The organism is Streptomyces sp. NPDC050560, assembly GCF_044457285.1.
Classification (GTDB): domain Bacteria; phylum Actinomycetota; class Actinomycetes; order Streptomycetales; family Streptomycetaceae; genus Streptomyces.
The window spans coordinates 1-105,335 of record NZ_JBITGT010000022.1; the positions used below are offsets into that span (position 1 = coordinate 1).

Consider the following 105,335-nt stretch of genomic DNA (forward strand, 5'->3'; position numbering starts at 1 on the left):
CGGCTCGATCACCGCCCACGATTCATCGGTCACCTCATGACGACGCACCACGAACAGACCAACGACGCCACAACTTTGCGGACACGCCCTAGGAGAAAGGCCCCCCATGCCGATCACGGCACAGCACGTGAGCGACACCCTCGACGCCTACCTCGCCACCTACCCGGCCGAGAAGGACGCTCTGTCGGTCCTCGCCGAAGTGCTCGACGAAGCTGGCGACTCGATCGCGTCGCGCAAGGAATACCGCGGGCACGTCACCGCCGGGGCCGCCCTGCTCCGCCCTGACGGCCGCGTACTCACCATCGAACACCGCGCCCTGCAAAAGTGGCTGCTGCCTGGTGGACACGTCGAGGACAGCGACGCGACGCTCCTTGACGCCGCCCTGCGGGAACTGGCCGAAGAGACCGGCATCAGTCCCTTCCAGGTCGAGCCTGTCGGGGACGTCCCGCTTCACATCGACGCCCACCCGATCCCGGCCAACCCGGACAAGGGCGAGGACCCTCACCAGCATTTCGACTTCCGGTTCCTCTTCCGCACCACGTCCGACACTGTCGGGCTGCAAGAGACGGTCGAGTTGCAAGAGGAAGAGGTCACCGCCTGTAGCTGGCAGTTCGCCGACATGCTGACGGCCGAGCCGCTGCGCACGCGCGTGATGAACGCCACACGTTAGCTCGCCCCGGGCACAGATCGGCCCCGGTACCCGCCTGGGGTACCGGGGCCGCTGCGTTTCAGGGCATCACCGCAGGTCATTCACGCTTTTCACGCGACTGGGCGTCTTCTGCCACTTTGAACGCGATTCCGTCCAGGATGTCGTGTTCGCTCACGATGACCTCCTCGGCGTCGCAGCGTTCCATCAGGGTCAGGAGGATCAGGGCGCCCGAGGCGATGACGTCGGCGCGGCCGGGGTGCATCACCGGGATCGCGGTGCGTTCCGCGTGGGTGGCGGACAGCAGCATCGCGGTGATGTCGGCCACCTGCCCGCGGGAGACGCGCGAGTGGTGGATGGCCGCCGAGTCGTACGCGTCGAGGCCGAGCGCGATCCCGGCGATGGTGGTGACCGACCCCGCGAGGCCGATGAGGGTGCGGGCCTCGCGCAGCGGTACGGTGCGCTCCGCGAGGTCGAGGGCGGCCCCGATGTCGGCGCGCACCGCCGCCACCGGCCCGGGGCCGGGGCGGTCGGGTACGGCGCCGTCCACCACGAGGTGGCGCTCCGTCAGCCGGACGCAGCCGATGTCGACGGACTTCGCGGCGCGCACCGAGCCGTCGCCGAGCACGCACTCCGTGGAGCCGCCGCCGATGTCCGTCACCAGGAAGGGGCGGCCGAGGTCGGCGCGGCCCGCCAGCTCCCTGGTGGCGCCGAGGAAGGAGAACTCGGCCTCCCGGTCGCCCGTGATGACCTCGGGGGTGACGCCGAGGACGGCGCGCACCCCGTCGGTGAAGGCGTCGCGGTTGGCGGCGTCGCGGGAGGCCGAGGTGGCCACGAAGCCGACGCGCTCGGCGCCGTGCTCCTCGATGGCGGCGGCGTAGCGCCGACAGGCCGCGAAGGTGCGCTCAAGGGCCTCGTCGGCGAAGCGCCCCGTGCGGTCGACGCCCTGGCCGAGGCGGACGATCTCCATCCGGCGGTCGAGGTCGGTGAGGGTGCCGGCGGCGGGGTCGACGTCCGCGATCAGCAGCCGGATGGAGTTGGTTCCGCAGTCGATGGCGGCCACCCGGGTCAGGGCCACTTGAGTCCCCTTCAGTTGTGTGTGCTTGCGTTTCAGGCGGTTTCCGAGGTCTCCGGGTGGACGCACGGGCCCTTGCGCCACCACTCGGGCAGCATCGCGAGCGCCTCGTCGCCGAGCGGGTTGACGCCGGGGCCCGCGGCCAGCGAGTGCGCCACCAGGACGTGCAGGCACTTGACCCGGTCGGGCATACCGCCCGCGCTGGGGAAGCCCCGCAGCTCCTCGATCTCGTCGCGGCGGCGCAGATAGTCCTCGTGCGCCGCCTGGTAGGCGGCGGCCAGCTCGGTGTCCTCGGCGAGCCGCGCCGTCATCTCCTTCATCACGCCGTCCGCCTCCAGGGTGCCGATCGCCGAGGCGGCCCGCGGGCAGGTCAGGTAGTAAAGCGTGGGGAACGGGGTGCCGTCCGGCAGCCGGGGCGCGGTCTCCACCACGTCGGGCAGGGCGCAGGGGCAGCGGTGCGCGATGGCCCGCAGGCCGCGCGGGGGGCGGCCGAGCTGGAGCCGGAAGGCCGCGACGTCCTCCTCGGTGGGCTCGGTACGCGGGGTCGGCGGCGGGGGGTTCTGCATGGGGCGGTGTTTCTCTCCGGTGTCGTCGAGGGGGGGCGGCCCTCCGGCCTCAGCGGTCGCCGCTTCGCGCGTCGCCCGCCCGGCCGGGGCCGCCCGACCGGCCGGTGCTGTCTGCTCTGTCCGCCCGGTCGAGGCCGTCCCAGACGTTCGAGTACCAGGGGCGGTCCGTGGCGCCGTCGTCGTCACGGTGGGAGGAGGCGGCGTCGGGGTCGAGCAGGATGTAGCCGGTCTCGCCCGGCAGCACGAAGTGCAGCCGCTCGCGGATCTGCTGCTCCGCGTACGCGTCGTCCTTCCAGCGCGCCTTCTGGTCCCGCAGCTTCTCCACCGCCGCCTTGCGCTGCTCCACCTGGCGGCGCATGTCGGCGACGTCGGCGCGCTGGGACACGTACTGCCTCATCGGGTAGGCGAGCGCGACGACGAGGGAGCACAGCACGACGGCGAGCACCGCGGCCCGCCCGGTCAGCCGGGAGCGGCGGGCCTGGCGCCTGGTCTGCGAGCGGTAGACGCGAGCCGCGGTCTGTTCGCCGAGCAGCCGCAGCCTGGTCGTGGTGGAGAACCGGTCCTTCCCGGCCATGCGTTCCGCCTCCCCTGTGCGCCGGCTGCGTCGTCCCCGTTGTTCGTGTTGTTCGTGTTGTTCGTGTTGTTCGTGTTGTCTGTGTTGTTCGTGTTGTCTCTGCTCCTGGTACCCGTCGCCCGTCGTGCCCGCGGGAGCGCACGAGGCGGCCACGGCGCGCGTGCCGCCCGTGCCGCCCGCCACGGCGGTGCGCCGGGCGGGCGGTCACGGGCGGCGCGGTCGCTACGACGCCGGGCGGAAGCGCGGGAAGGCGCTGCGTCCCGCGTAGACGGCGGCGTCGTCGAGGATCTCCTCGATGCGCAGGAGCTGGTTGTACTTGGCGACGCGCTCCGAGCGCGCGGGGGCGCCGGTCTTGATCTGACCGCAGTTGGTGGCGACGGCCAGGTCGGCGATGGTGACGTCCTCGGTCTCGCCCGAGCGGTGCGACATCATGCACTTGAAGCCGTTGCGCTGGGCCAGCTCCACCGCGTCCAGGGTCTCGGTGAGGGAGCCGATCTGGTTCACCTTCACCAGGAGCGCGTTGGCCGAGCCCTCCTCGATGCCGCGGGCCAGGCGCTCGGGGTTGGTGACGAAGAGGTCGTCGCCGACGAGCTGGACCCGGGAGCCGAGGCGCTCGGTGATGGCCTGCCAGCCCTCCCAGTCGTCCTCGTACAGCGGGTCCTCGATGGAGACCAGCGGGTAGGCGTCGACCAGCTCGGCGTAGTAGTCGGTCAGCTCGGACGCGCTGCGCTCGGAGCCCTCGAAGCGGTACGAGCCGTCCTTGTAGAACTCGGAGGCGGCGACGTCGAGCGCCAGCGCGATCTGCTGCCCCGGGGTGTACCCGGCGGCCGAGATGGCCTCGACGATGAGGTCGAGCGCCTCCCGGTTGGAGCTGAGGTTCGGCGCGAAGCCGCCCTCGTCGCCGAGGCCCGTGGACAGGCCGCGCTCCTTCAGGACCGACTTGAGCTTGTGGTAGACCTCGGCGCCCCAGCGCAGCGCCTCGGAGAAGGACTCGGCGCCGATCGGCGCGATCATGAACTCCTGGATGTCGACGTTGGAGTCCGCGTGGGAGCCGCCGTTCAGGATGTTCATCATCGGCACCGGCAGCAGGTGCGCGTTGGGTCCGCCGAGGTAGCGGAAGAGCGGCAGGTCGGACGCCTCCGAGGCGGCGTGGGCCACGGCGAGCGAGACGCCGAGGATGGCGTTGGCGCCCAGCGAGGACTTGTCGGGGGTGGCGTCCAGGTCGAACATCGCCTGGTCGATCAGGCGCTGCTCGGTGGCGTCGTAGCCGACCAGCTCGGGCCCGATCTGCTCGATGACCGCCAGAACGGCCTTCTCGACACCCTTGCCGCCGTAGCGGTTGGCGTCTCCGTCACGCAGCTCCAGGGCCTCGAAGGCCCCGGTGGACGCGCCGGAGGGCACGGCGGCACGTCCGGTGCTGCCGTCGTCAAGGCCGACTTCGACCTCGACGGTGGGGTTGCCTCGGGAGTCCAGGATTTCCCGGGCTACCACGACGTCGATGGACGGCACGAGCATCTCCTTATGAGTGTCACGCGGGGGACGCGGTTGTGGCTTGCGCCCTGAGCCTAGCCTTCCCGGCCGCCGCGCTCCTCCGGCCCCCACCGAGGCCCCCCAAATCCGTACGAACCGGGCCGCGTGACGGCGCCAGGGCCGACCTCGCGGCGCGGGAGCCGACGCGGCCCCGGGGCGGCGGGCGCTCCGGGGCCGCGGGGTCGGGGGCGGGTCAGCTCAGGTGGAGCTGCTGGCCCGGGTAGATGACATCGGCGTCGTCGATGATGTCGTCGTTCAGCTTGAACAGCTTCTTCCAGCCACCGGCGACGTGGTGCTCGGCGGCGATCCTGCTGAGCGTGTCACCGTGCTCGACCTTGTACTCGCCGTCGCCCTTCTTGACCTTCTTGCCGGTCGGGGTGGAGACAGAGCCGCGCTCCTGCGAGCGGGAGGCGTGCTGTCCGCCCTGGCGCGGCGCGGAGCCGGACGGGGCGCTGGACTCGCCCGAGCCCTGCTGGGTGCCGGAGCCCTGGCCGCCGGAGCCGGAGGAGGCGCCGCCGCCGCTGTACGGGGTGGAGCTGAGCCCGGTGCCGCAGACCGGCCAGGCGCCCTTGCCCTGCCCGGCGAGCACCTTCTCGGCGACCGCGATCTGCTGGGCCTTGGTGGCCTGGTCGGCGCGGGCCGCGTAGGCGGTGCCGCCGTACGAGGCCCAGGTCGAGTTGGTGAACTGGAGGCCGCCGTAGAAGCCGTTGCCGGTGTTGATCGACCAGTTGCCGCCGGACTCGCACTGGGCGACCTTGTCCCATTCGGAGGCGCTGGCGGCCGACGCGGTGCCGCTGGTCAGCAGCGGGGCGGCGACCGCGGCACCGGCGACACCCGCGAGGGTGACGACACGGGTGGTGCGGTTGAGTACGGACGGACGGCGGTGCTTGCCCTTGCCGGAACGCAGCATGGAGTGTTCCCCTCACCGACGCCTGCGAGGTGAGCTGTCGGGTTCGGACCGTGTGAGTGTCCGGCCGCACGGCTTGCGTACGGCTTCACCCCGAGCTGGAACCCTTACCTGACGAGGGCGCACTTCCGCGCTCCCCCGCCGGGCTTCGAGCCCCGGCGCAAACCTTGGTTCCCCCGCTCCTGCCTACGGCGCTTGACGCGACGACTGTTCCCGGGCGGCCGTCGGCAGGATTCGGCGTGACGGCCGCCGGTGCCCGCTGTGGCGGGCGGGAACGAACGTAAGCAACAGAAAGCCTGATTTACAAAGACGATCAGGGCTACTGAGACTCATCTCTCACATGAGTCCCTCGTCGCGAAAGCGGACATTAGGGTTCGAACTACCGCCCGGAAGCGTCCTTTTGGGCGTCGTCGCCCGTGGTGTCGTCCAGTCCGAGATCAAGGGTCTGGCCTGGGAGTATCAGGTCGGGGTCGGTGCCGACGACCTTCTTGTTGCCGGCGTAGAGCGCGGGCCATCCGCCCTTGACGCCATGGGAGTCGGCGATGACCGACAGGTTGTCGCCCGGGCGGACCACGTAGGAGCCGTCGGCGCCCTTGCCGTCCTCGCCGCCGTCGTCCTCGCGGTCCTCGCCGCCCCGGGAGGCGTGCCGCCCCGCGGGGCCGCCGGAACGGCCGTCCGCGGAGCCGTCGTCGGCGCCGGGGCGGCGGTGCCGCCCCGAGCCGCCGTCCGAAGCGTCGCCGGACGGGCTCGACTTGTCGCCTTCCGCTCCCTCGCCATGGGGGTGGTTACCGGCGTTTCCCGGCTCTTTCCCGGTATTTCCGGCATCCTGGGAGCTTCCGTCGTCCGACGGGTCCGTGGTGTCCGAGGTGCCGCCCGTGCCGTCGCTCGCGGACGGGGAGGCGCTGTCCGACGGGGAGGCGTCGGAGCCGCCCGAGCCGTCGGAGGGTTCATCGGACGGCTCTGCCGAGTCCGAGGGGGCCGGGGAGTCCGAGGGCGTCGCCGAGTCGGACGGGGCGGGCGACTGGCTCGGGCTCGTGGAGGAGCCGTCCGTGCCGCCGGTGGGCGTGCCGGTGCCCTCCAGCAGCGCCGCCTCGTCGGTGCAGCCGCCGAACGCGGAGGGGCCCTCGGTCGCCAGCAGCTTTTCGGCCACCGCGATCTGCTCGGCCCTGCTGGCCTTCTCGGGGCTCGTAGCGTAGGCGAGGCCGCCGTAGGCCACCCACTCGCGGGACGAGAGCTGGAGGCCGCCGTAGTGGCCGTTGCCGGGGATGGCGGTCCAGTCGCCGCCGCTCTCGCAGTTCGCGAGCTGGTTCCATGTCATGCCGTCGGCCGCGCTCGCGCCGGTGGCGCCGAGCAGTGGCAGGGCGATGGCAGAGCCCGTCACTCCGGCGGCCACGACCAGGGCCGGGGCCTGACGAGGGCGACGGTGTTTGCCGTTCCCGGAGAGCATGCGGTTGCCTTTCGCGTAACGGATGTGGCGACTGTGGCGAAGCCAGGGAGTCGAGCTGAACGTAGCCGTATTAAATGCCCAGTCACAAGTCGATGCAGCGCAGATCACGTCGACATCACGTTTTTGACGGTACGTCAGCCGTCGCACTCCGGAACAACGCCGCCGAACGGACAAGCGGAACCGGTCGGGTCACTACGGGACGGGTCAATTCAGGCCGGGCGGGCGGGCGGTGCGGCCGGTGCCGCTGCCGCGCGGGCCCCGCGCTCCGGGGTGAAAGTGACCGGAAGTGAGCGCAGCCCCCGCATGATGAGGCCGCCGCGCCAGCGCAGTTCCGACTCGTCCACGGCGAGCCGCAGATCCGGCAGCCGCACCAGCAGCCTGGCGAGCGCCGTCCTGCCTTCGAGGCGGGCGAGCGGGGCGCCGAGGCAGTAGTGGATGCCGTGCCCGTAGCCGAGGTGCGGGTTGTCCGCGCGGGCCAGGTCGAGCGTGTCGGGCGCGTCGAAGCGCGCCGGGTCCCGGTCGGCGGCCGCCAGCACGACGAGCACCGCGTCGCCCGCCGCGACGGCACGGCCGCCGATGTGCAGGGGCTCGGTGGCGTAGCGCCAGGTCGCCAGCTCCACCGGGCCGTCGTAGCGCAGCAGTTCCTCGACCCCGCTGTCCAGCAGCGCCGTCTCGCCGGCCGCCAGGGAGCGCTGGAGGCGGGCGCGCTGCTCCGGGTGGCCGAGCAGGGTGTGGACGCCGTTGCCGATGAGGTTGACGGTCGTCTCGAAGCCCGCGAAGAGGAGGATGAACGCCATCGCGGCGGCCTCGTTCTCGGTGAGCTGCTCGCCGTGGTCGGACGCCTGGATGAGCGCCGAGATCAGGTCGTCCGCGGGGTCGAGGCGCTTGCGGTGGATGAGCCGCGCGAGATACGCCCGCATCTTCTTGACGGAACGCGCCACCCCGCCGCGCGCGCCGCCCCCCGGGGTGCCCGGCAGATGCAGCATCAGGCCCGCCCAGTCCCGGAAGTCGTCCTGGTCCTCGCGGGGCACGCCCAGCAGGTCGCAGATGGCGTAGATGGGCAGCGGGAAGGCGAACTCCCGCAGCAGGTCGGCCTCGCCGCGGTCCGCGAACGCGTCGACGAGAGCGTCCGTCAGCTCCCGCACCCGTGGCTCGAACGCGGCGACGCCGCGCGGTGTGAACGCCTTCGAGACCAGCCGCCTGAGCCTGGTGTGGTCCGGCGGGTCGATGTTGAGCAGATGCGTCATCAGCTCCGCCTTGCGCTCCCCGGGGATGCCGGTGCGCCCGCGTGCGCCGTCCGCCTCGCCGTGGTGCGCGGGGTTCTTGCTGAGCCGGGGGTCGCCGAGCGCCGCGCGGGCGTCCGCGTAGCGGGTCACGAGCCATGCCTCCACCCCGCTGGGCAGGGTGGTGCGGTGCACGGGCGCGTGCTCGCGCAGCGCCGCGTAAGCGGGATACGGGTCGGTGGCGAAGCCCTGCGTGAACAGGGCGGGCAGGCGCGTCGGCACCGCCGCGCTCACCCCTGCCCGCGGCGGCGCAGCTCCGCGGCGAGGATCGCGTCCCGGTAGGCGCGGGCCGCCGCGCGCAGCGCCGTCTCCGGGTCGACGCCCTCCGCCTGGGCGCGGGCGGCGAGCGCCAGCAGCTCGTGGCCGATACCGCCGCCGCGGGGCAGCGGCACGTCGAGCCCTGCGGCGTCCGCCCGCGAGACGAGCTTGGCGGCGAGCGCCAGCGCGGGCTGACCGAGCGGCACGCCCTCCGTGACGGACTCGCGGCGCTTCTCCTCCGCCTTGGTGCGCTGCCAGATCTCCTCGACGTCCTCGGGGGTCTCGGCGACGGCGTCCCCGAAGACATGGGGGTGGCGGTGGACGAGCTTGGCCACGATCCCGGCGGCCACGTCGTCGATGGAGAACGCCCCGCCGTCCCCTTCTTCCCCTTCTTCCCCTTCTTCCCCTTCTTCTCCCTCTGCTCCCTCTGCTCCTTCTTCTCTTCCGTCGGCGGCGCCTGTGCCGACTGCGCCGCCCTCCTCCGCGATACGGGCGTGGAAGACCACCTGGAGCAGGACGTCGCCCAGTTCCTCGCGCAGCTCGGCGCGGTCGCCCGCCTCGATGGCCTCGACCAGCTCGTACGCCTCCTCGATGGCGTACTTGGCCAGGCCCCTGTGGGTCCTGAGGGAGGCCCAGGGGCACTCGGCGCGCACCCGGTCCATCACCTGCACCAGGTCGAGCAGCCGGGCGCCGGGCAGGTCGTAGGAGGCGGGCAGCAGTTCCAGGTCGGGCATGGCCGTGCGCCCCGACCCGGCGAGCCCCGCGAGTCCGTCGGTGAGCGCGGGCTCGCCCTCCCCCGAGGCCACGACGACCACGGTGCTGCCCCCGGCGCACTCCGCCACCAGATCGCGCGCCGTCGGCGCCGCGGCCTCGACCACGACACCCGCCTCACGCAGGTACGGGAGCTGCGGGTGCGCCTCGTCGGCGCACACCACGCGGTCGGCACCGCGCAGCGCCTCCCACGCGGGCCAGGAGAGCAGCCCGGGTGCGACCCGGTGGCTGGTGGTGAGCAGTACGATCCGCCCGGCACCGGGCGCGGTCCGCGCGGTCTGTACGGGGGAAACGGCGCCCTCGGGGGCCCCTGACGGAAATGCGGTCACGTGTCGAACGTAACGCACGGACCGGGCGACCTGGGGCGGAGGGGGCCGCCGGGCCCCCTCACATCGCGCCGCGACGGCGGGCGACCGTAACGACGGCAGCCGACGGTGCCGAGCCCGCCCCGCCCCCGGCGGCGAACCCGGCCGTCAGGCCGGCTGTCAGGCCGACTGCGGGGAAGCCGCCGCGGCCGACGACGTGTCCTTCAGCCAGGGAAGCTTCTTGTCCACCCGCGTGCTGCGGGTGTTGTCCCAGGTCCCATAGCGGGGGTTGAGGTCGACATGGAGGGTCTTCGAGGTCTCGGCCAGCCGCTTCCAGAGGCCGTTCTGGCCCTCCTGGCTGTTCATGTCGATACCGAGCTTGTTCGCGATCTTCCGCGCCTCCAGCTCGGTGCGCAGGTTCTCGTCGAGGTAGCGGGGAGCCACGTTGTACCGCTGGAGCCAGATGTTCTCCAGGCCCTTCGCGCCGCCCGACTGCTGCTCGAAGACGGCCCGCTGGGCCTGTAGCTCGGCGCGGCTCGGTGTGACGCCCTCGTCCTTCGCGGTGCGGTCCATCACCCGGGACAGCACCATGTTCTCGAGCGTGGTCCTGGGCAGCGTCCCGGTGCCCGAGACGGCCTGCTGGTACTGCTGCTCGCTGCCCGTGGCCGAGCGCAGCGCGCTCTGCGCCGCCTTGACCCGGTTCTGCACCTGGGAGACCGTGATCCGCTCGCCGCCGACGACGGCCGCGGTGCCCGGATGCGCGTCGCTGCCGCAGGCGGTCAGCAGCGGCGCGGCGGCGAGCAGCGCGGCTGCGGGGACGAGAAGCGCGGTGCGCGCGGTGCGACGGCGGCGGTGCAAGGGAGCCTCCCGGGGAGATTGTGCGGCGGAGCACAAAGTCATGCGGTGATCGATGGTATGCAGTCGCCGTGGCCGGGGCCACAGGTTCGGCCGCACAGTTCGACCAACGAGCACCGCCCCGCGGGGGACACTCGGGGCACACCGTGCGCTATCGGTCACGTACCCGCCCCGCCGGCTCAGCCCCGTACCTGGCCGAGCCACTGGAGGGTGCGGTGCACCTCCGCGGCGAAGGGGTGCCCGGGGCCGTGCAGCAGCTCGGCGTCCCTCGCGAGCCGGGCCAGCGTGTCGTGGGCGGCGGCGCGGTCGCCGAGCGCCAGCAGCAGATGGCCGATGCGGCGCCTGATGTCGAGCGCCGTCGCGGTGTCCGCGGCGGCCCCGCCCTGCCCCGAGCCGCCCGTCAGATACGGGTTGCCCGGGTACGGCGGCGGATAGCCCTGCCGGCCCGGGTACGGGGCCTCCTGGTAGCCGCGCTCGTAGAACGGCAGCAGGGCGCGGTACTCCGCGAGCGCGGGGGCGGCGTCGCCGAGCTGTTCGAGGCACTGCGCGGCCTCGTAGCGGAACCGCAGCGCCGCCGGGTCGGCCGGGCCCGACTCGGCCGCCACCTGGTCGGCGAGCCCGCGCAGCTCGGGCAGCGCGCGGCGGTACTGGCCGTCGTCCATCAGCGTGGCCGCGTACTGCTTGCGCAGGGACCTGACCACGGGCGAGCGCTCGCCGTGCTGGGCCGCGGCGGCGGGCAGGATGGCGCCGAGGATGTCCACGGCCTGGGTGATCCTGCCCTCCCCCAGCAGCCGCTTGACCTCGTCGACCGCCGCCGCCACATCGGGCCGGTCGGCGTGCACCACCGGCGGCCTCGACGGCGGGGGCGGGGTAAGGGCCGTGTCGGGCCACGGGGCGTGCGGGCGCACGAACGGCCTGGTGGGGTCCTGGGGGCCGCCGAGCGGCGCGCCGCGCCCCGGCAGCAGCGCCGCCAGCTCCCCGTACACCGCCTGCGCGGACGCGGGGCGGTGCTGCGGGTCCTTGGCGAGCAGCCGCAGCACCAGCGTCGCCAGGGCGTCGGGCACCTCGGGGCGCGCCACGCGCACCGGAGGCGGCGCGTCGTACAGGTGCTGGTGCAGCACGCCGAGCGCGGTGGCGGCGGTGAACGGGGGCTCCCCCGTGCACAGTTCGTGCAGCAGCACGCCCAGCGCGTACAGGTCGGTGTAGGGGCCGACGGAGCCGCCCATCGCCTGCTCCGGCGCCATGTACGCGGGGCTGCCGATGAGGGAGCCGGTGTGGGTGAGGCGGGTGGTGTCGGTGTTCATCACGGAGGCGACACCGAGGTCGAGGACGGTGAGGGTGCCGTCCTGCTTCACCATCACGTTGCGCGGCTTGAGGTCGCGGTGCACGATCGGCACCGCGTGCACCGCGCTGAGCACCGCGCACAGTTGCGCCGCCACCGCGACGGCCCAGGGCCACGGGTAGGGGCGGTGCGCGGTGAGGTGGTCGCCGAGGTCGGAGCCGTCGATGTGCTGCATCACCAGGTACAGGTCGTCGGCCTCGCTGCCGGCGTCGTGCACGGTGACCAGGCCCGGGTGGTCGACCTGCGCGGTGACCCGGCACTCGCGCTCGAACCTGCCGCGCAGGTCGGCGATCTCGGCGGCGCTGGTGCCCGTCACCCGGTCGGGGCGCAGCAGCTTCACCGCGACCCGGCGGTCGAGCCGCTGGTCGTACGCCGTCCAGACCTGGCCCATGCCGCCCTGCCCGATGAGGGCGGACAGCGCGTACCGCCCGGCGACGAGGCGTCCCTCGCTCACGTGGCGGCCCCGGGCCCGCCGGGCGGCGCGTCCTGCGGGCCGCGCTCGCCGTCGTGGCGCCTGAGGTAGTCGCTCAACTCGTCGAGTTCGGCGCGGACCTGGTCGATACGGGCCGGGCGCGGCCCGCTCGCGGGCGGCGGGACGGCCGCGGCGCCCACCGGCCCGGCCGGGGCGCCGAACGCGGGTCCGGGCGCCTGGGTCGGGCCGAGGGGGTCGTAGCCGCCGAAGGGGGCGGCGGGGCCCGGATAGCCGTAGCCGGGCGCGGCGTTGGGGATTGCGGCGGGGGCGGCGAGGGCGCGGTAGTGCCGTACGTCCCTCACCAGGTAGTAGACGACGGCGCCGAGTGCGATGCCGAGCAGCAGCAGGATGCCGACGACCCCGCGCCAGGTGCTGATGTCCTCGCCCGGGTCGCTGGCGAGCAGGACGACGCTGAGCGCGACACCGGCGACATTGCCCCAGAAGGCCAGCCAGTCACGGGTCTTCCTCGTCACCACGGCGAGCCGCAGGGTGGCGATCCAGGACAGGAAGCCGATGCTGCCCATCGAGGCGGCCACGCACACCACCCGCGTCACGACCAGGAAGGCGGCCGAGGGGCGCCGGGGCTGCGGCGGCGCGAGACCGGGGCCGTACATGAGTGCTCCTTGAACCCGACGACTTGCCTGGACCTGCCCGTGTCACACGGCGCCGGAGCGCGCCCGCGCGACACAGGGGTAGAGCGTAACGGCACGTCCCGACAAGTGTTCCCCGGCGGTGGACGCCCCGGGCCCACCCGTACAGAACCGTGACCGGCGCGGCACCGCGCGGTGGCCGGGCGCCCCGCTCACCCCCCGCACTGCGCGCGCATCACCTTCGCGTCCGCGGGGGTGACCGGGAGGTGGTACTTGAGGGCGACCTGGCCGAAGCGGACCGCGTAGGCGCAGCGGATGTGCTTGTCGGGCGGCAGCCAGGAGGCGGGGCCCGAGTCGCGCTTGGCGGAGTTGGCGCGGCCCTGGACGGGGATCAGGTTGAGGACGTCGTTGGCCAGTTGCTCCCGTTTGCTCTTCGGCCAGCGGGACGCGCCCATCTGCCAACTGTAGGAGAGCGGCACCACGTGGTCTATCTGGACGTCGGCGGCATCCTCCTTCTTCCACTTCATGGTGGTGCCGGTGTACGGGTCGTGGAGGGTCATGGAGACGACCACGCAGTCGGAGCCCGAGCGGAAGCGGAGGTCCTGGCCGTCGCGGCGGATGAGGTCGTCGCGGGTGTCGCAGCCGTTGTGGGCGAGCGGCACCCCGTCGGCCGTGTCCATCCAGGCGTAGCCGAACTCGTCGCGCGCGTAACCGGTCTTCGGGCCGCGGCCCTTGGTGGGGACGTCGCCGATGATCCGCAGCGCCTTCGCCTCGTCGGCGTCGGAGGTCACGGGGGCGAGCCCGGGGCGGGTGCCGTCCGCGTTGTCCAGCGGGCTGACGGCGTGCCCGTCGGGCGTGCCGGAGGCGGGGCCGCCGGTGGCGCCGCCCGCGGTGGGCGAGCCGCCGGGCACCGGGGTGTCCCTCTCCAACTGGTCGCACCCCGCGGTGAGGACGCCGAGCGCCAGCACGGCGCACACGGCCAGTGCCCGCGGCGCGGCCGTGCCGCCGCGCGGCAGCGGTCCCGCACCGGGCCCCGTCCTGCTTCGGGCGCCTCCCGCGCCCGCCCCGCGTGCGATCCCGCCCGCTTCCGGCACTCCGCGGCCACCACGAAACCCACGGACCACAGCCCCGCCCCTCTCCCCGGATACCGCCCCCTGCGGGCGCCCCGGCGCTATGAACCGAGGATCGTGGTCAGGAACTCCCCTGTCCATGCCAGCAGCTCACGGCCCGTCAGCGGCTTGCCGCCGACCTTCGCCGTCTTCGGGCGCGGTACGAGGAGCTGGCGGGCGGCGGCCTTGACCACCGTGCCGGGGTAGATGCGGTTCAGCCGCAGCTCCTGGGACTCGCGCAGCTCGGGGGCGGGCGCGAAGCGGATGCTGCTGCCCTGGACCACGATCTCGGCGACGCCGCAGGCCCGGGCGAGCATCCGCAGGCCGGCCACCAGCAGCAGGTTCTCCACCGGCTCAGGCAACTTGCCGTAGCGGTCGGCCAGTTCCTCGCGCACCTGCCTGATGTCGTCCTCGGAGTTCACCGAGGCGATCGCCCGGTACGCCTGGAGCCGCAGCCGCTCGCCCGGCGCGTAGTCGTGCGGGACGTGCGCGTCCACCGGAAGCTCGATCTTGACCTCAAGCGGCGCCTCGGCGGCCGCGCCGCCGCCCTCAAGCTCCGCGCGGTAGTCGGCGACCGCCTCGCCCACCATCCGTACGTACAGGTCGAAGCCGACGCCCGCGATATGCCCGGACTGCTCGCCGCCGAGGAGGTTGCCCGCGCCCCTGATCTCCAGGTCCTTCATCGCCACGTACATGCCCGCGCCCATCTCGGTGTGCTGGGCGATGGTGGCGAGCCGCTCGTGGGCGGTCTCCGTCAGCGGCTTCTCCGGCGGGTAGAGGAAGTAGGCGTAGCCGCGCTCCCTGCCCCGGCCGACGCGGCCGCGTAGCTGGTGCAGTTGGGAGAGGCCGAAGTTGTCGCCGCGCTCCACGATCAGGGTGTTGGCGTTGGAGATGTCGATGCCCGACTCCACGATCGTGGTGGAGACGAGCACGTCGAACCGCTTCTCCCAGAAGTCGACCACGACCTGTTCGAGCACCTGCTCCGACATCTGGCCGTGCGCCGTGGCGATCCTCGCCTCCGGCACGATCTCGCGGAGCCTGGCCGCCGCGCGGTCGATGGACTCCACCCGGTTGTGGATGTAGAAGACCTGGCCCTCGCGCAGCAGCTCCCTGCGGATCGCGGCGCCGATCTGCCGCTCCTCGTAGGGCCCGACGAAGGTGAGGACGGGGTGGCGCTCCTCGGGGGGCGTGGTGATCGTCGACATCTCCCTGATGCCGGTCACCGCCATCTCCAGGGTGCGCGGGATCGGGGTCGCGGACATCGTCAGCACGTCCACATTGGCCCGCAGCTTCTTGAGCTGCTCCTTGTGCTCGACGCCGAAGCGCTGCTCCTCGTCGACGATGACGAGGCCGAGGTTCTTGAAGCGGGTCTCGGACGAGAAGAGGCGGTGGGTGCCGATGACGATGTCGACGGAGCCCTCGCGCAGCCCGTCGAGCACGGCGCGCGCCTCGGTGTCGGTCTGGAAGCGGGACAGCGCCCGCACCGTCACCGGGAACTGCGAGTACCGCTCGGAGAACGTGCCGAAGTGCTGCTGCACCAGCAGCGTCGTCGGCACGAGGACCGCGACCTGCTTGCCGTCCTGTACCGCCTTGAAGGCGGCGCGCACCGCGATCTCGGTCTTGCCGTAGCCGACGTCGCCGCAGATCAGCCGGTCCATCGGGACCGTCTTCTCCATGTCCTCCTTGACCTCGGCGATCGTGGTGAGCTGGTCGGGGGTCTCCGCGTACGGGAACGCGTCCTCCAGCTCGCGCTGCCAGGGGGTGTCGGGCGCGAAGGCGTGCCCGGGGGCGGCCATGCGGGCCGAGTAGAGCCTGATCAGGTCGGCGGCGATCTCCTTGACCGCCTTCTTGGCGCGCGCCTTGGTCTTCGTCCAGTCGGCGCCGCCGAGCCGGTGCAGCGTGGGCGCCTCGCCGCCGACGTACTTGGTGATCTGCTCCAGTTGGTCGGTGGGGATGTAGAGCCGGTCGCCGGGCTGGCCGCGCTTGGCGGGCGCGTACTCGACGACCAGATACTCGCGGGTCGCGCCCTGCACGGTGCGCTGGACCATCTCGACGTAGCGGCCGACGCCGTGCTGCTCGTGGACGATGAAGTCGCCCGGCTCCAGGGTCAGCGGGTCGATGGTCTTGCGGCGCCGCACCGGCATCCGCTGGCCCTCGCGGCCCGCCGCCTTCTGCCCCGACAGGTCGGTCTCGGTGAGCACGGCGAGCCGCAGCGCCGGGTCGACGAAGCCGTAGTCGATGGAGCCGCAGGCGACCTGGACGACGGACGGGGTGAGCGCGGTCAGGTCGGCGTCGAGGCGGGCCGCGACGCCCTCGCCGCCCAGCACCTCGACGGTGCGGGCCGCCGGGCCCTGGCCCTCGGTGACGAACACGGTGCGCCAGCCGTCGGCGAGCCACTGCTTGGTGTCGGCGAGGGCGCGCGCGGTGTCGCCGCGGTAGCTCTCCGGCGCGTGCATGCCCAGCCTGAGGGTGTCGCCCTCCCCGGTGCCGTGCCCGCCCGACGGGACGGTCAGTTCCTCGGCCTCGGGGGACGCGGAGAAGGGGGACACCGACCACCACATCATGCCCAGCTCACGGGCGCGCTCCCGGACGTCCGCGAGCGAGCGCAGGGACGCGGCGCCCACGTCGATCGGCGCCTCGCCTCCCCCGGCGCTCGCGGCCCAGGACGCCTGCAAGAACTCCTGGCTCGTCGCCACCAGGTCGGCGGCCCTGGTACGGACCCGCTCCGGGTCGCACACCACCGCCATGGTGCCCGCGGGGACCACGTCGAGCAGCAGCTCCATCTCGTCCACGAGCACGGGGGCCAGCGACTCCATGCCCTCGACGGCGATGCCCTCGGCGATCTTGCCGAGGAGTTCGCCCAGCTCCGGGTGGGCCTCGGCGAGGTCGGCGGCGCGGGCGCGCACGTCGTCGGTGAGCAGCAGCTCGCGGCAGGGCGGCGCCCACAGGCCGTGCTCGGCGATCTCCAGGGAGCGCTGGTCGGCGACCTTGAAGTAGCGGACCTCCTCGACCTCGTCGCCCCAGAACTCCACCCGCAGCGGGTGCTCCTCGGTGGGCGGGAACACATCGAGGATGCCGCCGCGCACCGCGAACTCGCCGCGCTTCTCGACCAGCTCCACGCGCGCGTACGCGGCCGCCGCCAGGGCGTCCACGGTCTCTTCGAGGTCGGCGGACGCGCCGCTGGCGAGGCTCACGGGCTCCAGCTCGCCCAGGCCCCTGACCTGCGGCTGGAGCACGGAGCGCACGGGGGCGACGACGACGCTCACCGGACCGGTCTCGGGGTCGTCGGCGCGGGGGTGGGCGAGCCTGCGCAGCACCGCGAGGCGGCGCCCCACGGTGTCGGAGCGCGGCGAGAGGCGCTCGTGCGGCAGGGTCTCCCAGGACGGGTACTCCACCACACCGTCCGGCGGCAGCAGGCTGCGCAGGGCCGCGGCCAGGTCCTCCGCCTCCCGTCCCGTCGCGGTCACGGCGAGCACCGGGCGGCGGGCGTCCCTGGCGAGCGCGGCGACGGCGAAGGGGCGGGTGGCGGGCGGCCCGACCACGTCCAGGTGCATACGCGACCCGTTCGTGGCGGCCGAGACCGCCTCCGCCAGTGCGGCGTCCTCGACGAGGGCGTCCAGCAGAGCGTGCAGGCTCATGTAAGGGGTTCCCGTTCCGGGTGGGCATCACGAGGGGCCCGTTTCCGACTGGTGCGGGCGGGCCTCGGAGTCCAGCCTACGACGTGCCCGCGGGGCGCCGCCCCCGCGCGGTTACCGTGCGGTAGCCGGCGGTGGCACGGCGGTCACGGGCCGGTCGAGCCGAGGGGCCCGGCCCCCACGAGGGGGAGCCGGGCCCGGTGTGCGGTGACGGTGCGCGGTCAGTCGGTGGCGATGGCGTTCAGTACGTTCATCCGCCCCGCCCTGAAGGCCGGGACCAGCGCCGCGAAGAGGCCGACGAAGGCGGAGGCCACGAAGACCGCCACGATCGTGCCCCAGGGGATCTCCAGCACCCCCAGGCCCTCCAGCGCCAGCAGCTTCTGCGCCGTCGCGCCCCAGCCCATGCCGAGCCCGAGCCCGAGCAGCGCGCCGAACAGGGCGATCACCACCGACTCCAGCCTGATCATGCGGCGCAACTGGCGCCGGGAGAGGCCGATGGCCCGCATCAGGCCGATCTCCCTGGTGCGCTCGACCACGGAGAGCGCCAGCGTGTTCACCACGCCGAGCACCGCGACCACGATCGCCAGCGCGAGGAGCCCGTAGACCAGGTTCAGCAACTGGCCGACCTGGTCCTTGAGCTGCTTCTTGTAGTCGGTCTGGTCCTGCACCTTGTACTGGGGGTACGCCTCAAGGGAGTGCTTGAGGTCCTTGTACGCCTGCTTCTCCTGGCCGTCCTTGGCCGCCGCGAACATGATCATGTCGTGCGGCAGCTTCGCCTCGGGGACGTACTGCCTGGCGGTCGCGGTGCTGACGTACATCGCGCCCTTGTCGATGGCGGTGTCGTCCGAGGTGATCGCCGCGACCTTCAGCCTGGCGGTCCTGCCCTCCTTGAAGGCCACGGTCAGGGTGTCGCCGACCTTGACGTGGTTCTTCTTCGCGTAGTCGTCGCCGACGGACATGGCGCCCTTGCCGTAGGCAGCCGACAGCTCGCCCTGAGTGGTCTCCCTGCGCAGGTCCTTCGCGTACGACGGGTCGGCGGCGGCCAGGTCCTGCTTCGCGGTTTTGCCGTTCGGCGCGGTGACCCTGGCCGGGACGGAGAGGTAGTGGGTGACGTGGTCGAGGCCCTGGGTGTTCTCGACGGCCTTGGCGGCCTGCGGGACGATCTGCTGCCCGGTGTTGGACTGCACGATGAAGTCGGCGCCGACGGACTTGTCGAGCTGGTCGGTGGCGGACGCCACCATCGAGGAGCCCACCACCGAGAGGCAGGCCACCAGCGCCAGGCCGATCATCAGCGCGGCGGCGGTGGCGCCGGTGCGGCGCGGGTTGCGCAGCGCGTTGCGCTCGGCCATCCGGCCCACAGGACCGAAAAGACGCAGCACGATCGCGCTCAGCACCCGTACGACGACCCCGGCGAGCAGCGGCCCGATGACGATGAAGCCGATCAGGGTGAGCACCACGCCGATCCCGAGCATCCCCGCGCCCTGGCCCGCCTTGTCGGCGCTCGCCCCGGCGTAGAGCCCGGCGGCGCCTGCCAGGGTGAGGACGACGCCGAGCACGGCGCGTACCGTGCCGCTGCGGCCCTCGGGCGCGGACGCCTCGTCGCGCAGCGCGGCCATCGGGGAGACCTTGCCCGCGCGGCGCGCCGGGATGTACGCGGCGACGACCGTGACGATGACACCGAGGACGATGCCGATCACGGGGGTCGTCGCCTTCACGGTGAGGTCCTGGGTGGACAGCTCCATGCCCGCGGAGTTCATGATCTTCATCAGCCCCACGGCGAGCCCGACACCTGCGCCGACGCCCAGCACGGAGCCGACGATGCCGAGCAGTACGGCCTCGATCAGCACGGACCTGTTGACCTGCCGCCTGGAGGAGCCGAGGGCCCGCATCAGGCCGATCTCCCTGGTGCGCTGGGCGACCAGCATGGAGAACGTGTTGACGATCAGGAAGATGCCGACGAGCAGGGCGATACCGGCGAAGCCGAGCATCGCGTACTTGAGGACGTCGAGGAGCGAGCCGATGCTGTCGCGGTTCTCGTCCGACGCCTCCTTCTGCGTCTGCACCTTGTACGCGGTGCCGGAGGCCCCGGGGGACAGGGCCGACGCCACGGACTGCTTCAGGGTGTCGTCGCTGACGCCCTTGGCGGCGCTGACGTCGACATGGGTGAAGCGGCCCTGCTGCCCGAGCAACTGCTGCTGGGCGGTGGCGGTGTCCAGGTAGATGACGGCGGCGCCCGGGTTGGTCACCTTGAAGGAGACGATGCCGGAGATCCGGGCGGTGAAGTCGCCGGTGACGGAGATGGTGCGCAGCTCGTCGCCGATCTTCAGGTGGTGCTTGTCGGCGGTCTGCGAGTCGATCAGCACCTCCTTGCCGTGCGGGGCGTGCCCGGAGTCGAGCGTCATGGAGCGCAGCTCGTTCTTCGTCCAGTTGCCCGCGATGGTCGGCGCGCCGGTGTCGGGGCTGACGCTCTTGTTCTTCGCGTCGACGACGGTGACGCTGGAACTGCTGACGGCGCCCTGGACCCCGTCGACCCCGTCGACCGCCTTCACCTTGTCGAGGACCGAGGCGGGCAGCGACTTGGGCCGGCCGCCCTCGGGGCTGGTGTCGCCCTCGCCGCCGTCCTTGGGCGCGACGGTGACGTCGGCCGACGTCTGCGCGAACAGCTTGTCGAAGGTGGTGTTCATGGTGTCCGTGAACACCAGGGTGCCGCAGACGAACGCGACGGAGAGCAGGACGGCGACGGCGGAGAGCGCCATGCGGCCCTTGTGCGCGAGGAAATTGCGCAGGGAGCCTCTCATTACGGTCATGCTCAGCGCCCCCTGCCGCCCTGGGCGGGGGCGTGCTCGCCGGAGAACCGCAGCATGCGGTCGAGGACCGCGTCCGGCGTGGGGCGCAGCATCTCGTCGACGATGCGGCCGTCCGCCAGGTACAGCACCCGGTCCGCGTAGGCGGCGGCGACCGGGTCGTGGGTGACCATCACGATGGTCTGGCCGAGTTCGTCGACGGACTTGCGCAGGAAGCCGAGGATCTCGGAGCCGGCCCGCGAGTCGAGGTTTCCTGTCGGCTCGTCGCCGAAGATGATCTGCGGCCTGGCCGCGAGGGCACGCGCCACCGCGACCCGCTGCTGCTGGCCGCCGGAGAGCTGGGTGGGCCGGTGCTTGAGGCGGCCGCTGAGGCTGACGGTCTCCACCACCCGCTCCAGCCAGTCGCGGTCGGGCTTGCGGCCCGCGATGTCCATGGGGAGGGTGATGTTCTCCAGTGCGTTCAGCGTCGGCAGCAGGTTGAACGCCTGGAAGATGAAGCCGACCCGGTCGCGCCTGAGCTGGGTGAGCTTCTTGTCCTTCAGCCCGGTGATCTCGGTGTCCTCCAGGTAGATCTGCCCTGAGGTCACCGTGTCGAGCCCGGCGAGGCAGTGCATCAGCGTGGACTTGCCCGAGCCCGAGGGGCCCATGATCGCGGTGAACTGCCCGCGGGCTATGTCCACGTCGACGTTGTCGAGGGCGAGGACGCGGGTCTCGCCCGCGCCGTATGCCTTCACGACCTGCCGCGCGCTCGCGGCTGCGGCCGTCTGCCCCGTTGATCCCCCGTACTGGGAGCTGGTCACAGCCGATGTCACGGTATTTCTCCTAGCTGGTCTTGGGTGAGCGGTCGCGCCCGGTGCGCTGGGGACGCGGGCGGTGTGCCGCGCGGCGGGCCCCTCGGCCGCGCCGCGGACGTCTCAAGTCTGGTGTGCGGACCGGGCCCGGCGCCCTGGGGCATGGCCTAGTCTTCGGGTGGGGAAGCCCCCACCGTCACGCGGGGGAAAGCCCGCGGACGCACCGCGAAACCCCGTGTCCCGCGAGCCGGTCCCGCCTGGGTGGCGGGGCGTCCGGCGCGGCAGGACCAGCGTAAGGAGCGGGAAAGGGCACCCTCTTCCTCCGCCCGGACGAACGTCGCTCGGTACTTGGTACCGGGGTCTCCCCTAAGGGAGTCAGCCTTGCGAAGGACCCCGCGTCAGGGTCTTCTCCACCCTGGTAACCATGCGCCCGCCCCCGCGCCGTGCTGCCGCCCGCCCCGGCCCCGGCCCGGGTCCGGCGGCGTACGCCCTGCTCAGGAGGGGTACGACCGTCCGTGGCGCGGCACCGGGCGCGCACCGGCGCGGCCCGTACGGAGGACGCCCCCTCCACACAACGGATGACCCGCCGCCCCCTCCACGGGGACGACGGGTCCATGGCCGTTCGGCGCGCCCGCCCGCCGGGGGCGCTCAGCCCGCCGGGCGGCGCGGGCTCAGAGGAGCCCGTCCCACATCTGTTCGAGCAGTACCGACCACCAGTTCTCCGGGGACGCGAGCGCCGCCGGGTCGAGCGCGGCGAGCTGCGCCTGGAAGTCGACGGTCCAGCGGCCCGCCTGCTCCTGGTTCAGACCGAACCGCAGCCGCCACATCCGCCCCAGCAGGGCGAGGCAGCGCACGAACTCGGGCAGCCCGGTGTTCACGAACTGCGGCGGCGCCGAGGCCCCGCCCGGGCCCGGCTCCACGGGCACCGCCACGATGTTCGCGGTGCCGTACTGGACGCAGACGGCGCGGCCGAAGTCGCTGCCCATCACCAGGTAAGAGCCCGCGTCGGCGGCGGGCTGGACGCCGCGCTCCTGGGCCACCTCGGCGAGCGTCGGCACCGGCCGCCCCGGCTGGGCCTGCGCCCAGAAGAACGGGCCGACGTCGACGGGCAGGCCCGCCCACATCAGCGTGACCGACACCGCCTCCGGCACGCCCTGACGGGCCACCGCGCGCTGCTCGAAGCGGAAGACGCCGGGCCCGAAGGCCGCCGCCAACTCCTGCCCCAGCTCCTCGGGGCGCAGCGGCGGCGCCTGCTGGACCTGCGGCAGCGGGGCGCGCACCGGGGCGAGCCGCGGCGGCGCGTCCGCGACCTGGTGCAGCTCGCCCTGGTGCGCCAGCAACTGCTGCATGCCCTGCTGCCGCGACGCGTGGTCGGTGCCGTAGGGCGCGATGGACGTGATCCTCGCCTGCGGCCACTGCTCGCGGATCATGCGCGCGCAGTAGGCGCCCGGCAGCTCGCACGACTCCAGCTCGGTGTGGAGTTCGAGCACCTGCTGCGGCGGCACGCCCATGGCCTGCAACTCGTGGAAGATCTGCCACTCCGGGTGCGGGATGCCCGGCGCCGAGCGGCGGATGAGCTGCTGCTCTGAGCCGTCCTGCGCGCGGTAGCGCAGCACGGCCTGGTAGCCGGGTCCGACCGTCGGCTGCCCGGGCGGCTGCTGGGGATAGCCGTACGTCGCGGGTGCGGCAGGGGGCGGCGGGGTGCCGGGCCCGCCGGGCGGCGGCATGAGCGGCCCGCTCTGCCCGGGTCCCGCCAGCATGGTCGCCGCCTGGTGCACGCCTCCCCCGGTGCCGCCGGGAGCCGCGGGGGGCGCGCCGGGCGGCGGGGTGCCGGGGGCACCGGGCGCGTTCGGCGGGGGCGGAGTGCCGGGGGCGCCCGGCGCGTTGGGCGGCGGCGGGGTGCCCGGGCCGCCGGGCGAGGCGAGCATCGTCTCGGCATGGTGCACCGCGCCGGGCGGCGGCGTCCCGGGAGCGCCCGGCGCGCCGGGCAGGTTCGGCGGGGGCGTCGGAGGCCCGGGCGGCTGGAGGCCGCTCCTGCTGCCCCCGGTCCCCGGCGCGCCCGGGGCGCTGGGCGGCGGCGGAGTGCCGGGGCCGCCGGGCGAGGCGAGCATCGTCTCGGCGTGGTGCACCGCGCCGGGCGGCGTCCCAGGAGCGCCGGGCGCACCGGGCGCGTTCGGCGGCGGCGTGGGGGGTCCGGGCGGGCCGCCTGCGCCGGCTGCGTTCGACGGCGGCGGGGTGCCGGGGCCCGTGGGGTTGCCGGGCGTGAGGGGGTTCTGCCCGCCGAGCGAGGAGACGAGCTGGGTCGGGACGTAGCCGCCCGCCGCGCCGCCGCCGGGCGCGGCCGGTGGCGGCGGGGTGCCGGGGCCCGCGGCGGGGGCGCCCGGGTAGCCGTACGAGGGCGGGGCGTCGGGCCCCGCGCCCGGCGGGGCCGGGGTGCCCGACGGGGGCGGTGCGCCCGGGTAGCCATACGAGACGGGCCCGGGGGCGGCGCCCGCCGGGTTGTCGGGGCCCGGCACCGCGGGGGCCACCGCGGTCGGGGGCAGTTGGCTGCCGCCCGACATCAGGGCCGTCTTCGCCTCGGGCGCGACCCCCGGGGGCCTCTCCCCCGTGCCGTCCGGCCCGTCTGCGCTGTCTGCGTTTTCGGTGTCTTCCGCGTTCTCCGGGATCTGGGGCGCGAACACGGTGGCGGGAAGCGGCACCGAGCGGTCCTCGCCCTGGTCGGCGTTGGTGTCCGTACCGGCCCACGGCGTCGCGTCCTGCGCCCCGCCGACGGGCGCGCCCGCGCCGTCGGCGCCCTCGGCCGGGGCGGCGGGCCAGGGGGTGGGCGCCGGGGAAGGCGAGGGGGCGGCGGGCTCGGGCGGGCCCGGTTCCGCGCCCTGTGGCGCGGGGGTCCCGGGGCCCGCAGGGGCGGGGTGTCCGGTGTCGGCGCCCGGTCCGGGCCGCGGCGCCTCCCCGGTGTCCGCCGGGGCGTCGGGGAACGCGAACGCGCCCGACTCGCCGGTGCCACGGGCCGTCGGCCCCGCGTCCGTGCCGGACGCAGCCGGCTGCGCCGACGCCGCGGCGGGCTCCGCCGCGCCCGGCGCGTCCCATGCGCCGGAGCCGCCGGAGGGCGGCGCCGGGACACCCGCCTGGGTCTGGGGCAGTTCGCCGGGCGCGGGGGACGCCGGGGGCGTCGGTGGCCCGGCAGGGGACGGGGGCACCGCGGCGGGGGCGCCGCCCGCGCCGGTACGGCCGCCGGAGGTGCCGCCGCCCGAGGTGCCGCCCGGCACGCCCATGCGGTCCGCCGCCTCCTGGAGCCACTCGGGCGGGGTCAGCAGGAACGACGTCTGGTTGAGGTCCACGCGCGCGGGCGGCGCGGCGGGCTCCGCTGTCTGGGCCGCGGCCCCGTACTCCTCCTCGTACCGGCGGATCACCTCGCCGACCGGCAGCGCGGGCCACAGCGTGGCCTCGCCGCTGTCGCGGGCGATGACGAGACGCTGTCCGCCGCCGTCCGAGCGCGGCCCCTCCGCGCGGTCCTCGGCCCAGACCACGAAGCCGAGCCCGAACTCCCGCACCCGCACCTCGCGGTGCTGGTACGCGGGCAGCTCCGCGTTGATCCACTCCTCGGCGCGCTCCTGCGCCTGTGCGAACGTCACCACGGGCGCCTCACCTCCCCACCGGGACGGCGCGCGCGAAGCCGCCGTCCACCATCAGGTTCGCCACGGTCTCCAGTTCCGGGGGGCTGCCCGCGAGGCGGGAGAGGAACGCGTCGAAGTCCGCGCCGCAGGGCAGCAGCAGCCGGGCCACCCGGTCCGCCACCTGCCAGCCGTCCCGGTCGCGCGCGTCGTCGTACGCGCAGAACCAGACCGAGCCGACCTGGTCCCCCTTGACCTTCAGCGCCAGCAGGCCGCCCTGCACGAAGCCGATGCCCAGGTAGTCCTTCGTCAGATGGTCCCGCAGGCACTTGTTCACGTACACCAGGTCGTTCACGGCGGCCTCGTCGCGCACCGTGAAGAACGGCTGGTCCACCAGGAGGCCGAGGTCCGCGTCGAGCGCGGTGCCCACCGGGGCGCAGCCGCCCGCCGCCTTCAGGAAGGAGCGGTAGGCGCCCGGCAGCCGGTAGCCCAGGTCCTCCTCGACGCCCTGCACCTGCTGCTCGGTGACCGCCACGCCGGACTTGGGCAGCCCGAAGTGCGCGGGGCGGGTCTCCTGGAGCGGCCGGGTGCCGCGCTTCTGCTGGTCGACGGCGGACGTCGCGAGGCCGCCGTGGTGCCGCAGCAGCGCCTTCACCTCGACGGGGACCAGCTCCAGGCGCCGGGAGCCGACCACGTGGTGCCAGGTCCAGCCGTGCGGGGTGGCCACGGCGGGGATGGTGCCCCACAGGTCGTGTGCTGTCGCGGCCACCGCGGCGTTCGCGGAGACGTAGTCGGTCAGCCGCAGTTCGTCCACTCCGAAGCCCTCGGGGGGCTCCGCGATCTCCGCCGCCGCGCGCGCATAGGGGGAGAAGTCCGGATAACCTCTCCCGTCCACCCGCACCCCGCCCGGATGACGGGCCGCCCGGACGGGGTCCGGGAAATGCACGACCTGCCCGGCATACGCCGCGTTCGGCGGCGCTGCTTGTCCCCCGGCCGGGGCGCCCGTGGCTGCCCCCAGACCGAGCCGACCCGTCGTCATGGCGCTTGCCCCCTGCTGAGTGTCTGCGATGGGGCCCAGCCTAAGCGGTAGGCGACCACCGGTCACCGGGCCTCCGCTTCGACGACGGTCCGTCACACCACCGTGACAGTGCGACGCATTTCACGCGTGTCACCACAACCTGGTTAACGCCTCACGCGTCACATTTGGCAGTCTGAAGCAGACTCGGGGGCGTGACCCGCACGGCGACAGCCGTGCGCACGGAGGGAAGCGGCACCATGCACACCGCACAGACAGATGACGAGACCGGGGGGTTCGACAGTCCCGGCGACCCACGGGTCGGCTGGAGCAGCACCGACACGCCGGGCCCCCCTGCCCTGCTGCACCGCCGCGACGGCATCCTCCCCACGGTCGCCGCCGCGCTCTCCGTCCACGGCACCACCCTCACCGGGACGCCGGCGCGCGGTGAGAGCGCGCCCACGCTCCACCCGCTGGTACAGGAGTACCTGGACACGCTGCCCAGCGCGCAGCGCGACCGCTTCACCGGGCGCTGCGCGGAGACCATCCTGATCTCACGCCACCTCACCACCGCCGACGAGGCACGCAGCAAGCGCGCGAGACGAAAACCCATGACCAACAGCGAGGCGAAGAAGGCGTTGAAACACGCCAAACTCACCACCCGCCGCATCCGTGAGGACGGCGACCCCCTGCACGGCGGCTTCGCCCACCCGTGCCGCGCCTGCGCCGCCCTCACCGCCCACTTCGGGGTACGGGTCGTCGACCCCGCCGCCGTCGCCGCCCCCTGACCCCACGCCATCCGGGACCCGGTATGCAACCCGACATGCAACCCGACCGCACGTCGAGCACCCGCTTCGCCGTCCCCGTCGACGCCGCGCTGCGCGCCGCGGGCTGGCGGCCCGGGCGCTGGGACATCAAACAGGCCGAGTTCTGGGCCGACACCCTGCGCGGCCACACCTCGCCGGGCGGCCACCGGCACACCGTGCTCACCAGCGCCGTCGAGGCGTGGGCCGAGTTCGGGGCGCTGCACATCGTGCCCGGCGCGCCAGGACGCCGTATCGCGCCCGCGGTGCTCCACCTCGACCCGCTGCACGGCCTGCACATGGCGAGGACCCTCGGCGACCTCGGGCGCGCGCTCGACAGCCAGGTCTGCCCGATCGGCGCGGAGCTTCCGCCCGAGGCGCCCGGCACCGCGGAGGGCCAGGCGGTGCTGGCCATAGACGCGCTGGGCCGGGTCTACAGCCTCGACCACACCGGCGACTGGTACCTCGGCGACACCCTCGACGACGCCCTCGCGGCCCTCATCTCCGGCACGGAACCGACCCGCCTGACCGCACCCTGACGCCCCGCCGACCGCCCCCGTGGGGCCGGGCCGCACGCCCCGGCGGGAACCACCGGCCTCACGCCCCGGCGGGGATCACCGCCGACACCCGGAAGCCCCCGGCGTCCGTGGGGCCCGACACGAAGACGCCGCCGAGGGCGGCCACCCGCTCCCGCATGCCCACCAGGCCGTTGCCGCCGCTCGGCAGCCCCGCGCCCGTGCCGTCGCCGTCCGGCGCCGCCTCGTTCTCCACCTGCATCGCGATCTCGGTGACCCGGTGCGCGAGGCGTACGTACGTCTTGGCGCCCGCCGCGTGCTTGTGCACGTTGGTCAGCGCCTCCTGGACCACCCGGTACGCGGTCTGCTCCACCTCGGCCGCGTACCCCCGGGACTCGCCCTCGACCAGCACCTCGATCGCGACCCCCGCCTCCCTCGACTGCTCCACAAGCGCCTCTAGCTCCGCGAGCGAGGGCCCCTCGGAACCGTCCTCGGGCGCCGCCCGCGAGGCCGCCGCCGCGGCCGCCTCGCCGACCGCCGCGAGCGGCACCGCCTCGCGGTGCGCAAGGCCCTCGCCCGAGCGCAGCACCCCGAGCATCTCGCGCAGCTCGGTCAGCGCCTTGCGGCCCATGTCGCCCACCAGGGCGGCGTTCTTCACCGCCTTCTCCGGGTCCTTGCGCGCCACTGCCTGCACCGCCGCGGAGTGCACCACCATCAGGCTCACCCGGTGCGCCACCACGTCGTGCATCTCGCGCGCGATGCGGCCGCGCTCCTCGCCGCGCGCCCACTCCGCGCGCTCCTCGGCCCGCTCGGCCAGGAGCTGCAACTCGCGTTCGAGCGAGTCGGCGCGCTCCCTGAGGCTGTCCATCAGCCGCCGCCTGGCACCGACGTAGAGGCCGAGCAGCAGCGGCGGGGCGGTGACGCCGAGCGACATGGTGATGGAGAGGAACGGCACGAACCAGTCGCCCGCCGTCCAGTCGCCGTGCGCGAGGTCCTGACGGGTCCGTACGAAGGTGACGATCAGGGTGGCCGAGAACGACATCCCCGCGAGCGCGCCGATGATGCGCCGGGGCAGCTCGGAGGCGGCGAGCGTGTAGAGCCCCACGACGCTCATCAGGATGCCCATCTCGGCGGGCGTCACCGCGACCGTGACCAGCACCACCGCGATCGGCCACCGGCGCCGCAGCACGAGCGCCGAGCCCGCCAGCGCGCCGAACACCATGCAGAGGAGTTCCGGAAGGCCCGAGTCGCGCGCGAAGCCCGACCCCTCGAACGCGCACTCGGCCGCCGAGAGTACGGCCAGCACCAGATCGAGCACGGCGCTGCGCCGCCGCGCCCACCACCATGGCCCGGTCGGGGCCCCCGCGCGGTCTACCCCCGTCGTGGTCATGCCCCCAGCGTACGGTCGAGTCCCCCCACTCGACCGAGGGGTTTTGCGGCGTGCCACGCCACCGCGCGGCGGCGTCGGTCACATCCTTCGCCGCACCCGCCGCGGGGGCCCCACGGGCGCCGGTGGCGTGCGGCGTTCGGCAGTCGGATCGACGTCGCGTCCGGGGCGGGTGGTGCGGCATAGTAGACACCGCCGCGGCGGCCGAAGGCACCGAAAGGTGCGCTTCGACGGCTTCACCATCCCCTGTGGTGTAATTGGCAGCACTGAGGCTTTTGGTGCCTTAAGTCCGGGTTCGAGTCCTGGCGGGGGAGCACGACGACAGACGGGTTCCGGCCAGCGGCCGGGGCCCGTCGGCAGGTACGGACGCCCCTCGTTCCGCCGCCCCGGTCCCCCGCGCCGCCGCGCGCCCCGCCGCGCCGCCACCGCAGGACCGCACCCGCCCCGGCGCGCACACCCGCACCCGCACGCTCCGCGGCGTTTCCCATCCCCACCCCGCCGGTATCCTGCGAAGGTCCCCCCGACCACGTGTCCCCCGCACCCACAGCCGAAGGGCATTTCCGTGAGCGCCAACCGCCCGGCAGCCGTCGTCGTTCTCGCAGCGGGTGAGGGCACCCGCATGAAATCGGCCACCCCCAAGGTCCTGCACGAGATCTGCGGGCGCTCCCTCGTCGGCCATGTGCTGGCCGCCGCGGGAGAGTTGGACCCCGGGGAACTCGTGGTGGTGGTCGGGCACGCGCGGCAGCAGGTCGTGGACCATCTCACCGAGAACGCGCCCGCGGCGCGCACGGCCGTGCAGACCGAGCAGAACGGCACGGGCCACGCGGTGCGGATGGCGCTCGAAGAACTGGGCGGCGCGGTGGACGGCACCGTGGTGGTGGTCTGCGGCGACACTCCCCTGCTGACGGGAGAAACGCTACGGCAACTGGCCGGGACCCACGCCCGCGAGTCCAACGCGGTCACGGTCCTCACCGCGAAGGTACCCGACGCCACCGGCTACGGCCGGATCGTACGGGACGGCGCCTCGGGGGCGGTCACGGCGATCGTCGAGCACAAGGACGCCTCGGAGGCGCAGCGGGCCATCCGCGAGATCAACTCGGGGGTGTTCGCCTTCGACGGGCGGCTGCTCGCCGACGCGCTCGGCAAGGTCCGCAGGGACAACAGCCAGGGCGAGGAGTACCTGACGGACGTGCTCGGCATCCTGCGCGAGGCCGGGCACCGGGTCGGCGCCTCGGTGGCCGCCGACCACCGCGAGATCGCCGGGATCAACAACCGCGTACAGCTCGCCCAGGCCCGCCGCAGCCTGAACGACCGGCTGCTCGAACGGGCGATGCTCGCCGGTGTCACCGTGGTCGACCCGGCCTCGACCTGGCTCGATGTCACGGTGACCTTCGGGCGCGACGTCGTGGTGCACCCCGGCACCCAGTTGCTCGGCGCCTCGCACCTGGCGGACGACAGCGAGGTCGGCCCGCAGTCCCGGCTCACGGACACCACCGTGGGCGCGGGCGCCAGGATGGAGTTCACGGTGGCGGACGGCGCCGAGGTCGGCGCGGGCGCCACGGTCGGCCCCTATGCCTATCTGCGCCCCGGCACCCGGCTCGGGGTGCGCGCGAAGGCCGGCACCTACGTCGAGATGAAGAACGCGACGGTGGGCGAGGGCACCAAGGTCCCCCACCTCTCCTACGTGGGCGACGCCACCATCGGCGAGTTCACCAACATCGGCGCGGCCAGCGTCTTCGTGAACTACGACGGCCAGGACAAGCACCACTCCAGCATCGGCTCGCACTGCCGCACCGGCGCCGACAACATGTTCGTGGCCCCGGTCTCCGTCGGGGACGGCGCGTACACCGCGGCGGGCTCCGTGATCACCAGGGACGTGCCGGCGGGCTCCCTCGGGGTGGCGCGCGGCCAGCAGCGCAACGTGGACGGCTGGGTGACCCGCAGGCGCCCGGGAAGCGCCGCCGCGAAGGCGGCCGAGGCCGCGGCGGCCCGCGACGCGGCCGGCCCCGACACCACCGGGGAGAGCTAGGGAGAACCAGAAAGAACCGGAACCAGAAGGAACTGGAACCGGAAAGAACCAGAAGGAACCGGACGCAAACCGACGACCGTCCCACGGGACCAAAAAAAGCGGCCACGACGGACGTGGGCCCGCTCATATCGCGCGGGTGACATCTGGGGGAAACTGACCGAAACGCGCGGGGAAGTAGGTGCGTCAAGGGCGACGTACTGTGATAAGTGCCCATGATTCGGCTGGCTCATCGCTCCGGGACGCGTGCGGGGGGCACTAGCTGAGGAACACGTCAGGAGACTGTGCTGTGACCGGGATCAAGACGACCGGCGAGAAGAAGCTGATGCTCTTTTCCGGCCGCGCCCATCCCCAGCTCGCCGAAGAGGTCGCCGAGCAACTGGGCGTGGGGCTTGTGCCGACGCGGGCCTTCGACTTCGCCAACGGCGAGATCTACGTCCGATACGAGGAGTCGGCGCGCGGCGCCGACTGTTTTCTGATCCAGAGCCACACCAAGCCCATCAACAAATGGATCATGGAGCAGCTCATCATGCTCGACGCGCTGAAACGCGCGTCGGCCCGGAGCATCACGGTCATCGTGCCGTTCTACGGCTATGCGCGCCAGGACAAGAAGCACCGGGGCCGCGAGCCCATCTCGGCGCGGCTCGTGGCGGACCTGATGCGGACCGCGGGCGCGGACCGCATCCTCACCGTCGACCTGCACACCGACCAGATCCAGGGCTTCTTCGACGGCCCCGTCGACCATCTGTTCGCGCTGCCGCTGCTGGCGGACTACGTGGCGAGCAAAGTGAGCGACGGCAGGCTCACGGTGGTCTCCCCCGACGCGGGCCGGGTACGGGTCGCGGACCGCTGGTGCGACCGGCTCGGGGCGCCGCTGGCGATCGTCCACAAGCGGCGCGACAAGGACGTGGCCAACCAGGTCACCGTCCACGAGGTCGTCGGCGACGTCGAGGACCGGGTGTGCGTGCTGGTCGACGACATGATCGACACCGGTGGCACGATCTGCGCCGCCGCCGAGGCGCTCTTCGCGCACGGCGCGGCCGACGTCATCGTGACGGCCACCCACGGCGTGCTCTCCGGGCCCGCCGCCGACCGTCTGAAGAACTCCAGGGTCAGCGAGTTCGTCCTGACGAACACCCTGCCCACCCCCGCCGAGGTCCCGCTCGACAAGATCACGGTGCTCTCCATCGCGCCCACGATCGCCAGCGCGGTGCGCGAGGTCTTCGAGGACGGCTCGGTGACCAGCCTCTTCGAGAGCTGAGCGGGTCAGCCCTCCCGCCGACTGATCGTTTTGGGTGCGGCCTCCCCCGCCGGGTACGCTTGACGCGTTGCTCGGCGAGGGAGGCCGCACCCGTGTGCGGCGCTCCGTTATCGACGCGCTCTTCGTAGCAGGCCAGTCGTGTGGCCGGGTGACCGCCACAGGGGCCGGACGTCGGCCCCGCCAGAACACGAGGAGTGCAAATGCCCGAGGTGAAGCTCGCCGCCGAGACCCGTACCGAGTTCGGCAAGGGCGCGGCGCGCCGCATCCGCCGCGCGTCCAAGGTGCCCGGTGTGCTCTACGGCCACGGTGCCGACCCGGTGCACGTCACGCTGCCCGGCCACGAGCTGCTGCTCGCGCTGCGTACCTCCAACGTCCTGATCGCGCTCGACCTGGACGGCAAGAGCGAGCTGGCGATCCCGAAGGCGGTCCAGCGCGACCCGCTGAAGGGCTTCCTTGAGCACGTCGACCTGCTGCTGGTCAAGCGCGGCGAGAAGGTCAGCGTCGAGATCCCGGTCCACACCGAGGGCGAACTGGCCCCCGGCGGCTACCTCCTCGAGCACGTGCTCGACGCGCTCCCGGTGGAGGCCGAGGCCACCCACATCCCGGAGTCCGTCACCGTCTCCATCGCGGGCCTCGCGGCCGGCGACTCCATCCTCGCCAAGGACATCAAGCTGCCCGGCGGCGTCGCCCTCGGCGTGGAGGACGACGCCGTCGTCATCCAGGTGCTGGCCGCGCAGGCCGAGGAGGCCGCGCCGGAGAGCGAGGACGGCGAGGAGACCGCGGAGGTCTGACACACCTCGACGGGTCCGGGGCGCCGACGGGGCCCCGGACCCGTCGCGTGTGAGGGACGGGACGACGGCCCTGTGGCCGGAGAGGAGTCGGGGTCATGGCCGCGCAGGACGGCGGGGTGTGGCTGGTGGTGGGGCTCGGCAACCCCGGGCCCGGTTACGCCGCGAACCGGCACAACGTGGGCTTCATGGTGGCCGATCTGCTGGCCACCAGGATGTCGGGCTCGTTCAAGCGCAGCGGCCGGGCGCAGGCGGGCGTGGTGGAGGGCCGGATCGGCCCCCCGGGCCCCGACAGCCGCCGCGTGGTGCTGGCGAAGCCGATGTCGTACATGAACCTCTCGGGCGGCCCCGTGTCGGCGCTGCGGGACTTCTACAAGGTGCCGGTCGAGCGGATCGTCGCCGTCCACGACGAACTCGACATCGACTACGGCACGCTCCGGCTGAAGCTCGGCGGCGGCGACAACGGGCACAACGGCCTGAAGTCCATGACCAAGGCGTTCGGCCCCGGCTACCACCGGGTCCGCTTCGGCATCGGACGGCCCCCGGGGCGGATGCAGGTGGCCGACTTCGTCCTGAAGGACTTCTCCTCGGCGGAGCGCAAGGAACTCGACTACTTCGTGGACCGGGCCGCCGACGCCGTGGAGTCCCTGGTGCGGGACGGGCTCGAACGGGCCCAGAACACCTTCAACACCTGAGGGGCGCCCCGAGGTTGACCCGGCGCCCAGCCATGGCCAAAGATCTGCGGCATGTTTGGCATGGGCGGGTCACGCCGTACGCACCAACTGCTCGCCGTCTCCCGGGGCCTGGCCGTCACCGTGGTGGCGCTGCTCCTGGTGACCGCGGGCACCTGGGCGTCGTGGGGCCCGGCGCGCCGCGCGATGGGCGCCGACGGCGGTGTGCGCGGCACCATGACGGTGGCGAGCTGCCACGACGGCGAGTGCACCGGCCCCTACACGCCCTCGTCCGCGGGCTCGTCGCCGCGCTCCCGGGTGGTGCTGCGCCAGCCCGTGGCGGCCGACGAGGGGGCCAGGGTCGCGGTGGCGCTGCGCCCCGGCAGCGACGAGGTGGTACGCACGGGCGCCGCCGGCCTCTTCCGCTCCTGGCTCCCCCTGGGCGGCGCCCTGCTGCTCGCCGCCGTGATCATCGCGGGCGGCCTCCGTATGCCCCGCACCGCCTGGACGGCGGGCGTGACGGGCATCGCCCTGCTGACGGCGGCGTTCGTGGCGCTCTGAGGGCCGTCCGGGACCGGCCGCGGGTGCGGTCGGCCCCGGAGCAGTCCTTATCTCAGCCGGTGTTGCGCAGCCCCGCCGCCACCCCGTTCACCGTCAGCAGCAACGCCCGGCCCAGCAGCGGGTCGGGGTCCTCGCCGCGCTCCGCCGCCGCGCGCTGGCGGGCCAGCAGGGAGACCTGGAGGTAGGAGATCGGGTCCAGGTAGGCGTCGCGGATCGCGAACGTCTGCTGGAGCACCGGCTGGGTGTCGAGCAGCTTCTCGCCCCCGGTGATCCGCAGCACCTCCCGCACGGTGAGGTCGTGTTCCGCCTCGATGGTCTCGAAGACGTGCCGCAGATGGTCGGGGACCAGGGTGTCCACATAGTGCCTGGCGATCCTGAGGTCGGTCTTGGCGAGCGTCATCTCCACGTTGGAGACGAAGTTCGCGAAGAAGTGCCACTGCTCCTGCATCTCGTCGAGGACACTGTCGAGCCCGGCGGCGCGCAGCGCCTTGAGCCCGGAGCCGACGCCGAACCAGCCGGGCACGATCTGCCGCGACTGGGTCCAGCCGAAGACCCACGGGATCGCCCGAAGGCCGTCGAGCCCGGCGCCCGAGTCGGGCCGCCGCGAGGGGCGTGAGCCCAGGTGCAGGTCGGCGAGCTGGTCGACGGGGGTGGCCGCGAAGAAGTACGCGGGCAGGTCCGGGTCCTCGACCAGCTTGCGGTACGCGGCGTGTGCGGCGTCCGAGACGACGTCCATGGCGGCGTCCCAGCGGGCCAGCGCCTCCACGGACTGGCGCGGCGCGGTGTGCAGCGCCGACGCCTGGAGGGTGGCCGCGACGGTCAGTTCCAGGTTCTCCCTGGCGAGCGAGGGCACGAGGTACTTGTCGGAGATCACCTCGCCCTGCTCGGTGACCTTGATCTCGCCCTCCAGGGTGCCCCACGGCTGGGAGAGGATCGCGTCGTGCGAGGGGCCGCCGCCGCGCCCCACGGTGCCGCCCCTGCCGTGGAAGAGCCGCAGCCGCACCCCGTAGCGGTGCGCCACGTCGCGCAGTCGGCGCTGCGCCCGGTGGATCTCCCACTGGCTGGTGGTGATGCCGCCGAACTTGGAGGAGTCCGAGTAGCCGAGCATGACTTCCTGGACGTCGCCGCGCAGCGCCACGAGGCGCCGGTAGGAGGGGTCGGCCAGCATCTCGTCGAGGATGGTGTCCGCGGCGCGCAGCTCGTCGGTGGTCTCCAGCAGCGGCACGATGCCGATCTTGGCCCAGCCCGCGTGCAGGTCGACGAGCCCGGCCTCGCGGGCGAGGACGGCGGCGGCGAAGACGTCGTCGGCGCCCTGGCACATCGAGATGATGTACGACTCGATGACCTCGGGCCCGAAGACGTCGAGGGCGCGGCGCACCGTGTGGAACACGCCGAGCGTCTTGGCGCCCGCGGCGTCGAGCGGCGCCGGGGTCGGCGCGAGCGGGCGGCGCGAGCGCAGCTCCCTGGCGAGGAGCTTGGTGCGGTTCTCGCGCGGCATGTCGGCGTAGCGCCAGGACTCCTCGCCGAGCCGGTCGAAGAGCTGCCCGAGGGCGTGGTGGTGGGCGTCCGCGTGCTCGCGCACGTCCAGCGTGGCGAGCTGGAGCCCGAAGGCGGCGAGGGTGCGGACGACGCGGTTCATCCTGCCGTCGGCGACGAGCCCGCCGCGGTGTTCGCGCAGCGACGTCTGGATGAGGGTGAGGTCGTGCAGCAGCTCGGAGGTGCCGAGGTAGTCGCGGCCCGGCTGGTGCGCGGTGCCGCCCGCAAGACGCCGCTTGGTGTTCTCCAGCTTCTGCCGGATGCAGGTGGCCTTGAGCCGGTACGGCTCCTCGGCGTTGAGCCGCTTGTAGCGCGGGCTGATCTCGGGCAGCGCGGCGAGGTCGGCCGCCAGCGAGGAGGTCAGCTCCTCGGTGGCGCCGGTGTAGCGGATGGAGTTGGAGAGGAAGCCGCGCAGCTCGTCGACGAGGTCGAGGGCGTCGTTGATGCCGTGCTCGTGCTGGAGGATCAGCACGTCCCAGGTGACGTCGGGGGTGACGTTCGGGTTGCCGTCGCGGTCGCCGCCGATCCAGCTCCCGAAGGTGATCGGGCGGGTGCGGTCGGGCACCCGTACGCCGACCCGCTCCAGCTCGGCGGTCAGGTCCTCAAGGACGTCGCCGACGGCGCCCGCGTGCAGCTCGTCCAGGTAGTAGATCGCGTTGCGGGCCTCGTCGGTGGGCTCGGGGCGCACCACCCGCAGCTCGTCGGTCTGCCAGACCAGGTCGATGCTCTCGGCGAGCCGGGTGTCGTGGCGGCGCCGGTCCGCCTCGCTGACCGGCACTTCGAGGAGTTCCGCGATCCGGCGCAGCTTGTTCAGCACGGAGCGGCGGGCGGCCTCGGTCGGGTGGGCCGTGAACACCGGGCGCACGTTCAGGTTGCGCACGGTGTCGCGCAGGTGCTCGGGGTCGGCGTCCTTGAGCCGGTCGGCCGTCCTGGACAGCAGCCCGCCCTCGGCGGCGCGCCTGACCCGCAGCTCGCGCCCGCGGTGCACCTGCTCGGTGACGTTCGCCAGGTGGAAGTAGGTCGAGAAGGCCCGTACGAGCTTGGCCGCGGTCTCCAGTTCGGTGTCGCCGAGGAGCCGGGCGGCCGCCTCGCCGTCCTCCCTGGTCAGCCTGCGGACCCGCTCGACGAGTTCCAGGAGGTCAGCGCCCTCCTGGCGCACCAGGGTCTCCCCGAGGAGATCACCCAGACGGCGGATGTCCGCACGCAGCTCCGCCGCGGCGGTCGGGGCCTTGGGGCCGTGGTCTTCTGCACTGCTCACAGGTGCGGCTCCTTGCAGTTCAGTAGGGGGTGCGCGTCGCGTCCGCCCGTCACGGTGGTGCCGGTGCGGGCGGGATCAAGCGCCCGGGACTCCCGTTTCCTCGCCGCCTGGTGGCCCGCTCGTGGCTACCGCCGCCCGGTCCCGGGAAGAGAACACAGCGGACCACGCTGTCCGACCGAGACCAAGGATAGGTGGCGAGGCCGTGGCGCGACCCGTACCTCTTGTCGGCAGGGTGCACGCTGACATACTTACGTTGCCGTAGGTTACGGAAGCGTAGGAACCTCGGACGCGCACAGACAGTCCTGTCACCCGCCCCCGCAGTCGAACCCACAGGGAATGCCCATGAGCACAAGCTCCGACGTGGACGTGATGGACGGCGCCGTGCAGGCGCCGGCCGACGCCCCGCTTCCTTCCGCCACTCTCGGCGGTGAGCAGAAGCGATCGCTTGAGCAGATCACACTGCTGCTCTTCATCACCTTGCCGTTCCTCGCCCTGGTCGCGGCGGTGCCGCTGGCCTGGGGCTGGGGGGTGAGCTGGCTCGATCTGGGGCTGCTCGTCTTCTTCTACTTCCTGGGGTGCCACGGCATCACCATCGGTTTCCACCGCTACTTCACCCATGGCTCGTTCAAGGCCAAGCGCCCGCTGCGGATCGCGCTGGCCATCATGGGCTCGATGGCGGTCGAGGGCCCGCTGGTGCGCTGGGTGGCGGACCACCGCAAGCACCACAAGTTCTCTGACGCCGAGGGCGACCCGCACTCCCCCTGGCGGTACGGGGAGTCGGTGCCGGCGCTGATGAAGGGCCTGTGGTGGGCCCACATGGGCTGGATGTTCGACGAGGAGCAGACCCCGCAGGACAAGTTCGCGCCCGACCTGATCAAGGACAACGCGATCAGGACCATCTCGCGCCAGTTCGTGCTGTGGACCTCGGTGTCGCTGCTGCTGCCCGCGCTGATCGGCGGCCTCGCCACGCTGTCCTGGCAGGGCGCGCTGACCGCGCTGTTCTGGGGCTCGCTGGTGCGGGTCGCGCTGCTGCACCATGTGACCTGGTCGATCAACTCCATCTGCCACGCGGTCGGCAAGCGCCCGTTCAAGTCCCGGGACCGCTCGGGCAACGTGTGGTGGCTCGCGGTGCTGTCCTGCGGCGAGTCCTGGCACAACCTGCACCACGCCGACCCGACGTCGGCGCGGCACGGTGTGATGCGGGGCCAGGTGGACTCCTCGGCTCGGATCATCCGCTGGTTCGAACTCCTCGGCTGGGCCCACGACGTACGGTGGCCGTCGCGGGCCAGGATCGAGTCCCGGCGCAAGCAGGACACCGCAGAGACGGCATGATGGACAGGTGGCGACCGACTCCAGCACGGCGGGCAACCTGACGGCCAACGGGCGCGGCGATGCCGCGGCGGCTCCGCGCCGCAGGCGCCGCACCCGGCTGACCGCCGCGGAGCGCCGCGGCCAGTTGCTGGAGATCGGGCGGACCCTGTTCGCCGCCAAGGGCTTCGAGGGCACCTCGGTCGAGGAGATCGCGGCACGGGCCGGGGTGTCGAAGCCGCTCGTCTACGAGCACTTCGGCGGCAAGGACGGGCTCTACGCCGCGGTCGTGGACCGCGAGATGGCGAAACTCCTCGACATGGTGACGGGCTCGCTCACCGCGGGCCACCCCAGGGAGCTGTGCGAACAGGCCGCGTTCGCGCTGCTCGACTACATCGAGGAACGCACCGACGGGTTCCGCATCCTGGTGCGCGACTCCACGATCCCGCAGTCCACCGGGGGCTTCGCGTCGCTGATATCCGACATCGCCACCCAGGTCGAGCACGTGCTCGGCCGCGAGTTCGCGGGCCGCGGCTTCGACCCGGCGCTGGCGTCGCTGTACGCGCAGGCGCTGGTGGGGATGGTGGCGCTGACCGGGCAGTGGTGGCTCGACGCCCGGCACCCGGCCAAGGCGGAGGTCGCGGCCCATCTGGTGAACCTCGCCTGGCACGGCCTCGACGGCCTGGAGAAGCAGCCGGTACTCGTGGGGCGCCGACGCGATTGAGCGGGCGTGTGAGCGGGCGGGCACTTGGCTTGGCGGGCATGCGGCTGAGTGGGCATGTGACTTGGCGGGCACGGGGCTTGGCGGGCACGGGCTGAGGGGGCGCCGCCCACTGGTCCGCCGCCCGGATAATGGCTGGCGTGCGGCCGCAGCACCCCGGATGCTCGTCGCATGACCGACACCCCGCCAAGCCCCACCAGTCCCACCAGCCCCTCCCGTCCCTCCGGCCCGTCCAGCCCCTCGGCTCCGCAGGTCTTCGACCGTGTCGCCGGCTGGGACGGCATGTTCGTACCGCCCGGTGACGACCCGCGCTCCGAGGGCGGCTACACCAACGAGCGCGAACTGCTCGTCGGCTATCTGCGCGACTACCGGCTGACGCTCCGGATGAAGTGCGCGGGCCTGGACGCCGAGGCCCTGGCGCGCCGCGCGGTGCCGCCCTCCGACCTGTCGCTGCTCGGCCTTGTGCGGCACATGGCCGCCGTGGAGCAGTCCTGGTTCCGGCGGGTGCTTGCGGGCGAGGACGTGCCCCGGCACTTCCGCACCGCCGAGGGCCGCGACCTCGACTTCACCGAGGCCGTGGCCGACCCCGAGGTCGTCGAGGCGGCGTGGAGCCTGTGGCGCGCGGAGGTCGCGTTCGCCGAGAAGTTCACCGCCGAGGCCCCCGGCCTCGACATCAGGGGCCGCCGGCTCCACCCCGAGCTGCAACTGCGGGAGATCCTGGTCCATATGATCGAGGAGTACGCGCGCCACTGCGGGCACGCGGACTTCCTCAGGGAGTGCGTCGACGGCCGCACCGGGGCGTGAGGGCGGGCCGCGCGCGGCGGCCGGTCAGCCGCCGTCGGACTCCGGCAGCGGCTCCAGGAACTCCAGGCGGTTGCCCACCGGGTCGTCGGAGTAGAAGCGGCGGTGCCCTGGCAGGTCGCCGTCCCAGGCGACCGGGGCGCCACCTGCTTCGAGCCGGGCCGCGTACGCCTCGATGCCGACGACCCGCAGCCCCGGGTGGGCCTTGCGGGCGGGCCTGAAGTCCCGCTCGATGCCCAGGTGGAGCTGGACGGGGCCCGCCTGGAACCAGCAGCCGCCGCGCGCCGCGAGCACCGGCGGCTTGGGGATCTCGGTCATCCCGAGGACGCCCGCGTAGTACGCGCGCAGGGCGTACTCGGAGCCGGGCGGCGCGGCGAGCTGCACATGGTCGACGGCGGCGAGCATCAGCAGGTCCTCCTGGGTTCTGCGGTGCGGGTGGCGACGGCGAAGATCCGGCGGAACGGCAGGACGGTGCCGTGCGGGGCGCGCGGGTAGGCGGCGCGCAGCAGCTCGCGGTACTCGGCGGTGAAGCGCTCCGCCGCCTCGGGGTCGTCGTCGAGCGCGGCCAGCACCGGCCGCAGGCCCGTCCCCTTCACCCAGTCGAGCACCGGGTCCTCGCCCGGCAGCAGGTGGAGGTACGTGGTCTCCCACACGTCGGCCTCGCAGCCGAGCGCCACCAGGTGCTCCAGATAGCCCTCGGGCTCCAGTACGGCTCCCGCGTGCCGCAGCACCCCGGCGAGCCTGCCGCGCCAGGCGGGGGACTCGGCGAGGTCGCGCATCAGGGTGTGGCTCGGGGCGCCGAAGTTGCCGGGGACCTGGAAGGCGAGGGTGCCGCCCGGGGTGAGCCCCGCGATCCAGTCGCCGAGGCGCTTCTCGTGCCCCGGCACCCACTGGAGGGTGGCGTTGCTGACGATCACGTCGTACGGCTCGCCGTCCGCGGGCGCCCAGGTCGCCGCGTCCGCGTGGGCGAAGTCGAGGCTGCCGCCGCCGGGGGTGGGGCCCGCGTGCTCGCGCCCGGCGCGCTCCAGCATCTGCGGGGAGTTGTCGAGTCCTGTGACGCGGGCGGTGGGCCAGCGGGCCGCGATCAGCTCGGTGGCGTTGCCGGGGCCGCAGCCGAGGTCGGCGACCCGGGGCGGGGCGCCGCCAGGGGGCTCCGGGTCGGGGACGCGGGCCAGCAGGTCGGCGAGGGGGCGGGCCCGGTGGTCCGCGTGCCGCAGGTACTGGGCCGGGTCCCAGACGGGGGCGGTGGGGGCGGCGCCCCGGTCGCGGGATGGGGGCATGGGAAGGGGACCTCCTCGCGTCGCGGCGCCGGGCAGGGCGCCGTACGGTGCGCCCGTGCGGGGGTCCGGCAGGGCACGGTCCCATCCTGGCCGCGATGTATCTTGACGTCAAGAGACTTCATGTCGAGGCACCCTTTACACTGATCGTCATGGAGGACGAGGTCGATCGGCTGGTCGCGGCGTGGCGCCGGGAGCGCCCCGACCTCGATGTGGAGCCCCTCGAAGTGCTCAGCCGGGTGAGCAGGCTCGCCCGGCATCTCGACAGGGCCCGGCGGCTCGCGTTCTCCGAGCACGGTCTCGAACCGTGGGAGTTCGACGTGCTGACGGCGCTGCGGCGCGCCGGGGCGCCGTATCAGCTCTCTCCCGGGCAGCTTCTCACCCAGACTCTCGTCACGTCGGGGACGATGACCAACCGGATCGACCGGCTGGCGAAGAAGGGGCTTGTGGAGCGGCTTCCTGATCCCAGTGACCGGCGTGGGGTGCTGGTCCGTCTGACGACGGAGGGGCGTGACCGGGCGGACTCGTCGCTGGCGGGGTTGCTGGCGCAGGAGCGGGCGCTTCTTGCGGGTCTGACACCCGCGAGACGACAGCAGCTCGCCGATCTGCTGCGGTTCCTTACGGCGCCGTTCGACAATTCTCCTGGGTAGGGGCGGGGTTGGCATCGCCGGGCCGGTGCGGTGGGGGTTGCTCGGCGTTGCGGCGGATTTGAAGGGGCGGAGCCCCCTCACTCCCGGAGCCCCCTCAGGAAGCCTCCTCCAAGTCCACGGGACCCACCCCCGCCCGTCGGGCCAATGCCACAGCGGCCAGCGTCGAGTGGACGCCCAGTTTGCCCAGCACGTTCTGCATGTGGGTGCGGACCGTGTGAGGGGAGAGGAAGAGGCGTTCTGCGACCGCCTTGCGGCCGAGGCCCGCGACCATGCAGCGCAGCACCTCCCGCTCGCGGGGCGTCAGCGACTCCACGAGCCGCTCGCTCTCCGTCCGGTGCTTGCGCGCCGCCGTCAGCTCCCGCAGCACCCCGGTGAGCAGCGCGGGCGGCAGATGCGTCTCGTCCCGCAGCACCCCCCGGATCACCGTCAGCAGCCGGGAGAGCGAGCAGTCCTTGGCGACCCAGCCCGAGGCACCCGCGCCGAGCGCGAGGGCGGCGCGGCGCGGGTCGTCCCGCTCCGCGAGGACCACCGCGCGCACCCCTGGATGCGCGCCCCGCACCCCCACCACCAGGGAGATACCGTCGACGACACGGTCGGCCCCGGGGTCGGGGACGGCCATCGCGGCACGGTTCCTGACCGGGGGCCTGCCCGCCGCGTCGGGCCCCGTACGGCCGAGGTCGGCGTCGACGAGCAGCACGTCGAACGGGCGGCCGCCCGCGGCGGCCCGCTCCAGGCTGCGCATCGCGGCGGGGCCGCTGCCCGCGGTGGTGACCTCGACATCGGGCTCGGCGGCGAGGGCCGCGGCCAGCGACTCGGCGAAGATACGGTGGTCGTCGACGACCAGCACTTGGATGCGCACCATGTGAACCCCCACAGGTCGGGGAACGTCCCGCTCGGGCCCGCCGCCCGGAGCCGCGCCCGGCCCCATGCGCTCCGGGTGTCGTACCCGACTTCTCTCGCCCCCTGCCGGGTACCGACCCCCACCGGCACCCATGCTCAGAGTAGAGGCATGCGCCCAGATCCGAAGCCGATGTGCGCAACTGATTTAGGACGGCCCTTATGGTGGCCTCCATGTTTCGCATCGAGACGGAAACCGACAGGGTCGACAAGCGGCGCCGGGAACTCCTGCTCCAGCGGCTGCGGGCGGCCAACACCGCGGCCTCCCCGGTGCTGCGGGCGATGCGGGACACGGCCGCCGACCGCGAGTCGCCGGTCGGGGTGTGGGCATGGGGCGAGGACGGCGGTCTCGTGGCCGGGCTCGACGGGCACGTATGGGCGGGGTGGCTGCACGTGAACCTGCTCTGGGTGGACGCCGGGCACCGGGGCCGCGGGCTCGGCTCGCGGCTGCTGGCGGAGTCCGAGGAGCTGACCGCGCTCCGGCACGGCTGCCGCTGGTCACGCGTGTCGACATGGGACTTCCAGGCGCCCGGCTTCTACCGGGGGCAGGGCTACGAGGTGGTGTGCGCCATCCCCGACTACCCGCCGGGCGTCACGGAGTACACGCTCACCAAGCGGCTGCCCGCACGCTGAGCACCGGGGCGCGGGTACCGGGGGCGGGCGCCCCGAACCGGCCCTCACCCCGCGCACCGTGAAACCCGCGCACCGTGAAACCCCGAGCGCCGTGAACCCCGAGCGCCGTGAACCGTGAGCCGGCCCCCGCCCCGCCCCCGTTACTTGACCCTTCTCGCCCCGGCCGCCGCCTGTGCCACGAAGACCCGCGGCGCCGTGTACCCGGACGCCACGAACGCCTCGCGCACCGCGCGCTCCACCGCGTCGAGCGCCGCCGCCTCGACGAGGACGACCGCGCTGCCGCCGAAGCCGCCGCCCGTCATCCGGGCGCCGAGCGCGCCCGCGGTGTTCGCCGCCGTCACCACCAGGTCGAGTTCCGGGCAGGAGATGCGCAGGTCGTCGCGGAGTGAGGCGTGACCCGCGGTCAGGACGGGCCCGATGGCGCGCACCTCGCCCGCCGCGAGCAGCCGTACCACCTCGGTGACCCGGTGGTCGTCGCCCACGACATGGCGCACATAGCGGCGCAGCCGCTCGTCGTCGCCGAGCGCCGTGAGCGCGTCCGCGAGCCCGTCGTGGGTGACGTCGCGCAAGTGGGAGACGCCGAGCCTGCGCGCCGCCGTCTCGCAGCCCTCGCGGCGCTCCGCGTAGGCGCCGTCGCCCAGTTCGTGCTTGACGCGGGTGTCGACGACGAGCAGGCGCAGGCCCTCCGCCTCCAGGTCGAACGGGATCTGCCGCATCGACAGGTCGCGGCAGTCCAGGTGCAGGGCGTGCCCCGCGGTGCAGCACGCGGACGCCATCTGGTCCATGACGCCGCAGGGCACTCCGACGAAGTCGTTCTCGGCGCGCTGGGCGGTCCTGGCCAGCTCGGCGCCACCAAGACCGAGTCCGAAGAGGTCGTTCAGGGCGAACGCGGTGACGACTTCGAGCGCCGCGGACGAGGAGAGCCCGGCGCCGGTGGGCACCGTGGAGGCGAGGTGGACGTCGGCGCCGGTGACCGGGTGCCCGTCCTGGCGCAGCGCCCAGACGACGCCCGCGGGGTACGAGGCCCAGGAGCCGACGCCGGGCGGGGCGAGGGCGTCGACGCGCAGCTCGGCGACGGGGGTGGCGGCGTCGGCCGAGTGCAGCCGCAGCACGCCGTCGTCGCGCCTGGCGACGGCCGCGACGGCGGTGTGCGGCAGGGCGAGCGGCAGGACGAAGCCCTCGTTGAAGTCGGTGTACTCGCCGATGAGGTTGACCCGTCCCGGCGCCGCCCAGACCCCGTCGGGCGCGGCCCCGTACAGCTCCTCGAACCCGGCGGCGATGCCGGAGACCCGCTGGTCCTGATCCTGGCCCTGGCCCTGGCCCCCCTGGCCCTGGCCCTGGCCCCCCTGGCCCTGGTCCCGGCCCCGGTCCTGGTCGGTCATGCGCCCTCCTCCTGTGCCCGCGCGCGGGCGAACTCCCACGCGTCGGCGACGATCGCGTCCAGGTCGGCCCTGGCGGGCCGCCAGCCGAGCCTGGTCCTCGCCGCCTCGGCGGAGGCGACCAGCACCGCGGGGTCGCCGGCGCGGCGCGGCGCGCGCACCTCGGGCACCGGGTGCCCCGTGACCCGCCGTACGGTCTCGACGACCTCGCGGACCGAGAAGCCGTTGCCGTTGCCGAGGTTGCAGATCAGGTGCTCGCCCGGGGTGGCGGCGTCCAGCGCGCGCAGGTGCGCCTCGGCGAGGTCGGCGACGTGGATGTAGTCGCGTACGCAGGTGCCGTCCGGGGTCGGGTAGTCGTCGCCGTAGACGGAGATCGCCTCCCGCCTGCCGAGGGCGACCTGGAGGACCAGCGGGATGAGGTGGGACTCGGGGTCGTGCCGCTCGCCCTGGGAGCCGTATGCGCCCGCCACGTTGAAGTAGCGCAGGGAGACCGCGCCGAGCCCATGGGCCGCGGCCTCGCCGCCGATCATGTGGTCGACGGCGAGCTTGCTCGCGCCGTAGGGGCTGGTGGGGGCGGTGGGGTCGGTCTCGGTGATGGGGGTGCCCACGGGTTCGCCGTAGGTGGCGGCGGTGGAGGAGAACACCAGGCGGCGCACGTGCGCGTCGCGCATCGCGGCGAGCAGCGCCATGGTGCCGCCGACGTTGTTCTCCCAGTACTTCTCCGGCTTCAGTACGGACTCGCCGACCTGGGAGAAGGCGGCGAAGTGCAGCACGGCGTCGTAGGAGGAGTCCACCCACTTGGCCGCGTCCTGGACCCGGCCCTCGATGAACTCGGCCCCCTCGGGCACCCCGGCGGCGAAGCCGGTGGACAGGTCGTCGAGGACGGTCACCCGGTGCCCGGCCTCCAGCAGGTGCGCGGCCACCACGCCGCCCACATAGCCCGCACCGCCGGTCACCAGGTACTTCCCGCTCATGTCGTGGCCACCTCTCGCAGTCGCTCGGCCGCGGCCTCCGGCGGCACGTCGTTGATGAAGACGTCCATGCCGGACTCGGAGCCCGCGAGGAACTTCAGCTTGCCGGAAGTCCGCCGGATCGTGAAAAGCTCCAGGTGGAGCGCGAACTCCTCGCGCGGCGCCGCCCCCGCGTCCGGCGGCCCGAAGGGCGCCTGGTGCCACGCCGCGATGTACGGGGTGGGCTGCCAGCCCGGCGGATGCCCCGCGGCGCCCCGTCCCCCGGCACCCTTCCCCCCGAAGCCACGTCCCCCGGCGCCGCCCGCCGCGGTGTGCTCGGCGGCGTACTCGGTGTCGAAGAGCCGGTCGAAGCGGCGCAGCAGTTCGAGGTAGACGGCGGGGAACTCGGCGCGCGCGGCGTCGTCGAGGCCGAGCAGGTCGGGCACCCTGCGGCGCGGGTAGAGGTGGATCTCGTACGGCCAGTGGGCGGCGTGGGGGACGAACGCGACCCAGTGTCCTGTGGCCAGGACGGTGCGGCCGCCGCCCGCGGGCCAGGACGCCTCCGCGGCGAGGATGTCGTCGAAGAGGTTGCGCCCGGTCCGCTCCCGGTGGGCGGCGACGGAGGCCAGCATGCGCGCGGTGCGCGGGGTGGTGAAGGGGTACGCGTAGATCTGGCCGTGGGGGTGGCCGAGGGTGACGCCGATCTCCTCGCCGCGGTTCTCGAAGCAGAAGACCTGGCGCACGGCGGGGAGTTGGGACAGCTCCGCGGTGCGGTCCGTCCAGGTGTCGAGGACGAGGGCGGCCTGCGCCTCGCTGAGGTCGGCGAAGGACGCGTCGTGGTCCTGGGTGAAGCAGACCACCTCGCAGCGCCCGGTGTCACCGGCGAGCGAGGGGAAGCGGTTCTCGAAGACCACGACGTCGTAGGAGGAGTCGGGGATCTCGCTGGGGCGCCCCGGGCGGCTCGGGCACAGCGGGCACTGGTCGGCCGGGGGGTGGTAGGTGCGGGTCTGGCGGTGCGAGGCGATGGCGACGTCGTCGCCGAGCAGCGGGTCGTGGCGGATCTCGGAGCCGGTCGCGACCGGCCCGAGCGGCCGCTCGTCGACCGCGTCCCGCACGGGGGCGTCGCCCGCGAGCGCGCCGTCGTAGTAGATGAGTTCACGACCGTCGGCCAGCCGGGTCGAGGTCTTCTTCACGCTGTGCTCCCCACCACTTCCTGGTGTCGCCCGCGGGGCCCCCGACGGCACCAGGGCGCGGGGCGGCGGCCGGGTGTCCCCCGAAGGCGCGACCATCAAACAGAATCCAACATAACAAACCGTAAAGCAACACCGCACTCCGGGGGAACCCATCGGAGCGGTGAGCGCATACGACTTGCCGACCCCGGGTAGCCGAGGCGCCCGCGCCGACAAGTCTCGGATATCACCACGTTCGAACAGGGTCCCGCCCCTCGAACGCCCGGGATGTCGGCACAAAACATGACGCCTCGATCACAATCAAACAGAGAACGCCAGGGTTGCTGTTTATTTATTTGGTACCCGGGCGTAACTTGTGCCGGGTTCAGTTGGTCCGACGAAGCGAGTACCCCCATGCACTACCTGGCCGACGGGCTCCGGCTCCCCACGAACGGGCTCGACTACGCGATTCTCGGGATCTACTTCGCCGTGGTCCTTGGCATCGGCTTCGCCGCCCGGCGCTCGGTGCGGACGAGCCTCGACTTCTTCCTCTCCGGGCGCTCACTGCCCGCCTGGGTGACGGGGCTCGCCTTCGTCGCCGCCAACCTCGGCGCCACCGAGATCCTGGGCATGGCCGCGAACGGCGTGCAGTACGGCGTCTACACGGTGCACTGGTACTGGATCGGCGCCATCCCCGCCATGGTCTTCCTCGGCCTGGTGATGATGCCGTTCTACTACGGCTCCAAGGTCCGCTCGGTGCCCGAGTTCCTGCTGCACCGCTTCGGGCCCTCGTCCCACTTCCTGTCGTCGCTGATCTTCGCCGTCTCCTCGGTGCTGATCGCCGGCGTCAACCTCTACGCCATGGCGATCGTGCTCGAAGCGCTGCTCGGCTGGCCGCAGTGGGTCGCGATCGTGGTCGCGGGCGCGTTCGTGCTCGTCTACATCACCATCGGCGGGCTCTCCTCCGCCATCTACAACGAGGTCCTCCAGTTCTTCGTGATCCTGGCGGCCCTGATCCCGCTGACCATCGTCGGCCTGAAGCACGTCGGCGGCTGGGGCGGCATCAGCGACAAGCTCAGCGCCTCCCACGGCGACAACTTCATGTCCGCCTGGGGCGGCACCGGCATCGGCTCCGCCAACCCGCTGGGCGCCAACTGGCTGACGATCGTGCTCGGCCTCGGGTTCGTGATGAGCTTCGGCTACTGGACGACGAACTTCGCCGAGGTGCAGCGCGCGCTGTCCGCGAAGAACCTCTCCGCGGCCCGCCGCACCCCGCTGATCGCGGCCTTCCCGAAGATCGCCATCCCGATGGTGGTGGTCGTCCCCGGCCTGATCGCGCTGGTGATGGAGCCCTCCATCGGGCAGAAGGGCAGCGACCTCACCTACAACGACGCGATCCCGGTCCTGATGCGCGACCTGCTGCCGAACGGCGTCCTCGGCGTCGCCGTCACCGGGCTGCTCGCCGCGTTCATGGCGGGCATGGCCGCGAACATCTCCTCGTTCAACACCGTCTTCACCCACGACCTGTGGGGCGCCTACTTCAGGAAGGGCCGCGGCGACCGGTACTACCTGCTGGTCGGGCGGGTCGTCACCGCGGTCGGCGTGGTCATCGGGATGGGCACGGCGTTCATCGCGTCCAGCTTCAGCAACATCATGAACTACCTCCAGACGCTGTTCTCGTTCTTCAACGTGCCGCTGTTCGTGGTCTTCATCATCGGCATGTTCTGGAAGCGCAGCACCGCGGCCGCCGGGTTCTGGGGGCTGCTCTCCGGCACCGTCGCCGCGATGGTCAACTACTTCTGGCTGTACAAGCAGCACGTCATCGGCATCCCCACCGACCAGGGCGCGAACTTCGTCTCCTCGATCGTCGCCTTCGTGGTCGGCGCCGTCGTCATGGTCCTCGTCACCCTCGTCACCAGGCCCAAGCCCGCCGAGGAGCTGGCGGGGCTGGTGTACGGCACCCGCTCCCCCGGCATGGCGGAGCCGCCCGCGGCGGGCGACGCCGCCTGGTACCGCAAGCCGGCGCTGCTCGGCTGGGGCGCGGTCGTCCTGGCCGCGCTCTCCTACATCCCGTTCTCGCTGTAGTACGCCCCCGAAGCCGCAAGGAATCTCGTCATGAGTGAGCACCAGAACACCCCCGGGGACGGCAGCGCCCACGGGGACGGGGAGACCCGCTACCAGCAGGAGGTCTCGGAACTCGAAGCCAGGTCGGCCACCGCGGCGCGGCTCTTCGACATCCGCCGCATCATCGGCGGGCTCTTCGTGGTGTACGGGGTCATGGTGATGATCGCCGGGTTCACCGCGTCGGACGCCGACCTCAGGAAGGCCCAGGACATCAACATCAACCTGTGGACGGGCCTCGGCATGCTCGTCCTCGGGCTGCTGTTCCTGCTCTGGCTGAAGCTGCGCCCGACGGCTCCCCCGCCGCCGGAGCCTGAGCCGGGGCCGGGTCCTGGGGCAGGAGCAGGGTCGGCGTCGGGCCCCGGCGCATAGAGGCGGCGCGGGGGCGCGGGCGTGCGGGAGGCGCCCCGCGCCACCCCCGGCCCGCCTGCGCGAGATACCCCGCGCTACCCCCGGCCCGCCTCGTCGAGCAGCCCGGTGCGGGCGGCCAGGGCGGCGGCCTCAAGGCGCGAGCCGACGCCCAGCTTCATCAGCACCCGCTGGACGTGCGTACGCGCCGTGGACGGTGCGATCCCCATGCCCGCGGCGATCAGCCGGGTCCCCTCGCCGTCCGCGACGCGCACCAGCACCTCCACCTCACGGGGCGTCAGCAGCCGCAGCAGCCTGCGGCCCTCGTCGTCCGGCTGGGCGGCCGGGTTGAGCAGTTCGCCGAAGGCGCCCTGGAGCAGTTGCGGCGCCACCGCGGCCTCCCCCGCCCTCGCCTTGATCAGGGCGCGCTCCACGCCCTCGATCCGCTCGTCGTGGCGCACGTACCCCGAAGCCCCGTACGCGAAGGCGGCGGCGATGCCGCGCGGGGAGGGGACGGGGCCGAGGACGACCACGGCCACCGCGGGCCGCTCCCGCTTGATCCTGCGCACCGGCTCGAAGATCCCGGGGCGGTCGGGGGTCGCGGTGCCGAGCAGACAGACCTCGGGGGCCCGCACGATCACCAGCTCCGCGGCGCCCGCGGTCGGGGCCGCCGCCGCGAGCACCCGGTGCCCGCGCAGCTTCAGGGCTGAGGCGAGCGCCTCGGCGTGCAACCTGTGATCGTCGACCACCACGATCCGCGCTGCCATCGAGCAACCCCCCAGTCCCCAGCGGCCGGACGGCCCGGGCACCACGGCCGCCCGAGGGCATTCCACCACCACCGCGACCGCCCCCGGCCTCGTTCACCGGAAACTACACGCTTGTTCGACTCTGCGCTTCCCTTACCGGGGACAAGCCCTCCGGAAGGCCGAAACCCCCGCCCTCCACGGCATGGAACACGACGACGGCCCCGTTCCCTGGCGGAACGGGGCCGTCCGAATGGCGCGATCTGTACGGTCCTTCGCGGCACGCGAGGGGCGCGACGAGCACGAGGGGCCGTCGGGAGAAGCGGCCCGTGAAGGCGCCTCAGAAGGGGCGGCTCAGGACGAGGTGCCGAACCCGAGCGCCGTGTACTCCTTCTCGTCGGCCGAGTACGGCGCGCTGACCAGGTCCTTGCCGAGGAACAGATGGCCCTGCGAGTACAGCATCTCGCTGCTCTTGGGGACCATGTAGCTCAGCGCGTCGAGGACGGGCTCCGACGACGGCGTCTGGAGCAGCTTCGTCGACTTCCCGGTCTTCGTGTCGACCGAGACGACCTCGGCGCCCTTGTCGTACGTGGCCTCCTTGTAGGCGATGATGTTGCCGCCGTCCATCCGCAGCGGCCACATCGTGGTGCCGTCGCCCGCGTCGAAGCGGTCCGTGGTGCCCTTGCCCGTGGCCAGCGAGAACGACACGATCTCGTTGGTCTGGCTGGTGTCCTTGCCGCCCTGGTGCTCGTTGGTGGGCACGTAGAGCCGGTCGTTGCCGACGGCGATCGCGTGGCAGTCGTGCACCTTGTTGACGCCGCAGTCGTGCTCGTACTTGCCGTCCTCAAGGGTGATCTTGTTGCGGAGCTTGCCGGTGGCGTCGTCCATCGCGAACACGTCGGTGACACCGCTCGAAGTGATCTCACCGGAGTCGACGCCGAAGACGACCGGCTTGCTGGAGATCACCTTGGCGTTGTCGATGCCGACCGGCAGCTTGTAGCTCCACTTCGGCTTGCCCGAGGCGGGGTCGAGCAACTGCACCTCGACCCGCGGGTCGTCGTACGAGCCGCAACTGCGCACCGCGACCAACTGCTCGCCGCCGCGGTAGCCGTCGTCCTTGCAGGTGGACGCCGGGTCGGGGGCCCAGAGCTGCTTGCCGGACTTCAGGTCGAACGCGGCGCCGCCGTCGGTGCCGCCGCCCACCGCGACGGTGCTGCCGCTGATGCTGACTTCCTCGAAGGTGGCCGGGGTGTCACTGACGTCGACCGACTTCGTCCACAGCAGCTTTCCGGTGTTCGTGTCGAACGCGGAGATCTTGTCGCAGGGGAAGACGTCGCCCTTCTTCTCCCGCTTCTTCTCCTCGTAGACGACCGCCGCGACGCCGTCCTCGCTGACCTCGGGGGAGCCCGCGCAGGTCTGGCCGTCGAGGGGCGTGGTCCAGGACTTCGCGCCGGTGTCCGGGTTGTAGCCGATCAGCTCGGCCACGCCCGCCTTCGCGTAGACCTTGTCGGTGAGCCAGGAGCCGCCGACGCTGTACACGTCGTCCTTGGGGACCTCGGGCGCGGGGAGCTGGAAGAGCACCTTGGCGCTGGTGTTGGCCGGGACCTTCTCGCTCCCGCCCCCGGCGGCACCGCCGCCGCCCTTCTTGTCGTCGCCCTTGCCCTTGCCGTCGGCGCTGACCGGCCCCTTCTTGCCGTCGTCGTCCTTCGACGACGAGTACCAGACGCCGCCGCCGATGATCAGGGCTATCGCGACCACCGCGGAGGTCACGATGATCCACTGGGTCTTGTTGAAGAACCCGCCGCCGCCCGCCGGGGGCTGCGCCCCGGCGATCACGGTCGGCGGCTGCCCGTTCCCGTACCCCTGCTGGCCCGGGTAGCCGTAGCCGGACTGCTGCTGGCCGCCGCCCACGACCATGGTGGGCTGGTGCGCGCCGCCCTGCTGGTAGCCCTGGGGGCCGGAAGCGCCCTGGCCTGGCTGGCCGGGCGCCGGAGGCGCGCCGGGGGGCGGCGGGGCGCCCGCGGGGCCCGACACCTGGGTGGGCGGCGGCGCCTGCGGCGGCTGCGGCGGCGGCGGGCCGACCGGGGGCTGCCCGTACCCGGACTCCGGCGGCTTGGAGAGCCCCGGCGGGGGGCTCTGCGGCGGCGGCCCCGGCGGGGCCTGCGGCGGCTGCGGCGTGCCATAGCCGCCGGGCGGCGGGTCCTGCGGCGCGCCGAAGCCCTGCTGCGGCGGCTCGTTCGGCGGCTGCTGGGGCGGCTGGGTCATGGCGTGTCCACCTCGTGAAGCGGGAGGAGCGGGAGCGGGCTCGGGCGGTGCCGAAGCGGCGCCCGGGGAGCGGAGGGGGCGGGAGAGCAGGCCATGGCGGTCACTTGCCGAACGCCATCATGAGCTTCTCCTGCGCGTCGTCGTTGCCGTTGAGGCGGGTGGTGGAGATGTAGAAGCGGCCGTCCACGTAGTCGATCGCGCGGGAGTAGAAGCCGTTCTCGATCTCGGCGGTGCTCGCCGGGTTCTTCAGCAGCGTCTTCGGGCTGTGGCTCCCGGACAGCGGGATGGACAGCACCTTGCCGCCCGCGCTGTACGACGCCGTCTCGTAGGCGATGAGGTTCCCGTCCTGCACCTTCACCGGCAGCATGCTGGTGTCGTCGGGCGCCTTGGCGCGCCACGCCTCCTTGCCGGTGGAGAGGCTGATGGCGACGATCTCGTTCGGCCCCGACTTGGCCTCGGTGGGCAGGTACAGGGTGCTGGAGTCGGCGGCGACCCCGGTGCAGCCCTGGAGGTCGGAGGAGAAGACGACGAAGCCGCACTCGGGCGCGAAGTCCTCGTCGACGCTGACCTCGGAGGTGGTGGCACCCGAACTGCCGAGGGTGCTGATGTTCCACTGCTTCTTGTCCTCGTTGGTGAGGTACACCACCGGCGGGTCGACGGAGTAGACCTTCGACACCTTCCAGCCCTTGGGGATCTTCTTCGTCCACTTGGCCTTGCCGGTGGCCGGGTCGAGTTCCTTGACCTCGTCGTGCTCGTTGTCCTGGCTCGCGGCGCAGGAGTACACCGCGATCAGCCGTGAGCCCCCGGCGTAGCCGCCGGGGTAGCAGGCGCCTGACTCGTTCTTCTTCGTGTACAGCACCTTGCCGTCGCTCGTCCGGTAGGCGGTGCCCGACATCGAGCGGCCGACCATGAGCGTGTCGCCGCTGACGGTCAGCTCGACCTCGATGGTGTTGTCGAACGCCCCGCCCTCGTCGATCTTCTTCGACCAGCCGCGCTTGCCGGTGTCGAGGTCGATCTCGGTGAGCTGGTTGCACTTGGCGCTGTCGCCCGCCTTGTCCTTGTAGGCGACGAAGACCTTGTGGTCGTCGGTGGCCTGCCGGGAGGCGGCGCAGATCGCCTGCGGGAGGGCGACCGGGTCGTACGCGGGCTGCCCGTCGCTGATCCGGTAGCCGAGCACCTGCTTGTACGCGGCCTTGACCGCGGTCTTGCCGGTGATCCACATCCCGGGCGCGTCCGCGCCCGAGCCGGGGGCGTCGGGGGCGCTCTTGTACCAGAGGATCTTGGACTCGCCGGGCTGGCGGTTCGCGTTCAGGTCCTCGTGGTCGTCGTCGCCGTCGCCGCTGCCGTCGCCCGGGTTGACCGGGTCGTCGCTCTTCTTGGCCTTGGGGCTCTCGGTCTTCTTCCCGGCGACCGGCTTGTCCTTGCCGTCGTCACCGCCGCCGGTGACCGCCCACACGGTGCCGCCCGCGATGAGCAGCACCGCCACCACACCCGCGATGATCACGGTGGACTTGCGCTTGAAGAAGCCGCCGCCGCCCGGCCCGCCGGGTCCCTGGCCGCCGGGGGCGGCGCCCGGCTGGGGCGGGTAGCCGTACTGCCCGGGGCTCTGCTGGTACGGGCCCGGCTGCTGGGGCGCGTTGTAGGGCCCGGGGGGCTGGGTGGGCGCGTTGTAGGGCCCCGGCTGCTGGTAAGGGCCCGGCTGCTGGGGCGGTGTGTAGGGCCCCGGCTGCTGCTGGCCGAACCCCGGCTGGTCGGCGGGCGGCTGCCCCGGGTAGCCGTACCCGGGCTGCGGGCCCGCGGGCGGCTGGGACGGATAGCCGTAGCCCGGCTGCCCGCCCGACGGCGGCTGCTGGGGCGGCGGAGGCGGCGGTGTGCCACCCTCGCCCGGGTCCTGCGGAGCCCCGAAGCCACCTCCCGGCGGCTGATTGGGCGGCTGAGTCATCAGCGCCTCCCCCCGATCCTTCACTGTCACTGAATCTCGCCTCGCCGAGACCTGGCGGTCCCTCCCGCCACGCCGTGTGTCACCACGGTCGCGGGTGGAAAGCGGTGCGTCCCCCGGCGGCTCAGCGCTGATTTTCGGCACGCCTGGCCGGACTCTCCAAGGAGCCCGACGAAACCTTTTCTATCACTCCGCCGGAGTAGCACACCTGGCCGGTCCACGCCCTGTTCCCAAGGGAGGACGCCGCCGTGATGGCTCCGTTACGCGCCCTTCACGGCTTCTCCGCGGCGGCTGGACTCAGGCGTCCTCGGCGAGTTCGAGCCACTGGGTCTCCAACCGCTCGCGCTCCCCGGAGAGTTCGCGCAGCTCCGCGTCGAGCCTGGCGACCTTCTCGAAGTCGGTGGCGTGGTCGGCGATCCTGCCGTGCAGGTCGGACTCCTTCTCCGTGATCCGGTCGAGGCGCCGCTCGATGCGCTGCAACTCCTTCGCCGCGGCCCTGGACGCCGCCGCCGAGACCGTCTTCACGGGGGCCTCGGACGCGGCGGGCCTCGCGGGCGCGGGCACGGTGCGCTCCATCGCCGCCCTGCGCTCCAGGTACTCGTCGACGCCGCGCGGCAGCATCCGCAGCGCGCCATCGCCGAGGAGCGCGTACACCCGGTCCGTGGTGCGCTCGATGAAGAACCGGTCGTGGGAGATCACCAGGAGCGATCCCGGCCAGCCGTCGAGGACGTCCTCCAACTGGTTCAGGGTCTCGATGTCGAGGTCGTTGGTGGGCTCGTCGAGGAAGAGCACGTTGGGCTCGTCCATCAGCAGCCGCAGCAGTTGCAGGCGCCGCCGCTCGCCGCCCGAGAGGTCGCCGCAGGGCGTCCACTGCTTCTCCTTGCCGAAGCCGAACGTCTCGCAGAGCTGGCCCGCGGTCATCTCCCGGCCCTTGCCGAGGTCCACCCGCTCCCTGATCTGCTGCACCGCCTCAAGCACCCGCAGCCCGGGGTCGAGTTCGACGACGTCCTGCGAGAGGTAGCCGAGCCGCACCGTCCTGCCGACCTTGACCCGGCCCGCCGCCGGCTGCTCGTCGCCGTCGCTGACGGCGGCCGACGCGAGGGCGCGCAGCAGGGACGTCTTGCCCGCGCCGTTCACCCCCACAAGAGCGAACCGGTCGCCGGGGCCGAGCTGCCAGGTCAGATGGCGCAGCAGCACCTTGGGCCCCGCCTGTACGGTCACGTCCTCCATGTCGAAGACGGTCTTGCCGAGGCGTGACGAGGCGAAGCGCATCAGCTCGCTGGAGTCACGCGGCGGCGGCACGTCCCTGATCAGCTCGTTCGCCGCCTCGATACGGAAGCGCGGCTTGGAGGTGCGAGCCGGGGCGCCCCTGCGCAGCCAGGCCAGCTCCTTGCGCACCAGGTTGCGCCGCCTGGCCTCCTCGGTGGCCGCGATGCGCTCGCGCTCGGCGCGCGCGAAGACGTAGTCGGAGTAGCCGCCGTCGTACTCGTGGACCCGGCCGCGCTGCACGTCCCACATGCGGGTGCAGACCTGGTCGAGGAACCAGCGGTCGTGGGTGACGCAGACCAGCGCGGAGCGGCGGGCGCCGAGGTGGCGGGCGAGCCAGGCGATGCCCTCGACGTCGAGGTGGTTGGTGGGCTCGTCGAGCACCAGCAGGTCCTGCTCGGCGATGAGCAGCTTCGCGAGCGCGATACGGCGCCGCTCGCCGCCGGAGAGCGGCCCGATCACGGTGTCGAGGCCCTGCGGGAAGCCGGGCATGTCGAGCCCGCCGAAGAGGCCCCCGAGCACGTCCCTGATCCGGGCGTCCCCGGCCCACTCGTGGTCGGCGAGGTCGCCGATCACCTCGTGCCGCACGGTCGCCGCGGGGTCGAGCGAGTCGTGCTGTGTCAGCACCCCGAGCCGCAGCCCGCCGCTGTGCGTGACCCGCCCCGAGTCCGGCTCCTCAAGCCCCGCGAGCAGCCGCACCAGGGTCGTCTTGCCGTCGCCGTTGCGCCCGACGACACCGATCCTGTCGCCCTCGGACACCCCGAGGGAGACGGCGTCGAGCAGGGCACGGGTGCCGTACACCTTGCTGACGGTCTCGACATTGACGAGGTTGACGGGCACCGGTGATCTCCTACGGGGTTGTCGCTCGGATACGGCCAGCGTAATCCCGGGGCCCGGGTGGTCTCAGTGGCGGACCCGCGCGCCCGGTACGGGGCCCGTGGCCGTGCGGACCGTGCGGCAGGTGCCCGTCTCGCGCAGGGCGGCGGCGACCTCGGCGGCCTCCGCCTCGCCCGCCGTCAGGAACGCGGTCGTGGGGCCCGAGCCGGACACCAGACCGGCCAGCGCGCCCGCCTTCGCCCCTGCGGCGAGGGTGTCGGCGAGCGCGGGGCGCAGCGAGAGCGCGGCCGGCTGGAGGTCGTTGGAGACGGCGGCGGCGAGCGCGTGCGCGTCGCCGGTGCGCAGGGCGTCGAGGAGCGGGGGCGAGGCGAGCGGGGTGGTGGGCCCCGTACCCGCGGTGAGGCGGTCGAACTCGCCGTACACGGCCGGGGTGGACAGGCCGCCGTCGGCGAGTGCGAACACCCAGTGGAAGGTCCCCGACACCGGCAGCGGGGTCAGCCGCTCGCCCCGTCCGACGCCGAGCGCGGCCCCGCCGACCAGGCTGAACGGCACGTCGCTCCCCAGCCCGGCGCAGAGCGCGAGGAGTTCGTCGCGGGAGGTCCCCGTGCCCCAGAGCGCGTCGCAGGCGAGCAGCGCCGCCGCGCCGTCGGCGCTGCCGCCCGCCATGCCGCCCGCGACGGGGATGTCCTTGGCGATGTGCAGGTGCACGGCGGGGGCGCGCCCGTGGCGCCGCGCGAGCGCGGTGGCGGCGCGGGCGGCGAGGTTGCTGCCGTCCAGCGGGACCTGGTCGGAGCCCGGGCCCTCGCAGGTGATGCGCAGTTCGTCGGCGGGGGCGGCGGTGACCTCGTCGTGGAGGCCCACCGCGAGGAAGACGTTGGCCAGGTCGTGGAAGCCGTCGGGGCGGGCCGCGCCCACCGACAACTGCACGTTCACCTTGGCCGGGACCCGTACCGTCACCGTCACCGCGTACTCCGTCTCTGCGTCGGGCTCTCTGCTGTGCGGCGCCGTGGGCGCCGTGGGGCCGCCGCGGGCGTCATGCGGGCCGCCGGGGCCCGTGTTCCGCGATGCGGGCGAACTCCTCGACGGTCAGTGCCTCGCCGCGGGCGCGGGGGTCCACCCCGGCCGCGGTGAGCGCGGCCTCCGCGGCGGCGGCCGAGCCCGCCCAGCCCGCGAGCGCGGCCCTGAGCGTCTTGCGGCGCTGTGCGAAGGCGGCGTCGACGACCGCGAACACCTCCCGCCTCCCGGCCGTGGTCGCGGGCGGCTCCGGCCGCCTGGCCAGGGACACGAGGCCGCTGTCGACGTTCGGCGCGGGCCAGAACACCGAGCGGCCCACGGCCCCCGCGCGCTTGACGCGCGCATACCAGTTGGCCTTCACCGACGGCACCCCGTAGACCTTGGAGCCCGGCGGCGCCGCGAGCCGGTCGGCGACCTCGGACTGGACCATCACCAGGGCGCGCTCCAGGCTCGGGAACGTTTCGAGCATATGCAGCAGGACCGGCACCGCGACGTTGTACGGGAGGTTCGCGACCAGCGCGGTCGGGGCGGGCGCCGGGAGTTCGCGCAGGGTGAGGGCGTCGGTGTGGACGAGCGTGAAGCGGTCGGCGCGCTCGGGCATCCTGGCCCGTACCGTGGCGGGCAGCCCGGCGGCGAGCGTGTCGTCGACCTCGACGGCGGTGACGCGGTCGGCGGCTTCGAGCAGGCCGAGCGTGAGCGAGCCGAGCCCGGGGCCGACCTCGACGACGGTGTCGTCGGGGCGCACGTCGGCGGTGCGGACGATCCGGCGCACGGTGTTGGCGTCGATCACGAAGTTCTGCCCGCGCTGCTTGGTGGGGCGCACCCCGAGCGCGGCGGCGAGATCCCGGATCTCGGCGGGGCCGAGCAGGGCGTCGGATCGGATACTCACCGCCCCAGCGTACGTGGCCGCGCGCACCGCCCGTGCCACGCGCCGTCCCCCGCCCGCGCTCCCCCGCGCCGCCGCCGCACCCCGCCGCGCCCGTGGGAATCCCGTCGGTGAACCCAGGAAGAACAGCGACCCGGCTAGGTCGTGTCGTTTGGATCTTCGTGGACCAAGGTGCGGCGTCAGATGCGGTGCATCGCAAGGCGGAGGATCGTCCTCGTACTGGGCGTACGTGGACGGTCCGACAACGCGGCGAGGTGCCGTAGCTGGCGTCGCACCCCCGCGAAGATCCAAACGACACGGCCTAATAGCCGAATGCCTCCGCCGTATTCCGGTAAACCGCGGACGCCATCCGCGCCACGTCGATTCCGCGCACCTCGGCCATCGCCCTGAGGGTGACCGGAATGAGATACGGGGCATTGGGGCGGCCGCGATAGGGGGCCGGTGTCAGAAAGGGCGCGTCGGTCTCCACGAGTACGCGTTCGAGCGGTGCGACGGCGAGTGCGTCGCGCAGCCCCTGGGCGTTCTTGAAGGTGACCGTTCCCGCGAAGGAGAGGTAGTAGCCGTGGCGCGCGCACTCCCTCGCCATGTCGGCGTCGCCCGAGTAGCAGTGGAAGACGGTGCGCTCGGGGGCGCCCTCCTCGGCGAGCAGGCGCAGTACGTCCTCGTGGGCGTCGCGGTCGTGGATGACGAGGGCCTTGCCGTGCCGCTTCGCCATCTCGATGTGCGCGCGGAAGGAGTCCTGCTGGGCGGCCTTGCCGTCCTCGCCGGTGCGGAAGTAGTCGAGGCCGGTCTCCCCCACGCCCCTGACCTGCGGGAGAGCGGCCAGTTCGTCGATGGCCGCGAGCGCGTCGTCGAGCGCGGCGCGGCCGCCGGCAAGGCGTACGCCCTGGCGCGACCAGCCGTCGGGGTCGCCGTGCACGATCCGCGGCGCCTCGTTGGGGTGGAGCGCCACCGAGGCGTGCACGCTGCCGTGGGCGGCGGCAGTCTTGGCCGCCCACCGCGATCCGGCCACGTCGCAGCCGACCTGGACCAGCGTGGTGACCCCCACGGACGCGGCCTTGGCCAGGGCCTCCTCAACGGTGCCGTGCTGCATGTCGAGGTGGGTGTGCGAGTCCGCGGTGGGTTCCGGCAGCGGTTCCGGCAAGGGGGGCGGTGTACGGCGCTGCTCCTCGCGTGCGGAGTTGCGTGCCGCTGCTGCTGTGGGGGTCGCGGGGGTGTCGGGGGGCATGGCGGCATCTTATGGAGGGGGTGGGGGGTGGCCGGGGGCCCGGGTGCGTGGTCGGGGCCGGGGCAGGGTGGTCGGGGGCCGGGTGGGTTCGGCACCGCCGGACGGCGCCGTCGTGGTTGCGCACCGTCGCGGCGGATCTGAAGGGCCGGAGGCCCTTCGACCCCGCGAGCCTGAGGCCCTGCGACCCTTCTGCCACTCCCTCCGTTCCGTCCCTCAGCCGCCCATGAGGAGGCGCCGCAGGGCCGCGAAGGGGTGGCGGAGTACGGAGTGCGAGGTGGGGGGTGCCGTGGCGCCCGCGGCGCTCTTCGCGGGGGCGCTTTCTGCGGGCGTGGTGGTGGTCGGGGCGATGAGCGCGGTGGGGGTGATCGGGCCCGCCTGGGGCGCGCTCTGCGGTGCGAGGCCCGCGTGGGCCCCCGGACGGGACATCGGGTGCCGGGCGGAGGAGACCCGCCCGGGGCGCATGATCCGCACGACGTGGCCGCCGCAGTTGTGGCAGCTCGGCTCGGTCAGCGGGGACGGCACATGGAATCCGTCGGCGTAGTACGCGACGAATTCCTTGCCCTCGGCGTCGACGTGGTGCTCGATCTCGTACGACTGTTCCCAGCCGTGTCCGCAGCGCATACACGCGAACGAGTACGACTCGTGAACGATGGCGGTCGCCGTTTCGCGGTGGCCGGTCCCTGTGATGTCACTCATGCCAGCTCCTCTTGCTCCCCAGGACGAGCAATGTCGCTCGGGGAAGGAGACGGATCGCGTCCCCCTCTCCGTCCAGTGGACGCCTCACCGGAGGAAAAAGCAGCAGACCTGCCGACTATTGAAGATGATTTGCACTCTTGTTAAAAACTCCCCGTCCCACCGCCCACCGCTTTACATTTCACGGTACGGCTTTACTCCGGCATGAAAAAACCGGGGGAGTTCCGCGCGAGAAGGCGTACGGGGCCGCGGGGGGGTGCGCAGGACCGCAGAGGGCGTACGGGGCAGCAGGCCCCGGAGCCAGGAGTCACGCCCCCCGGAGTCACGCCCCCAGGGGTCACGCCCCCGGGAGATCACGCCCGCTTCGCCGCCACCACCGCGTCGAAGACCACCCGCTTCGGCACCCCCGCGCCCACCGCCACCGCCGCGATGGCCTCCTTGCGGCGCTCCCCCGCCGCCTCACGCTCGCGCACCCGCGCCACCAGGTCCGCGGCGTCCGGTGCGCCGCCGCCCGCGGCGGGCGCGCCCTCGACCACCACCGTGATCTCCCCGCGCACCCCCTCGGCCGCCCACAGCGCCAGCTCCGCGAGGCTGCCGCGCCGTACCTCCTCGTACGTCTTCGTCAGCTCCCGGCAGACCGCGGCCCGCCGCTCGCCGCCGAACGCCTCGGCCATCGCGCCGAGTGTCGCCCCGAGGCGGTGCGGCGACTCGAAGTAGACGAGGGTGCGGCGCTCGTCCGCCGCCTCCCGCAGCCGCGCCAGCCGCTCCCCGGCGCGGCGCGGCGGGAACCCCTCGAAGCAGAACCTGTCGACCGGCATCCCCGACACCGCGAGCGCGGTCAGCACCGCGGAGGGCCCTGGCACCGCCGTGACCCGCACCCCGCGCTCCACGGCCGCCGCCACCAGCCGGTAGCCGGGGTCGGACACCGACGGCATGCCCGCGTCGGTGACCAGCAGCACCCGCGCGCCGTCCGCAAGCTCCCCGACGAGTTCCGGGGTGCGCGCGCTCTCGTTGCCCTCGAAGTACGACACCACGCGCCCCGGCACCCGTACGTCCAGGGCCTGGGTGAGGCGGCGCAGCCTGCGGGTGTCCTCGGCGGCGACCACGTCGGCCGCGGCCAGCTCGGCGGCGAGCCGCGGCGGCGCGTCGGCGGTGTCCCCGATGGGGGTGCCGGCGAGCACGAGGACGCCTTCGGGGCCTTCGGGTCCTGGGGTTCCTGTCACCGTTCCATACTCCCAGCCCCGCCCCACGGGATTCGCACAGCCGGGTTCCCTACGATGGCGCGGTGACGAGTACCGCGTCTTCCACGGACACCCCGAGCGACGGGACCGCCGCTCGCCCGCCCGCGTGGCAGGAGCGGCTGCGCCGCTTCGGGCACACACCGCGGCCCGTCGCTGACGTCCGCACCCGCCTGGTGCCGCCCTACGCGCCGCCGAACCCCCGGCTGTGGGCGGCCCTCGGGCTGCGCCCGACCGGGCGGCTCACCGGCTGGCTCGGGCCGCTGTTCGTGACGCTGGTGGCGGGCCTGACCAGGTTCTGGCACCTGGGCAGCCCGCACGCGGTGATATTCGACGAGACGTACTACGCCAAGGACGCCTGGGCGCTGATCCACCGCGGCTTCGAGCTGGAATGGCCGAAGAACGCCAACGACCAGGTGCTCGCGCACGGCGGCCACGTGCCGCTGCCCGGCGACCCCTCGTATGTGGTGCACCCGCCGGTCGGCAAGTACGTGATCGGGATCGGCGAGTGGCTGTTCGGTTTCAATCCGTTCGGCTGGCGCTTCATGACCGCGGTGCTTGGCACCCTGTCCGTTCTGATGCTGTGCCGGATCGCCCGCAGGCTGTTCCGCTCGACGTTCCTGGGCTGTGTGGCGGGCGCGCTGCTGACCGTGGACGGTCTGCACCTCGTGATGAGCAGGACCGCGCTGCTCGACCTGGTGGTCATGTTCTTCGTGCTGGCCGCCTTCGGCTGCCTGCTGGTCGACCGGGACCGGGCCAGGGCCAGGCTCGCCGCGGCGCTCCCCGCCGGCACGGACGGGGTGGCCAGGCCGGACGCGGAGGTCGCGGAAACGCTCCGGCTGGGCTGGCGCCCGTGGCGGCTCGCGGCCGGGGTGGCGCTCGGGCTCGCGTTCGCGACCAAGTGGAACGGTCTCTACGTGCTGGCCGCGTTCGCGCTGATGTCGGTCTGGTGGGACGTGGGCGCGCGCCGGGTCGCGGGCGCGGGGCGCCCCTACCGCGCGGTGCTCCGCCGCGACCTCGGCGGCGCGTTCCTCGCGACGGTGCCGGTCGCGATCGCCACCTATCTGCTGTCGTGGCTCGGCTGGATTCTCTCCCCCGCGACGTCCGAGGGCGGCTACTACCGGGACTGGGCGGCCACGGACGGCCGCGGCGGCGCCTGGACGTGGCTGCCGGACTGGCTGCGCAGCCTGTGGCACTACGAGTACCAGGTCTACCAGTTCCATGTGCACCTCAACGATCCGCACGACTACCAGTCGAACCCCTGGAGCTGGCTGGTACTCGGCCGCCCGGTCTCGTACTTCTACGAGTCCCCCGCGCCGGGCGAGGGCGGCTGTCCCGTGGGCACCTCGGGCAAGTGCGCCCGCGAGGTGCTGGCGCTCGGCACCCCGCTGCTGTGGTGGGCGGCCTGCGCGGCGCTGGTGTACGTGGTGTGGCGCTGGCTGCTGCGCCGCGACTGGCGGGCGGGCGCGATCCTGTGCGGGGTCGCCGCCGGGTACCTCCCGTGGTTCGAGTACCAGCAGCGCACGATCTTCTTCTTCTACGCGGTGGTCTTCACCCCGTTCCTCTGCCTCGCGGTGACGATGCTGATCGGCGCGATGCTCGGCCCCCCGGGCGCCTCGGAACGCCGCCGCCTGCTCGGCGCCACCTCGGCGGGCGTCCTCGTCCTCCTGATCGCCTGGAACTTCATCTACTTCTGGCCCATCTACACGGGCCAGGCGATCCCGCTGGATCAGTGGCGGGCGCGGATGTGGCTGGATTCGTGGGTGTAGTGCGGCCGGGGCGCCGAGGCCGAGCAGACCGGGGTGAGGTTCACGCCCCCGCGAGCGCCGTGCGCAGGGCGCGTACGAGTGCCTGGGCGCGGGGGTCGGCGGTCACCGACGGCTGGAGCCCGTTGGTGACGTAGCCGAAGGCGACCCCGCTCTCCGGGTCCGCGAAGCCGAGCGAGCCGCCGCGCCCCGGGTGCCCGAAGGAGCCGGGCGCGAGCAGGGGCGCGGCCGGGCCGTGCAGCATGTAGCCGAGCCCGAAGCGGGTGGCGACGACGAGGACGCGGTCGGGCCCGGCCGAGCGTTCCGCGCGCGCCAGTTCCAGCGTCTCGGGTGTGAACAGCGGGGGCCGACCCGCCACCCCCGAGACCAGCGCCGCGTACAGCCCGGCCAGCGAGGCGGCGGTGGCGATGCCGTTGGAGGCGGGCAGCGCGGCGGCCCGGTAGGCGGGGTCGTTCTCGTCGGGCAGTGGCGCGATGGCGCCGAACGCCCTGCTGGTCAGGCTCGTCGGGTCCCGGTAGGCGGCGCTGACGGACCGCTTGGGGCGCAGCGCGAGCCCCCCGGGGACGTTGGGCGCGGAGACCGGGCCCACCCGGCCCGCGCGGTGGGCCTGCTCCGCCGGGAGCCCCAGCCAGAGGTCGAGGCCGAGGGGCGCGGCCAGTTCGTCGGCGATCCAGGTGCCGATGCCGCGGCCCGTGACCCTGCGGACGAGTTCCGCGGTGAGCCAACTGAACGTCTGGGCGTGGTAGCCGTGGTCGGTGCCCGGCCGCCACACCGGCCGCTGGGCGGCGACCGCGGCGGCGCCGATGTCCGGGTCCAGCGCCTCGTGCGGGGTGAGCGACCGGTCGAGTACCGGGACGCCCGCGCGGTGCGCGAGCAGGTCGGCGACGGTCACCCGCTCCTTGCCGTGCGCCTTGAACTCGGGCCAGTACGCGGCGACCGGCTCGTCGAGCGCGAGCGCGCCGCGCTGGTGCAGCAGCAGGACCACGGCGGCGGCCACGCCCTTGGTCGCCGAGCGCACGATCTGCGCGGTGTCACGCTCCCAGGGCGCGCCACCTGCCCCGTCCCCACCACTTGACCCGCCCGGGCCGCCGGACCCGTCCACGCCACTTGCCCCGCCCGGGTCACCAGGCCCGCCCGTCCCGCCCCCGGCGTCGACGTCGACGTCGCGGGCGCCTGCCCACAGGTCGACGACGCTCCGCCCGTCGCGCAGCACGCTGACGGCGGCGCCGCGCTCGCCGCGCACGGCGAAGTTCCGCAGGAAGGCGTCGCGTACCGGTTCGAACCCCGGCGCGACCGTCCCGTGCGCCTCGACCTCCCGCGGACCTGTCCCGCCCCCGCGCACGATCGCGCCGTCGTCGCCGTTCACGCCTGGCTCCTCGCCTCTCGTGTCCCGCGGGCACAGCCCCGGCGCCCCCGTCGGCGCCGCACGCTTCAACGTACGGTCGACGGACCGGATTCCGGGCCTCCCCGGGGTGTCGCGGTGCTCACATCCGCGCCGCGGCGGGGCCGCGGCCCGCGCGCCGCTCGGGCCTGCCCGCCCGTGCGTCGCTCAGGCCCGGTCGGCGACCGACGCCGGGTCGAAGCCGAAGGGAAGCTCCAGGCGGTGGCGGCGCATCAGGCCGGCGTCGGAGAGGAGTTCGCCCGTGGCGCCGTCCGCGGCGATCACGCCCTCGCTGAGGATCACCGCGCGCGGGCACAGCTCCAGCGCGTACGGCAGGTCGTGCGTGACCATCAGCACGGTGACGTCCAGGGTCCGCAGGATGTCGGCGAGTTCGCGGCGGGAGGCCGGGTCGAGGTTGGACGAGGGCTCGTCGAGGACCAGGATCTCCGGCTCCATCGCGAGCACGGTGGCGACCGCGACCCGGCGGCGCTGCCCGAAGGAGAGGTGGTGCGGGGGCCGGTCCGCGTAGTCGTCCATGCCGACCCGGCGCAGCGCCTCGTGGACCCTGGCGTCGAGTTCTGGCCCCTTGAGCCCCGCGGCGGCGGGCCCGAAGGCGACGTCCTCGCGGACCGTCGGCATGAAGAGCTGGTCGTCCGGGTCCTGGAACACGATCCCGACGCGCCGTCTGATCTCCGCCATGTGCCGCTTGCCGACCGGCAGCCCCGCGACCCGTACGCTGCCCGCGCCCGCCGCGAGGATGCCGTTGAGGTGCAGCACCAGGGTGGTCTTGCCCGCGCCGTTGGGCCCGAGCAGCGCCACCCGCTCCCCTTGCCCGATGGTGAGGTCGACGCCGAAGAGGGCCTGGTGGCCGTCGGGGTAGGCGAAGGCGAGCCCGGACACTTCGAGGGAGGGCGGCGCGGCGGGCTCCCGCGCCGCTTCCGCTGGGTGCGATGTCGTCACAGGGTCCATCCCAGCAGACAGACGACGAGCGCCACGACGGGGAGTGCCAGTGCGTACGACCACTGGGCGCGGGAGGCGGTGACGTCGTCGATGACCGGCATCGTCCCCGCGTAGCCGCGGCTGATCATCGCCAGGTGCACCCGCTCACCGCGCTCGTACGAGCGGATGAAGAGCGCGCCCGCGGACTTCGCGAGGACGCCCCAGTGCCGTACGCCTCTGGCCTCGAAGCCGCGCGACTCGCGTGCGAGCCGCATCCGCCGCATCTCGTCGGCGATCACGTCCCCGTACCTGATCATGAACGAGGCGATCTGCACGAGCATCGGCGGCAGCCTGAGCCGCTGGAGGCCGAGCAGCAGCTCGCGCAGGTCGGTGGTGGCCGCGAGCAGCACGGAAGCGGCGACCCCGAGGGTGCCCTTGGCCAGGACGTTCCACGCGCCCCAGAGCCCGTTGACGCTGAGCGAGAGCCCGAGCACGTCGGTGCGCTCGCCCTGCGCGACGAACGGCATCAGCACCGCGAACGCCACGAACGGCACCTCGATCAGCAGCCGCTTCAGCCAGAACCCGGCGGGCACCCTCGCCTGGTACGCCACCGTGGCGAGCAGCAGCGCGTACAGCGCGAACGCCCACATCGCCTCGCGCGGTGTGGAGACCACGACCACCACGAAGCAGAAGACGGCGGCGAGCTTGGTCTGCGGCGGCAGCGCGTGCACCCGGGAGTGGCCGTGCCGGTAGAGCCTGTGCGCGTGTCCTGCGCCCATGTCGGACGGTCACCTTCCGCGGTGCGGGCGGGGGACGGGGCGGGTCATACCCGTTCACCGTCCGGTACGGAGGCCGGGCCCGCGTCGGCGGAGCGGCGGCGGCGCAGCACCCAGAACACGCCGGTGCCCGCGACCACCGTGACGCCGACGCCGATCACGCCGGCGAGGCCGCCGGAGAGCCGGGTGTTGCCGACGTCCTTGACGCCGTAGTCGGCGAGCGGGGAGTCGGCCGACGCGTGCGACTTCTCCTTCTTGTCGATGCCCTTGTCGTGCGCGACCTTCTCCAGGCCGTCCGGGCTCGACGAGGCGTAGAAACTGACGAACCCGGCGAGCACGATCGAGGCGGCGAGCCCGCCGAGCCACACCTTGCGGGAGGAGCGGCGCGGGGCGGGCGCGGGGGCTCCGCTGGACGCGGAGGTCGCGGAGGCCGCGGCGGGTGCGGGGGCCGCGGCGGGTGCGGGGGCCGCGGCGGGCGCGTGCTGCTCGGGCGCGTCGACGAGTTCGCCGCCCACCCGCAGCTTCAGCCGCGGCGCCAGGCCCCTGGCCGCGTACACCAGGTCGGGCCTGACGGCGAGCACGGCGCCGACGGTGAGCGCGGTGATCACCGCCTCCCCGATGCCGATGAGCACGTGTACGCCGATCATCGCGGAGGCGACCTTGCCGAGCGGCACGTCGGTGGTGCCGCCGAGCGCGTAGATCACGGTGAAGACGACGGCGGCGCACGGCACGGAGACCAGTGAGGCCACGAAGGAGGCGACGGTGACGGAGCGGCGCCCGCGCGGCAGCACCTTCACCAGGAGGCGGAAGAGGAGGTAGGCGACGACGGTGGTGGTGAGCGCCATGTCGCAGATGTTGACGCCGAGCGCGGTGAGGCCGCCGTCGGCGAACAGCACGCCCTGCATCAGCAGCACCACGGACACACAGAGCACGCCGGTATAGGGGCCGACGAGGATCGCCGCGAGAGCGCCGCCGAGCAGATGGCCGCTGGTGCCCGCGGCCACCGGGAAGTTCAGCATCTGTACGGCGAAGATGAACGCGGCGACAAGGCCGGCGAGCGGCGCGGTGCGCTCGGTACCGAGCGAGCCCGCGCCCGGGGGCCCGGCCAGCTCGCGGCGGGCACCGCGCAGACTGACGGCGACCGCACCCGCCGCCACTACACCGGCGACCGCCGACACGGGCGCGTTGATGAATCCGTCGGGCACATGCATGGGCAGACTCCGGTTCGCGGCGGGTCCTGCGCCTGGGCAGGGGGTATCCAGGGCGGACCCCGGGAGCGGGCGGGTTTGGTATGACCGTTCGATGATGCGGCTTATTGCGAACGAATTGCAAGAGAGAGTCCTGCCAGAACAGCGGGGAGCCGCCGGAGGCGGGGGGCCGGGGAAAGAGCCACCGGGGGCGAGCCTCCGGGGGCACACGGCAATCCCAACGCATGGCTGTTCGCAGGGCGCGTCGCGGGGCGAGTGAGCCGAAGCGGCGCCGGGCGGGAACTCGGAGGCAAGGCGCCGCAGCCAGGGGGCCGAGCCCCCGAGGCCGGTCCACCACAGGGCCATGGCAACCCCAACGCATGGCCGTTCGCAGGGCGCCTCGCAGGGCGAGTGAGCCGAAGGTCCCGGGTCGCCCCCAGTCTGTGCTGCCCGGTAGCCCGAGGGTTTCGTGCCTGCCTGTTCTCGCGCCCAGTGGCGAAGCACCGTGTGCCACAGGCGCCCGCGCGGAGCGCAGCGACGCAGGAGCGGAGTGAGCACGGGTGGCGCGGGACACCGACTCCAGCGCCCCGGAGGCGAACGAGCCAAAAACAAAGAAAGAGCGTCGCAGCTCACAGCCCCCCGCGGGCGTACGCCTCCCGGTTCACGGGCACCCTGGGGGGACACCGGCGGCCTCGGTCGCCCTCGGCCGTGGCCGATTGCACAATCACATGAGGTGTCAAACACGAATAATCTGGACATCAACCCAACGGCAGAGTCCGAGCGAGCGTCGAGGAGCCATGCCATGTCCTTCGCCGTGGAACAGCATGCGCGAGCCCAGGTGGTGTCAGGCACCGCCGAGGAGCTGCCCGACGTCCCCGTCCATCTCCGCTACGACCCGGACGCCGGGGTCTGCCTCAGTTTCGCCGAGTCGCCCGGCGCTCCGGCGCACGACTGGGTGTTCGCGAGGGAGCTGCTGGAGAAGGGGCTGCTGGCCCCGGCGGACGACGGCGATGTCCGGATCTGGCCGGCCGGGCGGGTGCGCGCGGTGGTGGAGTTTCACTCGCCCGGCGGTGTGTCGGTCGTCGAGTTCGACTCCTGGACGCTGAACAGGTTCCTCCGCAGCACATACGCGGCCGCGACGGCCGCCCCCTCGGGCGCGGGCACAGCCGGCAACTGACATCCCACGGGCGCCACGCCACCACCCGCCCCGTCCCCACGCACACCTGACCTCACGCGCCGCCGCGCCCCTCCCACACGCCACACCTCACGCACCGCCCGATTCCCCCGCCCCAGCACCAGCCCCCCGCCGACCGGCCCCCGCCCCGCGGGCCGCCTCGTCCGCCGCTCCCCCGGCGCCGACCAGGCCCCTGGTGCGTCCGCTGAGTTTCGGCTCCATGCGTCGCATCTCGCGGCGGGCGAAGGGCCCGAGCACGGTGGGCAGGCTGCTGCGCACCGCCTGCATGCCCCGTAGCCACCGCGGTGCGTACACGTGCGCGGAGCGCCGCTCTATCCCGGCGACCAGGCGGTCCACGGACGGTCCCAGGGGGTACGTCTTGTTCGCGGGCCAGGGCAGCCTGGCGCGCATGTCGCGCAGCGTCGTGTCCTCGTCGGCGCCGCGGACCATGTCGGTGTCGGTCCAGGAGAGGTAGCCGACGCCGACGCCGACCCCCTTGTGCCCGACCTCGGCGCGCAGGCAGTGCGCGTACGCCTCCACGCCCGACTTGGACGCGCAGTAGGCGGTCATCAGCGGTGCGGGGGTGAGCGCCGCGAGGGAGGCGATCTGGAGGAGGTAGCCGCGGCTCTCGACGAGCGCGGGCAGGAACGCGCGCGAGGTCACCGCCGAGCCGATGAGGTTGACCTCGATGACGCGGGCCCAGGCCGCGGGGTCGCTCTCGCCGAACGGCCCGCCGAGCGCGACGCCCGCGTTGGCCACGACCACGTCCACCCGCCCGAAGCGCTCCCCGACCTCGGCCGCCACCCGGGCCATCGCGGCGGCGTCCGTGACGTCGGCGAACCAGTGCGCCGCCTCCCCGTACAACTGCCCCTCAACGCGCTCCAGTTCCTCCGCCTCCAGGCCGACCAGGGCGAGCCGCGCCCCGCGCGCCGAGAGCTTGCGGGCGAGCAGTTCGCCGACGCCGCGCGCGGCCCCTGTGACCACGGCGACCCGCCCGGCCAGGGCCGGTTCCCGCCCGGTGTGCGCCGGGTCACGCCCGGTGGCGCCCGCGCGCCCCGCGCCCGTGCCGCTCATGACGCCCTCCCGCCGGTACGGACCGCGGGGGCGGTGGCGTCCGTCGTACGCGCGCGGGCCCGCGGCCGCACGCCCGTACCGCCGCCGGGTATGCCGCCGCAGGGGCCGGCGCTGGTCGTCCCGGTGCTGCTCATGCCGACGCCGCTCCTTCCGCGCCGACGTACTCGGCGGAGAGTTCTCTTATCCGACGGGTGATCTCGTCCGGGGCCTCTATGGGCGTCATGTGCCCTATCCCGGGCAGCTCGGTGAGCCCGGCGCAGTCCGGCACACAGGCCGCTATGCCGCGCCCGAGCACGGCGGGGGTGAGCCGGTCGGAGCGGCCGACGACGACCGCCGTCGGCACGTCCAGGGCCCTTACCCGCTCGGTGAGGTCGAGCCCTTCGAAGAGGCCGGCCCAGCCGCAGCGCGCGCGGCGCGGGCAGGCGTGCACGATACGCGCGCACACGTCGACCATCTCGGGTGTCGCGCCGCGGCCCATGGTGCCGTAGCGCAGCAGCCTCCTGCTGAGCGGAGTGACCGGGCCGAGGGGCGCCCGGGAGGCGAGGACGGCGCGGGTGAGGCGGTCGCGCAGCCGCCCGGCGCGCAGCGGTATCACGCGCGCCTCGGCGACCAGCCGCTCATGGCCCGTGCTGCACAGCAGCACCGCCGCCGCGTGCTCGCGCACCGCGGGCCGCCCCGCCGCCGCCATGATCGTCATACCGCCCATGGAGTGTCCGACGACCACGGCCCGCCTGCCGGGCTCCAGGGTGGCGTCGAGCACCGCCTCCAGGTCGTCGGCGAGGGCGCGGGCGCTGTAGCCGCCGGTGTCCGCGGGCAGCGGGCTGCGGCCGTGGCCCCGCTGGTCGTAGACGATGACCCGGTGCCCGGCGGCGAGGTCGCGCACCTGCGCCGCCCAGAACGCGGTGGAGCAGGTCCAGCCGTGGCTGAGCACCACCGCGGGCGCGTCCTGCGGCCCGTACACCTCGGTGTGGAGCCTGGCGCCGTCCGCGGACACGACGGTGAGCGTGCGGTCGGCGACGGGTGGTATGTAGCGCCCGCTGAGAGCGGGTGCGCCGCGCCTCACGCGGTCCCGCACGGCGCTCACGCCCCGGCCTCCGCCCGCTCGGAGCGCCGCCCCTGCCCCGGGATGCCGCCCGGCCTGATCACGTCGTACTCGCCGAGGTCGACGCGCCGGGTGGCGGAGCGGAACTCGGTGGTGGTGCCGGGCCACACCGTGGTGTTCACCCCGTGGGCGTCGAGGTACCAGCTCGTGCACCCCCCGGTGTTCCACACCGTGCGCCGCATGCGCCGCTGCACCCGCTCGTGCCAGGACGCCACGGCGGCGGGGCGGGGCGAGAGCGCGGTGTGCGGGCCGAGGGCGGCGAGGGTGCGCAGGTAGTCGGCGACGTAGTTGAGCTGCGACTCGATCATCAGGACCATCGAGGAGTTGCCCAGGCCCGTGTTGGGGCCGATCACGGTGAGGAAGTTCGGGAAGCCGGTCACGGTCGCGCCACGCAGCGCCCGCATGCCGCCGCGCCAGGTCTCGGCGAGCGAGCGCCCGTCCGCGCCGAGCGCGCGCTCGGCGATGGGCATGTCCGTGACGTGGAACCCGGTGCCGAAGACGATCGCGTCGGCCTCCGCCGTGCTGCCGTCGGCGCCGACGAGGGTGGTGCCGCGGACCTCGGCGAGCGCGGAGCCGACGACGTCGACATTCGGCCGGGCGAGCGCCGGATAGTACGTGTTCGACAGCAGGATGCGCTTGCACCCGATGCGGTACGAGGGCGTCAGCACGGCCCGCAGCCCTGGGTCGCGCACGGCACGCGCCATGTTGGCCCGGGCCAGGCGCTCGACCATCCCCAGCTCCCCCGGGTGCTTGGTGAACGCCTGCACCTGAAGCTCCCTGATGCCCCACAGCACCCCGCGCCTGACCCGGGTGGTGACGGGCAGCGAGCGGTGCAGCCAGCGCTCGGCCGCCGTGATGGTCCTGTCGGTGCGCGGCAGCACCCAGGGCGGGGTGCGCTGGAAGAGCGTGAGGCGGGAGACGTCCGGCTGGATCTCCGGCACGACCTGGATCGCGGAGGCGCCGGTCCCGACCACCGCGACCCGCTTGCCGCGCAGGTCGTAGCCGTGGTCCCAGCGCGAGGAGTGGAACACCTTGCCGGGGAAGTCCGCGAGCCCCGGGATGTCCGGGACCCGGGGGTCGGACAGCGGCCCGGACGCGGAGACCACGACGTCGGCGGCGAACGCGCCCCCGCTCGTCTCGATCTCCCAGCGCAGCGCGTCGTTGTCCCACCGCAGCCGCGTCACCTCGTGCCGCAGCCGCAGATGGGGGCGGAGCCCGAAGGTGTCCGCGACGTGCTCCAGGTACGCGCGGATGTGCTCCTGCCCCGAGAAGGTGCGCGGCCAGTCCGGATTGGGCGCGAAGGAGAACGAGTACAGATGGGACGGTACGTCGCAGGCGCAGCCCGGATAGCTGTTGTCCCGCCAGGTGCCGCCCACGGCGTCGGCCCGCTCCAGGATGACGAAGTCGGTGATGCCCTCCCTGCGCAGCCGGACGGCGGCGCCGAGCCCGCCGAAGCCTGACCCGATCACCGCAACGCGCACCTGCCGCCGCTCACCCGTGGCCATTCGCGTCCTCCTCACCGCCGCGACCATGCCAGTAATCACTGGCACGATGGGAGCCTAAGGCAGAGGTATGACATTGGGTAGGGGTCGGCCGAGGAAAGTTACCGGCGGTACGGGCCGGTGGGAGGGGCGGCCGGGAACGTTCGCACAGGCGGTCGTACAACCTGATCTAGGGTGATGTCGTGGATGACATACCGGAGACGCGGGAGCGGCCGGGCCCCCCGGCCCCGCCGGCGGACCTGCCGGACGCGGCACCGGCGCCCGCACCCGCAACGGAGCCCGCGGCCGGGCCGGGAGCCGGGCCGATGCCGGGGCGCCGCGAGTACCGCGTGGAGGAGTTGGCCGACCTCGCCGGGATCACGGTGCGGACGCTGCGCTTCTACCGGGAGCGCAAGCTGCTGCCGCCGCCGCGCCGGGAGGGCAGGATCGCCTGGTACGACGACCGGCACCTGACCAGGCTGCGCGCGATCACGGCGCTCCTCGAACGCGGCCACACTCTCAGCGGGATCGCCGAGTTGTCCGAGGCGTTCGAGCACGGCCGCGACGTCCGCGACCTGCTCGGCCTCGACAGGCCCACAGAGGAGACCCCGGTCCAGCTCTCGGCGGGGGAACTTGCCGACATGTTCGGCGGCCGGTTCTCCGCCGAGGACTTCGCCGCCGCCCTCGACCTCGGCTACCTCGGCATCGACGGCGAGCACGGGGACCGCCTCGTCCACGTCAGCCGCCGCCTCGTGGAGATCTCGGCACGGCTCGTCGGCGAGGGCGTACCGCTGTCGGCGGTACTGGCGGCGGGCAAGGTGGTCAGGGAGCATACGGACGCCCTGGCACGCCTCTTCGTCGACCTGGTCCTGACCCACGCGGCCCCCACCGACCTGGAACGGCTGCGCCCCCTGGCGAAGAGCGTCGTGGAGGCCGAACTCTCCCTGGCCCTCGACCGCACGATGAACTCGACGAACCCCGCCAACACCGCCGCCAACACCGCGAACTCCGCGAACACGCGGGAGCCCGAGACACCCTCCGGCGACCCCCGGGACCGGGCGTGATCCGCACCGCACCGCACGCCCGCCCCTCCCACCTGCCCCCTGCATAGAAGTACGATGCTCCGTATGAACATCCAGCCTGTCGCCTTCGACCACCCCGACGCCGTCAAGCTGAACGACCGGGTCCAGCTCGAATACGGCGAGCGCTACGGCGACCAGGGCGACATCACCCCGCTCGCCCCCACGATGTTCGCGCCCCCCTCGGGGCTCTATCTGGTCGGCTACGACGACGGCACCCCGGTGGCCACGGGCGGCTGGCGCGCGCGGGAGCGCGACGAGTGGGGCTACTGCGACGGCGACGCGGAGATCAAGCGGATGTACGTGATCCCCGAGGCCCGCCGCAGGGGCCTCTCGCGCCTCGTCCTCGCGGCGCTCGAAGAGGACGCGCGCGCGGCGGGCCGGGTCCGCATGGTCCTGGAGACCGGGATCAGACAGCCGGAGGCCATCGGCCTGTACACATCGACCGGTTACGAGCCGTGCACCCCCTTCGGGCACTATCGGGGCACCCCGCTGAGCAGGTGCTTCGCCAAGCGGCTGCGCGGCTGACCCAGGGTGGGCGCGGCACGGCCCCGCCGCCCGTGGCGCCACCGCCGACTGTCCCCGAAACCCCCTGGAGTCCCGCCGCGCCGCCCGGCAGAGTGACCCCATGACGAACCTCTGGCCCGCGCATCTGACGTGGGCGGACGTCGATCCGGAACGCCACCCCTGCACGCTTGACGACGATGCCGCGGCCGCCCTGGTGGCCGAGATCACCCCGCTGGTTCCGGGCCCCGGGGCGAGGAAGGCCGACCGGGACCGTCGGGACCGGGCGGTCGTCCGGGTCACCGAGCTGTTCGCGGGGCGCTACGGCCGGTGGGCCTGTGGCTGGAACTACTCCCAGGGCGAGGGCGACCACGACGGGGGCGTCGTCACCGCCTGGTGCTGCGCCGCGCACTCGATCACCACCCCGGAGGCCACCGCGCCGCGGATGGTCGCGGGCCTGCGCGAGTGGCGGGCCTGGCTCGACGAGCTTGCCGAGCGCTTCACCGCCCTGGCGCCGCGGGGCACGCCCCCCGACCCCTGGTACTGGGAGCGCGCGTGCACACGTCTCGTCACGGTCGTGGCCGACCGCACCGCGGCGGAGAGCGGCTGGTACGGGCACTGCATGCAGGTACTCGGCTGGTTCCTCGCGCGGCACGGCATCGACGAGGAGCGCGCCGTGCGCATCGTGCGGGACTCGGTCGGCGGCCGCTTCGAGAGCTGGGTCGCCCCCGACGCCGCGGCGGTCGACACCGCGAGCACCAGCTTCGCCCGCGCCGTGGCCACCGAGGACTGATCCCCACGCCGCCCGTGCCCCCGGCGCCCGTACCTGACGGGGCCGCCGCGCCGCCCGACGCACTCGCCGACTGGCTCGCGATCAGGCCACTGGTGCCCTGGCCCCGCGAGACCGCCGCCCCGGGGCTGCCGAAGGGCGGAGGCGCCGACTCCGCCCGGCCCCCTGACGCCCACCGGCCGACCGCGGACGGCATCCGCGACCTCCTCGCCGAGCGCACCGCCCGCGACCCGGCCGGGGCGGAGCGCGCGCTCGCGGCCCTCGACCGGGCGCGGGCCGACGCGGCGCGGGGCCGTGAACTCCGCTTCTCGCTCATGGCCGAGTGGCAGCGGCTCGTGCTCGACCGGCACGAGACCGGCTTCCGCCGCCTGCCCGCCTTCGCGAAACGGGGCCGCGAGCGCTACGGCCTCACCCCGCAAACGCCCGCCCTCTTCGACCGCTGCCTCGCGGAGAGCGCGGCCCCGGGCCTCCCGCTGCCCGCCCGGGTCGCGCGGGCCCATCTCGACGTGCTGTTCTTCCACCCCTTCGACGACGGCAACGCCCGCGCCGCCCTCCTGGCCACGGCGTACCTCCTCGCCCGCGCGGGCGCCCCGCTCGGGCGCGCCCACGCCCTGCGCACCACCCGCTGGGCCGACGACCCCGAGGGCGCCGCCGGCCTCTCCCACCTGCTGGCCCTGCTCCTGACCGCCTCGGACCCACCACATCACGCCCCGTCACAACCGGGCGCGCGGCGGCTCGACGAGACGGTGGTCCCTCGGCCCGACGACTGATCTGAACCAGCATCGGCTGAAGCCGACTCTGCCCCCGCACTGCCGGTCCCACTTCCACGACAAAGACCCCGGTGATCATCACGATCACCGGGGTCTTGTCAACTGCCCCTGAACCAGGTCGAGAACAGTCTTGCGTGGACCTGAGGGGATTCGAACCCCTGGCCCCCTCGATGCGAACGAGGTGCGCTACCGGACTGCGCCACAGGCCCTTGCAACGGGTGAAACTCTAGCACCCCGCCGGGGGTGCCAGGAAATCCTTTGGGGGGCGGTGTGACCAGGGGCGGACACCGCCCGTGGGGTCACTCGTTGGCGGCGCGGGGGCGGTCGCCGTCGGCGTACTGGTCGAACAGCGGGGTGTGGCCGCGCTCCCTGGCGCGGCGGGCGGAGGCGGCGCGGCGGGCGTCGCTGCGCTCGTCGGTCCCGGGGGCCGCGTCGCCGTCCTCCGGCGGCCCCGCGGGGTCCGCGTGGTCCTCGGCCGCCGCCGTGGGGCCCGCGGCGGAGGAGCGCGCGGAACTCCAGGTGTCGGGGGCGCCGAGGTCGAGGTCGCCGGTGGCGCGGGGGGCGACGGGCGCGGTGACGTAGGTCGGCAGCGGGACGGGGACGGGGTCCCAGCTCTCGCCGTCCGCGGGGTTGCGGCGGCGCTCGCGCTGCTGGTCGACCCACTCGGCGTGGTCGGTCTGCTCGACGAGGGCGCGGCGGCCGGCGGCGAGGGCCGAGAGGCCGGGGTCGGAGGGCGCGGGTCCCGCGCCCTCCTCCGGGTCGTCGGCGGCGGCCGGGGCGGTGGAGGCGGCGCGGCGGCGCGGCTGGCGTTCGCGCTCGCGCAGGTGGAGCGCCGCGGCCTCGGCCCTGCGGCGGTCCATGGTGTACGTGAATCTGCGCCGCTCCTGGCCGCGCAGGTAGACGATGTAGGCGCTGAGCAGGATGGCGGGCACGGCGGGCGCCCACAGGAACGCGAGGCCCCCGACGGCCGCGGCGACCGCCCCGAGCGTGAACGCGAGGAACAGCATCACGGTGGTGCGCCTGCGGCGCGCGAGGACCTTCGAGCGCTGGGCGCGGGCGGCGGCCTCGGCTGCGCGGCGCGCGGCGCCTTGGCGCTCCTGGGCGCCGGGGCGCACGGGGCGGCGCGGGCGGGCCGCGGGTCCCGGCCGGTCGACGGGCGCGGAGACGGCGGGCCTGCCGGGGCCCTCGGCGGGGACGGGGCGGCGGGCCTGCGGCCGGGGGCGGCCGTGGTCGCCGGGGGCGGCGTGGCCGGACTGGCGGGGGCGCCGCGGTGTGGGGCCGTCCTCGGGGCGGCGGGGCGCGGTCACCTCGGGGCGGCGCGCGGGGCCGCCGGGTGTCCGGCCGTCCCCCCTGGGCGCGGCGAAGGCCCGGACGTCCACCGAGCCGGTGGCGTCCGGGTCGGGCGCCGGGGCGCCGTGCTCGTCGGGGTCGGCCGCGCGGCTCTTGAGGTCCTTGGCGTAACGGCGCTCCATGCCCGCGCGTCCGGACAGAAGCCGGATGGCGGTGCTGAAGCGCTCCGTCGGACGGGCCTCGTTCAGCTCGTCCTGCCTGCGGAGCCACATCGGCACGAGATAGGCGGCCCAGGCCCCGACGATGACTGCGTAGATGAGGCCGCTGCTGCTCACGCCTCACACGGTAGAGGGGTTTGCATGGGGCCATCCGCCAATTGGCCCGGTGTGTCGCACGATCCGGCTGATATTTCGAACGTTTCTTGCGACTGATGCGAAGAATCGACCGGCAGATGGGCGAATTTCCCCGAGGGAGCGACCGAACGGGACCCTATTTCGAACACCTATTTCATTTCCGAGGTGTCGGGGACTTCCCCGCGGCGCGGCGGGCGTCCCGCCCATGCCCGTACGGCCTCCGGGGCGCGGCGCTCAGGCGCAGGTCGACGAGATGATGGTCAGCCCGGGTTGCTGGGGGTGTTTCCCGAGCGTCTTCTGCGCCAGCGGGCCAGCAGCCCGTCGGGGACCTCTTCCGCGGTGAGGGCGAAGACCAGATGGTCCCGCCAGGCGCCGTCAATGTGAAGATATCGTGGACGGAGCCCTTCCTCGCGGAATCCGAGTTTCTCCACGACCCGTCGGCTGGGGGCGTTCTCGGGGCGAATGCAGACCTCGATGCGGTGCAGCCCGACGGTGCGGAAGCAGTGGTCGACGGCGAGCGCGACGGCCGTCGGCATCACCCCGCGGCCCGCCACCGCCTGGTCGATCCAGTAGCCGACGTGGCCCGAGCACATGGAGCCCCAGGTGATGCCGGCGACGGTGAGCTGGCCCACCAGACGGCCCTGGTACTCGATGACGAACGGCAGCATGCGCCCCGCGTGGGCCTCGGCGCGCAGATGACGGACCATCTGCCGGTATGTGGGCCGCTGGGTGACGGGGGCGCTGGGCGGGGACGGCGGGATGGTCGCCTCCCAGGGCCGCAGCCAGTCCCTGTTGCGCCTGTTGACCTCGCGCCAGGCACGCTGGTCGCGCAGTTTTATCGGCCGGAGGGAGACGTTGCCGTCCGTCAGCTCGACCGGCCAGGACATGCTGTTCAGCTCGCACCCCCGCCGGAGGCCGGGTGGTCGCCGCCGCGCAGTTGGTCGACGGCGTGCACGAGAAGCCCCTCAAGCACGGCGAGGCCGTCGCGCACGCCGCCGGTGGAGCCCGGCAGGTTGACGATCAGGGTGCGGCCCGCGACGCCCGCGAGGCCGCGGGACAGGTCGGCCGCCGCGACCTGCTGCCGCCCGTACGCGCGGATGGCCTCCGCGATGCCGGGGACCTCGTGGTCGATGACGGTACGGGTGGCCTCGGGGGTGGCGTCGGTGGGCGAGATGCCCGTGCCCCCCGTGGTGATGATGACGTCGTGTCCCGCGGCGACCCCGTCGCGCAGGGCGCGGGCCACCGGGTCGCCGTCCGGCACGGTCAGCGGCCCCTCGACGGTGAAGCCCCACTCGGCGAGCCGCCCGGCGATGAGCGGCCCACCACGGTCCTCGTAGACCCCGGCTGCGGCGCGGTTGGAGGCCGTCACGACCAGGGCGCGGCGGGGGGCGGCCGCGGCTGGAGTGGTCATGAGCCGGTCTCCGTCCTCGTCCAGGTGCCGGACTTGCCGCCGCTCTTCTCCTCGACGCGCACGTCGGTGACGACGGCGCCCTTGTCGACGGCCTTGACCATGTCGACGACGGTGAGCGCGGCCACGGAGACCGCGGTCAGCGCCTCCATCTCGACGCCGGTGCGGCCGGTGGTGCGGACGGTGGCGGTGATGCCGACGGCGTCGTCGTCGACGGTGAGGTCGACGGTGACGCCGGTGACGGCGAGGGGGTGGCAGAGCGGGATGAGGTCGGGGGTCCGCTTGGCGCCCATGATCCCGGCGATCCTGGCGGTGGCGAGCGCGTCGCCCTTGGGCAGCCCCTCGCCGCGCAGCAGTGCGACCACCCGGGGCGAGACCAGCACGCGGCCGCTCGCGCGGGCGGTGCGCGCGGTGGTGTCCTTGGCGGAGACGTCGACCATGCGGGCGGCGCCCGCCTCGTCGATGTGGGTGAGGCCCGCGGGTGCGGGCGGGCCTCCTGCCGCGTTCTGGTCGTGCCGAGGGGGCTCGGGGGTGTCCCCCCGGAACGTCGCGGTCATCTTCAGTGCGCTCCCGGTCGTTGCTCCCGTGGTGCGGCGCACGGGCGCTTCGGCGACACGGTACCTCGCGCGGGCGCGGGTCAGCCGAGCAGGACCGTCTCGACCTCGGTGCCGGGCTCCACGGAGGTGACGTCCTCGGGCACCACGATCAGCGCGTCGGCGTGCGCGAGCGCGGCCACCAGATGCGAGCCGGCGCCGCCCACCGGTACGACGGTGCCGGTGGCGGGGTCGTGGGTGCCGCGCAGGAACTGGCGCCTGCCCCCGGGGGACGTCAGCGCCTTGGGGGACCTCAGCTCGGCCCGCGCGGTGGGGCGGTGGACGTCGGGCAGGCCCATGAGGGTGCGGATCGCGGGCCGTACGAACAGCTCGAAGGAGACGTACGAGGAGACCGGGTTGCCGGGGAGGGCGAGCAGGGGGGTGTGGTCGGGGCCGATGGTGCCGAAGCCCTGGGGCTTGCCCGGCTGCATGGCCAGCTTGCGGAACTCGATGCCGCCCTCGGGGCCCTCGCCCTCGCCCACCCCGTCGGAGCGGCCGATGCCGGACAGGGCCTCCTTGACGACGTCGTAGGCGCCGACGCTGACGCCGCCGGTGGTGACCAGCAGGTCGGCGCGGACGAGCTGGTCCTCGACGGTGGCGCGGAGGGTCTCCGGGTCGTCGGGGACGGCGCCCACGCGGAAGGCGAGCGCACCGGCGCCGCGCGCGGCGGCGGTCAGCGCGAAGCTGTTGGAGTCGTAGATCCTGCCGTGGCCGAGCGCCTGCCCCGGCTGGACCAGTTCGCTGCCGGTGGAGAGGACGACGACGCGCGGGCGCGGGCGCACGTGTACCGACTGGAGACCGATGGCGGCGAGCAGGGCGATCTGGGGGGCTTCGAGCACGGTGCCCGCGGCGAGGGCGGGCTCCCCCGAGCGCACGTCGCTGCCGCGCTCGCGCACGTGCGCCCCGGGGGCCGCGGGTCTGAAGACCTGGACCTCGCCCTCGGCGCCGTCCGGGGCCTGGCTGTGCGCGCGCATTCCGGCGACCGGCCCCGCGCCGAGGCCGCCGTCGGTCCACTCGACGGGGACGACGGCCTCGGCGCCCGGCGGCAGCGGGGCGCCGGTCATGATGCGCACGGCCTGCCCGGGGCCGACGGAGGGCTGCTCGGCCTGGCCCGCGGCGACGTCACCGACGACGGTGAGGACCGCGGGGAACTCCTCGCCCGCGCCCGCGACATCGGCGGCCCTGACGGCGTATCCGTCCATGGAGCTGTTGTCGAAGGGCGGCAGCGAGAGCGGAACCGCGACGTCCTCCACCAGGACGCAGCCCTGGGCGTCGAGCAGGTGCAGCTCGATGGGCTCCAGCGGCCTGACGGTGCCGAGGATGTCCTCCAGGTGCTCGTCGACGCTCCAGACGTGGTCCTGCCCTTCGGCGGTGGTGCTACTCACGTGCTACATCTCCTCGGTGACATAACGGCGAAGCCAGGCGCGGAAGTCCGGTCCCAGGTCTTCACGTTCGCACGCGAGTCTGACGATGGCGCGGAGGTAGTCGGCGCGGTCTCCGGTGTCGTAGCGCCTGCCCTGGAACACGACGCCGTGCACGGGCCCGCCGACCTTCTCGTCGGCGGCGAGCTGCTGGAGCGCGTCGGTGAGCTGGATCTCCCCGCCGCGACCCGGCTCGGTCTTGCGCAGTATGTCGAAGATCCCCGGGTCGAGTACATAGCGGCCGATGACGGCGAGATTGCTGGGGGCGTCGGACGGCTCGGGCTTCTCCACGAGCCCGGTCACCCGCACCACGTCCGCGTCGCCCGTCGGCTCGACGGCGGCGCAGCCGTACAGGTGGACCTGCTCGGGGGCGACCTCCATGAGGGCGACGACGCTGCCGCCGTGCCGCTCACTGACGGCGATCATGCGCGCGAGCAGGGGGTCACGCGGGTCGATCAGGTCATCGCCGAGGAGGACGGCGAACGGCTCGCGGCCGACATGCGGGGCGGCGCAGAGCACCGCGTGCCCGAGGCCCCTGGGGTCGCCCTGGCGCACGTAGTGCATGGTGGCCAGGTCGCTGGACTCCTGGACGCGGGCGAGCCGCGACCTGTCGCCCTTCTTGGAAAGGGCCTCCTCCAGCTCGTAGTTGCGGTCGAAGTGGTCCTCCAGGGGGCGTTTGTTGCGCCCCGTCACCATGAGGACGTCGTCGAGTCCCGCGGCGACGGCCTCCTCGACGACGTACTGGATGGCCGGCTTGTCGACGACCGGGAGCATCTCCTTGGGGGTCGCCTTGGTGGCGGGCAGGAAGCGGGTACCGAGACCGGCCGCGGGAATGACGGCCTTGGTGATCCTGGGGAGGTGCGGCTCAATCATGCCGGTCACCCTATCCGGTGCTTATGTGCGAGTTGCGAGGTTTTCCACAGGCGGGTGTTCATAACCCGTTAATAGGAGGTTTTACGGAGCATGGGGCACGGCAGCGGCGGGGCCGATCCTGACAAGCGGAGTTTGCGCGCGGGCGTCCTCAGGGCGAGGTCGGGGTTGACGGAGGATGACGTACGGGCCGCGGGCGCGGCGCTTGCGGGGCACGCGCTCGGGCTGCCCGCGCTGGCCGGGGCGGCCACGGTGGCGGCGTATGTGTCGGTGGGCACGGAGCCGTCGACGGGGGACCTGCTCGACGCGCTCCACGCGCGCGGCACCCGCGTCCTGCTGCCGGTGCTGCTGCCCGACAACGACCTGGACTGGGGGCTCTACGACGGCCCGGGGTCGCTGCATCCTGTGCCCCGCGCGGGCCGCCTCGAACTGCTCGAACCGGCGGGCGCGCGGCTCGGCGCCGACGCGGTGCTGGGGGCGCGGGCGGTGCTGCTGCCCGGTCTCGCGGTGGACGGCCGGGGCATCCGCCTGGGCCGCGGCGGCGGCTCGTACGACCGGGTGCTGGCGCGGCTCGAACGGGCGGGGGCGGCACCGGATCTGGTGGTGCTGCTCTACGCGGCCGAGGTGGTGGAGCGGGTGCCGGCCGCGCCGCACGACCGGCCGGTGCAGGCGGTGGTGACGCCGGAGGGGGTGCGGCGCTTCTGAGGGGCGCGGGCCGAACGCTCCCGCGCCCCCGTCGCCGTCGGCCCCGGGGCGGCGGCACGCGCGCGTACGGCCGCCCGGGGCGCTCACGCGCGCGTACCGGCCACCGGGGCTGTCCTCAGGGCCGCCGCCGGGGCGGTCGTCAGGGCCGTAGCACCAGGGTGTCCTCGGTGGCGGCGTCGACGGCCTTCTCGGAGAACGGCCAGTCGAGCAGGTCGCCCTTGAGCCACTTCTCCGTCTGGTCGGTGTAGTGGGAGCTGTAGGCGTGGCCCGAGGCTCCTGTGAGGTTGATCCACCGGGACTTGTCCAGGTCGTCGAGGTTGACGACCATCCGCATCGACGGCACCCAGTTGACGCTGTAGCCGCCCGCGGCGTTCCAGCCGGTCGCGTCGACGGCCGCCTCGCCGCCGCCCAGGTTCCAGGGGCCGCGGTTGAGCAGGTACTGGAGGAAGCCGGGGCCCTCGGTGCCGAGGGTCTGGTTCTTCAGCATGAGCCGGTGCAGCCGACCCCAGCTCCAGGTGTCGATGTCCTTGCCGAGCTTGGCGGTCAGCTCCCAGCGGGCGTCCTCCATGGCGCGCTCGAAGAGCCCGTCGCGGGTGGTGACGGCCTTGTCGGTACGCGTCTTGGGCGTGTGCCACCAGTCGTTGTCCTGGTCGTCGATGATCTTGCGGATGACCTCGAACCAGCGGTCGCCGCCGTCCGGCTGCGCCGAGTCGGCGTCGCGCTGGCCGCACTCGCGCACCAGGTCGACCTCGTCGGCGGGTTTGGTGTTCCCGGCCGGCTCCACGTTCAGGCACTGCCCCTTGACCCGCAGTTCCTTGGGCAGCTTGTTGCCGAAGGCCAGCTTGAGGATGTTGCGCCAGACCGCGTTGAAGTAGGCGGCGGCGGCCGAGTCCGGGTTCTGGGTGTAGTCCCAGCCCTCCAGGAGCTGCTGGCCCTCGCGCACGTACTTGTCGGGCACGTCGATCTTCAGCAGCAGCGGGGTGATCAGCTTCGCGATCTCGCTGCTGTTGTCCATCTGCATCTGGCGCATGTCGTCCGGCGAGATCTTCCCGCCGTTCTTGGTCTTGGCCCTGATCATGTCCTCGATGCGCTGGCTTCGGGTGCCGTAGCCCCAGTCCGTGGTCAGCGTGTACGGGTAGTCGTCCGGGTCGACGACGGCCTGGTTGGCGGTGACGATGTAGCCGCGCTCGGGGTTGTACTCGTACGGCATCGCCTTCTGCGGGATGTACTGGCCGGTCCAGCGGTAGTCGGGGTCCCAGCCCGGGGCGGGCAGCGAGCCGTCGTAGTCGCCGGCGCGCACCGGGATTTTGCCGGGGGCCTGGTAGCCGATGTTGTTCTTGGTGTCGGCGTAGACCAGGTTCTGCGAGGGCACCTCGAAGTCGCTCGCGGCGTCCCTGAACTGGTCCCAGTCGCGGGCCTTGTCGAGTTCGAAGACGGCGTCCATGGTGTTGCCGGGTTCGAGCGCGGTCCAGCGCAGCGCGACGCCGTAGCCGTCGCCGCGGTCCGGCGCCGCGGCGTCCACGCCCGCCTTCTTGCCGACGGTGACGAGTTCGTCGCTGCGGTCCGACAGCAGGGGCCCGTTGTTGGTCTCCCGCACGGTGATCGTCTTGGACTTGCCGCCCGCGACCTTGATGACCTCCTGGCGGGTCTTGAACGGCAGCACCTTGTCGCCGTACTGGTAGCCCTCGCTGGTGAGCTTCTCCAGGTAGAGGTCGGTGACGTCGGCGCCCAGGTTCGTCATGCCCCAGGCGATGTCGTCGTTGTGCCCGATGACGACGCCCGGCATCCCGGAGAACGTGTAGCCGGTCACGTTGTACTGGCACTTGTCCGAGACGCTGCGGCAGTGCAGGCCCATCTGGTACCAGATGGACGGCAGCTCGGGCGCGAGGTGCGGGTCGTTGGCGAGCAGGGGTTTGCCGCTGATGGTGTGGCTGCCCGCGACCACCCACGAGTTGGAGCCGATGCCGCTGCCGCTGGGGCCGAGCACCGAGGGCACCTTGTCGAGCATCTGGGCGACGCCCGCGAGCTGGCTCTCGAACCCGGACGGGGTGGCCGTGTCGCCCGCGAGCCCGGTGCCCGCGGCCGTGCTGGTCCCCGACGTGCCCGAGTCCGAGTCGTCACCGCCCTCGAACGTGTCGGTGCCCTCGTCGTACGCGCCGTCCCTGACGATGGGCTTGTGCAGGTCGTACGGGTAGTCCGGGTACAGGTCCCTGATCTGCTGCGGCGAGAGCCTGCTCGTCATCAGGGAGCGGTCGATCTCCTCCTGCATGTTGCCGCGCAGGTCCCACGCCATCGCCTTGAGCCAGGAGACGGAGTCCACCGGGGTCCACTCCTGCGGCTTGTAGTCGTTGGTGAAGCCCAGCGCCGCGTACTCCAGGGAGATGTCGGCGCCGTCCTTGCCCGCGAGGTAGGCGTTGACCCCCTTCGCGTACGCGACCAGGTACTTCTTCGTCGTCGCCGACAGCTTGTGGTCGTACTCCTGCTGCGCCACCCGGCGCCAGCCGAGGGTGCGCAGGTACTCGTCGGTGCCCACTTCCTTCTTGCCGAACATCTCGGAGAGCCGGCCCGCCGTGGTGTGGCGGCGCACGTCCATCTCCCAGAACCTGTCCTGCGCCTGCACGTAGCCCTGCGCCATGAACAGGTCCTCGTCGGAGGACGCGTAGACCTGCGGGATGCCGTGCGCGTCCCGCTTGACGTCGACGGGCCCGGACAGGCCCTTGAGCTGCAAGGAGCCCTTGGTCTGCGGGAACGACGCCCGCACCGTGCTCACGCTCCAGTACGCCCCGTACCCCACACCCGCGATGATCGCCAGAACCAGGACGATCACGATGAGACGCCCGCGGCGCCCCTTCCTGCGACCGGACGTGCCGGACGTCTGACCGGAAGATGCGGTGGTATTCGAGGGCATCGCTGTCCTTGCAGTCCTTCGCGGGCGGCCGGGCGGTGGAAGCGGTCGGTGGAGCGCTGGAGCAACCATAGGCGCAGCCGCCGACTGCCCCTGACGCGGCCATGGTTCCGGCCCCGGGAGGGGGCAAGGGGCCGCCGACGACCGGTCAACTCCGGCCAACCCAGACCCCGCTGCCCGCCCCGCGGACGTGCTCCCACGCGCGCGTGCCCGCACCGGTCCCGTCCCACGCCACGCGTCCCACGGCCGCTCCCCCGTCCCCTGGGACGCGTCCCGCGGGGTCCCCGGTGCCGTATCTCCGTCGGTCAAACCCGGGAAACGCGTCAAGAAAGCGTTAACGATTAGGTAAGGTAACGAAGTATGTAGACCGGAACGGCCCGCACCGGCCGAGATCCGCGCACCGCGCGCCTCCACGCGCGCGTGCCCGGCGGCGGCCCGAAGGGAAAGGAACGGCCCCTGACTGTCCACCACCTCAACCAGCTTCTGCTCCTGTGCTCGCTCGTCCTGCTCGTCGCCGTCGCGGCGGTACGGATCTCCTCGCGCAGCGGGCTGCCCAGCCTGCTCGTGTACCTGGGGATCGGCATCGCGATGGGCCAGGACGGCATCGGGGTCGCCTTCGACAACGCCGAACTGACCCAGGTCATCGGCTACGCCGCACTGGTGGTGATCCTCGCCGAGGGCGGGCTCGGCACCAAGTGGAAGGAGATCAAGCCGGTCCTGCCGTCCGCCGTGGCCCTCGCCGTGGTGGGAGTCGCGGTCAGCGTGGGGGTCACCGCGGCCGGGGCGCACTATCTGGTCGGGCTCGAATGGCGGCAGTCGTTCATCATCGGCGCGGTGGTCTCCTCCACGGACGCCGCCGCGGTGTTCTCGGTGCTGCGCAGGGTGCCGCTGCCCGCGCGGATCACCGGTGTCCTGGAGGCCGAGTCCGGCTTCAACGACGCCCCCGTCGTCATCCTGGTCGTGGCGTTCTCCACCGCGGGCCCCGTCGAGCACTGGTACGGGCTCGTCGGCGAGATCGCCCTCGAACTGGTCACCGGGGCCGCGATCGGCCTCGCGATCGGCTGGCTGGGCGCCTACGGGATGCGGCACGTCGCGCTGCCCGCCTCCGGCCTCTATCCGATCGCCGTCATGGCGATCGCGGTGACCGCCTACGCCGCGGGCTCCCTCGCGCACGGCAGCGGCTTCCTCGCCGTGTACCTGGCGGCGATGCTGCTCGGCAACGCCAAGCTGCCGCACTGGCCCGCGACGCGCGGCTTCGCCGAAGGGCTCGGCTGGCTCGCGCAGATCGGCATGTTCGTGCTGCTCGGGCTGCTGGTGACGCCGCACGAACTGGGCCGCGACATCCTGCCCGCGCTCGTCATCGGGCTCGTGCTGACGGTGGTGGCACGGCCCGCCGGGGTCCTCATGGGCCTCATGCCCTTCCGTACGCCCTGGCCCGACATGGCGCTGCTGTCGTGGGCGGGGCTGCGCGGCGCCGTGCCCATCATCCTGGCCACCATCCCGATGGTGAACGGCGTCGACAACAGCCGCCGGATCTTCAACATAGTGTTCGTCCTGGTGGTCGTGTACACGCTCATCCAGGGGCCGACGCTGCCCTGGGTCGCCAGGAAGCTGAGCCTCGGCGGCCCCGACGGGGCGGCCGACCTCGGCATCGAGTCGGCCCCGCTGGAACGGCTGCGCGGCCATCTGCTGTCGGTGTCCGTGCCCGAGGGCTCCCGCCTCAACGGCGTCTCCATCAGCGAACTGCGGCTGCCCACGGGCTCCGCGGTCACCCTCGTCGTGCGCGACGGCGACTCGTTCGTACCGCTGCCCTCGACGCTGCTGCGGCGCGGCGACGAACTCCTCGTCGTCGCCACCGACCCGGTGCGCGACGCGGCGGAGCGCCGGCTGCGGGCCGTCGCGCAGGGCGGCAAGCTCGCGGGCTGGCTGACCGAGGACGGGCGGCGCGGCGGCCCGGGCGCCACCGGCCGCCGCGGCCCGCGCCAGCGCGGCACCCAGCGCCCCGACGGCGCCCCGGGCCCCACGGGCACGGGGGGCGCGGGAGGCAGGAGCACGGGAGGCACCGGGGGACGGTCCGGAGGCGGCAGCGGGGGACGGTCCCCGGGAGTCGGCGGTGGCCGCAGCGCGGGCGGCACCGGCGGAGTGGGCGGCACGGGGGGCAGGAGGCCGTGAGCGGGAGGCGGTGAGCGGGCCGTGAGCGGGAGGGGCGTGAGCGGGGAGGCCGTGGGGTGGCGGGGGGCGCCTCGCGCGCCCGCGCGCGGCCGCCCCGCGCGCCGCTTCCCGCGCCTCGTGTGCCGCCCGCCGCAGCCCCCTGACCAGGCACGCGCGCGTGTGCCGTGCGCCTGTACGATGACGCCGTATCTGCTCACCGACTCTGCCTGACGCAGAGCTGGCGCGACCGTATGGCGGCCGCGGCGTCCTGGCGGGACGGCCGGTATCAACCGCAGTCTTTGCGCACGAGGACAGCTCTCGGCCGCGGTCCACCGCGCCACCAGGCGGCAGAAAGGCGCGGACCGTGGCGCCCACGGTCACTCCCACGCTCCCCCGCCCCGGCTACGGTGCGCTGCTGCGCACACCCGGCGCCTGGACGTTCCTGCTCCCCGGCTTCGCCGCACGCCTCCCGTTCGCCATGGTCACCCTGTCGACGGTGCTGCTGGTGCGGCACACCACCGGCTCCTACGGCGCCGCGGGCGCGGTGTCCGCGGTCGGCGGCGCCGCCATGGCGCTGTTCGCGCCGGTCGGGGGGCGGCTCACCGACCGGTTCGGACAGCGCGCGGTGCTGGTGCCGAGCGCCGTCGCGCACTCCGCAGCCGTGCTCGGCCTCACCGCGCTCGCCCTCGCGCACGCCCCGCTGTGGGCGCTGCTCGCCGCGGCCGTGCCCACCGGCGCCTGCGCACCGCAGATCGGGCCCATGGTGCGCGCCCGCTGGGCCGTCACGCTCGGCGAATCACCCCTGCTCGCCACGGCCACCGCCTTCGAGTCGGTCACCGACGAGCTGACCTTCGTCCTCGGCCCCCTCATCGCGACCGCCCTGTGCACCTCCGTCACCCCCGCCGCCGGTCTGGTCGCGGAGGCGGCCCTGACCCTCGCGGGCGGCCTGCTGTTCGCCGCGCGGCGCGGGACGCAGCCCCCGCCGTCGCGGAGACGGCCCGTCGGCACCGGGCCCGTCGAGCGACACGCGCGCGTGGAGGGTCGGCGGACGGCACACGCGCGTGTGTCCGTTCCTGCGGTGTCCACCGGTCCCGGGGTGTCCGCGGGAGGGCCGACATCGGCCGGGCGGGTGCCCGGGGTGCGCCTCCTCGTGGTGGCCTTCCTCGGCGTCGGCGCCGTCTTCGGCGGCATGCAGGTGTCGCTCGCGGCGTTCACCGCCAACCTCGGCGAGCCCGGGCTCAACGGGGTGCTCTACGGGGTCTTCGCCGCCGGGAACATGGTGTCGGGGCTGGTGTGCGGCGCCGTCTCCTGGCGCCTCCCGCCCCGGCGCCGCCTGCTGACCGGCTACGTCGCCCTCGTCCTCGTCTCGTCGTGCCTGTGGGCGGCCGGTTCGACGCCGGTACTGGCCGCGCTCGGCCTGCTCACGGGCCTGTGTGTGGCGCCCGCCATAGTGAATGGCTACACGCTCGTGGAGTCGCTGGTGGCGCCCGCCGTGCGCACGGAGGCGTTCACCTGGCTGACCGGCGCCGTCGCCTTCGGCCAGGCGGCGGCCGTGACCGTCGCGGGGCAGCTCGAAGACCGTGCCTGGGAGGGCGCCGGGTTCCTCGTGCCGCTCGGCGGTACGGCGGCGGCACTCGCCGTGCTGCTGACGCTGCGCTCCCGGCTGGCGCCGACCGGTGCGGAACGCGGCACTCCGGGTGGCCTCGGTCACCAGGAGCCGGTGACGGTGGACTGAATTCAAGGAATGCGTCACTATGGAGCGTCGTTAGCACTCACTGAGTAAGAGTGCCAGGAGGAAGCAAGTGCCGACCTATCAGTACCAGTGCACCGAGTGCGGCGAGGGCCTCGAAGCGGTGCAGAAGTTCACCGATGACGCCCTGACCGTGTGCCCCAACTGCGACGGACGCCTCAAGAAGGTGTTCTCCGCGGTCGGCATCGTCTTCAAGGGCTCCGGCTTCTACCGCAACGACAGCCGCAGTTCGGCGTCCGGCGGCTCCGGCGGCGCGAAGTCGTCCGGCTCCTCTGGCGACTCCGGCTCATCCTCCTCGTCGTCCGACACGAAGTCCTCCGGGACCTCGGGGAAGTCCGACTCGTCGTCGAAGTCGTCTTCTTCTTCGTCGTCATCGTCTTCATCGTCGTCGTCCGGCTCCTCCACCGGCACCGCGGGCTCCTCCGCGGCCTGACACGCGTACGCGCGCCTGGGCGCCGGTCCACCGGCCGGACCGTAAGGACCCCGTCACCCCGGGCGCGGTCCGGCCACCAGGACCGCCGGATACTGTGCGGCCATGGCGAACAAGGCGCACACGACGGACACGGCACAGGCCGAGATCGGCGTCATCGGCGGCTCGGGCTTCTACTCCTTCCTCGACGACGTCACCGAACTCCGGGTCGACACCCCCTACGGACCGCCGAGCGACTCGCTCTTCCTCGGCGACGTCGGGGGCCGCCGGGTGGCCTTCCTCCCCCGGCACGGCCGCGGCCACCATCTGCCGCCGCACCGCATCAACTACCGCGCGAACTTGTGGGCGCTGCGCTCCGTCGGGGTCCGCCAGGTCCTCGGCCCCTGCGCCGTGGGCGGCCTGCGCCCCGACTACGGCCCCGGCACGCTGCTGGTGCCCGACCAGCTCGTGGACCGCACCAAGTCCCGCGCCGCCTCCTACTTCGACGGCGAGCCGCTGGCCGACGGCTCCGTGCCCAACGTCGTCCATGTCTCCCTCGCGGACCCGTACTGCCCGGCAGGGCGCGCGATCGCGCTCTCTGCGGCGCGCGGACGCGACTGGGAGGCCGTCGACGGCGGCACGCTCGTCGTCGTCGAGGGTCCCCGCTTCTCCACCCGCGCCGAGTCGCGCTGGCACGCCGCCCAGGGCTGGTCCGTCGTGGGCATGACCGGCCACCCCGAGGCGGCACTCGCCCGTGAGCTGGAACTCTGCTACACCTCCCTCACCCTGGTCACCGACCTCGACGCCGGGGCCGAGGCCGGGGAGGGCGTCTCCCACGAGGACGTCCTCCAGGTCTTCGCGGCGAACATCGACCGGCTGCGCCCCGTGCTCTTCGACGCCATCGCCGCCCTCCCCGCCACCGAGGACCGCGACTGCCTCTGCACGACCGCCCTGAACGGAATGGCCCCGGGGATCAAGCTGCCCTGAGGACGTGGGCCGGGAGCGCCGGGGCGGATTCGGCGGAACCGGGGCCGCCGGAACCCGGGTCGCGGGGGCGGAACGCCACCTTCGAGTGGCGGAGTTATCCACAGTCTCCGGCCTGTCCACAGGCCCCGGCGAGATCCGTCGCGAGGGCGCAAGGTGGGAGCCCAAGCCGGTCCAACCCCCTTGCAGGCGGTGATCTCGCATGTCCACGTTTCCCACTCCCACCTCGGCTTCTCCCCTCCCCCACCCGGCCTCGCGGCCCTTGCCGCACGGCGACACCCCGCCGCGCCGCCCCGTCCCGCCCTTCTCCCCCGTACGGGTCCGGGCGCGCGGCGCCCAGCACCGGGCGCTGTGCCGGGTGCGGCGCCACCGCGGGCGGGCCCTCGCCGCGGGCCTCGCCATGTCGGCGGCGGCCCTGATCGCGGCGACGGCCTCGGCCGACGCGGGCGCGGGCGCCGGGGCCCCCGCCCGCGACGCCCCGCACGCACCGCCCCCGGCGGCAGGACCCGTACGGGCCCCGGTACGGATCGCGGACGGGGCCACGGCGCGGATGCTGCGCCCCGGGGACCGCGTGGACGTGATCGCCGCCGACGGCACGGGCGGCGGTGCGGAGCCCCGCGTCGTGGCCGGCGGCGCGCGGGTGGTCGAGGTGCCGTCCGCCGGGAGCCCCGCGGCTCCCGCGGAGGGGACGGACACCACAGAGCCCGCCGAGGGCACCGACGACAGCGACGACAGGGGAGATGCCGGGGGTGTCGGCGGCGCCGACCTCACGGGGACCGGGGCAGAGACCGAGGCGGAGCGCGGAACGCTCGTCGTCCTCTCCGTGCCGCGGGCGACGGCCGCGCGTCTCGCCGGAGCCGGTGCGACCTCGCAGTTGGCGGTGACCCTGTGCTGACCAGCGTGGGTATCCGTGTGGTGCACGTGTCAAGTCCCACATTCGAGGGACGAAAATGGACAGGATGGCCGATCGCTGACGTAGGTTGCGGAACTGGTTACTCCTTAAGCAGCCCATGTGACGAAAGGTCTATCGGTGAGCGAGAACAACGAGCCGGGCGTTTGGGAAGGCTTCAAAAGCTTTCTGATGCGTGGGAACGTCGTCGATCTGGCCGTCGCGGTCGTGATCGGCGCCGCCTTCACCAACATCGTCAACGCGGTGGTGCAGGGCGTCATCAACCCGCTCGTCGGCGCCTTCGGCACAAAGGACCTGGACCACTACAAGTCCTGTCTGAAAGGCCCCTGCGTCTTCGACGACAAGACGGGGACCGTCACCGAGGGCGTCCCGATCATGTGGGGAACGGTGCTCAGCGCCACCCTCAGCTTCCTGATCACCGCGGCCGTCGTGTACTTCCTGATGGTGCTGCCCATGTCCAAGTACCTGGCCAGGGTCGCCGCCAGGCGGCGGGAGCGGGAGGGCACCCAGGAGGTCCTGGAGGTCTCCGAGCTGGAGGTGCTGAAGGAGATCCGCGACCTGCTGTCGGAGCGGCGCGCGGCCGAAGGGGGGCCCGGCGGGGGGACCGCGGGGGAGACCGGCGGGGGAATCTGACCGATCCGGCGGGGGCGCCCGGTGCGCCGCGGCGTGTGCTCGGGCCGCGGCGTGCGCCCGGGGTGGTTCAGAGGTGGTGCGGCGGCTTCTCGTCGAGGAACCGTGCGAGGTCGGCGGCCGCGTCACCGCTCGCCGACCGCTCGCCCCAGCCGTGGTCCGTGTCGTCGGACGAGCGCCGTGTCAGCGGGTCGTCGAAGACGATGGCGTCCCTCGGAGCGGTGCCGGACGGCCCCTCCGTGGGCGTCTCGGCCCCCGCCGTCACGGGCTCACGGCGCGGCGTTTCCTCCGGGGCTTCACTCATGGCTACAGCGTACGTCCGCGGCCGCGCCGGGAGCCCGGCCCGTGAGACGGCCGGCGACACGGGTCGGGGGCGGTGGACCTGCCGCGGCGGCGTGGTAGCTATGCCGCATGACAGACAACGGCGGCCACCACGGGCACCTCCCCCGGACCGATGGCCTCACGGACGTGGCCTCCCTGCGCGTGGGCCACGCCACCCTCACGGGGAACGGGCGGCTGACGGGGACCACGGTCGTCCTGGCCCCCGAGGGCGGCATGGTGGCGGCCGTCGACGTGCGGGGCGGTGGCCCCGGCACCAAGGAGACCGACGCCCTCGACCCGCGCAACGTGGTCCAGCGCATCGACGCCGTGGTGCTCACCGGCGGCAGCGCATACGGGCTCGACGCGGCGTCGGGTGTGATGGCGTGGCTTGAGGAGCAGGGCAGGGGTGTGCGGGTCGGGCCGGAGCGCGGTCACGTGGTGCCGGTCGTCCCGGCCGCGTGCGTCTTCGACCTGGGCCGCGGCGGCGACTTCCGCGCCAGGCCCACCGCGGCCACCGGACGCGGGGCCGTCGAGGCCGCCGCGGCTGCCGCGCCCGGCGCCCGGGTCCCGGTGGGCAGCGTCGGAGCGGGCACGGGCGCCGTCGCCGGCCTCCTCAAGGGCGGCGTCGGCACCGCGAGCATCCTGCTGCCGTCCGGGATCACCGTCGCCGCGCTCGTGGTCGTCAACGCCTCCGGTTCGGCGCTCGATCCGCTGACGGGGGCGCTGTACGGGGAGTTCTACTCGGGGCGTGTGATGTACCCCGACCATGTCATCCACCAGAACGCGCTGCGGCGCATGGCGGAGGCGTCGGCCGAGCTTGAGCGGCCCGCGCTGAACACCACGCTCGCCGTGGTGGCCACGGACGCGGACCTCACCAGGGCGCAGGCCCAGAAGCTGGCGGGCACGGCGCACGACGGCATCGCCCGGGCGATCCACCCGGTGCACCTGCTGGGCGACGGCGACACCGTCTTCGCGCTCGCCACGGGTGAACGCCCGCCGGGGGACGACCCGCTGGCGCCGAACGACATCCTGGCGGCCGGTGCCGAGCAGGTGACACGCGCGATCGTCCACGCCCTCCGCGCCGCGGAGTCCGCCGAGACCCCCCGCGGGACGATCTTCTCGTACAGCGAGCTGTACGGCACGGAGTGAGGGGGCGTCGGCGAGCGCGAGAAGGGGCGCGGCATGGATACGGAGCGGGGGCGGTACGGCGGGGCGGGGCACCCTGGGCGGATGAGATTCCTGACGCTGAACACCTGGGGCACGCGTGGTCGGTGGGAGGAGCGGGAGTCCCGGTTCCGTGACCGTGTCGGGGGGCTCGCGCCGGATATCGTGACCCTCCAGGAGACGGTGCGTACGCCCGGCGCCGACCAGGCGCGCCGGCTGCTGGGCGACGGCTTCCACCTCGCCGAGCAGCAGGAGCGCGAGTCGGGGCGGCCCGGCGCACCCGACGGGCAGGGGATCACCACCGCTTCCCGGTGGCCTTTCGGGCGGGTCCTCGAAATCGACCTGAACCTCACGGACCGCACCGGCGACTTCGCCTGCACCTGTCTGGTCACCGAAGTCCTCGCCCCGCGGCCGCTCGGCCGGGTCTGGGTCGCGAACCACTTTCCGGACTACCAGCTCGACCACGAGCCCGAACGGGTCCTCCAGGCGGCGGCGGTGGCGCGCAGGCTGGAGGACCTTGTGGCGGCCTCGCCCGGGCACGTCGTCATCGCCGGTGACCTGGACGCGGACGCCGACGCCGACAGCGTCAGGTTCCTCACGGGCCGCCATGTCGTCGAGGGCTTCAGCGTCTGCTACCGCAGCGCGTGGGAGGCGACCCACCCCCACGAGCGGCTGACGACCTACGCGCCGTCGAACCCGTACCAGGGGGACCCCGACTGGCCATTTCGCGGCATCGACCACGTCATGGTCCGATGCGCCGCGTCGGGGCCCACACTGCTCGCGACCTCGTGCTCACGGGTCTTCGACCTCGGGCGGGACACCGTCAGCGACCACTACGGGCTGGCGGTCGACTACGAACCGGCTCCCCCGGCCGCCTGACCGGCTCGCCGCCGCCGCGGACCGCGCTCTCGTGGCGCCGCGCGGCCACCGCTTCGTAACACTCCCATGACCATCCCGTCCCAGGAAGCCAACTGGACGGAACTAATCCGCCGCGCGGCGACTCTCACCCCGTACCGGAGCAGATCACCTAGGTCATGCGATCGGGTACATCCGGTACCTCACGCACACTTCGAACACGTGGAGCAGCCCGTGACTACGCAGGACACGACCGGTCGGGAAACGGTCACGCGATACGGCACCGCACAGCGGCTCGCGGTGCCGGGCCGCAGGCGCGCGTCGCGACGCGTCCTGCTGGCCTGCGCCGCCCTCGCGGTGGGCGCACTCACCCTGACGGCCTGCGGCGGCGACGCGCAGGCCCACAACGACAAGGGGGGATCGGACGGTTCCGACTCGGGGAAGTCGTCGACGGCGCAGATAGCGATCTCCGCGAAGGACGGGTCGACGGGCGCGTCGATCAACGAGACCGGCGTCAGCGTCAAGGACGGCAAGCTGACCGAGGTCACGATGACGGAGGCGTCAAGCGGCAAGTCCGTCGCGGGCGACCTGTCGTCGGACGGGGCGACGTGGAAGCCGAAGGACCAGTTGGAGCGGGGCACCAAGTACCGCATATCGGCGCGGGCGAAGGACGGCGACGGGCGCCCGGCAGCCGCCAACTCGATCTTCACGACGGTCTCGACGTCGAACAGTTACATAGGCACCTACACGCCCGACGGCGACAGCACGGTCGGGGTGGGCATGCCGGTGTCGTTCACCTTCGACAAGGCGATCACGGACAAGAAGGCCGTGCAGTCGCACATCACGGTGTCGTCGAGCAGCGGACAGCAGGTGGTGGGCCACTGGTTCGGCGGGCAGCGGCTCGACTTCAGGCCCGAGGAGTACTGGAAGGCCGGGTCCAAGGTCACGATGAAGATCGACCTGGACGGGGTGAAGGGCGCCGACGACCTGTACGGGGTGCAGGACAAGACGGTCACGTTCACCATCGGCCGCTCGCAGGTGTCCACGGTGGACGCCAAGACCGAGACGATGACGGTGCAGCGAGACGGCAAGACCCTCAAGACCATTCCGATCTCGGCGGGCAGCGCCGACCACCCCACGTACAACGGGCAGATGGTGATCTCGGAGAAGTTCACGCAGACCCGGATGAACGGGGAGACGGTCGGGTTCGGCGGGGAGTACGACATCCCGGATGTCCCGCACGCGATGCGGCTGTCGTCGTCCGGGACGTTCGTGCACGGCAACTACTGGTACGCGAAAGGCAATCCGCCGTTCGGGAACTCCGGCACCAGCCACGGCTGCGTGGGGCTCCAGGACGTGCAGGGCGCGCAGGGCGACACGATCGCCAAGTGGTTCTACGACAACTCCCTCGTCGGGGACGTGGTGACGGTGAAGAACTCCCCCGACAAGACCATCGCGCCCGACAACGGGCTCAACGGCTGGAACATGTCCTGGAGCGAGTGGCAGGCGGGGAGCGCGGTCTGAGCCCGGGGTTCGGATTCGGCCGTTTTCCCCGGGCGGCCAACTGCGGCCGGAGGGGCTTCGGCCGGGGCCGGTGGGACCGCTCGGGGGTTTGTCCGCGGGGTGCGCACGAGGTGCGTGCCCCGCGGGCGTTCACGGAGGCGCCGGGGCGGGCATCTGACAGGGGAATGTGCCAACTGTCCTTGCGCGGGAGCATGGTGGGAACTATGCGTCGGACTCGGACGTTTTCGTGGTTCCGCGACACGGTGCCCCGCCGAGGGGCTACGGTATGCACTCACGAGGTGACATGTAGCGACGCCGGGAGTACACCTTGAGCGTTCCGTACGAGACAGCGCACGAAGCGGCCGAGTCTCCCGAGACTCCGGATGAGTTTCTCGCTCGCCTGCTCGGCCGCGCACTCAACTCGTTCGAGCTGCCCGCGGAGATACGGCAGCAGCTCCACGGCGCCGTGGCGTACGACGGCGCTCTGCACTCGGCGCACCACAGCTCGGGCATGCACCGCGAGACGTACCGGCACACCTGGCTGCTTGCGGACGGCGGGGTGCTGACACTGTGGGAGCTGGCGTACAGCTCCGGGCCGCTGCCGTGCGCCAACGACGTGCGTGACGCGCAGTACGAGTTGTACGCGGACGTGGAGTTGCTGCGGGCGGCGACGTCCCGGCTGCCGCTGCCGCCCGAGAGCGGCGGTCCCGAGTTCGAAGTGCCGCTGGTGGTGCGGCTGCCTCCGGTGCCGATGCCGCGGCACACCTATCTGGCGGACGACTCCCCCGACCACGCCCGCAGGTTGTTGCGGCGGGCGGAGAACGAGGACCGGCCGGGCGAGGAGACGCTGGCGCTGCTGCGCACGGCGTCGGCGCACCAGATCACGCAGGCGTTCGGCCGCCCGGTGCCCGGCGGTGCGGCCGGGATGGGGTACGCGCTGTACGAGCACGCGTTCCTGCTGCCCGACGGGCGGGAGGTCAGCCTCTGGGAGGTCGAGCACACGGCGACGCCCGACGGGCGGCATATGTGCGAGGTGTATCCGAGCGAGGGCGCGGCCCGTCAGGCCATGGAGTTACGGGCATTCCGCTCCCGGTGATCCTCCGGGCGCCCCGCCGTGCCGGCGTGGGCGCCCGTTTCCTTCGGTACCCGCCATGTGCGCCGTGGGCGCGCGATCAGTGTCGGCCCTCTCCGAACTGCCTGACGAGGCGGGCGAACGCGTCCCGCTCCGCGGGTGTGAGGACGACGGTCTCGACGGGGGGCAGGGCCTGTCGTGGCAGTACGCCGAGGCCGCCCCCGGTGGGGTGTCCTTCGGTGGCGGGTCGGCTCCGGCGTGCCAGCCTGACGCGGCTCACGGTCCAGGCCGCCGCGGCACCGGCCAGGGCGGCGACGCCCATCTGCTGAAGAATCGACACATGTTCAGCCATAGCGCCCAGTAGAACGTACGGGTGGGGTGTTCCGACAGGGTTTTCGCGACAAAACACCCCGAAGGGGGCATGTTTTCGAGGGCTCACCCTCACCCGTCCTGGCGCGCCGTTCAGCGGGGGACGCGCAGGACCTCGGTTCCGCCCTCCTCGATCGCCCCGGCGGCGTCGAGGGGCAGTCCGGTGTCGGTGATCAGGAGATCGATCTCGCCGAGTTGGCAGAATCCCGCGAAGTGGTCGGTGCCGTGCTTGGCAGAGTCGGCGAGGAGGACGACACGGCGTGCGGCGGCCACGGCGGCGCGTTTCACGGCGGCTTCCGCGAGGTCGGGGGTGGTGAGGCCGTATTCGAGGGAGAAGCCGTTGGCGGCGAGGAAGAGGACGTCGGCACGGATCTCGGCGTAGGCGCGCAGCGCCCAGGCGTCGACGGCGGCCCTGGTGCGGTGGCGCACCCGGCCGCCCACCAGGTGGAGTTGGATGCCGGGGTGGTCGGCGAGCCGGGCGGCGGTGGGCAGGCTGTGGGTGACGACGGTGAGGGCGGAGTCGAGGGGGAAGGCGGCGGCGAGGCGGGCGACGGTGGTCCCGGCGTCGAGGATGACGCTGCCCTCCGCGGGGAGTTCGGCGAGTGCGGCGCGGGCGATCTGGTCCTTCTCGCCCGCGGCGGTGCCCTCGCGTTCCGCGAGGTCGGGCTCGAAGTCGAGGCGCCCGGCCGGGATGGCGCCGCCGTGCACGCGGCGGAGCAGTCCCGCGCGGTCGAGGCTCTTGAGGTCGCGGCGGATGGTCTCGGCGGTGACCTGGAACTCGTCCGCGAGGGAGAGGACGTCGACGCGGCCGCTGTCGCGGGCCAGCCGGAGGATCGCCTGCTGCCGCTCCGGGGCGTACATGTCGGTGCTCTCCGCCTCTCCTCGGCCGTGGTGCCGCGATGAGCCTAAACGGTGCGGATGGCCGGGGGGCGCGTGGTGGCGGTGGGGGGCGTGCGGTGGTGGGGTGCTCAGCGAGGGGTGGGTCTTTCGGGGGTGGTGTGGTCCGTGGGCGGGGTGTTGCGGGGGTGGTCGTCCGGGCCGGGGTGATCGTCCGGTCCTGCGGCCCGGGCGAGGCGGTCGGCGAGGCGGCGCAGGGCCGCCGCGAGTTGGTGCGGGTGGTGCACGTGGAAGTCGATGCCGGTCCTGGCGAAGCGCTCGATGACCCAGTGGACGGGTTCCGCGGTGTCGGCGGTGAGCCGGCAGGTGCCGTCGGGAAGTTCCTCGATGGTGCCGTAGTCGGCGGGGAGGCGGCGGGCGAGTTCGGCGGCGGTGGTGTCGAAGGTGGCGTCGAGCCGGTACGGCTCCTGGGTGAGGCGCAGGGTGGCGCGCAGATAGCCGACGGCGTCTCCCGTGGGCGGTTCGCGGGGGGTGAAGCGGGCGCCGGTGGCAAGGGGCTCGCTGAGCCGGTCGACGCGGAAGCTGCGCCAGTCCTCGCGGTGCAGGTCGTAGGCGACGAGGTACCAGCGGCGGCCGGTGGAGACGAGCCGGTGGGGCTCGGTGTGGCGCCGGGTCTCGGTGCCGTCGGCGGCGCGGTAGGCGAAGCGGAGCTGTTCGCGGGCCGCGGTGGCGGCGGCGAGGGTGGTGAGCGTCTCGGGGGTGACGGTGTCGGCGCCGAGGGCGCCGAGCGGCGTGGTGGCGCTGTGCAGGGCGGAGACGCGTGCGCGCAGGCGGCCGGGGAGGATCTGCTCCAGCTTGGTGAGCGCGCGCAGGGCGGCCTCCTCCACGCCTTCCACGGCGTGTCCCGTGCCGGTGCGCAGGCCGACGGCGATGGCGATGGCCTCCTCGTCGTCGAGGAGGAGGGGCGGCATGGCCTTGCCCGCGGTGAGGCGGTAGCCGCCGTCGGCGCCGCGGGCGGCGAGTACGGGGTAGCCCAGCTCGCGCAGCCGCTCGATGTCCCGGCGGACGGTGCGGCGGCTGACGCCGAGGCGCGCGGCGAGTTCGCCGCCCGGCCACTCGCGGGGGGTCTGGAGCAGGGAGAGCAGGCGCAGCAGACGGGCGGGGGTGTCGGTACTCACGTGTCCACCCTGCCGGACGCGTCCGCGGTGCCGGGCCGCGGCCCCCGCGGGGGGCGGGGGCGCGCTGTCGGCTCCTGGCCGGCTCCGGCGTGCTCTACGCGGCGGCGTCGAACCCGGTGTCCCTGGCGAGCTTCTTCAGTTCGAGGAGCGCGTGCTTCTCGATCTGGCGTATCCGCTCGCGGGTGAGGCCGTGCTCCTTGCCGACCTCGGTGAGGGTGCGCTCGCGGCCGTCCTCGATGCCGTAGCGCATCTTGATGATGGACGCGGTGCGCTGGTCGAGCCTGCTGATCAGCTCGTCCAGCTCCTCGCTGCGCAGCAGGGTGAGGACGGACTGCTCGGGCGAGACGGCCGAGGTGTCCTCCAGCAGGTCGCCGAACTGGGTCTCGCCCTCGTCGTCGACGGACATGTTCAGCGAGACGGGGTCGCGGGCCCAGTCGAGTACGTCGCCGACGCGCTCCGGGGTGGAGTGCAGCTCGGCGGCGATCTCCTCGGGCTCGGGGTCGCGGCCGTTCTCACGGTTGAACTCGCGCTGGACGCGGCGGATGCGGCCCAGCTCCTCGACAAGGTGGACGGGCAGCCGGATCGTCCTGGACTGGTCGGCGATGGAGCGGGTGATGGCCTGGCGTATCCACCAGGTCGCATAGGTGGAGAACTTGAAGCCCTTGCGGTAGTCGAACTTCTCGACGGCGCGCACCAGGCCGGCGTTGCCCTCCTGGATCAGGTCGAGCAGGGGCAGTCCGCTGCGGGGGTAGCGGCGTGCCACGGCGACGACGAGTCGTAGGTTGGACCGGATGAAGATGTCCTTGGCCCGCTCCGAGTCGTCCACGAGGGCCTGTAGCTCCTCGCGGGACGCCCCGCTCGCGGCGTCGCTCTCGGCCCCGTCGTCGAGGATCTGCTGGGCGTACACGCCCGCCTCGATGATCTGGGACAGCTCGACCTCCTTCGCGGCGTCGAGCAGGGGCGTGCGCGCGATCTCGTCGAGGTACATGCCGACCAGGTCGCGGTCGGCGATCTCGCCGCCTCCGGCGCGAACACTGCTTGCCGCGTCGCTGCCGCTCGTGGCGGTCGTACGACGGGCGACGGCACGGGTTGCCATGCGTGCTCCCTTGCGGTGGTGATGGTCAGCGGTTCGTCTGTGGTTCCGGGACACCTTTCCGGGTGCCCTGCATCCGATGGAAACAACGACTGGAATCGGGACAGAATTCCCACCCGGGCTCTCGATTTTTCTGATCTTGCAGTACCCTGTGCTGCCACATGAGGAGTACCGATGCCGCAGGAACCTCCGGAGGTGCAGGTCAGCCCGGGAGGCGCGGCCGATCTCCCGGCGCTCACGAGCATCTACAACCACTACGTGCGGGAGACCGCGATCACCTTCGACACGGTCGTCTTCACGCCCGGGGAGCGCCGGGAGTGGCTGCTCTCCCACCCTGAAGACGGCCCTCACCGTCTGTTGGTTGCCCGGGACTCGCGCGGGGGCGCGGTGCTGGGGTACGCGACGTCGGGGCCGTTCAGGCCGAAGCCCGCGTATACGACGTCGGTGGAGCTGAGCGTCTACCTGGCGCCCGGCGCGGTGCGGCGCGGCGTGGGGACGCTGCTGTACAAGCGGCTGTTCGAGGCGCTGGCGGGCGAGGACGTGCACCGGGCGTACGCGGGGGTCGCGGAGCCGAACGCCGCGTCGACGCGGCTGCACGAGCGCTTCGGGTTCCGGCGGGTGGGTACGTATCGGGAGGTCGGCAGGAAGTTCGGGCGCTACTGGGACGTGACCTGGTACGAGAAGGATCTCGGCCAGGGGTGAAGGCGTCGGCGCCCGCTTCACCCACACATTTTCGAAACAATCACGACATGAGTTTTAAAGTTAAATAAAAAAATCCCTAGAGTGGTCGTCATGAAGACGGCACCCGCATCACCCTCCAGGCCCGGGCCGCAGGAGCCGCGCTGGCTCAGTGATGAGCAGCAGCACATCTGGCGCGCGTACATCCACGCGACCAGGCTTCTCGACGACCATCTCGACCGCCAACTACAGCGCGACGCGAGCATCCCGCACGTCTACTACGGGCTGCTCGTGCAGCTCTCCGACGCCCCCAGGCGCCGGATGCGCATGACCGAGCTGGCACGGAGCGCCAAGATCACCCGATCCCGTCTCTCGCACGCCATCGCGCGGCTCGAAGACCGGGGCTGGGTACGGCGCGAAGACTGTGATTCGGACAAGCGCGGCCAGTTCGCGGTCCTGACCGATCAAGGAGTGAAGACACTGGAAGAAGCGGCGCCCGGCCATGTCGAGGCCGTGCGCCAGGCACTGTTCGACCGACTCACCCCCGACCAGCAGCGTCACCTCGGCGAGATCATGTGTGTGGTCGCCGCCGGGCTTGAGCCGAAGGAGGCGGGCGCGGACCTGCCCTGGCTCCGCTGAGCCACAGAGCGCGGCACACGACCGACGCCTTCGCCGTACGGGACCGGGAGCGGCCCCGGTCCGTACGGCGAAGGCGTCCTCATGTCACGGCGGGGGCCCGCTCCCGGCTCTCTCCCGTACGGGACCGGGCCCGCGGCCGCGGGGGCCGTGGCGGCGTCAGTGCGAGATCACCGGGATGGCCACCTCGTCCTCGACGGCCGCGTCGGCGCTCTCGCCGTCCTTGGTGGAGCCCGAGGCCACCGGGCCCCCGCCCTGCCGGCCCGCGGTGACGAAGGTCACGGCGATCGCGGCGGCGAGCACCAGGATGGCGACGGCCGCCCAGATCGCGGTCGTGTAGCCGTGCACCATGCCCTGTGCCTGGAGCGCCTGCTGTGCGGGCCTCGTGGTGGCCGAGGCGGCGCGGTCGGCGATGTAGCTCGCCGTGGCGGACGCGGCCAGGGTGTTCAGCAGCGCGGTGCCGATGGCGCCGCCCACCTGCTGCGAGGTGTTGACCATCGCGGAGGCGACGCCCGCGTCACGCGGCTGCACCCCGTGTGTGGCCAGCGACATGGCGGGCATGAACGCGGTGCCCATGCCCAGGCCCAGCATGACCATCGCGGGCAGCAGCAGGCCCGCGTACGAGGAGCCGACCTCCATCTGGGTGAGCAGCAGCACGCCGACGGCGGCGAGCAGGAACCCGGGGCCCATCAGCAGCCGCGGCGGGACCCGCATCATCAGCCGGGCGCCGATCTGGGTCGAGCCGGTGATCATTCCCGCCACCAGCGGCAGGAAGGCGAAACCGGTCTTGACCGGTGAGTATCCCTTCACGACCTGGAGGTAGTAGGTCAGGAAGAGAAACAGGCCGAACATGCCGATGATCGCGAGGCCGAGCGAGAGGTACGCGCCCGCGCGGTTGCGGTTGGTCACGACGCGCAGCGGCAGCAGCGGCGACCTGACCTTCGACTCGGTGAGGGCGAAGGCCGAGATCAGCACCACGGACGCCACGAAGAGCCCGATGGTCAGGGCGTCGGACCAGCCGTCGGACTCGGCCCGGGTGAAGCCGTAGACCAGGGAGACGAGGCCGAGCGTGGAGAGCACGACGCCGGGCAGGTCGAGTCCGGAGCGGTTGCGTCCGCCCGCGGGCTCGTGGATGACGAAGACCGCGCCGAGGGCGGCGATCACGGCGAACGGGACGTTGACGTAGAAGGTCCAGCGCCAGTCCAGGTACTCGGTGAGGAAGCCGCCGAGTATCAGTCCCACGGCGCTGCCGCCGCCCGCGATGGCGCCGTAGATGCCGAACGCCTTGGCGCGCTCCTTGGCGTCGGTGAACGTCGTCGCCAGCAGGGAGAGCGCGGCCGGGGCGAGCATCGCGCCGAACACGCCTTGCAGGGCGCGGGCGCCGAGCATCATCGCCGCGGTCTGTGCGGCGCCGCCGAGCGCGGAGGAGAGCGCGAATCCGCCAAGACCGATCAGGAACATTCGCTTGCGGCCCCATATGTCGGCGAGCCGACCGCCGAAGAGCAGGAGTCCGCCGAAGGCGAGCGCGTAGGCCGTGATGACCCACTGGCGGTTGCCGTCGGAGATGCCGAGGTCGCGCTGGGCGCTCGGCAGGGCGATGTTCACGATCGTGGCGTCGAGGACCACCATCAGTTGGGCGAGCGCGATGAAGACGAGCGCGCGCCAGCGCCTGGGGTCGGCGCCGGGCGGCGCCGTGTCGGGTGAGAGAGCCGTCTGGGACATGGAGGTATCCGCCTTGGGACTTCGTAGGTGCCGAATGTCGGAATGTTCGGAACGTATGGACCTGGGGGCGCGGATATGTGTCGCGTCCCTGGGGGGTCAAAAACGTGAGTAATGCGCGATAAAGCGGTCGGTTTCCGCCCGGTCGGCGTCGTTGCCGGTCGAGGGGGCGGAGCAGTGTGCGGGTCTTGGGGTGCGCCGGGGGCTCGGGTGGTGACCCGGGTCCCGGTCGCTGCTGGAGGTGGTCAGTCGGTGGGACCGGCGCCGCGGCCGGGACTCATCGGTTCGCGGTGCGCGGCACGCACTTCTCCTTCTTCAGGTCCTCCAGGGTGGCGGCCGTGCCCGGCAGCTCGGAGCGCCCGGGCGTCATCAGGCCGTCGAGGAACAGTTGCAGGTGGCGGTGGACGAAGCGGCCGATGCCGACGCAGTTGGTGCCGGGCAGCGGCCTCGCGAGCTGAGTGAGGGCGACCATCAGGTCCCCGACGCCGACGTCCGGGCGCAGCCGGCCGCTGTCGCGGGCGCGGCGCATCAGCCGCTCCAGCGCGTCGGTGAACCTGTGGCGCTGGGCCGCCAGCTCCGCGCGGTCCTTGTCGAAGCCGGGCGTGAGGATCGGGCAGAGCGCCCCGATCCTGGCCTCCACGGCCGCGTGGACGAAGGTGCGCAGCGCGTCGAAGGCGTCGCCGCCCTCGGCCTCCGCGGCCTCGTTGGCCTCCTCGGCCAGGGACGCGACGTGGTCGGCCACGTAGAGCACGACCTCCCACATCAGCTCGGTGCGGTCGGGGAAGTGCCGGTAGAGGGTGGCGTTGCCGATGCCGGCCCTGCGGGCGATCTCGTCCATCGGCACATCGGGTCCGTACTCGATGAACATCTCGCTGGCCGCGTCGATGATCCGCTCGCGGTTGCGGAGGGCGTCGGCCCGGGGGCGCGACGCGCGGCGCTGCGCGGTCGTGACGCTTCCCATGCCCGTCCCTCCTCTGTCGGTTCGTTGGTCCTGTCGGTCTTGCTGGTCTCTGCGGTGTCCGGGGGTGGCGTCCCGTCCCGGTGCTTGGTCCCGCATCCGGGGAGTGGTTCCCCGTTTCGCTCGGACACAGGTCTAAACGGGGAAAGAGTCCCCACCTATTTCCCGCCACTCCTGTGAGCCGCATCACACCCTCCCGGGGCCAGAAACCCACGATCGGCCCGCCCAGCGCGCGGCGGCCGTCCGCCCGGCCGAGGGTGATCGCAACGGACGTGCCCGGCCGGGCGGCCCCGGGAAGTGGAGGCGAGCACATGCAGCGGACCCGCCGTCGCATACGCGCGCAGCGCCGCGGTTCGGTGCTCGCCGCGCTCACCGCGGTGGCGTTCGCGCTGACGATGTCGGCGAGCACCGGCCGGCCGGCCGCGGGCTCCGCGACGGCGGCGGGCGCGGTGTCGGCGCGCCGGGGCACGGCCCTGGCACCCTGCATGATCAGCGGGGCGGTGGGGGTGCAGATGTCGGAGGGGGTGCCGACCGGTCCCGGCTATGTGCGCTCGACGGGGGTGGTGCGGGCGCTGAACCTGATGGTGGACTTCCCCGACGCGCCGGGCGAGGGCGCCGCGATCGACCGCCTCGACGAGTTCTTCCCGCAGACCAGGGCCTGGTTCCGCACCAGCTCGTACGGCCGCCTCGACTACCGCCCGAAGGCCCCGATACGCCACTGGCTGCGGATGCCGAAGACGTTCAAGGCGTACGGGATAGTGCGGGGGGCGCCCTTCGACCCGGGCTACCGGCGGCTGGTGCGCGACATCGTCGCGAAGGCCGACCGCGACGTGGACTTCCGCGCGTACGACCTCGTGAACATCCTGATGACGCCCAACGCGGGCCCCTCGGCGCTGGACACGGTGCTCTCGGTGACGTTCGCGGGCAACCGCGAGGCGCCGGTCGCGGACGGGGTGCCGGTGGCCAACGCGTCCTTCGTGTACAGCCGCCAGGACGACGGCTCCGGTTCGTACACGAAGACGGGCTACCGGGTGCTGCCGCACGAGAACGGGCACGTCTTCGGGCTCCCCGACCTGTACACGCAGCGCGGCGGGGGCGCGGTGGGCCACTGGGACATCATGAGCGAGGACTGGGGCGCCAACAACGACATGCTGGGCTGGCACAAGTGGAAGCTCGGCTGGCTCGACGGCTCCCAGATCGGCTGCGCGTCCCGCCCGGGCACCAGCGTGCACACGGTGTCGCCGCTTTCGGTGCGCGGCGGCGGTACGAAACTGGTCTTCGTGCCGCTGGGCGGGGACTCGGGGCTCGCGGCGGAGGTCAGGGTCCGCGCGGGCAACGACGAGGCGGTGTGCAGGCCGGGGGTGCTGATCTACCGCGTCAACGCGGACGTCGACACCGGGAAGGGCCCGGTCACCGTCTACGACGCGAAGCGCGACAGCGGCGGCTGCACCCGGCGCCCGAATGTGCACGCGGAGCTGTCCGACGCGACGTACGGCCCCGGCGAGACCTTCGACGACCACCGCAGCGGCGTACGTATCGACGTGGCGAAGGCGCCGGGGGCGCAGGGGGCGCGGGGCGAGTACGTGATACGGGTGACGCGGCGCTGACGCCGCGCGGTGGGCGGTTCGTTCGGTTCTGTGGTGTCTAGGCCCTGTCTGACAATTCCCGCCGGGGTCGCGACGCGAATTGCCAGACGGGACCTAGGTGTATTGACCCGCAGGGTTGTTCACGCGGGTGATCGGTGGGTGGCCGCCGAGTGCGGTGTGGCAGCGGTGGTGGTTGTAGGTGTGCA

The 105,335-nt window shown here is 73.1% G+C and carries 90 protein-coding genes, 2 tRNA genes and 1 riboswitch; of the genes, 36 read left to right on the forward strand and 56 right to left on the reverse strand.

All coding sequences use genetic code 11. The features are described from left to right. The first annotated feature begins 106 nt into the window (after positions 1-106). The gene (locus ACIBIW_RS34190; RefSeq protein ID WP_399342033.1) at positions 107-670 is read left to right on the forward strand and encodes an NUDIX hydrolase; all 564 of its coding nucleotides are present in this window, start codon (positions 107-109) and stop codon (positions 668-670) included. Positions 671-746: 76 nt separating this feature from the next. Here ACIBIW_RS34190 and ACIBIW_RS34195 read toward each other — a convergent pair whose 3' ends face one another. From ACIBIW_RS34195 to ACIBIW_RS34275, 17 genes are all read right to left on the reverse strand, one after another. Beyond that, entirely contained in the window at positions 747-1,718 is a 972-nt protein-coding gene (locus ACIBIW_RS34195; RefSeq protein WP_399342174.1) for an exopolyphosphatase, read from the reverse strand. A 38-nt stretch (positions 1,719-1,756) separates the two neighbouring features. After that, entirely contained in the window at positions 1,757-2,287 is a 531-nt protein-coding gene (locus ACIBIW_RS34200) for a DUF501 domain-containing protein (RefSeq protein ID WP_399342035.1), read from the reverse strand. Between the two features lie 49 nt (positions 2,288-2,336). Next, entirely contained in the window at positions 2,337-2,861 is a 525-nt protein-coding gene (locus tag ACIBIW_RS34205; RefSeq protein ID WP_399342036.1) for a septum formation initiator family protein, read from the reverse strand. Between the two features lie 222 nt (positions 2,862-3,083). Beyond that, positions 3,084-4,376 carry a phosphopyruvate hydratase gene (gene eno, locus ACIBIW_RS34210; protein WP_399342038.1) on the reverse strand — a complete coding sequence of 431 codons (1,293 nt, stop codon included), beginning with the start codon at positions 4,374-4,376 and terminating at the stop codon, positions 3,084-3,086. A 208-nt stretch (positions 4,377-4,584) separates the two neighbouring features. Beyond that, a complete protein-coding gene (locus tag ACIBIW_RS34215) occupies positions 4,585-5,301 on the reverse strand; it encodes a transglycosylase family protein (RefSeq protein WP_399342040.1) in 717 nt (238 codons plus the stop codon). Between the two features lie 4 nt (positions 5,302-5,305). Further along, positions 5,306-5,502, reverse strand: a riboswitch (cyclic di-AMP (ydaO/yuaA leader). A 175-nt stretch (positions 5,503-5,677) separates the two neighbouring features. Beyond that, positions 5,678-6,679 (reverse strand): transglycosylase family protein, encoded by a 1,002-nt coding sequence (locus tag ACIBIW_RS34220; RefSeq protein ID WP_399342041.1) that lies wholly within the window; start codon positions 6,677-6,679, stop codon positions 5,678-5,680. A gap of 275 nt (positions 6,680-6,954) precedes the next feature. After that, entirely contained in the window at positions 6,955-8,250 is a 1,296-nt protein-coding gene (locus tag ACIBIW_RS34225; RefSeq protein ID WP_399342043.1) for a cytochrome P450, read from the reverse strand. An 8-nt stretch (positions 8,251-8,258) separates the two neighbouring features. Then, positions 8,259-9,386 carry a MazG family protein gene (locus ACIBIW_RS34230; RefSeq protein ID WP_399342045.1) on the reverse strand — a complete coding sequence of 376 codons (1,128 nt, stop codon included), beginning with the start codon at positions 9,384-9,386 and terminating at the stop codon, positions 8,259-8,261. Positions 9,387-9,542: 156 nt separating this feature from the next. Beyond that, positions 9,543-10,220 (reverse strand): SurA N-terminal domain-containing protein, encoded by a 678-nt coding sequence (locus tag ACIBIW_RS34235; protein WP_399342046.1) that lies wholly within the window; start codon positions 10,218-10,220, stop codon positions 9,543-9,545. A 176-nt stretch (positions 10,221-10,396) separates the two neighbouring features. Continuing rightward, a complete protein-coding gene (locus ACIBIW_RS34240; RefSeq protein WP_399342175.1) occupies positions 10,397-11,950 on the reverse strand; it encodes a protein kinase in 1,554 nt (517 codons plus the stop codon). A 59-nt stretch (positions 11,951-12,009) separates the two neighbouring features. Continuing rightward, positions 12,010-12,645 carry a hypothetical protein gene (locus tag ACIBIW_RS34245; RefSeq protein ID WP_399342048.1) on the reverse strand — a complete coding sequence of 212 codons (636 nt, stop codon included), beginning with the start codon at positions 12,643-12,645 and terminating at the stop codon, positions 12,010-12,012. 188 nt (positions 12,646-12,833) lie between these two features. Next, positions 12,834-13,604, reverse strand: a complete 771-nt coding sequence (locus ACIBIW_RS34250) for an HNH endonuclease family protein (RefSeq protein ID WP_399342176.1) — start codon at positions 13,602-13,604, stop codon at positions 12,834-12,836. Between the two features lie 188 nt (positions 13,605-13,792). After that, positions 13,793-17,368, reverse strand: coding sequence for a transcription-repair coupling factor (gene mfd / locus ACIBIW_RS34255; protein ID WP_399342051.1), 3,576 nt, complete (start codon positions 17,366-17,368; stop codon positions 13,793-13,795). 218 nt (positions 17,369-17,586) lie between these two features. Then, complete coding sequence (locus tag ACIBIW_RS34260) at positions 17,587-20,172, reverse strand: ABC transporter permease (protein WP_399342053.1); 2,586 nt, start codon at positions 20,170-20,172, stop codon at positions 17,587-17,589. Positions 20,173-20,174: 2 nt separating this feature from the next. Then, entirely contained in the window at positions 20,175-20,981 is an 807-nt protein-coding gene (locus ACIBIW_RS34265) for an ABC transporter ATP-binding protein (RefSeq protein WP_399342054.1), read from the reverse strand. 650 nt (positions 20,982-21,631) lie between these two features. Then, positions 21,632-24,598, reverse strand: coding sequence for an SUKH-4 family immunity protein (locus ACIBIW_RS34270; protein WP_399342056.1), 2,967 nt, complete (start codon positions 24,596-24,598; stop codon positions 21,632-21,634). A gap of 7 nt (positions 24,599-24,605) precedes the next feature. Then, positions 24,606-25,613 carry an SMI1/KNR4 family protein gene (locus ACIBIW_RS34275; RefSeq protein ID WP_399342058.1) on the reverse strand — a complete coding sequence of 336 codons (1,008 nt, stop codon included), beginning with the start codon at positions 25,611-25,613 and terminating at the stop codon, positions 24,606-24,608. A 236-nt stretch (positions 25,614-25,849) separates the two neighbouring features. Here ACIBIW_RS34275 and ACIBIW_RS34280 point away from each other — a divergent pair, with 236 nt between their 5' ends. Together ACIBIW_RS34280 and ACIBIW_RS34285 are read left to right on the forward strand one after the other, a co-directional pair. Further along, positions 25,850-26,377: a YwqJ-related putative deaminase gene (locus ACIBIW_RS34280; RefSeq protein WP_399342060.1), complete on the forward strand. Its 528-nt coding sequence runs from the start codon at positions 25,850-25,852 to the stop codon at positions 26,375-26,377. Between the two features lie 35 nt (positions 26,378-26,412). Continuing rightward, positions 26,413-26,931, forward strand: a complete 519-nt coding sequence (locus ACIBIW_RS34285; RefSeq protein ID WP_399342062.1) for an SUKH-3 domain-containing protein — start codon at positions 26,413-26,415, stop codon at positions 26,929-26,931. Between the two features lie 58 nt (positions 26,932-26,989). On the opposite strand, the gene ACIBIW_RS34290 is transcribed toward ACIBIW_RS34285, so the two are convergent. Continuing rightward, positions 26,990-28,297: a sensor histidine kinase gene (locus tag ACIBIW_RS34290; RefSeq protein WP_399342064.1), complete on the reverse strand. Its 1,308-nt coding sequence runs from the start codon at positions 28,295-28,297 to the stop codon at positions 26,990-26,992. A gap of 239 nt (positions 28,298-28,536) precedes the next feature. Between ACIBIW_RS34290 and ACIBIW_RS34295 the strand changes: the two genes are divergently transcribed. The 6 genes from ACIBIW_RS34295 to ACIBIW_RS34320 all read left to right on the forward strand — a co-directional run bounded on the left by ACIBIW_RS34295 (position 28,537) and on the right by ACIBIW_RS34320 (position 33,601). Continuing rightward, a tRNA-Gln gene (locus tag ACIBIW_RS34295) sits at positions 28,537-28,608 on the forward strand. Between the two features lie 248 nt (positions 28,609-28,856). Continuing rightward, positions 28,857-30,323 carry a bifunctional UDP-N-acetylglucosamine diphosphorylase/glucosamine-1-phosphate N-acetyltransferase GlmU gene (gene glmU, locus ACIBIW_RS34300; protein ID WP_399342066.1) on the forward strand — a complete coding sequence of 489 codons (1,467 nt, stop codon included), beginning with the start codon at positions 28,857-28,859 and terminating at the stop codon, positions 30,321-30,323. Positions 30,324-30,609: 286 nt separating this feature from the next. Next, complete coding sequence (locus ACIBIW_RS34305) at positions 30,610-31,581, forward strand: ribose-phosphate diphosphokinase (RefSeq protein ID WP_399342067.1); 972 nt, start codon at positions 30,610-30,612, stop codon at positions 31,579-31,581. A 200-nt stretch (positions 31,582-31,781) separates the two neighbouring features. Beyond that, complete coding sequence (locus ACIBIW_RS34310) at positions 31,782-32,372, forward strand: 50S ribosomal protein L25/general stress protein Ctc (RefSeq protein ID WP_399342069.1); 591 nt, start codon at positions 31,782-31,784, stop codon at positions 32,370-32,372. 95 nt (positions 32,373-32,467) lie between these two features. Beyond that, positions 32,468-33,064, forward strand: a complete 597-nt coding sequence (pth, locus tag ACIBIW_RS34315; RefSeq protein WP_399342070.1) for an aminoacyl-tRNA hydrolase — start codon at positions 32,468-32,470, stop codon at positions 33,062-33,064. Between the two features lie 60 nt (positions 33,065-33,124). Beyond that, positions 33,125-33,601 carry a hypothetical protein gene (locus ACIBIW_RS34320; protein WP_399342072.1) on the forward strand — a complete coding sequence of 159 codons (477 nt, stop codon included), beginning with the start codon at positions 33,125-33,127 and terminating at the stop codon, positions 33,599-33,601. A gap of 52 nt (positions 33,602-33,653) precedes the next feature. Here the strand turns inward: ACIBIW_RS34320 and ppc are convergent, their stop codons facing one another. Next, positions 33,654-36,395: a phosphoenolpyruvate carboxylase gene (ppc, locus tag ACIBIW_RS34325; protein ID WP_399342073.1), complete on the reverse strand. Its 2,742-nt coding sequence runs from the start codon at positions 36,393-36,395 to the stop codon at positions 33,654-33,656. Between the two features lie 342 nt (positions 36,396-36,737). On the opposite strand from ppc, the gene ACIBIW_RS34330 reads away from it, so the two are divergent. From ACIBIW_RS34330 to ACIBIW_RS34340, 3 genes are all read left to right on the forward strand, one after another. Beyond that, on the forward strand, positions 36,738-37,727 hold the full coding sequence (locus tag ACIBIW_RS34330) for an acyl-CoA desaturase (protein WP_399342075.1): 990 nt from the start codon (positions 36,738-36,740) through the stop codon (positions 37,725-37,727). 7 nt (positions 37,728-37,734) lie between these two features. Further along, on the forward strand, positions 37,735-38,427 hold the full coding sequence (locus tag ACIBIW_RS34335) for a TetR/AcrR family transcriptional regulator (RefSeq protein ID WP_399342076.1): 693 nt from the start codon (positions 37,735-37,737) through the stop codon (positions 38,425-38,427). A gap of 279 nt (positions 38,428-38,706) precedes the next feature. Then, positions 38,707-39,228 (forward strand): DinB family protein, encoded by a 522-nt coding sequence (locus ACIBIW_RS34340; protein WP_399342177.1) that lies wholly within the window; start codon positions 38,707-38,709, stop codon positions 39,226-39,228. A gap of 24 nt (positions 39,229-39,252) precedes the next feature. On the opposite strand, the gene ACIBIW_RS34345 is transcribed toward ACIBIW_RS34340, so the two are convergent. Beyond that, positions 39,253-39,630 (reverse strand): glyoxalase, encoded by a 378-nt coding sequence (locus ACIBIW_RS34345; RefSeq protein WP_399342077.1) that lies wholly within the window; start codon positions 39,628-39,630, stop codon positions 39,253-39,255. Continuing rightward, complete coding sequence (locus tag ACIBIW_RS34350) at positions 39,630-40,505, reverse strand: trans-aconitate 2-methyltransferase (RefSeq protein WP_399342079.1); 876 nt, start codon at positions 40,503-40,505, stop codon at positions 39,630-39,632. Before ACIBIW_RS34350 ends, ACIBIW_RS34345 begins: the two co-directional genes overlap by 1 nt. A gap of 149 nt (positions 40,506-40,654) precedes the next feature. Between ACIBIW_RS34350 and ACIBIW_RS34355 the strand changes: the two genes are divergently transcribed. Then, on the forward strand, positions 40,655-41,152 hold the full coding sequence (locus ACIBIW_RS34355) for a MarR family winged helix-turn-helix transcriptional regulator (protein WP_399342080.1): 498 nt from the start codon (positions 40,655-40,657) through the stop codon (positions 41,150-41,152). A gap of 94 nt (positions 41,153-41,246) precedes the next feature. On the opposite strand, the gene ACIBIW_RS34360 is transcribed toward ACIBIW_RS34355, so the two are convergent. Next, entirely contained in the window at positions 41,247-42,014 is a 768-nt protein-coding gene (locus ACIBIW_RS34360; RefSeq protein WP_399342081.1) for a LuxR C-terminal-related transcriptional regulator, read from the reverse strand. Positions 42,015-42,223: 209 nt separating this feature from the next. Between ACIBIW_RS34360 and ACIBIW_RS34365 the strand changes: the two genes are divergently transcribed. Further along, positions 42,224-42,682, forward strand: a complete 459-nt coding sequence (locus ACIBIW_RS34365; RefSeq protein ID WP_399342082.1) for a GNAT family N-acetyltransferase — start codon at positions 42,224-42,226, stop codon at positions 42,680-42,682. A 140-nt stretch (positions 42,683-42,822) separates the two neighbouring features. On the opposite strand, the gene galK is transcribed toward ACIBIW_RS34365, so the two are convergent. From galK to ACIBIW_RS34380, 3 genes are read right to left on the reverse strand one after another with little or no spacing between them, the layout of a single operon-like run. Beyond that, on the reverse strand, positions 42,823-44,064 hold the full coding sequence (galK, locus tag ACIBIW_RS34370; protein ID WP_399342084.1) for a galactokinase: 1,242 nt from the start codon (positions 44,062-44,064) through the stop codon (positions 42,823-42,825). Continuing rightward, complete coding sequence (gene galE / locus ACIBIW_RS34375) at positions 44,061-45,035, reverse strand: UDP-glucose 4-epimerase GalE (RefSeq protein WP_399342086.1); 975 nt, start codon at positions 45,033-45,035, stop codon at positions 44,061-44,063. The genes galK and galE overlap by 4 nt, the downstream gene beginning before the upstream one ends. Beyond that, positions 45,032-46,204, reverse strand: coding sequence for a galactose-1-phosphate uridylyltransferase (locus tag ACIBIW_RS34380; RefSeq protein WP_399342088.1), 1,173 nt, complete (start codon positions 46,202-46,204; stop codon positions 45,032-45,034). Before ACIBIW_RS34380 ends, galE begins: the two co-directional genes overlap by 4 nt. A gap of 390 nt (positions 46,205-46,594) precedes the next feature. Between ACIBIW_RS34380 and ACIBIW_RS34385 the strand changes: the two genes are divergently transcribed. Both ACIBIW_RS34385 and ACIBIW_RS34390 read left to right on the forward strand, forming a co-directional pair. Next, the gene (locus tag ACIBIW_RS34385; RefSeq protein ID WP_399342089.1) at positions 46,595-48,265 is read left to right on the forward strand and encodes a sodium:solute symporter family protein; all 1,671 of its coding nucleotides are present in this window, start codon (positions 46,595-46,597) and stop codon (positions 48,263-48,265) included. A 30-nt stretch (positions 48,266-48,295) separates the two neighbouring features. After that, positions 48,296-48,673: a hypothetical protein gene (locus ACIBIW_RS34390; RefSeq protein ID WP_399342090.1), complete on the forward strand. Its 378-nt coding sequence runs from the start codon at positions 48,296-48,298 to the stop codon at positions 48,671-48,673. Positions 48,674-48,747: 74 nt separating this feature from the next. Here the strand turns inward: ACIBIW_RS34390 and ACIBIW_RS34395 are convergent, their stop codons facing one another. The 9 genes from ACIBIW_RS34395 to rsmI form a co-directional block, all read right to left on the reverse strand. After that, complete coding sequence (locus ACIBIW_RS34395; RefSeq protein WP_399342092.1) at positions 48,748-49,416, reverse strand: LuxR C-terminal-related transcriptional regulator; 669 nt, start codon at positions 49,414-49,416, stop codon at positions 48,748-48,750. A 330-nt stretch (positions 49,417-49,746) separates the two neighbouring features. Beyond that, positions 49,747-51,657 (reverse strand): PQQ-binding-like beta-propeller repeat protein, encoded by a 1,911-nt coding sequence (locus ACIBIW_RS34400; RefSeq protein ID WP_399342094.1) that lies wholly within the window; start codon positions 51,655-51,657, stop codon positions 49,747-49,749. A gap of 100 nt (positions 51,658-51,757) precedes the next feature. Beyond that, positions 51,758-53,599: a PQQ-binding-like beta-propeller repeat protein gene (locus ACIBIW_RS34405; RefSeq protein ID WP_399342096.1), complete on the reverse strand. Its 1,842-nt coding sequence runs from the start codon at positions 53,597-53,599 to the stop codon at positions 51,758-51,760. Between the two features lie 294 nt (positions 53,600-53,893). Beyond that, entirely contained in the window at positions 53,894-55,702 is a 1,809-nt protein-coding gene (locus ACIBIW_RS34410) for an ABC-F family ATP-binding cassette domain-containing protein (protein ID WP_399342097.1), read from the reverse strand. A gap of 63 nt (positions 55,703-55,765) precedes the next feature. After that, complete coding sequence (locus ACIBIW_RS34415) at positions 55,766-56,662, reverse strand: 4-(cytidine 5'-diphospho)-2-C-methyl-D-erythritol kinase (protein ID WP_399342099.1); 897 nt, start codon at positions 56,660-56,662, stop codon at positions 55,766-55,768. A 70-nt stretch (positions 56,663-56,732) separates the two neighbouring features. Continuing rightward, positions 56,733-57,602 (reverse strand): 16S rRNA (adenine(1518)-N(6)/adenine(1519)-N(6))-dimethyltransferase RsmA, encoded by an 870-nt coding sequence (gene rsmA, locus ACIBIW_RS34420; protein WP_399342101.1) that lies wholly within the window; start codon positions 57,600-57,602, stop codon positions 56,733-56,735. Positions 57,603-57,900: 298 nt separating this feature from the next. Further along, positions 57,901-58,827 carry a TatD family hydrolase gene (locus ACIBIW_RS34425; protein ID WP_399342102.1) on the reverse strand — a complete coding sequence of 309 codons (927 nt, stop codon included), beginning with the start codon at positions 58,825-58,827 and terminating at the stop codon, positions 57,901-57,903. A gap of 213 nt (positions 58,828-59,040) precedes the next feature. Beyond that, a complete protein-coding gene (locus ACIBIW_RS34430; RefSeq protein ID WP_399342104.1) occupies positions 59,041-59,523 on the reverse strand; it encodes a hypothetical protein in 483 nt (160 codons plus the stop codon). A gap of 350 nt (positions 59,524-59,873) precedes the next feature. Then, the gene (rsmI, locus tag ACIBIW_RS34435; RefSeq protein WP_399342106.1) at positions 59,874-60,743 is read right to left on the reverse strand and encodes a 16S rRNA (cytidine(1402)-2'-O)-methyltransferase; all 870 of its coding nucleotides are present in this window, start codon (positions 60,741-60,743) and stop codon (positions 59,874-59,876) included. Positions 60,744-60,805: 62 nt separating this feature from the next. Here rsmI and ACIBIW_RS34440 point away from each other — a divergent pair, with 62 nt between their 5' ends. Next, positions 60,806-62,527 carry a dolichyl-phosphate-mannose--protein mannosyltransferase gene (locus tag ACIBIW_RS34440; protein ID WP_399342108.1) on the forward strand — a complete coding sequence of 574 codons (1,722 nt, stop codon included), beginning with the start codon at positions 60,806-60,808 and terminating at the stop codon, positions 62,525-62,527. Between the two features lie 40 nt (positions 62,528-62,567). Here the strand turns inward: ACIBIW_RS34440 and ACIBIW_RS34445 are convergent, their stop codons facing one another. The 4 genes from ACIBIW_RS34445 to ACIBIW_RS34460 all read right to left on the reverse strand — a co-directional run bounded on the left by ACIBIW_RS34445 (position 62,568) and on the right by ACIBIW_RS34460 (position 66,831). Then, on the reverse strand, positions 62,568-63,890 hold the full coding sequence (locus tag ACIBIW_RS34445) for a serine hydrolase domain-containing protein (protein ID WP_399342109.1): 1,323 nt from the start codon (positions 63,888-63,890) through the stop codon (positions 62,568-62,570). A gap of 183 nt (positions 63,891-64,073) precedes the next feature. Then, complete coding sequence (locus ACIBIW_RS34450; protein WP_399342111.1) at positions 64,074-64,874, reverse strand: energy-coupling factor ABC transporter ATP-binding protein; 801 nt, start codon at positions 64,872-64,874, stop codon at positions 64,074-64,076. Beyond that, positions 64,862-65,623 (reverse strand): cobalt ECF transporter T component CbiQ, encoded by a 762-nt coding sequence (gene cbiQ, locus ACIBIW_RS34455; protein ID WP_399342113.1) that lies wholly within the window; start codon positions 65,621-65,623, stop codon positions 64,862-64,864. Before cbiQ ends, ACIBIW_RS34450 begins: the two co-directional genes overlap by 13 nt. A 44-nt stretch (positions 65,624-65,667) precedes the next feature. Further along, the gene (locus ACIBIW_RS34460; protein ID WP_399342114.1) at positions 65,668-66,831 is read right to left on the reverse strand and encodes an energy-coupling factor ABC transporter permease; all 1,164 of its coding nucleotides are present in this window, start codon (positions 66,829-66,831) and stop codon (positions 65,668-65,670) included. Positions 66,832-67,609: 778 nt separating this feature from the next. Here ACIBIW_RS34460 and ACIBIW_RS34465 point away from each other — a divergent pair. Then, entirely contained in the window at positions 67,610-67,984 is a 375-nt protein-coding gene (locus ACIBIW_RS34465; RefSeq protein ID WP_399342116.1) for an SsgA family sporulation/cell division regulator, read from the forward strand. 87 nt (positions 67,985-68,071) lie between these two features. Here ACIBIW_RS34465 and ACIBIW_RS34470 read toward each other — a convergent pair whose 3' ends face one another. The 3 genes from ACIBIW_RS34470 to ACIBIW_RS34480 all read right to left on the reverse strand — a co-directional run bounded on the left by ACIBIW_RS34470 (position 68,072) and on the right by ACIBIW_RS34480 (position 71,662). Further along, positions 68,072-69,055 (reverse strand): SDR family oxidoreductase, encoded by a 984-nt coding sequence (locus ACIBIW_RS34470; RefSeq protein WP_399342118.1) that lies wholly within the window; start codon positions 69,053-69,055, stop codon positions 68,072-68,074. Between the two features lie 130 nt (positions 69,056-69,185). Continuing rightward, entirely contained in the window at positions 69,186-70,118 is a 933-nt protein-coding gene (locus tag ACIBIW_RS34475) for an alpha/beta fold hydrolase (RefSeq protein WP_399342179.1), read from the reverse strand. 17 nt (positions 70,119-70,135) lie between these two features. Then, positions 70,136-71,662, reverse strand: coding sequence for a flavin-containing monooxygenase (locus ACIBIW_RS34480; protein WP_399342119.1), 1,527 nt, complete (start codon positions 71,660-71,662; stop codon positions 70,136-70,138). A gap of 302 nt (positions 71,663-71,964) precedes the next feature. Here ACIBIW_RS34480 and ACIBIW_RS34485 point away from each other — a divergent pair, with 302 nt between their 5' ends. The 4 genes from ACIBIW_RS34485 (at position 71,965) to ACIBIW_RS34500 (ending at position 74,781) form a co-directional block, all read left to right on the forward strand. Beyond that, complete coding sequence (locus ACIBIW_RS34485; protein WP_399342181.1) at positions 71,965-72,702, forward strand: MerR family transcriptional regulator; 738 nt, start codon at positions 71,965-71,967, stop codon at positions 72,700-72,702. A gap of 63 nt (positions 72,703-72,765) precedes the next feature. Beyond that, positions 72,766-73,245 (forward strand): GNAT family N-acetyltransferase, encoded by a 480-nt coding sequence (locus tag ACIBIW_RS34490; protein ID WP_399342121.1) that lies wholly within the window; start codon positions 72,766-72,768, stop codon positions 73,243-73,245. 100 nt (positions 73,246-73,345) lie between these two features. Next, the gene (locus ACIBIW_RS34495; protein ID WP_399342123.1) at positions 73,346-74,014 is read left to right on the forward strand and encodes a hypothetical protein; all 669 of its coding nucleotides are present in this window, start codon (positions 73,346-73,348) and stop codon (positions 74,012-74,014) included. A gap of 14 nt (positions 74,015-74,028) precedes the next feature. Next, positions 74,029-74,781, forward strand: coding sequence for a Fic family protein (locus tag ACIBIW_RS34500; RefSeq protein WP_399342124.1), 753 nt, complete (start codon positions 74,029-74,031; stop codon positions 74,779-74,781). Between the two features lie 135 nt (positions 74,782-74,916). Here the strand turns inward: ACIBIW_RS34500 and ACIBIW_RS34505 are convergent. The 7 genes from ACIBIW_RS34505 to galU all read right to left on the reverse strand — a co-directional run bounded on the left by ACIBIW_RS34505 (position 74,917) and on the right by galU (position 80,719). Continuing rightward, positions 74,917-74,990: transfer RNA gene (locus ACIBIW_RS34505), tRNA-Ala, on the reverse strand. 90 nt (positions 74,991-75,080) lie between these two features. Then, on the reverse strand, positions 75,081-76,406 hold the full coding sequence (gene glpR / locus ACIBIW_RS34510; RefSeq protein ID WP_399342125.1) for a gephyrin-like molybdotransferase receptor GlpR: 1,326 nt from the start codon (positions 76,404-76,406) through the stop codon (positions 75,081-75,083). A 278-nt stretch (positions 76,407-76,684) separates the two neighbouring features. Next, the gene (locus ACIBIW_RS34515) at positions 76,685-77,311 is read right to left on the reverse strand and encodes a GNAT family N-acetyltransferase (protein ID WP_399342127.1); all 627 of its coding nucleotides are present in this window, start codon (positions 77,309-77,311) and stop codon (positions 76,685-76,687) included. Between the two features lie 5 nt (positions 77,312-77,316). Then, positions 77,317-77,835 carry a molybdenum cofactor biosynthesis protein B gene (locus ACIBIW_RS34520; protein ID WP_399342129.1) on the reverse strand — a complete coding sequence of 173 codons (519 nt, stop codon included), beginning with the start codon at positions 77,833-77,835 and terminating at the stop codon, positions 77,317-77,319. Then, complete coding sequence (gene moaC, locus ACIBIW_RS34525) at positions 77,832-78,389, reverse strand: cyclic pyranopterin monophosphate synthase MoaC (protein WP_399342131.1); 558 nt, start codon at positions 78,387-78,389, stop codon at positions 77,832-77,834. Before moaC ends, ACIBIW_RS34520 begins: the two co-directional genes overlap by 4 nt. A gap of 80 nt (positions 78,390-78,469) precedes the next feature. Beyond that, complete coding sequence (gene glp / locus ACIBIW_RS34530) at positions 78,470-79,810, reverse strand: gephyrin-like molybdotransferase Glp (RefSeq protein WP_399342132.1); 1,341 nt, start codon at positions 79,808-79,810, stop codon at positions 78,470-78,472. 3 nt (positions 79,811-79,813) lie between these two features. Next, positions 79,814-80,719 (reverse strand): UTP--glucose-1-phosphate uridylyltransferase GalU, encoded by a 906-nt coding sequence (gene galU, locus ACIBIW_RS34535; RefSeq protein ID WP_399342134.1) that lies wholly within the window; start codon positions 80,717-80,719, stop codon positions 79,814-79,816. Between the two features lie 90 nt (positions 80,720-80,809). Here galU and ACIBIW_RS34540 point away from each other — a divergent pair, with 90 nt between their 5' ends. Further along, positions 80,810-81,421, forward strand: coding sequence for a 5-formyltetrahydrofolate cyclo-ligase (locus tag ACIBIW_RS34540; RefSeq protein WP_399342137.1), 612 nt, complete (start codon positions 80,810-80,812; stop codon positions 81,419-81,421). Between the two features lie 139 nt (positions 81,422-81,560). Here ACIBIW_RS34540 and ACIBIW_RS34545 read toward each other — a convergent pair whose 3' ends face one another. Continuing rightward, on the reverse strand, positions 81,561-84,329 hold the full coding sequence (locus ACIBIW_RS34545) for a penicillin acylase family protein (protein ID WP_399342138.1): 2,769 nt from the start codon (positions 84,327-84,329) through the stop codon (positions 81,561-81,563). A gap of 453 nt (positions 84,330-84,782) precedes the next feature. Here ACIBIW_RS34545 and ACIBIW_RS34550 point away from each other — a divergent pair, with 453 nt between their 5' ends. The 6 genes from ACIBIW_RS34550 (at position 84,783) to ACIBIW_RS34575 (ending at position 91,163) form a co-directional block, all read left to right on the forward strand. Continuing rightward, a complete protein-coding gene (locus ACIBIW_RS34550; RefSeq protein WP_399342183.1) occupies positions 84,783-86,498 on the forward strand; it encodes a potassium/proton antiporter in 1,716 nt (571 codons plus the stop codon). Between the two features lie 343 nt (positions 86,499-86,841). Then, a complete protein-coding gene (locus tag ACIBIW_RS34555; RefSeq protein ID WP_399342140.1) occupies positions 86,842-88,212 on the forward strand; it encodes an MFS transporter in 1,371 nt (456 codons plus the stop codon). Between the two features lie 67 nt (positions 88,213-88,279). Then, positions 88,280-88,660, forward strand: a complete 381-nt coding sequence (locus tag ACIBIW_RS34560) for an FmdB family zinc ribbon protein (protein WP_399342142.1) — start codon at positions 88,280-88,282, stop codon at positions 88,658-88,660. 102 nt (positions 88,661-88,762) lie between these two features. Continuing rightward, a complete protein-coding gene (locus ACIBIW_RS34565; protein WP_399342144.1) occupies positions 88,763-89,623 on the forward strand; it encodes an S-methyl-5'-thioadenosine phosphorylase in 861 nt (286 codons plus the stop codon). 199 nt (positions 89,624-89,822) lie between these two features. Beyond that, positions 89,823-90,515, forward strand: coding sequence for a hypothetical protein (locus ACIBIW_RS34570; protein ID WP_399342146.1), 693 nt, complete (start codon positions 89,823-89,825; stop codon positions 90,513-90,515). A 186-nt stretch (positions 90,516-90,701) separates the two neighbouring features. Continuing rightward, positions 90,702-91,163, forward strand: a complete 462-nt coding sequence (locus tag ACIBIW_RS34575; RefSeq protein WP_399342148.1) for an MscL family protein — start codon at positions 90,702-90,704, stop codon at positions 91,161-91,163. 67 nt (positions 91,164-91,230) lie between these two features. On the opposite strand, the gene ACIBIW_RS34580 is transcribed toward ACIBIW_RS34575, so the two are convergent. Then, positions 91,231-91,464: a hypothetical protein gene (locus ACIBIW_RS34580; RefSeq protein ID WP_399342149.1), complete on the reverse strand. Its 234-nt coding sequence runs from the start codon at positions 91,462-91,464 to the stop codon at positions 91,231-91,233. 107 nt (positions 91,465-91,571) lie between these two features. Between ACIBIW_RS34580 and ACIBIW_RS34585 the strand changes: the two genes are divergently transcribed. The 4 genes from ACIBIW_RS34585 (at position 91,572) to ACIBIW_RS34600 (ending at position 96,099) form a co-directional block, all read left to right on the forward strand. Next, on the forward strand, positions 91,572-92,630 hold the full coding sequence (locus ACIBIW_RS34585; protein WP_399342151.1) for a P1 family peptidase: 1,059 nt from the start codon (positions 91,572-91,574) through the stop codon (positions 92,628-92,630). Between the two features lie 81 nt (positions 92,631-92,711). Continuing rightward, complete coding sequence (locus ACIBIW_RS34590) at positions 92,712-93,524, forward strand: endonuclease/exonuclease/phosphatase family protein (RefSeq protein ID WP_399342152.1); 813 nt, start codon at positions 92,712-92,714, stop codon at positions 93,522-93,524. Positions 93,525-93,734: 210 nt separating this feature from the next. Next, positions 93,735-95,024: an Ig-like domain-containing protein gene (locus tag ACIBIW_RS34595; protein ID WP_399342156.1), complete on the forward strand. Its 1,290-nt coding sequence runs from the start codon at positions 93,735-93,737 to the stop codon at positions 95,022-95,024. A 307-nt stretch (positions 95,025-95,331) separates the two neighbouring features. After that, positions 95,332-96,099, forward strand: coding sequence for a DUF6227 family protein (locus ACIBIW_RS34600; protein WP_399342157.1), 768 nt, complete (start codon positions 95,332-95,334; stop codon positions 96,097-96,099). A 76-nt stretch (positions 96,100-96,175) separates the two neighbouring features. Here ACIBIW_RS34600 and ACIBIW_RS34605 read toward each other — a convergent pair whose 3' ends face one another. The 4 genes from ACIBIW_RS34605 to ACIBIW_RS34620 all read right to left on the reverse strand — a co-directional run bounded on the left by ACIBIW_RS34605 (position 96,176) and on the right by ACIBIW_RS34620 (position 99,555). Continuing rightward, entirely contained in the window at positions 96,176-96,427 is a 252-nt protein-coding gene (locus ACIBIW_RS34605) for a hypothetical protein (RefSeq protein ID WP_399342159.1), read from the reverse strand. 110 nt (positions 96,428-96,537) lie between these two features. Further along, entirely contained in the window at positions 96,538-97,305 is a 768-nt protein-coding gene (locus ACIBIW_RS34610) for a DeoR/GlpR family DNA-binding transcription regulator (RefSeq protein WP_399342161.1), read from the reverse strand. Positions 97,306-97,412: 107 nt separating this feature from the next. Beyond that, positions 97,413-98,459 carry a helix-turn-helix transcriptional regulator gene (locus ACIBIW_RS34615; protein ID WP_399342163.1) on the reverse strand — a complete coding sequence of 349 codons (1,047 nt, stop codon included), beginning with the start codon at positions 98,457-98,459 and terminating at the stop codon, positions 97,413-97,415. 94 nt (positions 98,460-98,553) lie between these two features. Beyond that, on the reverse strand, positions 98,554-99,555 hold the full coding sequence (locus tag ACIBIW_RS34620; RefSeq protein WP_399342164.1) for an RNA polymerase sigma factor RpoD/SigA: 1,002 nt from the start codon (positions 99,553-99,555) through the stop codon (positions 98,554-98,556). Positions 99,556-99,726: 171 nt separating this feature from the next. On the opposite strand from ACIBIW_RS34620, the gene ACIBIW_RS34625 reads away from it, so the two are divergent. Beyond that, complete coding sequence (locus ACIBIW_RS34625) at positions 99,727-100,254, forward strand: GNAT family N-acetyltransferase (protein WP_399342166.1); 528 nt, start codon at positions 99,727-99,729, stop codon at positions 100,252-100,254. A gap of 81 nt (positions 100,255-100,335) precedes the next feature. After that, positions 100,336-100,869 carry a MarR family winged helix-turn-helix transcriptional regulator gene (locus ACIBIW_RS34630; protein WP_399342167.1) on the forward strand — a complete coding sequence of 178 codons (534 nt, stop codon included), beginning with the start codon at positions 100,336-100,338 and terminating at the stop codon, positions 100,867-100,869. 156 nt (positions 100,870-101,025) lie between these two features. Here the strand turns inward: ACIBIW_RS34630 and ACIBIW_RS34635 are convergent, their stop codons facing one another. Together ACIBIW_RS34635 and ACIBIW_RS34640 are read right to left on the reverse strand one after the other, a co-directional pair. Then, a complete protein-coding gene (locus ACIBIW_RS34635; RefSeq protein ID WP_399342169.1) occupies positions 101,026-102,588 on the reverse strand; it encodes an MFS transporter in 1,563 nt (520 codons plus the stop codon). Between the two features lie 274 nt (positions 102,589-102,862). Continuing rightward, positions 102,863-103,546, reverse strand: coding sequence for a TetR/AcrR family transcriptional regulator (locus tag ACIBIW_RS34640; RefSeq protein ID WP_399342170.1), 684 nt, complete (start codon positions 103,544-103,546; stop codon positions 102,863-102,865). A gap of 308 nt (positions 103,547-103,854) precedes the next feature. On the opposite strand from ACIBIW_RS34640, the gene ACIBIW_RS34645 reads away from it, so the two are divergent. Then, positions 103,855-105,150 (forward strand): M6 family metalloprotease domain-containing protein, encoded by a 1,296-nt coding sequence (locus ACIBIW_RS34645; RefSeq protein WP_399342172.1) that lies wholly within the window; start codon positions 103,855-103,857, stop codon positions 105,148-105,150. Positions 105,151-105,335: the final 185 nt, after the last annotated feature.

Bases quoted from the DNA above. Each gene is read 5' to 3' on its own strand.
- ACIBIW_RS34190 (WP_399342033.1), top strand. From the start codon at position 107: ATGCCGATCACGGCACAGCACGTGAGCGACACCCTCGACGCCTACCTC.
- ACIBIW_RS34200 (WP_399342035.1), bottom strand. From the start codon at position 2,287: ATGCAGAACCCCCCGCCGCCGACCCCGCGTACCGAGCCCACCGAGGAG.
- ACIBIW_RS34205 (WP_399342036.1), bottom strand. From the start codon at position 2,861: ATGGCCGGGAAGGACCGGTTCTCCACCACGACCAGGCTGCGGCTGCTC.
- eno (WP_399342038.1), bottom strand. From the start codon at position 4,376: ATGCTCGTGCCGTCCATCGACGTCGTGGTAGCCCGGGAAATCCTGGAC.
- ACIBIW_RS34215 (WP_399342040.1), bottom strand. From the start codon at position 5,301: ATGCTGCGTTCCGGCAAGGGCAAGCACCGCCGTCCGTCCGTACTCAAC.
- ACIBIW_RS34240 (WP_399342175.1), bottom strand. From the start codon at position 11,950: ATGGGCCAGGTCTGGACGGCGTACGACCAGCGGCTCGACCGCCGGGTC.
- ACIBIW_RS34245 (WP_399342048.1), bottom strand. From the start codon at position 12,645: ATGTACGGCCCCGGTCTCGCGCCGCCGCAGCCCCGGCGCCCCTCGGCC.
- mfd (WP_399342051.1), bottom strand. From the start codon at position 17,368: ATGAGCCTGCACGCTCTGCTGGACGCCCTCGTCGAGGACGCCGCACTG.
- ACIBIW_RS34260 (WP_399342053.1), bottom strand. From the start codon at position 20,172: ATGACCGTAATGAGAGGCTCCCTGCGCAATTTCCTCGCGCACAAGGGC.
- ACIBIW_RS34275 (WP_399342058.1), bottom strand. From the start codon at position 25,613: ATGACGACGGGTCGGCTCGGTCTGGGGGCAGCCACGGGCGCCCCGGCC.
- ACIBIW_RS34280 (WP_399342060.1), top strand. From the start codon at position 25,850: ATGCACACCGCACAGACAGATGACGAGACCGGGGGGTTCGACAGTCCC.
- ACIBIW_RS34285 (WP_399342062.1), top strand. From the start codon at position 26,413: ATGCAACCCGACCGCACGTCGAGCACCCGCTTCGCCGTCCCCGTCGAC.
- ACIBIW_RS34290 (WP_399342064.1), bottom strand. From the start codon at position 28,297: ATGACCACGACGGGGGTAGACCGCGCGGGGGCCCCGACCGGGCCATGG.
- ACIBIW_RS34310 (WP_399342069.1), top strand. From the start codon at position 31,782: ATGCCCGAGGTGAAGCTCGCCGCCGAGACCCGTACCGAGTTCGGCAAG.
- pth (WP_399342070.1), top strand. From the start codon at position 32,468: ATGGCCGCGCAGGACGGCGGGGTGTGGCTGGTGGTGGGGCTCGGCAAC.
- ACIBIW_RS34320 (WP_399342072.1), top strand. From the start codon at position 33,125: ATGGGCGGGTCACGCCGTACGCACCAACTGCTCGCCGTCTCCCGGGGC.
- ACIBIW_RS34330 (WP_399342075.1), top strand. From the start codon at position 36,738: ATGAGCACAAGCTCCGACGTGGACGTGATGGACGGCGCCGTGCAGGCG.
- ACIBIW_RS34340 (WP_399342177.1), top strand. From the start codon at position 38,707: ATGTTCGTACCGCCCGGTGACGACCCGCGCTCCGAGGGCGGCTACACC.
- ACIBIW_RS34345 (WP_399342077.1), bottom strand. From the start codon at position 39,630: ATGCTCGCCGCCGTCGACCATGTGCAGCTCGCCGCGCCGCCCGGCTCC.
- ACIBIW_RS34350 (WP_399342079.1), bottom strand. From the start codon at position 40,505: ATGCCCCCATCCCGCGACCGGGGCGCCGCCCCCACCGCCCCCGTCTGG.
- ACIBIW_RS34355 (WP_399342080.1), top strand. From the start codon at position 40,655: ATGGAGGACGAGGTCGATCGGCTGGTCGCGGCGTGGCGCCGGGAGCGC.
- ACIBIW_RS34360 (WP_399342081.1), bottom strand. From the start codon at position 42,014: ATGGTGCGCATCCAAGTGCTGGTCGTCGACGACCACCGTATCTTCGCC.
- ACIBIW_RS34365 (WP_399342082.1), top strand. From the start codon at position 42,224: ATGTTTCGCATCGAGACGGAAACCGACAGGGTCGACAAGCGGCGCCGG.
- galK (WP_399342084.1), bottom strand. From the start codon at position 44,064: ATGACCGACCAGGACCGGGGCCGGGACCAGGGCCAGGGGGGCCAGGGC.
- galE (WP_399342086.1), bottom strand. From the start codon at position 45,035: ATGAGCGGGAAGTACCTGGTGACCGGCGGTGCGGGCTATGTGGGCGGC.
- ACIBIW_RS34385 (WP_399342089.1), top strand. From the start codon at position 46,595: ATGCACTACCTGGCCGACGGGCTCCGGCTCCCCACGAACGGGCTCGAC.
- ACIBIW_RS34390 (WP_399342090.1), top strand. From the start codon at position 48,296: ATGAGTGAGCACCAGAACACCCCCGGGGACGGCAGCGCCCACGGGGAC.
- ACIBIW_RS34395 (WP_399342092.1), bottom strand. From the start codon at position 49,416: ATGGCAGCGCGGATCGTGGTGGTCGACGATCACAGGTTGCACGCCGAG.
- ACIBIW_RS34400 (WP_399342094.1), bottom strand. From the start codon at position 51,657: ATGACCCAGCCGCCCCAGCAGCCGCCGAACGAGCCGCCGCAGCAGGGC.
- ACIBIW_RS34405 (WP_399342096.1), bottom strand. From the start codon at position 53,599: ATGACTCAGCCGCCCAATCAGCCGCCGGGAGGTGGCTTCGGGGCTCCG.
- ACIBIW_RS34425 (WP_399342102.1), bottom strand. From the start codon at position 58,827: ATGCCCCCCGACACCCCCGCGACCCCCACAGCAGCAGCGGCACGCAAC.
- ACIBIW_RS34430 (WP_399342104.1), bottom strand. From the start codon at position 59,523: ATGAGTGACATCACAGGGACCGGCCACCGCGAAACGGCGACCGCCATC.
- ACIBIW_RS34450 (WP_399342111.1), bottom strand. From the start codon at position 64,874: ATGGACCCTGTGACGACATCGCACCCAGCGGAAGCGGCGCGGGAGCCC.
- cbiQ (WP_399342113.1), bottom strand. From the start codon at position 65,623: ATGGGCGCAGGACACGCGCACAGGCTCTACCGGCACGGCCACTCCCGG.
- ACIBIW_RS34460 (WP_399342114.1), bottom strand. From the start codon at position 66,831: ATGCATGTGCCCGACGGATTCATCAACGCGCCCGTGTCGGCGGTCGCC.
- ACIBIW_RS34465 (WP_399342116.1), top strand. From the start codon at position 67,610: ATGTCCTTCGCCGTGGAACAGCATGCGCGAGCCCAGGTGGTGTCAGGC.
- ACIBIW_RS34470 (WP_399342118.1), bottom strand. From the start codon at position 69,055: ATGAGCGGCACGGGCGCGGGGCGCGCGGGCGCCACCGGGCGTGACCCG.
- ACIBIW_RS34480 (WP_399342119.1), bottom strand. From the start codon at position 71,662: ATGGCCACGGGTGAGCGGCGGCAGGTGCGCGTTGCGGTGATCGGGTCA.
- ACIBIW_RS34485 (WP_399342181.1), top strand. From the start codon at position 71,965: ATGCCGGGGCGCCGCGAGTACCGCGTGGAGGAGTTGGCCGACCTCGCC.
- ACIBIW_RS34490 (WP_399342121.1), top strand. From the start codon at position 72,766: ATGAACATCCAGCCTGTCGCCTTCGACCACCCCGACGCCGTCAAGCTG.
- ACIBIW_RS34495 (WP_399342123.1), top strand. From the start codon at position 73,346: ATGACGAACCTCTGGCCCGCGCATCTGACGTGGGCGGACGTCGATCCG.
- ACIBIW_RS34515 (WP_399342127.1), bottom strand. From the start codon at position 77,311: ATGTCCTGGCCGGTCGAGCTGACGGACGGCAACGTCTCCCTCCGGCCG.
- ACIBIW_RS34520 (WP_399342129.1), bottom strand. From the start codon at position 77,835: ATGACCACTCCAGCCGCGGCCGCCCCCCGCCGCGCCCTGGTCGTGACG.
- moaC (WP_399342131.1), bottom strand. From the start codon at position 78,389: ATGACCGCGACGTTCCGGGGGGACACCCCCGAGCCCCCTCGGCACGAC.
- galU (WP_399342134.1), bottom strand. From the start codon at position 80,719: ATGATTGAGCCGCACCTCCCCAGGATCACCAAGGCCGTCATTCCCGCG.
- ACIBIW_RS34540 (WP_399342137.1), top strand. From the start codon at position 80,810: ATGGGGCACGGCAGCGGCGGGGCCGATCCTGACAAGCGGAGTTTGCGC.
- ACIBIW_RS34545 (WP_399342138.1), bottom strand. From the start codon at position 84,329: ATGCCCTCGAATACCACCGCATCTTCCGGTCAGACGTCCGGCACGTCC.
- ACIBIW_RS34565 (WP_399342144.1), top strand. From the start codon at position 88,763: ATGGCGAACAAGGCGCACACGACGGACACGGCACAGGCCGAGATCGGC.
- ACIBIW_RS34570 (WP_399342146.1), top strand. From the start codon at position 89,823: ATGTCCACGTTTCCCACTCCCACCTCGGCTTCTCCCCTCCCCCACCCG.
- ACIBIW_RS34575 (WP_399342148.1), top strand. From the start codon at position 90,702: ATGCGTGGGAACGTCGTCGATCTGGCCGTCGCGGTCGTGATCGGCGCC.
- ACIBIW_RS34580 (WP_399342149.1), bottom strand. From the start codon at position 91,464: ATGAGTGAAGCCCCGGAGGAAACGCCGCGCCGTGAGCCCGTGACGGCG.
- ACIBIW_RS34585 (WP_399342151.1), top strand. From the start codon at position 91,572: ATGACAGACAACGGCGGCCACCACGGGCACCTCCCCCGGACCGATGGC.
- ACIBIW_RS34590 (WP_399342152.1), top strand. From the start codon at position 92,712: ATGAGATTCCTGACGCTGAACACCTGGGGCACGCGTGGTCGGTGGGAG.
- ACIBIW_RS34605 (WP_399342159.1), bottom strand. From the start codon at position 96,427: ATGGCTGAACATGTGTCGATTCTTCAGCAGATGGGCGTCGCCGCCCTG.
- ACIBIW_RS34610 (WP_399342161.1), bottom strand. From the start codon at position 97,305: ATGTACGCCCCGGAGCGGCAGCAGGCGATCCTCCGGCTGGCCCGCGAC.
- ACIBIW_RS34620 (WP_399342164.1), bottom strand. From the start codon at position 99,555: ATGGCAACCCGTGCCGTCGCCCGTCGTACGACCGCCACGAGCGGCAGC.
- ACIBIW_RS34625 (WP_399342166.1), top strand. From the start codon at position 99,727: ATGCCGCAGGAACCTCCGGAGGTGCAGGTCAGCCCGGGAGGCGCGGCC.
- ACIBIW_RS34635 (WP_399342169.1), bottom strand. From the start codon at position 102,588: ATGTCCCAGACGGCTCTCTCACCCGACACGGCGCCGCCCGGCGCCGAC.
- ACIBIW_RS34640 (WP_399342170.1), bottom strand. From the start codon at position 103,546: ATGGGAAGCGTCACGACCGCGCAGCGCCGCGCGTCGCGCCCCCGGGCC.
- ACIBIW_RS34645 (WP_399342172.1), top strand. From the start codon at position 103,855: ATGCAGCGGACCCGCCGTCGCATACGCGCGCAGCGCCGCGGTTCGGTG.